Origin of the sequence: Paraburkholderia phenoliruptrix (assembly GCF_019511605.1) — a bacterium.
GTDB lineage: Bacteria > Pseudomonadota > Gammaproteobacteria > Burkholderiales > Burkholderiaceae > Paraburkholderia > Paraburkholderia phenoliruptrix_A.
Genome location: NZ_JAEUAV010000001.1, coordinates 171,465 through 286,807 on the forward strand (window position 1 = coordinate 171,465; position 115,343 = coordinate 286,807).

Genomic DNA, 115,343 nt, shown 5'->3' on the forward strand with positions numbered 1-115,343 from the left:
CCGTATAGAAGCGCTCGATCAGTTCGATGTTCGGATGTCTCATTTGTTCTCGTAGCTCGGTTTGCCGTGATGCGAGCCGCTGAGCAGGTCCGCGGCTTCAGGCGTGTGGGAACGCGGATTGTATCGAATCGGCGCGCGTGTCCCTGAAGCCGCGCAGGCTAGCCCTCATGCGCATGAGCGCGATCGCGGATCTCGGCGAGCGAAACGTCGACCAGCAGTTTGCCGGAATCGAATACCGTTGCCATCGCGTCCTGCCACTCGGCATTTGCAGCGCCGGTGTGTTCGTGTGGCGCGAGCGGCAGCGTTGCCGTGCGGTACTCGCCCGTGCGGCGATTCACGAGCAGCGTGAGCCGGCCTTTCATCGAGCGCTTGCTGGCGTCGGTCACCGGGTCTTTCGAAACGTCATGCCATTGGTCGCCGAGGCGGATCGCCGAACACTTCATCGCAAAGCGCTGTGTGTCGCGATTGATCTGTTGCAATAGCGCCCCGCCCATACCGAACACGATGTTATCCGCCGCGAAACCCGCGTGCTCCATTGCGGCGAGAATGGCTTCCAGCGAGTCCGCGTTCACGCCGTCGCCCTGAATCACACGCACATTGCGCAGCACGCGCCAGCCCTTGCTGTTCACGCTGGACCCAAACGACGCTTCGAGCGCGTGCAGTGTCTGCAAGACGATGCTGCGCGGATCGCCCGAATCCGGGCGAATCACCAGCATGCCGCCGGAATCGAGCACCGCCTGCCTCAGTTCAGTGCCCCAAACCTTCAATGCAGCGAACAGGTCGTACGAGTCCGACACGACGGAAACGATGGCGCCCGGCTTTGCAAACTTCGCGATCATGTTGCGATACGCGTCGGTCTCGCGCTCGCGTCCCCATGACGTGATCGTGCTGTGTTCCGCGGCGGGCACCGAAAAGGCGGCCATGCTCTCGTTGTAGTAGTGATTCGCAGCCACCACGCCGAGCACCGTGTCCGATCCCATGAAGCTCACCAGATGCGCGGCGCCGCCTATCGCCGCCGATTCGGCACTCGACACGCCGCGCGCACCGAAGTCGTGCAGCTTGAACGGCAGTTGCGTGAGATCGTCGCTGGTCTTGTGCAGATACGCGCGAATGGTCTGGCGCAGATGCCAGCTTTGCGTCGCGACCGTGACCGGATACCACACGCGCAGCAGCATGGTCTCCAGATACGAAGCGAGCCAGAACACCTGCGGATCGTCGCATTCCACGGTAACCAGCGCATTGTGCGTGGGCACCACGGACCCCTCGGGCACCGCACGAATACGCACCGGCAGATAACCGCCGTAATGCTCGACGATATGACGCCAGCCCGCTTCGTTAAACGGCTCGCCGTGCGCGATGAAAAACGCTTTGGCCTCGTCGATCATCGACGCCGTAATGGGGCGGCACAGATACTCCTTGATGAGCATCTGCAGGCCGAAGAAGAGCGTACGGTCGTAGCGCCCGCCGCGCGATTCGATGTAAGAGAACATCGCCGACGCTTCTGGCGGGTACTGCAGATAATGCGACGCCTTGTACGAATCCGTGTTGAGGATGGGATTCGCAAGGAACGCGCGCACGCCGCCCGGACCGCTGGACTCGTTGATCATGAAGAAACTCCGCGCTCGGCTCGCTGACAGTGGCTGGCTTTACATGATGCCACGAGCATGCCGCGCGCGGCGGGCGACTGCCGGGCGCGGCCATGCGCCGCTCGCGCCGCTCGCGCTGATCGGCGAGCGGCCTGCCCGCGGCCGGGCGTCAGTCTTCAGTCGGCGTCGCCGGATTCGGGCGGGCGGATGCTCGCATCGCGAGCGTCGGTCCTTTCGTGCGGAACAGGCAGCTCATATGCGTCGCGCAATGCCGGCCGTTGAAGCTCCGCCTGTGCGCGGCGCTTGATGGCCTCGGCAATCACGAGTGCCGTCAGATCCACGGGCGCCGCGAAGAACCACGCGCGCTTTGCGCCGACGTGAGCCCGATAACGCAGGCGCGGCGCCCTGGCCGCGGACCGAGTGACTGACGTAGCTGATTGATCGTGGCGCGGCGCGCAGGCCGGCCCGGAAATTTGCGTTTTCATGACATCCCCCGTACGAATGACACGCTGATACGCTCATCTGCTGATGGCTCCGTTGCAGCGTTCCAGGTCCGCCGTGCTCACGCGAATGCGCGAACACGGCGCCCGGTCCACTCGCAACTCCGCCTCTCTATGGAGGCTCTCTGGCCTTCTCCCCGCTTCGTCGCGCCGGTTGGCCAAGACCGTACGCTGCCCCTTTCCCTTGTATGCACGTCGCTCGCGCAAACGTTGCCGCGCGAGGTACCTGTCGTTATATGTCCAGCACTTTCACCCTTCACAGACGAAAAAAACCGGCGAGGTCAGAGCTTTGCGTCGTCGGTTCACGAACCACCGCTTCGCATCGGTTGTTCGGCCCTTGTTGTTGGACGTCCGTCTGTCATGGCCCCGCCGCAGCCTCGTATGACGCATTGGCGCTCCCCGGCCGCGTCCACGAAGTCGTTCTGTTGCTGCCGATCGTTCCGGCTTTCCCCTCGCTTCGGCCTCGTATTCCTCGGCTGACGGGCAGCAACACATTCGCTGTGACTTGCTTATTGCAATGGTTATGCCATGTGCGCGCAGGTGCTGTCGCACAAGGCATCTCGTAGATTGCGCGGCAACCGCTCGGGCGGCCGCCGCATGAGGTGACGCCGAGTGATTCGTATACGAGACGCGCTGCGGCCTCGCAAAGGTGCGCGACATACGGATTGAACGCATGGAATTCGCGCATCGTATAAGCGTTCTATCCCGCAGCCCCGCATGCCTTCGCGCCTGGCGGGAATGCGCCGGTCAATATTGTGCTATCGCCGTGCATTGAAACGGTGCGAATAGGCCGCAAACGGATGAAGTCGATTTTGTTGCAGGTGTGAAACATGAGCATTCATGGCGCGAGCATGTGCGGGTCACGCTCGTACACGTGCTGCGTACTCCAACCCTCACAACAGGGCTTGACGCAACGCATTTGAAACGGCATGTGATTAGCCGCGCAATGTCCGCCATATCAGGCAACTACTGAATAACCGTGAATCAATCAACAAACTTTTCCGCTACTGATTTGTTTGTATAGCATTCCAAAGCGCTTTCGCTTATGTTTAAGTCACGCGCCGGACAGAGCGCGATAAAAAATGGCGTGCTGGTCAAGAAGCGGTACAAGTGATTCGGGGATGAACAGTGCGGCGGTTGCAACATCAATCATGCTCCCGCCTGTCGCAGACATGCGGCACCTCGCGGCTCGCGCCGTACCTCGCCTGCCCGGCTAGAACGTCGACTGTTGAACCGGCCATTGGCCGCGCTCACAACAGAGCGCGCTGCTGGCATTGGGCTTCGCGCCGGACCTACCACACAGGCCGGCCGGCTCGCTTAATCCGGAGGCCTTGCGGCCTTGCCGGTCATGAACAACGACGAACAGCAGTCTTCAGCCAGCACGGAATCGGGGGTAATGGAAATGACTTTCGCATCTGCGGAGATCGGACGCACCGTTCTTTACGTATCGAACTCGCCCGATCAGAAACTCGCCGACTTTCTCGCCGCGTCGGGCTGGCACGCTGTTCACGCGAAAACGACTGCAAGCGCGGAACGCATGATAGAGCGCGAGAACATCAAGGTCGGTCTCGTCGAACTGCCAGAAGACTGCACGTCGCAGCAGTTGTCCGCGCTCGCCGCGTGCATGCGCCGCCCGGAAACCAACTGGGTCGCGCAAATCGCGCCGGGCCAGGCGGATAACGAACTGGTCAGCCGCTTTATCCTCGATTACTGCTTCGACTTTGTCACGCGGCCGTGGCTGAACGAGCGGCTCGTGTTCGCGCTCGGCCACGCGCATGGGCTCTCGGCGCTGCGGCATGTGCAGGTGGCGCCGGAACCGTCGCTCGGACGACACGGCATGGTCGGTCAGTGCGAGGCGATGCAGCAGTTGTACCGGCGCATCGACAAATGCGGCCCAACGGAGGCGCCAGTGTTCATCGCCGGCGAATCGGGCACGGGCAAGGAGCTGACCGCACGCGCCATCCACGAGCGTTCGCCGCGCGCCGGCCGCCAGTTCGTCGCGATCAATTGCGCGGCGATCCCGCCGACCCTGCTGCAGGCGGAACTCTTCGGGCATGAACGCGGCGCGTTCACCGGCGCGCTTCAGCGCAAGATCGGCCGGATAGAAAGCGCGCATGAAGGCACGCTGTTTCTCGACGAGATCGGCGACATGCCGCACGAATGCCAGGCCGTGCTGCTGCGCTTCTTGCAGGAAGGCACGATCGAGCGGCTAGGCGGCAACGGCCCGATTCACGTCGACGTGCGCGTTATTTCCGCGACCCATGTCGACCTCGACAAGGCCGTGGAGGACGGGCGCTTTCGCGCCGACCTGTATCACCGGTTGTGCGTGCTGCGTCTTGTCGAGCCGCCGCTGCGCGAGCGCGGCGGCGACATCAGGCTGCTCGCGAACTATGCGCTCGGCATGTACCGGCAGGACGGCGCGCGCAAGCTGCGGGGGCTGTCCAGCGACGCGATCGTCGCCATGTCGAACTACGCGTGGCCGGGCAATGTGCGCGAACTCATCAACTGCGTGCGCCGCGCCGTGGTGATGAGCGAGGGTCGTTTTCTCACTGCAGGCGACCTGGGCCTGCCCGCTACGGACAACGGGCCGCCCGTCACGCTCGCGGAAATCCGCAGCAAGGCGGAAAAAGACGCAATAGAACATGCACTGCAGCGGCATGGCTATAGGTTGTCGGAAGCGGCGGCCGAGCTTGGGATTTCTCGCGCCACGCTGTACCGGCTCATGCACGCGGACCGTCTACACCAGGAGCCCGCGGGTGGGCATGGGTCGAACGGCGGCGGGAACGGTGCAAGCGGTGCGAACGGTGCAAGCGGTGGCTCGAACCGCACTCCGCACGCGGACGACGACGGCGAATCGGAGAGGCGCTCGCCATCGTTGATGTCGGCGGCCTCGGCGTAGGGTCCTTATAACGCAGCGAGCGAAGCGCGTTGCGGTTTGCGGCGCGTTTTCGGTTTCGGTTCGGCAAGCGGCGGGGCAGTGGCCCGCGCCGCTTGCACGCAGCGGGCCGAGACGCGACTGAGTGCGGGATTGCAGTTCGACAGGCCGAGCGGCGGGCGCCCAGAGCCGGCGTGTGCGCATGATCGGAAAAAGCGCGGTTGGACCCGTTGGCGCCGCTGTGGGCTGTGCCCCCCGGCCCACCCACGCGCGTTCGCCCACATCAAGCCCGGCTTCCAGTCGACATCTTTCTGCGCGGGCCCACCTCATGGCAGCCGACGCCCCCGGCTCGCCACCAGCCTCACCGCTCCCGCGACGCACAGGCAAGCAACTTGCTACCGCCTCTCGCCAGCGCCGCACGCCTTTCGCGAGCGGGCATTCGTGACCCGGCAAGGCCCGCCGCAGGACGCAAGCTTGACGACTCAGGAACTTGTGCCGCCCATGCCGTGTCGGTCAAGGCCAAGCCGAAAATCGCCAGACCGGCCCCTGCATCCTGCGATGCCGTCGCACCCCGCGGCCCGTCTTATACCTTATGCGCAAACTACTACACGCCTGCTTCGTCGCTCTGCTCATTCTCGGCGCACCGCCCGTCCTTGCCGCGGTGACGCCGGCCACGCCCGCGTCGGCGGCCTCGGGCACCGCCGTCACACTGACACCGGACCAGGCGCGCCAGGCACTGTCGGTACTCAACGACCCCAAGCGCCGCGCGCAGGTTGCCGATACCTTGCAGGCCATTGCCGCCGCCGGCGCGCTCAGCGCCCCGGCATCGACCGCGGCGCCGGCCTCCGCCCCCGCCCCCGCAAGCGGCGCTGCCGCGCTCGTGCCCGCCGCGTTCAAGTCCAATGGACTGGCCTCGCAACTCGCGCGGCAGGGCGCACACTGGGCCGTGCATCTCGGTACGTCGCTGCGCAACTCGGTGACGGCCCTGCTCGACGTGGCGTCGGTGCGCGCGTGGTGGAACTGGCAATTGACCAGCCCGCAGGCCCGCTCCGTCCTCGCGCACGTCGCGTGGTCGTTGCTGGCCGCGCTGTTGCCGGCGCTCGCGCTCGAATGGCTCGCGCGGCGTCTGTTGCGCCGCGCCTATCGCGCGCTCGCCGCGCGCCGTGAACATGGCGACCTCACGGACGCGCCGCGCACCGACCTGCCGGTCGACGTGGTACCCCAACCTGCCGACGCGCCGAACGCCGCGCCGCCCTTGCCTGCTCCGCCGGTCGCCGAGGCGCGGGCCAACGCGGAAGCTGAGGCAGCCGCAAAGCAGGCCACAGCGGCAGCCGCAGCGAGCTCGGCAGCGACGCCCGCCACCGGCGAGCCGCCGGTGACTCCCACGCCCGCGCCGTCCGCCGCCACCGGCAAGGCCGCCGAGGCGAAAGGCAAGCAGAACGCGACGCACCACTGGACACTCCTGCAGCGCCTGCCCCGCGCGCTGCTGGTCACGGTGCTGCGGCTCGTGCCGCTGGCCGTGTTCGTCGGCGCCTCGAGCGCTCTCATGTCGCTCTTTACCGACGACAACACCCCGCAAGACCGCGCACTCGACTCGCTCGTCGACATTTATGTGCTGTGCCGGCTGGTTGTGATCGTCAGCGGTTTCTTCCTGCAGCCGGCCGCGCCGCGTCTGCGTCTGTTGCGCATGAGCGATGCGTGGTCCGTCTTCGTGCATCGCTGGGTGATCCGCATTGTCAGCGTGATCGGCGTCGGTTCGGCGGTGGCGGAAATTGCCAGGTCGCTCGGCCTGAACGAGGCCGCGCACCTCGCGTTGATGAAGGTCGTCGCGCTCGCCGGCCATGTGATGCTCTCCATCCTGATCCTGCAATGCGCGAAACCCGTGGGCGAGCTGATCCGGCAGCGCGCCGCCGCGCGTAAGTCGCTCGAACTGGCCGGCAATGCGCTCGCCGACGCATGGGCATGGCTTGCGGTGTTCGTGGTGATGGCGCTGTGGTTCATCTGGGCGCTCGACGTGCAAAACGGCTACCACGCGTTGCTGCAGTTGGGCGGCATGTCGCTCGCGGTGCTGGTGGGCGCGCGCGTGCTCGCCATCGTGATTTTCGGCGGACTGGCGCGGCTTTTCAACGGCCGCGAAGACGCCGACCAGTCGCTCGTGCACCAGCACGCGTACCGCTACTACCCGCTGCTGCGGCGGGTGGTCTCGTGGATTATCGGCATCGCGACCGCGCTGGCGTTGCTGGCGGTGTGGGGCGTCGATGTCGGCGAGCTGTTCCGCGACGGCAGCATCGGTCACCGGCTCGCGTCGGCTCTCGTCACCATTGGCGTGGCGGCCGTGATCGCGCTGCTCGTGTGGGAAAGCGTGAACGTGTCGGTGGAACGGCGCCTCGAGCGCTGGACCACGAGCGGCGATCTCGTGCGCGCCGCGCGTCTGCGCACGCTGCTGCCGATGCTGCGTACCGCACTCTTTTGCGCCATCGCGCTCGTTGTCGTGCTGACCGGCCTGAGCGAGCTTGGCGTGAACATCGGGCCGCTGCTGGCGGGCGCGAGTATCTTCGGCGTGGCGCTTGGCTTCGGCTCGCAAAAGCTGGTGCAGGACTTCATTACCGGCATTTTCCTGTTGATGGAAAACGCCATGCAGGTGGGCGACTGGGTGACGGTTGCGGGCGTGTCCGGCACCGTCGAGTATCTGTCTATCCGCACGGTACGCTTGCGCGGCAGCGACGGTTCGCTGTTCACCGTGCCGTTCAGTTCCGTGTCGACGGTGAACAATACGAATCGCGGCATCGGCAATGCGGCGGTGCGCGTGAACATCGTGTTCGGCCAGGACGTGGATCTGGCAATCGAAACGCTCAAGGAAATCGGCGCCGCGCTGCGCGAGGAAGACAAGTTCAAGGACGGCATTCTGTCCGACTTCAGCTTCTGGGGTGTCGACGCAGTGGACGGCTCGGCGGTGACGCTCGCCGGCCAGATGCAATGCCGCGACTCGGCGCGCTGGGGCGTGCAGCGTGAATTCAACCGGCGCATTCTCGACCAGTTCCGCGAACGCGGCATCGAAATCGCAAACCCGCAGCGCAACCTGCTGACGTGGGACCCGCAAAGCGTTGCGCCACGCGTCGAAGCGGCCGAGCCGCCTGAGCAGGAGTCGCAGCGGCCGCCACAAACGACATCAGAAGCGACACCAGAAGCGGCAGGAGCAACCCAGGCGCCATCAGCCCGTTCGTCCGCCGACGGCGCTTCTTCCGATGGCGCTTCGAAAGGCGACGCGCCGGTGCAGGATCAGATTCCGGTGGACCCCAAACCCGCAGGCGGCCCGGGCACGCCCGCCAATCCTGGACAGGCCTCGCCGCATGAATGACGCTCGGCGCATGAATGACGCTCGCCGGGCGCCCACGCACTACTGAACCTGCCACCAGCGGGGCAACAGGCGGCGCACTTCAGACCGCCTGTAACGGTCGTCGATCAGATGCACGACGCCCTCGTCGTGCTCCGTGCGAATCACGCGCCCCGCCGCCTGCACGACCTTCTGCAAACCGGGGTACAGATACATATATTCGTAGCCGTTGCCGAAGCGCGCCTCCATCGTGCGGCGCATCTGCTCGTTCACTTCGTTCATTTGCGGCAAGCCGAGCGTCGCGATAAAGGCGCCGATCAACTGCTGCCCGACCAGGTCGACGCCTTCTGAAAACGCGCCGCCGAGCACCGCAAAGCCGACGCCCTGATTCGCGGTGCGAAAGCGCGCGAGGAAGGCGTCGCGGGCCGCCTCGTCCATGCGCGGCTCCTGCGCCCACACGGGCAAGCCGGGATGGCGCTCGCGCATCAACGCAACCACTTGCTGCAAATATTCGAAACTGCTCAGGAACCCCAGGTAATTGCCAGGCTTCGCCAGATACTGCGCCGCGATCAGATCGACAATCGGCTCGAGCGAACGGTTGCGATCGCGCCAACGTGTGGATACGTTGCCTGCCACCCGCACGCGCAACTGTTCCGCGCGAAACGGCCCTTCTACGTCGAGCCATTGGGTGTCTTCTGCGAGCCCGAGGGTGTCCCGATAGAAATGATGCGGTGTGAGCGTGCCGGAGAACAGCACGGTGGTGCGCGCCGCCGCATAACGCGGCGCAAGAAACGGTGCGGGAATCACGTTGCGCACGCACAGCACGCAGCTGCTCTTATCGCGGGGGGCGTGCCTGTCCGTGGTCAGCGTGATGTCGAAAATAGAATGTTCGCCAAACTGCTCGGCCAGCGCGACAAAATGCATGGCGTCGAAGAAAAAACGCAGCGCTGCCTCGTCGATTGAAAGCGGCGCCTCGGCAAGCTGATCCGTTACTGCGCCGATCAGATTTTGCGCGGCTGCGAGCAGCTTGCCCGGCACCTCGGCATAGACCTGATACGACGCTTGCTGCGCGCGCCTGACTGCATTCCATTCGCGCTGCAAACGTTCGAGCGGCTTGCGCAACGTGAGCGGCGCGGTCTTGCGCGCGAGCCGCAACGCCGCCTGATCCAGCGACGCCGTGTACATGCGGCGCGCGCGGTCCAGCAGGTTGTGCGCCTCGTCCACCAGCACGCCGACGCGCCACTGGTTGATCTGCGTGACCGCGTACAGCATCGCGCTGCTGTCGTAGTAGTAGTTGTAGTCGCCCACCACCACGTCGGCCCAACGCGCAAGCTCCTGCGCGAGGTAGTACGGGCAGACGTCATGGGCGAGCGCTGCTTCGCGCACCGCCGCGCGGTCCATGCGCGACACCGCGAGTGCCGCGCTGCGAGCGGCGTCGAGCCGGTCGTAAAAGCCGCGAGCAAGCGGACATGACTCGCCATTGCATGCTTTGTCGGGATGCTCGCAGGCTTTATCGCGGGCGACCAGTTCGAGCGTTCGCAAAGGCAACGGCGCGGTGCTCTTGTGCAGCGTGTCGATTGCGTCCAGCGCCAGTGCACGGCCCGGCGTTTTTGCCGTGAGGAAGAACACCCGGTCTATCTGCTGCGCCGCGCATGCCTTGAGCAACGGAAAGATCGTGGCAAGCGTTTTACCGATGCCGGTGGGCGCCTGCGCCATCAGCGCTTTACCGTCGCGTGCAGCACGATAGACGGATACCGCCAGTTCCCTTTGCCCGCTGCGAAACTGCGCATGCGGAAACTGCAATGCGCTCAACGCGGCGTTGCGCGCAGCGCGATGCGCTTCCTCCTGCACCGCCCAATCGAGAAAACGCTCGCACTGATCGACGAAAAAAACCTCCAGCTCGCGGGCCGTATGCAGTTGCGTGAGCACCGTTTCCTTCTGGCTACCGACATTGAAGTAAACCAGAGCAACGCTCAACTCGGCAAGCCCGCGCGCGCGGCACAGCAGATGGCCGTACACCAGCGCCTGCGCCCAATGCAGCGTGCGATGATTGGCGGGCATGCGTTCGAGGTCGCCGCGATGCGTCTTGATCTCTTCGAGACGATTCGCGACCGGGTCGTAGCCGTCCGCGCGGCCCCGCACCGTGAGGTTGCGATGTGTGCGCGTCAGAGCGATCTCGCTTTCGTAGCCGCTCGCGCGGCGGCCCGCGACGGTCACGTGGCCCGCCATGCCCTCCAGCGATGTGGGCGCCGGCGTGAAGCGCAAATCGAGGTCCCCGCGTCTTGCGGTGAACTCGCACATCGCTCGCACTGCAACGACGTAGGTCATGTGATGCGCTCCGCCAGGGTCGCGGCAGGCGCGGCTGTGGCTCCCGCGGCTGTGGCGGCATTGGTGGCATTGGTGGCTGCGACTGCGGCTGCATCAGCGGCCGTAGCGGCGGCGGCATTGGCGGCCTTAGCGGTGGCGGCATTGGCGGCCTTAGCGGCGGCGGCATTGGCGGCCTTAGCGGTCGCGGCCTTAGCTGTGGCGGCCTTAGCGGTGGCGGCACTGGTGGCGGCACCGGTGGCTGCATTGATGGCTGCATTGGCGGCTGCATTGGCGGCGGCATTGGTGACTTTAGCGGCGGCTGCATCGGCGCACGCATCGCTCTGCGCTTCGTCGGCCCAACGCACGTCCAACACACGCACTGGCATGCCGTGCTGCACACAGTACGTGAGCCAGCGGATCTGGTTGTCCTGCAGACGGTCGCCCGGCCCTTTCACTTCTATCAGCTCATAACGCCGCTCGGCGGGCCAGAAGCGAATCAGGTCCGGAAGACCCGAGCGATTGGCGCGCACGTCCCGCAGCAAACGCTCGAACCACAGCTTCAGATGAGCGGCCGGCAGACAGTCGAGCGCCATCGTGACGAGTTCGGGCGTGAGCAGCCCCCAGAAGACGAACGGCGACTGCACGCCCGCCTTGTCACGCAGATGCCGCAAGATTGTCTCGCGATAAGCGCCGCTATCGAGCTGCTCGAGGCACGCCGCGAACTGCGCCGCACGGCGCGCATGGAAATCCGGCGCGTGAAGATCGGCCGGACCGCGCTGAAACGGATGGAAAAACGCACCGGGCAACGCCGCGAACACGGGTTTCCAGCAGAGCAGGCCAAATAGCGAGTTGATCAGCGCATTCTCGACGTAATAGACCGGCGCAGCTTCACAGGTCAGATGATCGCGTACGAGGTATTCAACCGACGGCGGCGCATGCGTCGCTTGGGGCGAGGGCGCATACTGCGATGCGGATGCTTGCGGCCTCGGCAAAATCAACGTGCTGCGTTCAGCGGCGCGCTCGGCACGCACACGGACCGCCGGCTCACCGAGCTTGCGCCTCAAGCGCGGCAACATGCGCGCGACGCGCTGCTGCTCTTCCTCGCTTTCAGGCGACGCCGCGGCCTGCAACGCCAGCGCAACCGCCGCGTCGAAGCGCTCGCTGCGCTCGAGCACGCGAATGCGCCGGTGGCGCGCGCCGGGCCACTTGCATAGCTCGTACACCACCATTGCACTAGCCCACAGTTGCCGCCGTTCGCAATGCTGGCCGATGCGAAACAGCAGCTTCGCGCGCCGCATTTCGAGCCATGAATCAGGAACTTCAACTGCCCGAACGCGCGCGACGATCTCACCCATCACCGCCTCTTCCGCTTCGCGATCGAGCAGCGATCCGAACGACTCTATCGACGCCAGTTCCTCGCGACATGCGTGCAACGCAAGATATACGTCGACGTCCGCGCGCCGCTGGAATGCACGCGATGACGGCCCGAACGCGACCTTCTCGTACTGGAACACGCCAAGATCCGCGAGCACGAACTCGGACCAGTCCTGTTGCAGATTGCCGAAGAACATCAGCCGCAGACGCTCGCACAACGGCGCGACGTCTACGCGAAACACGCGATCGCTAGAATGAGGATTCCATGCCGATAGTGGGCGCGCGGTGTAGCCGGCGTTGTTGCCTGGGTTGTTGCCTGTGTAGTTGCCGCTGTTCTTGCCGTTGCCGTCCTCATCATCCCCCTGCGCATGAAACGGACGCAACGCCTCCAGCAACTCCGGCTTGCGCAAGCCGCGCGCGCCGGGAATCAACGCCAGTGCGTCCGCGAAAATATCGAGCAGTTCGGCGCGCGTGGTGAGCGCGAACAGATCGTCGAGCGTCAGGTGCGGCGCAGGGTCCAGCCAGCCCAGCGCGCTGATCGGCGCGGCCGCTTGCAACGGGCAGCCGATCTCGTCATAAGCAAGGCGGCTCGCGCGAAACAGCGTGCCCTTGCGCATCAGCATACGCACCAGCAAGGCCCGCGAAGCCTGCGGCAGCAGCGCGAACGCGCTGAAAAAAGCGCGCTCGTCTGCATCGAGCAGGTCGTCGTAACGTTGCGCGAGCCATGCGAGAGCCCGCTCGAAGTTCAGCAGATAGTAGGGAACGCCGGCGGGGGAATCCGGCGTAGCATCGGTTGCCACGGAGTTTGCACGACCTGTATGTATATACAGTGATGATAGCAAACTCCGTTGGCGCTAAGCGCCGGCCGCCAGCCAGACGACCGTCAGAGAACGCACGCCCTGCGCGCCGCGGATGAGTACGCCTTCTATGTCCGCAGTTGCGGAAGGCCCCGTGACCAGCACCGCATAGCGAGCGTCGCGGAAGTCGTCGCGCCGGTAGACGTCTTGCAAGCCGTCCACCAGTTGCGCCGGATCGAGCAGCACCACCAGATGCTGCACGATATAGCCCAACGCATTCACCACGTACTCGCGTTCGCTGAACCACACCGAACCCGTCTCCGCGACGCCGAAACGCGCGCGCACCACGCCAACGTCGATGTCCTGCAACGATGCAGGCTGCGTGTCGGCGGTCAGCGCGCGCGTGCCGGGCACTTGAGCGGTAGCCGATACGATGGACACGGCCGCACCGAAACGCTCACGAATCAGCCCGGTCACGCTGGATGCGCTCTGCGCCTCGACACATGTACCGCCCATCGTTTCCAACGCAGCCGTAAAGCGCGCGCGCAGGTCGCCGCCTACCGGATTGAACAGCGGCACCTCGGGACGGGGCCGCGCGGCCGGTTGCGCCTCGCGCACTCTGGCGAGAAAAGCCTCACGCGTTGCCATCGCCACCTCCGCGGTTTTTCTTGTACCAGGCATGGAAAGTCTGTTTCGGCGGCTCGGGCAACTCGCGTTGTCTGCCCCAGATGTTCAGCGGGTTGTACAGCACGAAGTTGGGCAGCCGCCGCAATGCGCCGCTCATCGACGCGACCGTCGCGCGATACAGGGTCGGGCTCGCCAGCAGACGCCCTGCCATCTTCAACACTTCCTGCTTCACGAAGGGCACTTCGTGTCGCTCGGCAATCACCGTGCGCCATTTGTAGATCTGCTCGTGAATGTTGATCTTCACCGGACACACGTTCGTGCAGCTGCCGTTGAGTGTGGAGGCGAACGGCAACGCGCTATAGCGTTTGAGGTCGAAGGTCGGGTTGATGATCGCGCCGATCGGACCCGAGTACGTGCCGCCATACGAGAGCCCGCCGCTGCGCCGGTACACCGGACAGGTATTCATGCACGCGCCGCAGCGGATGCATTTGAGCGAGTACCAGAAGTCCTCCATCGCAAGCCGTTCCGAGCGGCCATGATCGACGAGGATGAAATGCATCTCCGCCCCCGGACGCGGCGCGCGGAAATGCGACGTGTACTGCGTCACCGGCGAACCGAGAGCACTGCGTGACAGCATACGAATGAACACGCCGAGATCGGCGACCTTGGGAATCAGCTTCTCGATGCCGATCGACGCAATGTGCAACGGCGGCACGTTTGCCGAAAGATCCGCGTTGCCCTCGTTCGTGCACACGACGACGGTGCCGGTTTCCGCCACCGCGAAATTGCAGCCGGTCATACCCGCTGTTTTCTCGCGCACGAAGTACGGCCGCGTGTTCATGCGCTGGCTTTCCGCGAGGTAGTGAATGTCGCTGTTGTGCGGATCGGTGCCGATGGTCCGGCCGAACAGTTGCGCGACATCGGCACGTAGTTTATGAACCGCGGGCACGACCATATGACTCGGGTCCTGATGATCGAGCTGCTGGATGCGTTCGCCCAGATCCGTTTCCATCACCGTTATGCCGCGCGGCTCGAGATATTCGCGCATCCGGCATTCGTCGGTGAGCATCGACTTGCTTTTGACGAGCGTGGTCATGCCGCGCTCCGACATGATCTTGTGCACGAGCGCGTTGTGCTCTTCGGCAGTCGCAGCCCAATGCACTACAACACCGTTCGCCTCGGCCGCCGCCGCAAACTGTTCGAGGTACTGCGACAAATGCGACAGCGTATGTTCCTTGATGCCTGACGCCAGCTCGCGCAGCGTCTCCCATTCGGCAATTGCCTGCGCCTGCGCGTCGCGCTTTTGCCGCAAATCCCATAGACGTCTGTCGTGAAACGCAACGTGCTCCGTCTTTTTGATGAAGTCGCCGGCTGCCTTTGCGTGGTCGATGCGGCTCATGCGCGCGCCCCGTTGAGCACTTGCGCGATGTGAATAAAGCGCGCGTCCGCCTTCATGCGTTCCGCACAGCCTTGCTGGTGCATGAGGCACGACATGTCGCCCGACACGATGTATTGCGCGCCCGCGTTCAGATGATCGCGCACCTTGTCCTGCCCCATGCGCACGGAGACCGGCTCTTCGGTCACCGAGAAGGTGCCGCCAAAGCCGCAGCATTCGTCCGGACGCAACGGCTTGACGAATTCGATGCTCTTTACGCCCTCCAGCAAAGTGCGCGGTTTCGAAAACGGCTGCCCCGCCACTTCCGACATCGACGCCTCCTTCAGATGCCGCAACGCGCTGCAACTGTTGTGCAGGCCGACCCGATACGGAAACTCGGCCCACGGGAATTCGCGCGCGCCCACCACGTCGTGCAGAAACTCGACCAGTTCGTACGCGCTTGCTCGCACCTTCCTCACTTCGTCGGTCTGCTCGATTGCAGTGAGATGCTCACGCACGTGGTGTATGCAGCTTGCGGAGGGCCCGACGATGTAGTCGTAGCCCGCGAAATTGCGCGCAAACACGCGCTCGGCCCCGGCAGCGTCGGCGTGCGCGCCGCTATTGGCCATCGGCTGGCCGCAACAGGTCTGCTCTTGCGGATAGTCGACCTCGATGCCGAAGCGCTCGAGCAACTCGAGCGTGGCGATGCCGACTTCGGGATAGAACGCATCGATAAAGCACGGGATAAATAGTGCGACTTTCATGTGTTCATGAATTGACGAGGGAAGCGACGTGTGGACGGGCGGGCTCATGGACCGCTTGTCCGATTAACCGATTAACCGATTAACCGATTGTCCGATTTACCGATGAACCTGTGGGACGCGTGCGGGGATGCCGCCAGCCCGTCGGCAAGGCCGGTCAGCTTGGTCAGACCAAAATATAAGGAAGTCGCCGGTAACTGTCAATTCGAACATGGCGGCTCGCGGCGGGCGTGACCATGCCATTGGCCGCGCGCCACGCGCGGCCAATGGCATCCGTAAGTGGTAAAGCAGAAACGAAAGGCGCGTGCGAGGGCTACAGCTTCGCCGCATCCTCCTGATAAATCTCGCGGACAAACGCGAGATGCCGCTCGGCGGCCTTGCGCGCTTTTTGCGCGTCGCGCGCCATGACCGCGTCGTAGATGGCTTGATGCTGGCTCATCAGTTGCTTTTCCATCGCCTCGTCGTAGTCGATCAGGCGATGGTACTGCCGCATGCCTTCGCCAATCAGCGTATGGATCCCGTGCATCACATGGGCGAGCGCTATGTTATGCGTGGAGTCGGCAATCGCAAGATGAAACGCGGCGTCCAGTTCGGCGAGATTCACGCGGTCTTGCGACTGCGACGCCGCCTTCAAGGCCTCGAACGCCGTCCTGATCTTGCGAAGGTCGGCTGCGGTGGCGCGCTCGGCGGCATACACAGTGGAAATGGATTCGAGCCCCTGGCGAAGCTCCAGAATGTCGGCACTGGTACGCGGGTTCTGCAGAAGCAACTCGGCAAGCGGCCGCGAAATGATCGGTGCGGTCAGGTCGACCACGGTAAAGCCGCCCCGCCCCGAAGTGGCGATATAGCCGTCCGATTCCAGCCGGATCAATGCCTCGCGCAACGAAGGCCGCGACACGGCCAGTTGCGTGGCCAGATCGCGCTCAGCCGGCAAACGGTCGCCTGGCATCAGCGTGCCGTCCGAGATCAATTGCTTGATCTGATCGGCAACCACGTCGGAAAGCCGTTTGCGCGTGAAGGACTGGATCGGGCGAAAGTGCATAAGCTGCGGCTGACAAAGCCGGATTGTTCGGTTCAGGGCGTGGGATCGGCGCGCGCAAACCGTGCGCGCGGCGCATGAATTATAGCGTCGCCACGAACGCCGCAATGCGCTTGCACGCCTCGGCAAGCCGCGCTTCGTCGACCACGAAGCCCAATCTCACGAAGCCGTTCGCCGTCTCGCCGAAAGCGCTCGCGTCCAGCACCGACACGCCTTGCGCACGAAAGAGCCGCCACGTGAAATCCACCGTATCCAGACCTGTGCCGCTCACGTCGACCATCATGAACATGCCCGCTTCGGGCAGCAGGCAGCGCAAGCGCGGAATGCGGCTCAAATGCTCGAATACGACGTCGCGGCGCCGCCGATAAATTTCCCGCATCTCGGCAACGATGCGCGCCTTGTCGTGCAGCGCCGTCAGCGCGGCCTGCTGGATGAAGCCCGGCAAGCCATACAGCATGGCGAGCGCGAGCCGCCCCATGTGTTCGATGAGCTGCGTCGGGCCGATTGCCCAGCCTACGCGCCAGCCCGCCATTGCATGCGATTTCGACAGACTGCCGAGCGTAACGGTGCGCCCGGCCATGCCAGGTAGCGCCATGATGCTCACATGCTCGCGTTCGAATGTGAGGTCGGCGTACACCTCGTCCGAGAGCACCCATAGATCGTGCTTGCACGCGAGCCGCGCGATCCGCTCCAGGTCCGCGCGCGGCGTGACGACGCCCGTGGGATTGCACGGCGTGGCGAAGAAAATGGCCTTGGTGCGCGAAGTGACGGCATTTTCGAGTGCATCGCAGTTCAGGTGGAAGGCGCGCGCGGGGTCGACCGGCACCGGCACGAGCGTCGCGCCGGCTGCGCGAACGCAGGCTTCGTAGGTCAGGTACATCGGTTCGGGAACGATGGCCTCGTCGCCGGCTTCGAGCAGACACAAAGACGCGGCGAATACGCCGTTTTGCGCACCGGCCGTGAGGATCGCATTAGCCGCCGTGATGCTGCAACCGCTCATGCGCGACTGTTCGGCCGCAATTGCCGCACGCAACGGATCGCGCCCGGACACCGCGCTGTAGTGCGTGTCGCCGCCGCGCAGCGCTTCGATCGCGCGCTCGACGATCGGCGCGGGCGTCGCGAAGTCGGGGTCTCCCACGCTCAGCACGATCACGTCTTCGCCATTGGCGGCGGCCTGCTGCGCGACACGATGAATTTCCCATGCCGACGTGCGCCTGCCTTGCAAACCCTCCACCCGACTCGAATACTTCATCGCGCTCATCCATTCCGATTTTGACCCGCCAATGTAATGGGGCCGGCGCGAAACGTCCAGATACGAAAAAGCGCCGCGCGGGCGGACAGCCTCGCGCGGCGCTTCAGCTTCTCCGGTCCCCGCGTGCAGGGAGCAGGCAGATCAGACCTGGCGGCGCAACTCCGCCGGCGGCACCTTCATCAAATGACGATATTTGGCGACCGTACGGCGCGCGACCAGCACGCCCTGGTCCGCCAGCATTTTCGCCAGCGTTACGTCGGAGAGCGGATCGCGGGCGTTTTCCGCCGCGATCATTTCCTTCAGCAGCGCCCGCACCGCGGCCGCGGAACAGGTACCGCCGCTTTCCGTGCCGAGTTCGCGCGGGAAGAAGTGCTTGAACTCGAAGATGCCGCGCGGCGTGGCCATATATTTGTTGCCGGTTGCGCGCGAGATGGTCGATTCATGCAGGCCGAGCTCGTCGGCGACATCGCGCAACACCATCGGCTTCAACGCGATTTCGCCGTACTGGAAGAAGGCCTTCTGATGCGCGACAATGCATTCGGCCACACGCTGAATCGTATCGAAGCGTTGCTGTGCATTCCTGATCAACCAGCGGGCTTCCTGAAGCTGCTGCGCAAGCGGCGAACGGCTCGCCCCCGCGGACTGCGCAAAGAGCTCTGCATACATGCGGTGAATGCGGGCGCGCGGCTGCACGGCCGGGTTGATCGTCACGACCCACTTGTTGCGGACCTGGCGCACGATCACGTCCGGTACGACGTAGTTGTCCTCGGTGCGGCCATAGCAGTTGCCCGGCTTCGGGTCGAGCTTGCGCACGAGCGCGCAGGCCACACGCAGTTCCTCGGCGCTGCAGCCAATCTGCTTCTGCAATTCCGCCTGCTCGCGGCGCGCGAGTCGCTCCAGATGATGCTCGACGATCTGGCGCGCGACCTCGCGCCCCGGCGTTTCGGCAGGCAACGCGTTCAGTTGCAGCAGCAGGCATTCGGACAGCGAACGCGCGCCGAGGCCGGGTCGATCGAGCGACTGCACGAGGCGCAGCGCGACCAGCAGCTCTTCTTCCGTCAACTCGGGCTCGAGATCGACGCTGTCGGCGAGATCCGCGAGGTTCTGGCGTAGATAACCGTCGTCGTCGAGCGCCTCGATGATGAAGCGCGCCACGGCGCGATCGCGGTCGTCCAGCCTGTACAGGCGCAGTGCGTCGTGCAACTGCTCGCGCAAGGTCGGCTGCGAACGTGCCCATTCCGCGGGATCGCTGCCGTCCGAATCGCCGTTCTGACGGGCCGAGCTACGGCTGCTGTAGTCGCCGGAGAAGTCGCCGGGCATATCGTCCGGGCCGCCGCTGTCGAGTGTTTCGCTCGTGACTGCTTCTGCGGGCAGCGCGTCGGGCTCGGCTGCCGCGACGGCATCGGTGGCGGGCAGCGCGCCGGATTCGTCGCCGGGGGTCGGGGTTGCGAGCGCAACGTCTTCCGTATCCGACGAGTCATATTCGAGGAACGGATTGGTGTCGAGCGCGGTTCGCAATTCCTGCTGGAACTCCAGAGACGATAGCTGCAACAGACGCACGGACTGCTGCAACCGCGGCGTGAGTGCAAGAGACTGCCTTGTGCGAAGTTCAATTGAAGGCATCGTATTGAGGTCCCGTTAATAGCTGAAGTAGAGAGCATCCTCAATAGAGCAACTGCTGTACCAGCTTTTGCAACACACTGTTTTTCCTAGCCTTTGTTTTTTCGGGCGCGCCGTTTGCGGCCTCGCGCGGCGCCATTTTTACAAGCGGGGCGGCAAATCCGGGCTGCTTCGGGATGGCCGCCAAACGCTATCGCCATGCGGCTTTGGCCGATGCCTGGGTTCGTGCTTGGGCCGATTCTTCAGCGGAATTCATACGCACGGCCCGGCTCGCTTCACGTCTTGCCGCCGTAAGCGAACTGTTGGGCATGCACTTTGCGACACGCTTGGCGTGGACGGACGCGTATCCCCCCATCCCGCGCGAATCGCGCAACGACTGCGGGGACCCGGCCGGTGTCGATAACGGGCCCTGACGGAACCGTAGCGGCAACGACCCCACGCGAGTCATCGGCGGCCTTCGCCGCGATCGACCGCAGGCAACAAGACCGCAATTTTCATCAACACCCGAAGGAGAAACCATGAAGACCATCCAGATGCTCAAGACCGCCGGCACCATCGCGTGTGTTGCATTCGCATTGAACGCGACTGCGCAAACCAGTGCCTCGGCACCGCCCGCTGCATCCGAAAGCCTCGGCCAGCATATCGACGACGGCACCATCACCACCAAGGTCAAGGCAGAATTGCTGGGCGCGAAGAATGTGAAATCCACGCACATCCACGTGAAGACGCGTAAGGGCGTGGTCTGGCTCACGGGCACCGTGCCTTCCGCCGACGACAAGCTCGCCGCCCAGGAAGTCGTGGAAGGCGTGAAGGGCGTGAGCAGCGTGAAGAACCGCCTGAAGATCGCGGCCGAATAAGTCCGCTCAGGCGCGCCCGGCGCCTCGCGCACTCTCTGAACGATGTGCGCTCCGAGCCGGGCAAACAAAAAGCCGTCCGCATGCGGACGGCTTTTTTACGTGACGCCTGAGCTCACGCCCCGGCCGCGTTAGCTCCTCGCGGCATACTGGTCGCGCAGATCACGAACGCGGTCGTGGTTTTGCAGCACGCCCTGATACTGACGTTCGACAATCGCACGCACGTCGGCCGGCAATTCTTTTTCCAGCGCGTCGTGGTAGTTCTTCTTCGCGACGTCCTCGCCCTTCTCCACCTCGACGAGTATCTGGTGGTCGCTGCGGTCCGTGACCGCCGACTTCACGTCGACCCAGCCGCGATGCAACGCGCCGCTTACGCTGCCGCCGGTCTCGGGCTTGCCGCCCAGACGCTGCACCACGTCCTGCAGTTCGCGTGCGCCGCGCGCGCAGTCTTCGGCCCGCGTGAGGAACAACGTCTTCAACTGGGCGTCGCGCGCATCTTCGGCGGCCTTGCGAAAGCCCTTTTCTCCGTCCTTCGAAGTTTCGATCAGATCGTTCAGCACGGAAACAACGTTCGTAGCCATTCATTACCTCCAAGGGTTTCGTTGATCGCGAAATCCGTCGCCGGCCTGCACGCATGCGTTACGCACACGCGCCGTCGGCCATGTCATCAACTGCATGAGCAACGGGGTTCGTTTCATACCCGCATGGCGCGTGCCCGGCGCCTTGCGTGACGCACTTGCAGCCGTGCTGCTATCGCGCCCGGGTTGTTCCTGCCAGCGCTGCGTAAATGTTGCGTGGCGCGACGTTCGATGAGCGCCGCGCGCGCCCCGCCGCGCAAGGCTTTTACCGGTGGCATAGGCGTTGCTTATTGGGTTGGCCCTTCGCACTGTCATGCAGCGAATCAAGGGAAAATCTGCACGACGTACAGACAAATTGAAAAGACGGGGCGAGCAACGACGACAGGGAGAAGCACATCATGAAGATCAGCAGCGCAGAGTTTCTTGCCACCGTGGCGATAGTCTCGTCGGCCGCGGTACTGCAGCTTCGGCAGCACGCTCAACCCGATGAGAACCTCGCGACGAGCGCGCCGCAAAGCGTCGAGGTAGCGCCTTCGTCTTGCGAGCGCGCGCGTGACGGCGTCATTCCCGCGTCATGCGAAGCTGCGCGTGAGCAACGTCCTGCGGAGCACGCGCCGCCGCAGCGTGGCGCTGCCCGCATCTGGGTATAGCTGTAGCGCAAACGCCTGGAACGACCCAAGGCCGGGCAAGCATCACACGAGCACGCGGCTAAACGCCCGGCCATCAAAAGACGAAGGGCCCGACAACCGTCGAGCCCTCTACGTTTTACTCAGGCATTCGCTCACGCAACGCGCGCCCTAAGCACGCTTTTCGTTGAATTCGTTAAGCGGCACGGGCTGCTTGAGCGGGTCGAAGTCGGCCCAGCGGCCTTGTTGCCAACGACCGGTCGCGCGTTCAATGGATACGCCGCCCGCATCGCGCAACACGCGCGCCGCCTCGAGCTGGTTGTCCGTCGACACGTGCACGGCGACGAGCACGCCGGAATCGCGCGTCTCTTCATGAAACGGCGTTCGGTGCCCGGCCTCGGCGCCCTGCCGTGTGCGCCACATCGCGCCGGCCAGCGACCCGATGTACGCGCCGACGCCTGCCGCAATCGCCGACACCAGCAACGGTGCCGAAAACGCCGCGAAAATGCCGACGCCCACTATGGCGCCCACCACCGCGCCGATCGTCACGCCAAGACCTGCGCCCTTGGGCGCGCCCTTCGCTCCCGCGTCGGTGTGCGTATCGCCGCCAATCGGAAAACGCGCGTGCTGGCCGCGGGGATTGACGAAGAAAAGCGTCACGTCTTCTTCGACGAAGCCTGCGTTGAAGAGTTTTTGCGCCGCTTCCTCAGCGGCTGGGAAAGTCGTAAAGCGTGCTGCGACGATGAGTGACATAAGGCCTCCTTGCATCGTGATAGCGTTTTTGCGGACGACGCTCGCAAACTACGGTGCGCCTTCTCGCGATGAGCGGCGGGTTGCGGTCGCGCCAATGAGCAGCGAGCGGGCCGCTCAGTGGTGACGCGAGTACCCGCGCGAGTGCCCGGGCTAGGCGGCAGTGCCGCGATCGGATTCCATGCCTTCCACCCTGAACAGTCCGCTGTGCAAGATGACGCCCTCGCCGTTGTTCTGGTCAAGCGCCTCGGCGCACACCGAACGGATCCGGTTACGGCCTTTTTCGAAGGCTTCCATCAACGCGCTTTCGAGTGGAGACTCGGCGCCGAAATGATCCTCGAGCGCCTCGACGGTAATTGCGCACACAACCGGTTCGCCTTCCACGCGCGCCATGAAGCGAACGGTCAGGTTCGCGCCGTCGAAGGTCGGCTTGTCGTCGGGAAAAGTGATCTGCATAAGAGAGTCCTCATAGGCAGGCCGCGGCAGAATTGCGTTCATGATGAAGAGCCCTTCATGGTGCCGGCAAGCTGCTTCGCCATCTCGAGATGATGCTGGATGATCGGCAACGCGCGCGCGGCTGCCGCCTTCAGTTGCGAGTCGGTGCCGCTCTGGCTTTGTTGTTGGAACAGATCGACCGCCCGCTGATGCGCCTCCACGCCGATCTGCTCGACATACGCTTCGTCGAACTGCTGCCCCTTGAGCGTTTGCAACTTGCCGACGAGCGCCGAATCGGCCGCCGGCGCCGCAGGCACGCGCTTTTTCGCCGTGATCGCGGCCATGCTGCGCGCGAGTTTGGTGTGGTCCGTGATCATCTGCTGCGCGAACTTCTTCACACGCGGATCGCGCGAATTCTTTAGCGCGACCTTGCTTGCGGCAATTTCGGTAGCGTCGGATTGCGAGGCGTCCTGAATGAACTGCTGGTCCGCCGGAGAGAGGCTGGTGCCGCCCGCGGGCGCCGCGCTCGCCGGGGCGTCGCTTGCCTGCGCATACGCTGCGCCGGCCGACGCCACGCCAAGGCCCAGCGCGAGCGCCGTTACCTGGAGGGAATACCGTAGTTTCATGCTTTTCTCCCTTGCTTACGGAGTCAGCGGCGCTGCCCGACCACACCCATCGCTACGCTTGCGCACAGCGCGACGCGCGTCGTGCCGCTCATGCTGCCTTGCGTTTCGACAGTTGCCCGATCAGCGCCTTGTTGAAAGCGGGAATGTCGTCGGGCTTGCGGCTCGAAATCAGGTTGTTGTCTTCCACCACTTCCTGGTCGACCCACGTGCCACCCGCATTGCGAATGTCGTCCTGCAGACTCGGCCAGCTCGTCACCGTGCGGCCCTTGATGATGCCCGCCGACACCGGCAGCCAGGTGCCGTGGCAGATCACCGCGATCGGCTTGTGCGCGCTGTCGGCGGCCTTCACGAAAGCCTGCGCCTGCGGCAGTAGACGGATCGCATCGCCGTTCACCACGCCGCCGGGCAACACCACCGCGTCGTAGTCGGCGGCGGTGGCTTTGTCGAAAGTGGTGTCGACTTCGACCGCGTCGCCCTTGTCGACGTGCTTGAAGCCCTGGATCTTGCCGGGCTTCTCCGAAATCACGTGCACGGTTGCGCCGGCTTCAGCCAACGCGCGTTTGGGTTCGACCAGTTCTGCCTGCTCGAAACCATCCACTGCGAGTACCGCTACTTTCAGACCGTCGAGGCTGTTAGCCATCTGTTCTCTCCTTCATTGAAACGCGGGGCTGCGTGCGGGACGCGAGCCCTCGTCGTTAGCTGTTCATCAATCCGGGTGGAGCAAGGCATGTGCCTGCCCCGCACGTTGTTGGTGTCGCGCCCTGGTGTCGCGCCCTGGTGTCGGCCCTATGACGCGCCAGGCGCCGGCCGCAGCGCAATGCGAAGCCGACCGCACAGCGGCGACGCGAACGGTCTAGAGGCCGCTCGGGTCCTCGTCGAGACCGTCGTCGTCCGCCGCTTCCGGCGGGTTCACGACGCGATCCGGTTCGATGTCGCGATCCGGGTCGAGCGTCGAATCGCCGTCGGCCGCGGCGCGTTCGCCGGTCCCGGCGCGGTCGGTGTCGCTCGCGAGTTCAAGCTCACCGGTTTCCAGCGCGTGATTGTCGAGTTCCGTATCGACGTCGAACTCATGGCGCTTCTGGCCCGCGACGTCGCTGCCGCTATCGGACGAATCGCTCGGTCCCAACGTGCCCGTCGTGCCGGAGGTTTGCTTCACGACCTGTTGCGGCTCTTCATCGGGATTCAGCGTGCTGCTCATGGCGCTCTCCTGTGTTGGTTGATGGGCGGATGGATACGTGAGGTTGATCGCAAGGACTGTTCCGCGCGCGCACGTCGCGGCCTTGCGGCGATGCAGCGGCCAGGCACCGCCCTTGCTCCGGGCCATCACTGGCGCAACGCGCTTCACGCTTGAAAGTTCTACCTGCGAAGATGCCTACGACCAACAGCACGACACCCAACGCTCACGCGCCGGCCGACGACGCCGCGAAGCAGGCCGCCGCGACGACGATGCCGCCCGGCTTGCGCCACGCGGACGACAGCAAGCCCGGCTACACGCGCAAGCGCGAGAAAGACGGCTTCGCGTATTTCGACGTCGAAGGAAAGCGCATAGAAGACGAAGCGGAAATCCAGCGCATCAATTCGCTCGCGATTCCGCCCGCCTATGAAGACGTGTGGATCTGCCCCGACCCGCGCGGCCACATTCAGGCAACCGGCCGCGATACGCGCGGCCGCAAGCAATACCGTTATCACCCGCGCTGGCGCGAAACGCGCGACGCGGACAAATACGAACGCATGCGGGAGTTCGGCCGCGCATTGCCGAAGATTCGCGCGCGCGTGGCGCGCGATCTCGAACTGCCCGGCATGCCTTGCGACAAGGTGATGGCCGCCGTGGTGCGGCTGCTGGACACGACGCTCGTGCGCATCGGCAGCGTCGAGTACGCGCGCGAGAATCAGTCCTACGGATTGACGACGCTGCGCAAAAAACACGTGAAGGTCGAAGCGGGACAAGTGCGCTTCAAGTTTCGCGGCAAAAGCGGCATTGAGCATGACGTCACCGTCGACGACGCGCGCGTCAAGCGCATCGTGCGACGTTGCGCGGAACTGCCGGGGCACGACCTGTTCCAGTATCTCGATGACGAAGGCAACCGCCGTACCGTCGGCTCCGCCGACATCAACGATTATCTGCGCCGCGCAAGCGGCGCTGATTTCACCGCGAAGGACTACCGGACATGGGCAGGCAGCGTCTACGCGCTCGCCACGCTGCGGCGCCTCGTCTGCGAGAGCGCCGCTGAAGCGCGGCGCCATATCGTGGCCACCGTCAAGGAGGTAGCGGGCCTGCTGCGCAACACGCCAGCCGTATGCCGGCGCTGCTATATCCACCCTGCTGTGATCAGCGCCTTCGAGGCGGACGAATTGCAGAGCCTGCCTCCTGGCCAGTCCAGACGTGGCCTGAAAGTGGACGAAGTGGCGTTTGCCGCATTACTCGCGCACGCGGAAAAACGCGCGGCGAAACTCGCACGTCAGGCGGGCGCGAAAGGGCGCAAGCTGCGCGAAGCACAAGAGGCGGACAGCATCAACGGCTCCATTTCGACCTTGCTGCAGAAGTCGCGTGCGATCCGCAAGGAAGCGAACAAGGCGGCGCTGAAGGCAGGCGCGAAAACCGCCCGCCAGGGCCGTGGCAAAGCCGCCGCGAAAGCCGGCGTGCAAGGCGAAGCCGAAGCGGGAATCAAGGCTCGCGCACGCAGTTCGCGGCGCGCCGCTGCCGCGCCGGCCGCGGACAAACCGGCTGCAGGCTGAGCCGCTGTCACCACCGCGCGCCGCCGGGGCGGCAGCACGCCTGCGCGCACACGTGCGTGCACGTTGTTGTAAAGCCGCGCGGCAGTCCACGAGGAACGCGCGTTGCTTCACCGTCATCACCCTTAACCTGCGAAGGAGGCAAATCATGGTCATGCAAAGTCAGACGCAACGCATGCAAGGAGCACGTATCGTCGGTAAAGGCAGTGCAACGGCGGAAGGCCCCGGCCCGGACGTCATGGCCGCAGACACGCTCGACGACAACCGCGTCCTCAGCAGCGACGGCGAGGACATCGGCAAGATCAAGGACATCATGCTCGACGTGCGCTCGGGCCGCATTGCGTATGCGGTGCTTTCGAGCGGCGGCTTCCTCGGCATCGGCGACAAGCTGCTCGCCATTCCGTGGCAAGCGCTCACGCTCGACACTGAACAGAAGTGCTTCGTGCTGAACATGCCGGCCGAAAGCGTGAAGAACGCGCCGGGGTTCGACAAGGACCACTGGCCGTCGATGGCGGATGAAACGTGGGCCACCTCGGTACACCAGTACTACGGCAGCGAGCCGTACTGGAGCCGCGACCGCTTCGACCTGCGCGACGACACGCGCATCGGCGACATTCCGGCGGGCTCGTCGGACGCGCCCGAAGCCGGCGGAGTCAAGCTGTAATTCGCAATCCGCGGCGAGTGCGTGAAGCGAATTCCGTCTCGGTTCTGCCGGTTTAGGTTCTACCTGGATGCGCGCTTCGCGCTGCTTGCCGACACGGCGCCGGCCGCCCCGCGCGGCGACCGGCGCGCTGACTTCTATTACCAGCAGCCTCGTGAGCCACAAGAGGCGAGCGGGCACAGCCGGGCCACCCGGCACCCGAAAGGGAGGCGGCTCTCATGGCCACCAGCAAAACCACCAGTAAAGCTAAGCGCCCGCAGGCGCGCGGCAAGTCCGGACGACCGCCGCGACAGCGCCATGCGCAGGCGCATGCCGCGCAACAACGCAAGGCGGCAAGTACCGGCGGCGGCAAACGCCCGCGCAAGTGGTCGCATCATGTGATGGAAACGAGCGACGCGATGGACCTACAGCCCGACATCTTCAAGAACGCGAACGCTGAAGAAATTGCACAGTCGCTCAAACAGTCGTCGACGAAAAGCCGGCGACGCAAAGGCACACCGTTTCAATCGGCAATGTCGATGCTCAACTTCTACATCAACCGCGCGGGCCGAAACCTGCCGAAGACTCGCCGCGCAACGTTGGAGCAAGCCAAGCGCAAACTGCGCGAAGCATTTGGACGCGCGCCGTAAGGTGTTGTCGGGTGCACGCGGGTGCATACGGTTGCATTCCGTCGCATGCAGTTGCACGGTTGCATCCGGTTGCATGTGATTGCATCCGCTCGCATCGGGTTCCGCACTCGCCCGCCGCCATTCACTCAGTGCAGTCGCGTGCAGCTTCATGTACGCCCTGACGCGAGCCATGCGCCTGCCAGCGTTCGCGTGACGCGTTCGGGGCGGCGCCCCTTCACCCGGCCTGCCGTGCACAGCTCGCACGGCCGGCCTCGACCGGATGCACATGCACGAAACATACTGGTTTCTGATCGTCGGCGCGGTGTTGGTCTTCATGGGCATAGCCGCGACGACATTGCGCCGCCTCCCCGTGAGCGCCGCGATGGTTTATGTCGCGGTCGGCTACGGACTCGGGCCGCCGGGCCTTGATCTGCTGCACCTCGACATGATCGCCGACGCCCACCTGCTGCGCATGCTCACCGAAGTCGCGCTGCTGGTTTCGCTGTTCGCGATCGGCCTGCGTTTGCGCGTGGGCATCCTGGACCGGCTGTGGACCGTGCCGCTGCGCCTGGGCTTTCTGGCGATGCTCGCCACCGTGCCGCTGCTCGCGCTTTTCTGCGTGTATGTGCTTCACCTGGGCTGGGGGCCCGCGATCCTGCTCGCCGCGATTCTCGCGCCCACCGATCCGGTGCTCGCTCACGACGTGCAGGTGCACGACCCCGGCGACCACGATTTGCTGCGCTTTGCGCTCTCCGGCGAAGGCGGCCTGAACGACGGCATTGCGTTGCCGTTCGCGATGATCGGCCTTGCGTTCTGCGCGCTGCCGGGAGCCGGCGCTGGCGACGTGCTGAATCTGAAGCTCGCGGGCACTGCCGCATGGGGCGTGCTGGGTGCGCTCGCAATTGGCGGTCTGCTCGGCTGGGGGACGACGCACGCGGTCGCGTGGCTGCGCACGCGCCACGCGCATGCACTCGGGCTCGAGGGATTTTTTGCGCTGGGCCTGATCGGCCTCTCGTTCGGCGCCGCGCAGCTCGCGCAAACCTACGGCTTTCTCGCCGTGTTCGCGGCGGGGGTGTCGATGCGCCGAGTCGAACATCGCGCGAGCGGCGGCACCTCGCCGCGCGAAGCAATCGGCACCATCGACTCGGCGGATGTGGAAGCGACCGCGTCCGACCCCGACAAGGCCCACGCGTTCATGACCGAGTCCGTGCTCGGCTTCACGATCGAGCTGGAGCGCATCGCGGAAGTCGTCATCATGGCGATGGTCGGCAACGTGCTTTCCACGCTGAACGCGCCGATCTTCACCTGGTCCGCGCTCGCGCTCATCGTTGCGCTGTTCTTCGCGGTGCGGCCCGCGTCGGTGGAGTTGTCGCTGTTCGGCTCGGCCGCTTCGCCGACGCAACGGCGCCTGATGAGCTGGTTCGGCATTCGCGGCGTGGGCTCGTTCTATTACCTCGCGTATGCGCTCGAACACGGACCGGTCGCCGACATCACACCGCTGGTGCCGCTCGCGCTGGCGGTCGTCACCGCTTCTGTCGTGATTCACGGCGTGTCTTCGACGCCGCTCATGAACCGTTACCGGCGGCTGCGCCGTCGCGAACGGTAGAATACGAGCGCCCTTGCGCCGCTTGCGCGAACCGCCTTGCTGCTTCGCGAGGGGCCTTTGCCACTTCGCTTGCCGATGACCTCTTCCGACCCAGCGCACACAAGGCGCAGAAGCGCCGGCGAATCACTGTTCGCCTTCCTGAAGTCACTGCCGTTCGCCGAGCGGCTCGCCGAAGGCAGTTTGATGGCCTTCCAGGCCGTGGCGGGCGCAAGCCTCGCGTTCGGCATCGGCCGCATGCTGCACACCGAGCAGGCGTTCTGGGCCGCGATCACCGCGATTGCCGTGAGCCAGCACAGCTATATCGACACCCGCAAGCTGTCGCGCGACCAGTTCATCGGCGCGATGGTGGGCGGCGTGTGCGGACTCGCGGGCGCGACCCTCGGTCATGGCTATTTCGCAGCGTATGCGGCGACGGTGGCGGCGGCTATCGTGATCTGCTGGGTCGTCAACGTGGGCAGCGCGGCGCGGCTGGGCGGCATTACCGCGACCATCATGCTGCTGGTGCCGGGCATCGGCCCGGCATGGGACAAGGCATTGCTGCGCCTTGGCGAAGTCACGCTCGGCACGGTGTGCGCGCTGCTCGTGGCGTGGCTGATCTCGGTCGCGGAAAAGCACTGGTCGGGCGCCGACCGCGACACGCGTTAGGCCGCGCGTCGCTTCATGCCGCAGCGGCCGGCGCGCCGTTGTGCGGCAACCGCCGGTAGCGCCCCGGCGTCACGCCGACGTGCTGCTGGAACGCCTTGCCGAATGCCGCTTCAGATTGATAACCCACCGCCTCGCCGACTTCCGCCGCGCTTCGTTGGGTCCGGCGCAGCAGATCGCAAGCGATCGTCATGCGAATCTGCGTGAGGAAATCCATCACGGTCATGCCGGCGCGTTCGTTGAAACGCCGGGCGTAAGTGGCGCGCGACATCGCCGCAAGCTCGCCGAGTTCGGCGATGGTCCAGGGCCGCTCTGGCGCCGCCAACATGCCTTGCACCGACGCAGCAAGACGCGCGTCGGCAAGCAGTGCGAGCATGCCGGGGGCTGAACCGGCCTCATCGCCATGCACGCGCAGCGCCATGGTGAAGAGCGCCTGGCTCAATGCGGTGACGATGGCAAGCGCGCCGGGCCGGCGTTGTCCGGCTTCGTCGCGCATGAGACCGATGAGCGCCTGTAACGGGCCGAGCGCGTGCGCTCCGCCGAGCGACACGCGAAACGGATCGGGCAGCGCGTTCAGCAGCAAGGCCGAAGAACCTGGCGTGTAGACGAAGCGGCCGCACAGCAGGTCGAGGTCGGCGCCGTTCAACAGTTCGCCGGCCGGAGGTTGGCCGGCTGCGGCGGCGTGGTTGCTCTTGATCGGCAGCAGACCGTCGTGGCCCGTCACGAGTGGCGCAGTGCTCGTGCCGCGCTTCGTATCTCGCACGCGGTGCGCGGTGCCGCGCGGGAACAGCACGAAATCGCCGGCGCGCAGCGGCACTGGCCCACCGTCTGCCGTCTCGATCACGCACTCGCCTTCCAGCACCAGATGAAACGGCGCGATGCCCGCCTCCATCGGCGCGTGGTCTACGTCGAATGCGCCGCTCAGCAGGCAGCGCAGATCGAGGCTGGCCTGCGGCCGGGCGAGGTCCAGCAATCGGCTAAGCGTGTCCATGAGACTCCCGCGCTAAAAGTTGAGCGAGGCGAGTATTCAGGATATCGCCGCCGGGCGCAATACTTTGTCCAACTACGCGGGCAACCGCCGGCGCGAACTGGATCGAGTACCGCAAGAAGCTGGTTGGACGCATCGGCGAAATCGGCAAGCTGTCGCCGGATATGGTGAAGGGCTACCAGGCGCTGTCGGGTGCGGAACAGAAAACCGATCTGCCCGGCGCGAAAACGCGCGAACTGATTTCGCTGGCGCTCGCCCTCAGGTCGCGCTGCGACGGCTGTATCAGCGTGCATACCGCCGAAGCGCTGAAGCATGGCGCCATGCGTGGCGAAATCGCCTAGGCGCTCGGCGTGGCGGTCGCCACCAACGTCGGCGCGGCGATGGTGTACTCCGCGCGGACCATGGACGCCGTGGCCGCGCATTCGGCGACGCGGCTGCCTGGGGTGACGCGATCAGCGCGGCATTTGGCAAATGCCGGGAAAACCTGCGAGACTGATTTCCCGGCCTCGCCGGGCTACGCTGTCGGCGCACGGGGATTGCGTCGCTGGATATCGGGCGTCGCGCCCCCAACTAAGCTCCCATGACTTCAACCGCCGCCAGGACCGCATCCGCCGCCTGCCCCGCCCCGGACTCGGGGACGGACAGCGCCGCCGTGCGCGGCCCGTCTGCCACGCCGAATACACCCGCCGCTGCCGCCACGCCTGCAGTTGGGCCTGCTGCTGCCGCCGGTCCTGCCACGGCCGCCGTGCCTAATGCACCTGCCACAACCGCCTCGCTCGCCGTGCCGGCTACACCCGCCACACCCGCCGTGCCTGCCACGCCCGCCGTGCCCGCCACACCCACCGTGCCTGCCACGACCGCCGTGCCCGATACGCCAGCCGTGCCTGCTCTGCCCGCCGCGCAGAACTCGCACGCCGCCCTGGCGAACTTCCACCCCGCCGTGGCCGGCTGGTTCCTGAACACTTTCCCCGCGCCCACCGACGCCCAAACCGCCGCATGGCCGTCCATCCGTCAGGGGCGCTCGACGCTCGTCGCCGCGCCCACGGGTTCCGGTAAAACGCTCACCGCGTTTCTGTCGGCACTCGACGATCTGGTCCAGCAAGGTCTCGCCAGCAATGGCGCCTTGCCCGACGAAACGCTGGTGGTCTATGTGTCGCCGCTCAAGGCGCTGTCCAACGACATCCGGCTCAATCTGCAGGTGCCGCTGCAAGGCATCGCCGCGGAACTCGCGGCGCGCGGGCTGCCGCCGCTCGACATCCGCACGGCCGTTCGCACTGGCGACACCACGCAGCAGGAGCGCAACGCGCTCAAAAAGCGCGCGCCGCATATTCTCGTCACCACGCCCGAATCGCTGTACGTGCTGCTCGGCTCGGACTCTGGCCGGCGCATGCTGGCCACGGTGCGCACGGTGATCGTCGACGAAATTCATGCGCTTGCCGGCAGCAAGCGCGGCAGCCATCTCGTGCTCAGCCTGGAGCGGCTCGACGCGTTGTGCGGGCGGCGTCTGCCCCGCATCGGCCTGTCCGCGACGCAAAAACCGGTGAGCGCGGTTGCACGATTTCTCGTAGGAGGCGCGAGCGTCGACAGCGAAATTGCGGCCGACTGCGCGATTGTCGACGTGGGCCACATCCGCGCGCGCGACCTCGCGCTCGAAATTCCGCCGGTGCCGCTTGAAGCCGTCATGCCGAACGAAGTGTGGGAGCGCGTCTACGACCGGCTGGCGGAACTGGTCGCGCTGCATCGCACGACACTCGTTTTCGTCAACACACGCCGCATGGCCGAACGCGGCGCGCGACATCTGACGGAGCGGCTCGGCAAGGAAGCCGTCGCCGCGCATCACGGCAGCCTTGCGCGCGAGCATCGTTTCGACGCGGAGCAGCGGCTCAAGCGCGGCGAACTGCGGGTGCTGATCGCCACTGCGTCGCTTGAACTCGGCATTGATATCGGCGACGTCGATCTGGTCTGCCAGATGGGTTCGCCGCGCGCGATCGCGCCGTTCCTGCAACGCGTCGGGCGTTCGGGCCACCATGTCGGCGGCATGCCGAAAGGCCGGCTCTTTCCCACTTCGCGCGACGACCTGATCGAATGCGCGGCGCTGCTCGATTGCGTGCGGCGTGGCGAACTCGACGCGCTGCGCATTCCGCGCGCGCCGCTCGACGTGCTCGCGCAACAGATCGTTGCGGAGGTGTCCTGCGCCGAGTGGAGCGAAGACGCGCTGTTCGAGCTGGTGCGCCGCGCGGCGCCCTACGCGGAGCTCGCGCGCGAGCAATACGACGCCGTGCTGCGCATGCTCGCCGAAGGCTACACGAGCCGCAACGGCCCGCGCGCCGCCTATATCCATCGCGATGTGGTGAGCGGCACGCTGCGCGGCCGGCGCGGCGGCAAGCTGGTAGCGGTCACCTCAGGCGGCACGATTCCCGAGAACGCCGACTACGCGGTCGTGCTCGAGCCTCAGGCGATCAACATTGGCACCGTCAACGAAGACTTCGCGGTGGAAAGTCTCGCGGGCGACGTGTTCCAGCTCGGCAACGCGTCGTACCGCATTCTGCGGATCGAAAGCGGCCGGGTGCGTGTGGAGGATGCACAGGGCCAGCCGCCCAACATCCCGTTCTGGCTCGGCGAGGCGCCGGGCCGAAGCGACGAGTTGTCGTTCGGGGTGGCGCGGCTGCGGGCGCAAATCGGGCGGTTGCTGGATGGTGATAGCGGCGATCTCGGCAATGCGGCCGGTGCTGCCCACGGCGCCGATCCAGCCAGTCCGGACAACTCCCCGCTTCCCGCCGCCCTGCCCGCGCGTCTCGAACGCGCGATCGACTGGCTCGTCGCCGAACTCGGGCTCGACGAAGCCGCGGCGCGTCAGATCGTCGAGTATCTTGCGCGCGCCCGCGCGGCGCTCGGCGTGCTGCCGACGCAGGACACGCTCGTCATGGAGCGTTTTTTCGACGAATCCGGCGGCACGCAGCTCGTCATTCACGCTCCGTTCGGCAGTCGCGTGAACCGCGCGTGGGGCCTCGCGCTGCGCAAGCGCTTTTGCCGTCAGTTCAACTTCGAACTGCAAGCGGCCGCCACCGAGGATGCAATCGTGCTGTCGCTGACCGGCAGCCACTCGTTCGTGCTCGACGAAGTGTGGCGCTATCTGCATTCCGCGAGCGCCGAACGGCTGCTGATCCAGGCGCTGCTCGACGCGCCGCTGTTCGGCGTGCGCTGGCGCTGGAACGCGACCACCGCGCTCGGCCTGCCGCGCTATACCGGCGGGCGCAAAACGGCACCGCAATTGCAGCGCATGCGCAGCGAGGATCTGCTGACGAGCGTGTTCCCCGAGCAGGCCGCGTGTCTGGAGAACGTGGTCGGCGAGCGCGAACTGCCGCGTCACCCGCTGGTCGATCAGACCGTCGACGACTGCCTGCACGACGCGATGGACAGCGAACGCTGGCTCGCGCTGCTGCGCCGTATCGAAAGCGGTGACGTACGACTCGTCGCGCGCGATCTGCCGGCGCCCTCGCCGCTCGCCGCCGAAATCCTCAACGCGAAGCCCTACGCTTATCTCGACGACGCGCCGATTGAAGAGCGCCGTACGCAGGCGGTGCTGAACCGCCGCTGGAGCGATCCGTCAAGCGCCGACGACCTCGGTGCGCTCGACCCCGACGCGATTGCCAGCGTGCGCGACGAAGCGTGGCCGCAGGCACGCAGTGTCGACGAAATGCACGAGGCGCTCACGGGCCTCGCGTGCGTGACCGAAGCCGAGGCGCGCGACAACGGGGGTTGGCTGGAATGGCTCGCCGCGCTTGCGCAATCGGGCCGCGCGACGCGCCTCGCCATTGCGGCCGATGCGGCGCTGTGGCTGCCCGTCGAGCGCCTGACCTGCTTCGCCGCACTGTATCCGGACACGAACGGCGCGCGCTTTGCGCCGCCGCTCGCCGCGCCGAAGGGCTACACGAACGAATGGAGCGCAGAGGACGCGCTGCTCGATGTGCTCCGCGCGCGGCTGACAGGCTTCGGCCCGTTGCCGGCCAGCGCGATTGCAGACGCGTTGAGGCTACCGCAGACAGCCGTGGACGAAGCGCTTGTGCGCCTCGAAGCGGAAGGCTACGTGATGCGCGGCCGTTTCACTGCGCAAACCACCGACGACGAATGGTGCGAGCGGCACCTGCTGGCGCGGATTCACCGCTATACCGTCAAGCGCCTGCGCCGCGAGATCGAACCGGTGGAACGCCACGACTTCATGCGCTTTCTGTTCGAGTGGCAGCACCTGACGCCGGACACGCGCAGCGAAGGCCGCGACGCGCTTGCGGCCGTGCTGCAACAGCTGGAAGGCTTCGAAGCCGCGGCCAGCGCCTGGGAGGAAGACATCCTGCCCGCGCGCGTGAAGGCCTATTCGAATAATTCGCTCGACGAACTATGCCGGGCGGGCAAGATTGTCTGGACGCGTCTGACCGAACGTTCGCGCAGCGCCGCGGCTCCTGTGCGCGGCACCCCAATCGTCCTGTTGCCGCGCGCCCAGGTGCGCGTGTGGAGCGCGCTGATCGATCCGGCGCGTCAGCCCGAACTCTCTGCGCGCGCGCAATCGGTTCACGACGCGCTGGCCGAACACGGCGCGATGTTCTTCGACGAACTGCTGCACGAACTTCGCATACTGCGTATCGAACTGGACAACGCCCTGGGTGAACTGGTGGCGGCCGGTCTCGTGAACTCGGACAGTTTCGCGGGCCTGCGCGCACTGCTCAAGCCGGCCGCCAAACGCAATGCGTACGCGGGTAGCCGCCGCGCGCGCTCGACGGCGCTGATCGGCGGAATGGACGACGCCGGGCGCTGGGCGCTCGTGAACCGACGCGGCTCGATGGCCGCAAGCGCGCAATCCGGCGACGTGGCAAAAGACACGCAGCGGCCCGCACAAACGCCCCGCCAGTTGCCGCCCGAGATTCTCGAACATGTCGCGATGACGTTGCTGCGGCGCTACGGCGTCGTGTTCTGGCGGCTGCTTGCGCGCGAAGCCGACTGGCTGCCGCCGTGGCGCGATCTGCTGCGGGTGTATCAGCGGCTCGAAGCGCGCGGCGTGATTCGCGGCGGACGCTTCGTCAACGGACTGGCCGGCGAGCAGTTCGCATTGCCCGAAGCAATACCCTTGCTGCGCGAAGTACGCAGACATGCGAACGATAGTGCTTTTGTGTGCGTCGCCGGCACCGATCCGTTGAATCTCGCCGGCACGCTGCTGGTGGGCGAACGCGTGCCGGCGGTGGCCGGCAACCGCGTGCTGTATCGCGACGGCATTGTCGTCGCCACACTCGCGGCGGGTGCATTCTGGTTCGACGCGTCCGTCGAGGCCGACCCGCTCGAACGCGAGCGCGCGCGCAGTTTTCTCACGCGCCGGTTCTAGACGCGATCTGCGCAGTACGCGCGGCGTGTAGAGAATGCCTCATCCGACATCGTTCGGAGTGCCTCTTTTACCGATTAAGGCGTGCGCCGCGCGAGCCGCGTCATTCACGTTTATGTCCCGAATTTCAGTGGCTTCGCTACAATGAGCCCGTCTTTAAGTATGATGAAGACTGTCTGCCGCTATCCGCCGTCAGGGCCGAAACGGCACACCGCCCGGGGATCCCATGAATGACGACCAACACGAGCAGGTGCTTTATGCGCAGTTCGGCACAAGCAGCCCTTGCTGGCGTCTGTCGAGCGACAGCAATGCGCTCGAACTGACGCCAGTCACGGGCGACGTGCCAGCCAACGTGGCCATTCCGCTGAATCCCCAGCAGGCAGCGCAGATCCGCTGCCTCACGGGTATCACGTCGCACCTGGTTCTCGACGTGCGAATGTTCGGCGAGCCGCTGCGGCTGCATCTGGTGGGCAGAAAGATCAACAGCAGCAACTGGGCCGGCACCGCCTCCGCTTATGACGACACCGAATCTGTCGCGCGCGATCTGATGCACGGTCTGTCGTTCGCGGAACAGGTGGTGTCCGAAGTCAATTCGGTCGTGGTGATCGTCGACCGGCACGGGCGTATCCAGCGCTTTAACCGGCTCGCAGAAGAACTCACCGGCGTGAAGGAAGAGAACATTGTCGGGCGCAATGTATGGGCGCTTTTCATGTCCTCCGAAGACGGCGCCGCGTCGAGCCAGAACATTACGGGCTTCTTCAATCGCGGCGTGTCGTATGAAGTGGAACGGCGCGTGAAAACGCTGCAGGGCGAACGGCTCTTTCTGTTTCGCAACAAGTTCGTGCAAAGCGGCAGCGGCGTGGACGAGCAATACCTGATCTGCTCGGGCACCGACATCACCGAGGAACGCCTCGCGCAGGAGCGTCTCACGCAGCTTGCGAACACGGATTCGCTTACCGGACTCGCCAATCGCAATGCGATTCAGGACAAGATCCGCAGCGCGATAGAAGAAGCCGCTACCGGCGAATCGGTCGGCGTGCTGTTTCTCGATCTGGACAACTTCAAGAAGGTCAACGACCACTACGGCCATGTGTTCGGCGACCGTCTGATTCGCGACGTGTCCGCGGCAATCGGCGCGTGCCTGAACGAAGGCGACACGCTCGCGCGGCTCGGCGGCGACGAGTTCATCGTGCTCGCGGCCAAGGGCACGGCGCAGGAACTGGAAGCCACCGCGCAGCGCATACTCGAGCGCATGCGTACGCCCTTCAGCCTCGGGCTTGTCGAGGTGTATACGGGCTGCTCGATCGGCATCGCGCGTTATCCGGAACACGGCGACAATCTCGAGTCGCTGATCCGCTCGGCCGATACCGCAATGTACGTCGCGAAAGACGCAGGCAAGCGCACGCACCGCGTGTTCTCGCCGGAAATGAACCGCAAGGTTGCCGAGTACATGTGGCTCGACACGAACCTGCGGCGCGGGCTCGAAGAAGGCCAGCTGACGCTGCACTATCAGCCGAAGCTGCTGCTTTCGACCGGCGCGGTGCAAGGCGTGGAAGCGCTGGTACGCTGGAATTCGCCGGAACGCGGGCAGATCATGCCGGCCGAGTTCATTCGTTATGCCGAAGAATCAGGTCTGATCGGCGTGCTCGGCCGCTGGGTCATGCAAACGGCCGCCAAACAGGCCGCCAAATGGAAAGCCGACGGTTACAACCTCCGTATTGCGATCAATGTGTCGGCGCGGCAACTGGTGGACACGGCCGTGGTCCGGCATTTCACCGAAGCGCTTGCCGAGGCGAGACTCGACCCCTGTCTTGTCGATGTGGAACTGACCGAGAGCTGTCTGATCGAGGACGAAGCCGCCGCAATCGACCTCATCAAGCAGTTTCGCCAGATCGGCGCGCAGGTGCATCTGGACGACTTCGGGACCGGCTATTCGTCGCTCTCGCAATTGGGCCGCATTCCGCTTGACGTAATCAAGCTCGATCGCAGTTTCGTGCGTTCCATCAACACCGACTCCAAAGCGCAAGCGCTGGTGCGCTCGATGGTCGTGGTCGCGCAGGAACTGGGTTTCAAGGTAGTCGCCGAAGGTATCGAAACGGAGTCCGAAGAGGCGTTCATGAAGGGGCTGGATGTCGAATACGTGCAGGGTTATCTGTACGCGCACCCTATGCCCGCCGCGGATTTCGAGCGCTGGCTGCAGGACCGGCAGAAGCTCAGGCTGATCGCCTGAGCTTGCGAGCGGCACCCCGCGCGCTGGCCGCGCCGGCATGATTCAGCCGAAATTGGCTGCGCTCGCAGCCGTCTGCCGCAGGTTGGAAGTGCGGCGGTTTTGCAGCATCACGAGCCGCTCCATAAAGGCGAGATCTTTCTCTTCTATCATGAAGGCGGCGTCCACCCAGTCCTCGGTAATCTCCATCAGTTCCGCGCGCGGCAGTTGCAGCACGCGCTGGCGTGCCCGCAGCATCGCGCGAATGCCGTTCATTTTCGGCTTGAGCGTGTCGATGAAAGTGCGGGTCGCCACATAGGCGTCGCCGGGCTCGAACAGTTGATCGACGAGACCCTTTTCTCTATGCCACTCCGCGGTATGCGATTCGCCCGCGCCGATCAGTTCCTCGGCGAGGCGCATGCCCGCCTTGCGTGCCACGAGCGAATAGCCGCCCATACCGGGAAACAGATTGAACGCGATCTCGGGAAAGCCCATCCGCGCGTCCGACTGAGCCAGCAGAAAATGATGCGCGAGCGCCGCCTCGAAGCCGCCGCCGAGCGCCGTGCCCTCCACCATCGCAATGGAAATCGCGCCGGTATCGAAGCCGCGCGCCGCTGCGTGCACGCAGTCGACGCAGGCGCGCGCGTAAGCCATGAGCGCCTGGCGCTTGCCGGAGCGGATTGCGTCGGCGAAGAAATTCAGGTCGCCGCCCACGTTGTAGATGTTCGGGATCAGCGAACCCGTCACCCAGAAGTCGATTGGCAGCCCCGACTCGCGCGCCGCCTGGGCGAGCCCGAGAATGTCGTGGACCAGATCGAGGTTGAAACAGGGACGCGGCTGCGCGCGCAGCATCATCCACATGACATTGCGGCCTTCTTCGTAATAGGCCGAGATTTGCGACAGATTGCCGGCTTCGAGGAACGGGCGGCAGGCGTGATGGTTTTGTAGATTCATTTGAGCGGTCCTTTAAGGTTAAACACTGACATTGCAATGCCAGCCTAAAACAGACCGGAATACGATGGGAGCGGGATAACCAACAGATCAATGCAACGAACCTACGAATCCTTGCAGAGCGGGCATCCCCGCAGCGCCTGTCAAGACGCGCACGTGCGCTACCGCGCAAACGCTTGCGCGAGGAAGATGCGCGAAATAGGACGAAATTGCGCGCCGTCGTCGCATAGGCAGGCTGAGCCGGCGAGAGAACATGCGCCTTGCAAATCTGAAAGAAAAACAATAAAGCCGGATTAGACGCTCTATCGCTTGAGGCTTTCCTCCAGTGTCTTCAGTTCGTTTCTGGCGAATATGACGAAGAGGTCTTTCATAAAACCGTAGTCATTTTGCATATCGGCAAACGCGAAGCGAGAGACTAGATGACGCCACAACAATCTGCCACGCAATAACCGTGGCGAGACGACTGTGTGGAGCAGCAAGTGTGGCCACCGCGATGGCAGGCGGATCGGATGGGATCGGAATAAAGCGGCTCGTCGGCTGTTCTCAGTTGCAACCGGCTTAACGGGCCGTCAATCGCATTCCCGGAACCCCTACAAGATGAATTTTGCCACCTTCTCGTCACCTGCTTTTTTCGCCGACCCTTATCCCCTCTATGAAAAGGTGCGCGAAGCAGGGCCGCTGCTCACCGCGGGCCCTTCCGCGCTCGTCACGGGCCGCTTTGAAATAATCGACGCGCTGCTGCGCGACCGGCGCATGGGCAAGAGCTATCTGCAAAGCGTGCGTGCACGTTATGGCGATGCCGCGACGCACTACCCGGTGTTCCAGGCGCTCAGCCGCACGTTCCTGATGATGAACCCGCCATCTCATACGAAGCTTCGCACGCTTCTTATGAAGGCCTTCAACGCAAGGCAAATCGAAAAGCTGAAAGATATTGTCGAGGCAACCAGCGGCGCCCTTCTCGACCGTATCGGTTCAAAGGCCGAATTCGATCTGGTGAGCGAATACGCGCTGCCGTTGCCGGTCGAGATTATCTGTCGTCTCCTCGCCATCCCGTCTTCGCACGGCACTGAACTGGGCGAAGCTGCGAGCCGTCTCGTGGCCGCGTTCGACCTCGCTCCGCTCGACGAAGCAGCGCTCGGCGCGGCAAATGAAGCAGCGCTCACACTGGAGCGGTACTTCCTCGATGTGGTCGAACAGCGGCGCGCGGATCCCGGCGACGACATCATCTCGTCGCTCGCGAGTGTGGAAGACGAAGGCACGAAACTGACCGACGACGAGATCGTCTCGAACGTAATCCTGCTGTTCATTGCCGGTCACGAGACCACGTCGAACATGATCGGCAATGCGATGGTCGCGTTATTCCGCCATCCGCCGCAACTGGAAATGCTCAAGCGCGATAGCACACTGGTTCCAAAGGCTGTCGCCGAATGCATGCGCTACGACGGCGCTGTGCAAATGGTGGTACGCACGGCCTTCGAAGAAGTGGTCGTGAAAGACGTCACGCTGCCAGCCGGAAGCATAGTTTTCATGCTGATCGGCGCGGCTAATCGCGACCCCTCGGTCTTTTCTCACCCGGATCGACTCGACTTTGCTCGCGGCGCCAACGTGCCCTCGCTCTCGTTTGGTGCCGGCATTCATCATTGTCTCGGCGCACGGCTCGCATTGCTCGAACTGGAAGTGGCGATAGGCAGTCTGCTCGCCCGCTTTCCGTACATGCAACCGACACAGCTGGACCAGTTGAGATGGCATGCGCGAAATAACCTGCGCGGCGTGCAGGAGCTTCGGATTCGCACTTAAGGTGCCGACGACTGTGCGATGCAATCACCTCTGTCCGCTCGCGATAGCCCGGTCAGTTATAACCCGCGCCGCCCACGTGTTGTGCAGGATGCACCGGCCACGCTGTAGGGCGAATCGCATTGTCGCGCGCAACAACGCATTGACCCTTTGCTTTGAACTACGGCCCCGTGTCGGCTACTTCTGCCTTGCCACCACCAGATCATGACGACCCTTTCGCATATGCTGCTCCTGTACGATGGAACGGCCGAATCGCAAGCTGCGCTCAGCCGCTGCAAGCAGCTCTCGCTCGCATTGAAGGCACATGTAGATGTCGTGTCGGTCGTCGATCCGGACAGTGCAAACGCGACGTGTGCAGGCATGCTCAGCGAGCTTGCTTACGCGTATCTTGAAGAGCTCGGTCGCCGCACGCTGTCCACCGCGGTAGACGAATTGATACAGCACGGGGTGACGGCGCATGGATATCTGTCAGTCGGGTGCAAGGCGGATGCCATTTTCCGCCACGCGGCCTCTTCGCCGCCGGATATCGTCGTGATTGGACACCGCTTGCAGAGGGGGCTCGCGCGCTGGTGGGGCGAGCGCCCCGTTCATGTCGATCTCGCCGATCGTCTGCGAGGTTCGACCATCGTGACGGTTACGCTGCCGGATGCATAAGGAGGCCGCAATCATCGCGAATGATTGAGGCCGTGATGCGCGAGTGAGCAGCGCGGCTACCTGAACGCCCACCGGCCGCGCGCTGAGAAGCGGCACCACTACTGATAGAACACGTAATCCGCGAGATACGGCGAACTGCCGACCTGTCCTTGAGTAGTGCATGCTCCCGCCGGCATCACGCCTCCAACGGTATGAATTCGCTGTACATACCGCACCGCCGACAGCACGCCGCTGCCCGCAGTGGAATGCGTCTGAAGCAACAGTTGCGGCACGCTCGCCTGGTTGTCGCTGGGGCGCTGGCTTAGCACACGTCCGACGATCCGGCTGCCGTCTTCCGCTTCCCACGACGGCCCCGCCGCATGACGGACCGCCGCATGACCGCTGCGGTCGAACAGTGTGGCTTGCGGACTCTGAAACACCCATCCGAGCCGATGCTGCGCATCGAACTCGCATGAATAGATCTGTATGCCCGAGGCGGTCAGCGTCATGATGGGTTGACCCTGCGGCGGATCGATCGACGCCGCCGCAGGAGCGGCCGGCGCGAGCGCGCAAGCGCCCAGTGCCAGGACGCTCACGGTAAGGGCGACCATGGCAGTTGACTGTAGGTATTTCGTCGACATTTTGGGCCTTGAATGAACGGTTAAGCACTCGCGAGGACCGCACGCACGGTCAAACGCGCTCCAGGTTAGCCGATGCGAACGCCCAGTTCAAATGATGCGAGACGGCCGCCACCAGATAGTCAGGACGCCGATTCTGATAGTCCAGATAGTACGCATGCTCCCACACGTCGACGGTAAGCAGCGGCGCAAGACCGCGCGTGAACGGCGTTTCTGCATTGCTCGTCTTGACTACCGCGAGTTCGCCGCGATCCACGACCAACCAGCCCCAGCCGCTGCCGAATTGCGACGCCGACGTGGCCACCAGCGCTTTTGAAAGCGCTTCGACAGAACCGAACTTGCGTTCTATCGCTGCCTGAAGCTTCGCGCTGGGCGCTGTCGCCGCAGACGCCGGGCTCAATGAGTTCCAGTAGAAGTTGTGATTCCACGCCTGCGCAGCGTTGTTGAATACGTCGGCAAGCGCGGGTTGATCGTGTGACTGCATGATGATCTGTTCAAGCGTGGCCTGCTCCAGCGGCGTGCCGGCCAGCAGTTTGTGCAGATTGTCAAAGTACGCACGGTGATGTTTGCCGTAGTGAATGCCAATCGTACGTGACGAAATGGTCGGCTCAAGAGCATCCTGTGCATAGGGCAACGGCGGCAGTGTCTGCGGAGAAGCCCCGAGATAGGCGGGAACGACAGAAAGCGTTGGCTTTTCAGCGCTTGCCGAGCGCGTGGACGATTCTTGCCGCGTGTCGCCGAAAGCAAAGCGCGAGAGACCGGCACCGATAGAAGCCAGCGACCCGGCTGCAATCAGACGGCGGCGAGAAATAAGTGAATTGAGCATGACAGTCACCGTAAGTGTGGAGAAAGCGCGGCTGCCGTCCGCTTTTCCGGTCGATCATGGCCGCCCACCCATAACAGCCGATACCGCACTGCTATTCCACCTCACGCTGAATGCAGCGAAAAACGCTCGAAAAATTTCGCACCGGCGCGACGGAATAATGTACGTCATCGCACGTTCTCGGTAGGGACGATTCAACGATTCGCGGCATTTGCCGTCGAATCGGCGGCCGCTGCCCGCCTGTCGTCGCATGCACAACCGCGTGGACCGTCCGGTGTGGACGACCAGGTTAGTACCAACCAAACCATTCATAGGAATCCAAAATGAAGCTGCATAGAGACGCAGTGCTTGCTGGACTACTCGGCCTCACCGCTGTCGCGCTCGCCGCTTGCGGCAGTAGCGACAACAGCGCCAATCAGACGCCGACGATCGCCCCGCAATTCAAGGCTACGACTCTCGTATCCGATGGCAGCGCCAACGCGGCCAATGTCGATCCGAACCTGAAGAACGGCTGGGGCATAGCGTTCAATCCCACTGGTGTAATGTGGGTGTCGGACAACAACACGAAAAAGTCGACGCTTTATGACGGCAACGGCGTGGTGCAGCCGCTGGTGGTGACGCTCCCGCCCAACGCCGCGGGCAAGGCGGCCGGGCCAACCGGCATTGTCTTTAACAAGACCACGGACTTCCAGATCAGCGCCAATGGTCAAGCCGTGTCCAACGCGGTGTTCTTGTGGGCAACCGACGCGGGTACGATCGCGGCATGGTCGCCGAAAGTCTTGCCGACACAGGCGGTCAATGCATTCGACGACGGTGCGGGCGGCGCCGTCTACAAGGGTCTCGCGATTGGTTCGAACGCCGGCGCCAATCTGCTGTTTGCAACGGACTTCCACAACCGCAAAGTGGACGTGTTCGACAAGTCGTTCAACAAGATCCAGCTTCCCGGCAAGTTCGTCGATCCAACTCTTCCCGCCGGCTTCTCGCCGTTCGGCATTGCGGCTATCGGCAACACCGTGTATGTGACCTACGCGCTGCTCGGTCCCGACGGCCGTACGCAAGTGAACGGTGCGGGCAATGGCGTAGTGGATGCCTTCGATACCGCGGGCAACTTCGTCAAGCGCATCGCGACGTCGGCTACGCTGAATTCGCCTTGGGGTGTCGTGATTGCGCCGGCGAACTTCGGTGCCGCGAGCAACCAACTGCTGGTGGGCAACTTCGGCGACGGCACGATCGACGCGTTCGATCCGGGCTCGGGCGAGTTCAAGGGCGCGCTCACCAATACCGACGGCACCACCTTCAAACAGCCGGGCATCTGGGGCCTTTCGTTCGGTAACAACGCTGCGAACCAGCCGCTCAATACGCTGTTCTTCGCAGCGGGCCCGACACCGACGAGCGGCGTGTATGGCCGCATCGACGTCAGGCCCTGAGGCAGCGTTTCGAGCTAAAGGCCGCTTGCAATGCTGGTGATGCCGGCGATTGCATCGGCGAATGTTGCGGAGCTTTCAGCGTCAACTGTTAGTTTGTGCCGCCGATGTCACGACACGAAGCCGACAGCCGGACCCGATGTGGGTCCGTGTTGTCGGCAGCTTCTAGGCACGCTGATTCAATTACACTCGGCAAACGATCCGGCATGGGCGCGATGGGCAAGATGCCCCGCCGCACGGTCCTCCAAGGACGAGCCCACAGCATTGAAAACCGTTCTGAACCGCACTGAGAATCGTGGGCCGATTGGTTTGCGCAGGTCTCATGCACCATTCACCGCAATGGCTACGACCATCTGCCCACCTGCCACATAAATGTCGAGAGGGGCACGGGCACGGGTGCCGCGCGACACGCGGACAGCACCATGCAGCCACCACTCCTCATCCTTGAAGGTTTTCGGTCAGTTTGCGGACGGGTAAACTACCGCCGCTAGCACCGTTCCAAATGCGCGGCCGCGATCGCACGAAACGAGGCGCACGGCTCGGGCCGATCAACACTGGTGCCACGAACTGCCTGTCGTCGTTCTTACCCAATAACGGTACGATGAGCCGTTCACCGGGCTGAGCAGTGCCTTCTCTCAAACCTGGCACGGCGTGCCAGAAGCGATTGGCCGACGTCCGGCGACACCTGTCCGACACCTCTCCGATAGTTGTGCGATGACCAACCCGACTGACAATGCATCCGTACCGTCGATGAACGAGTGCACGGAAATAGAGCAATTAATGCCTCCCGTGCTGCAAGGCAGGGAGCACGACGTTGCGCTGATCAATCATCTGATCGACCGGATCGACGAGAGCAGCGCAACGCTCGTCATCAGCGGCGAGCCCGGCATCGGCAAATCCGCTCTTCTCGAAGTCGCCAAACATCGGGCGGCCGAGCGAGGCATTGCAGTACTGACGATGACCGGCGTTCGAGCCGAAGTCCATTTGCCGTTCGCGGCGCTCGAACTCGCGCTGCGCCCGCTTATGAAGCGCGCCGCGAGTCTCGTGCCGCGCCAGCGGTCCGCCTTGCTCACGGCGTTCGGTGTTTGCGACGACGCTGGGCCACCGGACATCTTTCTGGTGGCTCTCGCAACGCTGACGTTACTCACCGCAACCAGCGAGGCGGTGCTGCTCGTCGCGGACGACGCACAGTGGCTCGATCAGGAAACCTACGACGTGCTGGCGTTCGTCTCGCGCAGGTTGGGTGCGGACTCTGCCGTTCTGCTTGTCGCCATGCGCGACGACTTCAACCGCTCCTTCGGGGACACGTCCGCCTTGCGGCTGCGGCTTTCAGGACTCGATGACGCTGATGCGGGGCGTCTGCTGGACAGCCGCGCCCCGAACCTGCCCGCCGACATACGCAGCCGTTTTCTCAAAGAGGCAGCGGGCAATCCACTGGCGCTGCTGGAACTGCCGCGTGGCGAGCGCGCCGCGCAGGCGCCGGACGCGCCGTGGCTGCCGCTGACAGAGCGGCTGGAGCGCGCTTTCTCGAGCCGTTTGTCGGATCTCCCGGGTGCGACTCGAACGCTGCTGTTCGTGGCGGCGGAAAACGACGGCACGTCGCTGCACGAAATCCTCTCGGCCGGCGAAGCGGTGCTCGGCGAACGGTCGAGCCTGGATGCCTTGTCGCCCGCCATTGCCGCCGGGCTGATCCAGATCGACGGGACAGAGGTGCGCTTCCGGCACCCGCTCGTGCGCTCCGCCATGCATCAGGCGGCGGACCCGGCCACCCGGCAGAAAATTCACGCGGCGCTCGCGGCGATCATTCAGGACCAGCTCGATCGTCGGCTGTGGCATCGCGCGGCAGCTACCATCGGCACCGACGACGCACTCGCCGACGACTACGACCGCATGGCGGCGCGCGCACTGCGTCGAGGCGCCGTGGCCATGGCCATCGAGGTGCTGGAAAGGGCGGCGCGCTTGAGCAGCACGGCAAGCGGGCGGACCGACCGGCTCTTGCGCGCAGCGGAACTGGCGGCCGACCTGGGCCAACCTGAGCTGCTTGAGCGTCTGCTGCGTCAGGCCCACGTAAACGAGTGCGATCAGCTTGCGTCGGCGCGAGTGGGCTGGTGCCGCGAGATCATCCAGCCTCCCGCCATCAGCAATCCCGCGAAGATTCCCGCGCTCATCCACTTCGCGGCTCAGGCGGACGCGGCCGGTGCGAAAGATCTGGCCAGCAATCTCATGTGGCGCGCCGCCCAACGCTGCTGGTGGAGCAGCGCAAACGAAGAACTACGCACGCGGCTGCTGACCGCCGCAAACCGGCTCGGTCTGCCGCAGACCGACCCGCGCCTCATCGCCATATCGGCTTACGTCGAGCCGCTTCGTCTGGGCGGCGATCTCCACGCGCGGCTGCAACAGCTTTCCGAAGCGCGGCACGGCGATCCTGCCGTCGCGCGTATCCTGGGCAGCACGGCCAATGTCATCGGTGCCTTCGACCTTGGTGTCGGCTTTCTTTCGGAATCAAGCGCCGCGCTGCGGGAACAGGGGCGGCTCAGCGACCTCGCGCGCGTGCTGTTCGCGCAGGCGTGGGCCGAGGTGGAAGTCGGCCGCTGGACAAGCGCGATGAGAGAGGCCGAAGAAGCCCTCCGCTTCGCCGAGGAGACGGGCGGCACGCCGTGGATCGCCGCAGCCACCATTGTGAAAGCGCGGCTGGCCGGCATGCAGGGCGACATCGAGCAATCGGAGGCCTTCGCGGCACAGGCCGAACGCCTCGCGCTCTCCATCGGCGCCAGCTTTCTGCTCGCCATGTTGCAGGTAGCGCGCGGCATATCGGCTATTGGCGCGGGCCGGCATTGGGAGGCGTACGAACATCTGCGGCGCGTTTTTACGCCTTCGGATCCAGCCTTCAATGCTGGTCTTCAGTTTTTTGGACTCGCGGATTACGTGGAAGCCGGCGTGTTATCGGGCAACGCGGAGGCCGTGCGTGGCGTGATCGAAGAAGCCGGACGTATCGCGGCGCCGAAGCCCGTGCCGTGGGTCGAAACCATGCTGAATTACGGCAAGGCGCTGCTCGCGGCGCCTGCCGAAGCCGAGCGCTTTTTTCTGCAAGGCCTCGGGCCATGCGCCAAAAACTGGCCTTTCCTGCGAGCGCGGCTACTGCTCGCTTACGGCGAATGGCTGCGCCGGCAGCGCAGATCGGCGAACGCAAGAGCGCCCTTGAGAGAAGCGCGCGATATTTTCGATGCACTCGGGGCGACGCCTTGGGGCAACCGTGCACGGGAGGAGCTGCGCGCCTCGGGCGAAGCAAGCCGACGGCGCACGGAGCGCGCGTGGCAAACGCTCACGCCACAAGAACTTCACATCGCGCAACTCGCGGCCGAAGGGCTGTCGAACAAGGAGATCGGCGTCAGGCTCTACCTCTCTCACCGCACCGTGGGCTATCACCTGCGTCACATTTTTGCGAAAACCGGCATCACGTCACGGTCTTCGCTGGGTTCCATTGTGGCCAAACCCGAGGACCCGGCTGCTTGAGCGCCCGCAGGTCGTCAGACTGGTCATTTGACAGAAGCGCGCGGCGGCTTCACCGAGCACACTAGGTCGCTCCAATCCCGGGACTATGACCATGAAGCTCGTGTTCTCGCTCGCAATTCTGCCGCTCGGAGCAGCCCTGATGACGCAAACCGCCTCAGCCACGAGCCGCGCAACCGGTCGCGCGCGCAAACTCGCCACCGAGTTGCGCGCCGACTCTGGCCGTCACGCCATTCTTTCGGTGCGCAGAGCGGCCAAGTCGAGCGTGCCGGCCGCAAGCGCCGTTCGTTTCGGGCGGGATGGACGATACGGGTTATGACCGCAGTGACAGGCGGCGCAAACGAGCCGACCGTCTTCGTGATAGATGACGACAGCGCGATGCGCCAGGCCCTCCATTCGTTGCTGGACTCGGTGGGCTTGAACGTCAGGCTGTTTGCCTCGGCACAGGCGTTTCTCGCGCTCGATTTACCTGACGTACCCAGTTGCGTGGTGCTCGACGTCAGGCTCAAAGGGCAAAGCGGACTTGCGGTGCAAAGGCACATTGCGCACACGCTGCACATTCCCGTGATCTTGATAACCGCGCATGGCGACATTGCCATGTCGGTGCAGGCCATGAAGGCCGGAGCGACCGATTTCTTTGCGAAGCCGTTCCGGGCTCAGGACATGATCGATGCGATTGGCCACGCGCTGGAGGCCGACCGCAAGCGGCGCGCAGCGGAGCGCTCCACGGCCGTGTTGCGCGCCTGCTATGAGCTGTTGACACCGCGCGAGCGCGCCGTCATGACGAGAGTTGTGAACGGTATGCTGAACAAGCAGATCGCTGCTGAACTGAATCTCAGCGAGATCACGGTGAAACTGCACCGCGCCCAGGCGATGAAGAAGATGGAGTCGCCGTCGCTCGCGGATCTCGTGCTGAAGGCCGACGCATTGGGCCTCGTCGATCGCGAGAACCGGCTAACGGGCAACGTCTGAATGCGCGACTGAATGCGCGATTGAGCACGCAGCGGGAAAATTTAACTATTGCAACCCAACCGCATTCGGCGAGGTCCTGCACTCAAGCCAGAGTTTGCCTGGGCCCAGCTTCCGCGTCATCGCCATCCCGCTACATACCTCCTCAGGAAACAGAAAAGCGGCATCTCCGCGCGTTCAACGCCACGAATTAGTGCGCCCCGCTTTCACCGTTTCCAGATGACGCGAAAGCTCGACCGCGTCGACAGGCTTGCTCAGCACACAGAGCGCGCCGGTCTCGAGCGCCTGTCGGCAAACCAGATCCGACGCGAACGCCGAAATGAAAACGACAGGCAGCCTGACGCCGCTCTCAAGAAGACGCCAATACATCTGCAGCCCGGAAATGCCGGGCATCTGCACGTCGGAGATGATGCAGGTCACGTCATGTATTTCGTCGCTTGCGAAGAACTGCTCCGCGGATGCATAGAGCCTTGCCCCCCAGCCAAGCGAGCGAACGAGGCTCGACGTTGCGATACGCACGGACTCGTCATCGTCGACAATCGAAACTATCGGATTCATGTGCAAAACGACGGGTCCTCGTCCGAATTGACGCTGACAGCGGGCGGGACTGCCTGCTGCGTCGAACCGATCTTAATGAAGACGCCCCGCCGCGAAAACCATATGTACGTATAGGGGCGTATCGCGGCATTGGTCCGCCAGCCGTCGTGCAAATCGGCTGCACGGCGGGCGAATTCGAAAGCCCCGGGGCACGCGAACGCTCAACATCGGGTCATGAACGTGTCATTTGCCCTTTACCAGGCGCCCCGCGCCGTTGGCGCCTTATCACGCAGCGATGTCTGCGCGACGAGAATGATCATCAGAAACCACGAAAGCTGGCTTCGCATGCTCTTCGTCAGCAAGGGCTCAGTACTTCGCTCGATCGTTGCGCAGCTTGAACTGCATGCGGTGGCGGGCGGATGCGAGCGCCCTGATTGTCCACCTGATCGTCGACCTAATCGTCTACCTGATTGCAGCCACGCCGTTTGCCGAGCCGCCGCCCGCGGTCCCGTCATTCACCCCATCGAAAAGGAGTCTCACCATGTCAAACGTCAGTCACACCACCGCCGCACACACCTCGTATGGCTTCGACGAGCGCGCCATCGGCGCAATCTCCGACGCGCTGAACCCGCTGTTAGCCGACGTGTTTGCGCTCTACCTGAAAACGAAGAACTTCCACTGGCACATGCTGGGCGCGCATTTCCGCGACTACCACCTGATGCTCGATGAGCAAGGCGCGCAAATCTTCGCGATTGCCGACGACATCGCGGAGCGCGTGCGCAAGATTGGCGGCACGACGCTGCGTTCCATCGGCGACGTGGCGCGACGTCAGCGCATCGCGGACAACGATGCAAGCGGACTGCGCGCCCAAGCGATGCTCAACGAACTGCGCGAAGACAACCTGCAACTGGCCGCGTTCATGCTGGATGCACACGAGGTGTGCGAGAGCCATCGTGATGTCGCCACGGCAAGCCTGCTCGAAAACTGGATAGACGAAGCGCAGCGGCGTGCCTGGTTTCTCGCCGAAGCGTGCCGCTAACGCAAGCGGGCAACTCTTGAGCCGTCATCCCGCGCCGGTTTGCGTCGGTTGCTTCCGGCGCGCGGTTCCTTTCGCACGGAGTGTTGTCATGAAGCCCATCGCATTGAGATCCGTGAAGCCTCTGCGCCTCGTCGCGCTGACCGTCGTGGCCGCGGCGGTAACGCACGTCATCGGGTTGCCGGCGTTTATCGACGCAGTCCGCGGTGTCGGCACCGACATGCAAATGCCGCTGGAGCGCATGGCAACCGATGCGCCGGACGCGTCCGAACCGTCAACGCGTGGAGCGCCGCGCGTTGAGACACCCGCGCCCGCGACGAGTGCAACGCAACTGACGAGTTCGAAAGACGCGCTGCGACCGCGCGCGGCACATCGCACATCGCCTTTAGCGCCGGGCTACCGGCACTCGGTCAGCGACTCGAAGTACTGGACCTGAGTGAACGCAGGTTGCCCCCACGCCGAGTGCCAGTGCACCCACCGCGACGTGCGGATCTGACGCGCACGGGGCCGGGGCTCAGTGACGTCGAACGCGGATCGGAAAGAACAGGACGAGGAGCCGAGCTGGCCCGCGAGTGTGCCGCACGCCTCGTCACGACAGCACGTTGGACCGCGATGTGCTGATTGAATGAAACGCCGCCTTCGCGTTGTCAGCAAGCATCTGGATGCGCACCACCAAATGTCGTCGACGCAATCAGCGTCGTGACAAAGTCGTACGTTGCCCGGTGTCGCGTACCTGGCGACGAAGACGGTGGGCGCGGCGCAAGCCGGCGAGTGATGCGCTGCGCGCGATCAACCTTCAGTCTGCTTCCACTTCGCGCAGCACCGACGCAAGAATCATTGCGCCGTCGTTGAGCGGCCTGGGTCGGCTGCGCCGCGGCTGGTAGACGAGGTCGCCACGCCGGATCGCGCGCCCGCTCATGGCGCAGATGCCGCTGCTGCGTGCGCGGGCGGCCAGCCACAACTGGTCGCCGTACGAGCAGTGCGTGGAATCGCGCCATGCGATGGTCACGGAGGTCGAAGTGGGACGATCCAATACGCTGAGCGAGAACGAGCGGCGCATCGCATTGCCCGGCTGCGCACGCACGGGTGACGCCTCTGCCGATGCGCTTGCTGAAATCGCCATGCGAGCGACCTGCGTCTGGCGCTCGCGTGCCGCAGGCCGCACATCGCCGCCGCACAGTTGGGAAAGCAGAGCAAGTGTCTGCGTCCACGGGTCCACCGGGGTCATGTTCGTCGCAAAGTCCATTGCTGTCCTCGTTGTGTCGATAGATTGGATCGTTCAGACGCGCGGCGCGGCGAACGTGTCGTCGCTCCCGGTGCGCGTCGCCCGGTTGGCGTCGTGTGCGCGCAAGCCACAGCACGACATGCGGATATCCTCAGACGGTCCGGCCGCCGGCCACGCAAGCTTCGCCGGCAAAACGCTACCGGCTGCCCGCAGAAAGGCCTCGCTGATCGCGAGGAACGTGGGAATCTGATCATCGATTGACATGGGCCTTCATCCTCCAGCAGGAAGGGGTTTCGCCGACAAAGCGTTTGAACACAGCCGTGAAGTGCGCCTGCGAGCGAAAGCCGCAATTGAGCGCGACGTCGAGTACTCCGTGGCGCGTATCGAGTAACAACTGCTGCGCGTGCTCGATACGCCGCCGCATCAGATATTCGTGCGGCCGCAGTCCGGTTGCGCGGCGAAACTGGGCCGCGAAGTGCATGCGCGTGAGGCCGGCGCTCTGCGCCATGTCGGCGAGGCCGATGGCATCAGCCAGGTGTGCGTCGATGTATTCGACCGTGCGACGCATGCGCCACGGAGGTAGAGCGGCTGCGCTGCGAGTGTCGCGTTCGTCGCGTTCGTCGGGTGCGAAGCGCCGCGCGACGATGCGCGATACGATCGCAAGGCTCACGCTGTCGGCGAATACCTTGCCGAGCGTGGCGTCCTGCGTATGCGACACGGCAAGCGCCTGGCCGAGCCGTTCGAGTGCGGGGTCGCAGACGAGGCGCGGGTCGTCGATCACGATATCGCCTGCATACGGATGGCCGAATAGGTCTTCGTAGCACTCGGCAAACACCGCTTGCGACGCGAACAGATGCAGCACGTCGCTCGGCGCGTCGAATACCGCGCGGCACGCCACGCCGGGCGCCGTGATCTGCGCAGCGCCGGCCGTCACGCGCCCTTGCACGAGCGTGCGCCCGGCATGCGAGAACGTCAGCGTGGTGCACTTGAGATTGATGCCGATGCAATGCCAGCGCGAGCAGCCGTGATTGACCAGTTCGAGCGGTTGCGCCGCATTGCGGGTCCAGCGCGACAGCGCGATGTCGGCGTCGGCGTCACGGGCGGCCGCGCCGGGATCGCGCCACACGCGCTCGGCACTGATCGGACTGGACACCGGCCGGGAGCCGGCAAGTGCCACGGCATCGGCAGCCGCGGCGGCGGGTTCGGAAAGCTTCGGTGACGAGAGATTCATGACTGGCTACCTGGAGTCGTGAAGCGTTGCGCGCGGGGCCTGCAGCGCGGTGACGACAAGGTATCGAAACGCGGTGCGCCAAACCAGCCGTACAAAGAGATTGTCCAAAGCCATGAAACGGTAGCTCACGCCCGCCGATAGTGTGACCGGGTCATACGAAGGTTTAGTCGGGCACTGCCGCGTGGGTGCATCGAGCATGGCGTGCGGCGTGCCCAAGGCGCGGCATGCCGACAGCTTTCCACTCCCAGACATTTCAGCTATTTGAGTCTGATGAGGCATCGGACTGCCCGGTGCGTATCCCACTATGCGCGCCGCACTCGAGACGGCGTTTTGAGATTTACCTGCTCATCAAGCTGACACATGCAGACGCTGCAATGCAGCCACTGCGAAAATCGACGCGGCGAACGAATGCGATGTGGCTGCCGAGGCACTATAAAAGCCTTCCAAGGCTATTTTCGCGGCGTTTTGGTTTTGTATAATCGCCGCACCTTTCTTCTCGCGACTTCCCGCCGCGCTGTTCAAGGAAAGTTGCCATACGCCCGTATCGGGACCTGCCGCATGAACGAGCCACATACCAGGGCGATTGCCGTGCCGATACAGAAACCGCTGGACGCATCCCCGCATTTTGCGAACGAGGCGCTTGTCGAAACAGACGCCCTGTTCCGCGATGCGCCTATTCCGATTCTGATCGAAGACTGGTCGGGGATCAAAGCGTGGGTCGACTCGCTCAGAAACAGCGGCGTCGACGATCTCGATGCCTGGCTCGACGAGCATCCCGAGGTGATTCAGAAGCTGCGCGAACTGCACGCGTTCGTCGATGCCAACGACGCGACACTTGCGCTCTTCGATGCCACGTCGAAGGAAGTCTTTTTCGAGTGGTCGCGCCAGTTGCTGCCGGCGAACCGGTTCAGCAACTCGCAGGTACTGCGCGCGATGTTCGAAGGTCACGCGTCGTGCCAGGGCGAGCGCATTCTCACCACTCTGACCGGCCGAAAAGTGCCGATCGTCTGGCGCTGTTCGCTGCCAAAGGACATCGCTCAATACCGGCGCCTGCATTTCTACGCGTTCGACGTCACCGAGCACAAGGAAAACACCGACCGGCTGCAGGCGCTGCGCGCGCAGATAGCGCACACGGCGCGCGTCTCGATGGTCGGGCAACTCGTGGCATCCATCACGCACGAAATCGGCCAACCGCTCGGCGCGGTACGCACGGGACTGGACGCGGCGGTGCGCTGGCTGGATCGGTCGGAGCCCAATGTGGCCGAAGCGCTCGCCGCGTTCCGCCATGCGTCGCGATGGACCGACGACATTGCAGGCATTTGCCGGCGTCTGCGCGGCTTTCTGACGGGCGCGCCGGTAGAGGCAGAGCAACTGGACTGCGCCGAGATTGTGGATTCCTCGATGCTGCTGATCGCGTCGGAAGCGAACGCGCATGCGATCACGCTGGCAAAGGAGATCGAACCCGCAGTGACCGCATACGCGGATCGCATCCAGCTCCAGCAGGTGCTGACCAACCTCCTGATCAACGGCATTCACGCGATTGCCGCCGTGAGCGCCGAAGGCCGGGAGCCGCTGCTCACCGTGCGGGCCCGCCGCTATAACGACTCGCAGACGCTCTTCGAGGTGGTGGATACCGGTGGCGGCATCCAGGCCTTGCAGCCCGATGCGATCTTTCAACCGCTCTCCAGCACCAAGAGCGACGGCATGGGCATGGGGCTGCCCATCTCGAGGTCGATTGTCGAAGCGCACGGCGGCGCGATTTGGGTGGCGGACACGGGCGCCTCTGGCACGCGGTTCTGCTTCACGCTGCCCTGTTCCGCTCGCGCGCACGGCCCACGCAGCCCCGTCGCGCATGCAACGCGAGCGGCCGCGAACAGCAACGGCGGCTTGCTCTGAAGGCAGCGCGAGCCGCATGCACCGCTCCCCCGGCTACGACCACGCCGACGCAACGGCTTCGCACCGTCTCGCACCAGGGACGTTGGCCACGATCGTGCTCGCGAACGCGATCGAATTCTTCGACTACTTCTGCTACACGGTCTTCGCCGCGTTCATCGCGCGTGCGTTCTTTCCGCACGCCGTGGGCGCTTGCGCAACGCTGCTCTCGCTCGGCACGTTCGCGGCCGGATTCCTGTCGCGGCCTGTCGGTGCGCTTGTCATCGGTACACAGGCGGACACGGCCGGGCGCAAGCCGGCGTTGTTGCTGACGGCGGCACTCGTCACCGCCGGCTCGCTCGGCGTGGCACTCACGCCGGGTTATGCGACGCTCGGCATATTGGCGCCGATAGCGGTGTTGCTTTGCCGGATCCTGCAAGGTCTGGCCGTGGGCGGAGAGATGGGCTCGTCGGGAGCCTTGCTGATCGAACATTGCCCGGCCGGCCAAAAGAGCCTGTACGCCGGCTGGCTGATGGCGGGGCAAGGGCTCGCGCTCGTCGCGGCGGGCGCCTGCGGCATCGTGCTGCACGACCTCCTCACCCCGGAGCAGATCGGGCGCTGGGGTTGGCGCGTGCCCTTCGCGCTCGCAGCAGCACTCATTCCCGTGCAGATCTATCTGCGCCGTCATATTGCCGAGACGTGGCAGCCGCCGCATGACGGGCAACAGTTCCGCGGCAGGCTGGTCCGCTTGCGCTGGCAATGGCTGCTCGCCGTCGTGCTGATCTTCGGCGGCACTGTGCCCACCTACGTGGCCACCTACGCGACCACGTTCGGCGTGGCAGGTGCGTCGCCGTCCGCGTACGCCTCGTTCGCAACCACCGCCGCGGTCGGCATGGTGACGCTGGCGCTTTCGGTAGCGGGCGGCTGGCTCGCGGACCGCATCGGCCAGTTGCGCACCATCGCGTTCGCCCGCGCGCTGACGATGCTGTCCGCGGTCCCCTCGTTCCACTACGCGGCCTCGCATCCGCAACCCGGCGCGCTGTTTTGCGTCGTCGCGCTGTTCGCGGGGCTCTCCGCGCTCGCAGGCGGACCGTCCATCGTCGTGATCCTCGAAATGTTTCCGGCACGCGGGCGGGCGCTTGCCATGTCCGTCGTCTATGCCACGGGCGTCGCGCTGTTCGGCGGCACGACGCCGTTCGTCGTTGCCTGCGTCGCCTCATGGAGCGGCTCGCAGACCGCCGCCGGGTGGTACGTGTGCGCGTCCGCCGCCGCCACGTTGATCGCCCTTCACCTGTTGCGGGTGCCGAACGCCGCGGGCACGCAAGGCCCTGCTGCCAACGCGTAGCCAGGCGAGTAGTCGCGTGCGAGCGCGACGTCGTCGTGCAAATCCGCAAGGCCCTCACGTTTGCCGACAGCGCGCGCCCCCCTCGCGCGCGACACTCCTTTCCGTCGTCCAGCGCAATGCGCGGCAACCGGCGCACGCGATGCGGCGCCGCTCCATCGTCGTTGACCTTACGGAAAGGATCGAATCATGTCTCACCATCTCGACTCCCCGCTCGCCCGCCAGGACGTGCGCCTCGACATCACGGATCTCTACTGCTTTCGCGGCGAAACCGGCACCGCGTTGGTGATCAACGTGTGCCACTCGATAGCGGGGGAAGGACGCACGCCCGGCTACCATCCCGAAGGCTTCTACGAATTCAAGATCGATCTCGATGACGACGCCATCGAGGACGTGACTTATCGCATTGCGTTCCACGAACGCGACGCGCAGGGAAAACAGCGCTTCGTCGTGCGCCGCATTGCCGGCGCCCAAGCAACGGACCCGCATGCGCAGGGCGACGTGGTAGCGCGCGGCGGCACGGACGAAACAGTGACAACGCCTTCTGGTCTGCGCGTGTGGGCGGGCCTTGCAGGGGACCCTTTCTGGATCGAACCGGACGTCCTCCATGCGGTAGGCCATGCGTTTCAGGACGGCACACCGCTCGATCTCGGCAACTGGCAACCCGCCGACGCGCGCAACCTCTTCGCGGGGCACACTGTGTACTCGATCGTGCTGGAGATACCGGACGCCGAGCTGCTCGCAACAGCCGGTGCCAACCGCAAGATCGGTGTATGGGCAGTTGCGACGCTCGCCACGGACGCAGGCGGCTGGCGGTCCATCAACCGCGTGGGCCTGCCCATGATTCATCCACTCTTCACGCAGTACAACGAAGACCTTGGCGACCGTCTGAATGCCGGCCGTCCCGCCGACGACTTCAAGACGTATGGCGCGCAACTCATCCAGTCCATTGCCGGGGCCGTGCGGGCCAACGGCACTAGCGAAGACCCAGAGGGCTATGCCACGGCCGTGGCGCACCGCTTTCTGCCCAACATCCTGCCGTACTCGGTGGGCACGCCTGCCGTGTTCGGCGTCGCGCTGTGGAACGGCCGGACCATGACGGACAACGCGCCCGACGTGATGTTCACGATGGCCGCGAACACGCCGATCAGTCTCGGCATCGGCAAGGAGTCGGTCACGTCGAAACCTTCGTCCACGTTTCCGTACGTGCCCAAAGCCGTCGCATGACATTGCGACGCCCGGCCGCGCAAGCCGCGCGCCGCCGGGCGTGCCGCTCCGTCGTACCAACCCGCTTCCCCTCTATTGATCGGTCCGCCATGTCTACACGTCCTGTTGCCGCGATGGGCGGTTTCATCGCGCTCCTCCACCTTGTCGGCTGGGGCACGCTGCTCGCTCTCGTCGCGCCGCTGCATCGCGGCGGGACCGCCACGGCATTGGGTATCGGCGCGGGCATTGCTGCCTACGCGCTCGGCATGCGCCACGCGTTCGACGCCGACCATATCGCCGCCATCGACAACACCACGCGCAAGCTCGTGGGCGAAGGCAAGCCTTGTCTGTCGGTCGGATTCTGGTTTTCTTTCGGTCATTCGAGCATCGTGTTCGGCCTCTCTTTGCTGATCGCGGTGAGCATGCGTTCAGTGTCGAGTCAGTTGGTCGACAGCGGCTCGACGCTGCGCACAGTGACGGGCGTGCTGGGCGCGGTCATTTCGAGCGGCTTTCTCTTTGTGATCGCGCTGCTGAACGTGGCTGCGTTCCGTGACATCTACCGCGTTTTCCGGCAAATGAAGAGCGGCCGCTACGACGACGCGTATCTCGCGCAGCGCCTGGAATCGCGCGGCCTCGTGAACCGCGTGCTCGCGCCGCTCATGCGCATCGTGAGCAAGCCCGCGCAGATGTATTTGGTCGGTCTGCTGTTCGGCCTCGGTTTCGATACCGCCACGGAAATCGCGCTGCTCGTGCTGACGGGCTCGGGCGCGGCATCGGGGCTGCCGTGGTACGCGATCCTCTGCCTGCCCGTGCTGTTCGCGGCGGGCATGCTGCTGTTCGACACCATCGACGGCTCGTTCATGAGCTATGCCTACCGATGGGCGCTCGACAAGCCCGTGCGCAAGATCTACTACAACCTCGTCGTGACCGGTCTTTCCACCAGTGTTGCGGTGGGCATCGCGACCATCGAAGTGCTCGGCCTGCTTGACGCCGCGCTCGGCGCAGCAGGCAAGCACGGCGTCTTTCAGGCATGGACCGCGAGCGTCGATCTCAACGAAGCGGGCTACGCCATCGTCGGACTTTTCGTGGCGACGTGGGCCGTATCGGCCGCGATATGGAAGTTCGGACGCATCGAAGAGCGATGGTCCGTCGTTCCGCAACCCGCTGTCCGCGACGAGCACGACGCATGACTTCATGGGTCGTCCATTGACCCGCGTTTCACTCCATTCAACCGTTCAAGGAAATTCGATCATGAACCAAGTCGTTCTCATCACCGGCGCCTCTAGCGGCTTCGGGCGCCTGACTGCCGAAGCGCTGGCGAAAGCCGGCTACACCGTCTATGCGTCGATGCGCGACACACACGGCCGCAATGCATCGGTGGCCGAAGAAATGGCGGCCCTCGCGCGTGAAGCCGGCACCGACCTGCGCACGGTGGAACTCGACGTGTCGTCGCAAGCGTCGGTGGAAGCCGCAGTCGCGAAAGTCATCGCCGATGCCGGCCGTATCGACGTGCTGATCCACAACGCTGGTCACATGGCATTCGGTCCGGCCGAAGCGTTCACGCCGGAACAGTACGCGCAACTCTACGACGTCAATGTGGTGAGCACGCAGCGCGTGAACCGTGCGGTGCTGCCGCACCTGCGCCGCCAGAAGCGAGGGCTCGTGGTCTGGGTATCGAGCAGCAGCGCGGCGGGCGGCACGCCGCCGTATCTTGCGCCCTACTTCGGCGCGAAGGCTGCAATGGACGCCATCGCCGTGCTCTACGCGCGCGAGCTGTCGCGCTGGGGCATCGAAACGTCGATCATCGTGCCGGGTGCTTTCACACACGGCACCAACCACTTCCCGCACGCAGGGCTGCCCGCCGATCAGGCTCGCGCCGCGGAGTACGAAACGGGACCGTACGCCGGCTTCGGCAAGGAGGTTCAGGAAGCCTTCGCCGCCATCGTCCCACCGGACGCCGACGCGAGCCTCGTCGCCGACGCTATCGTGAAGGTGGTGGACGCACCTTTCGGCAAGCGGCCGTTTCGCGTGCATATCGACCCTGCGGAAGACGGTGCGAATGTGGGCTTTACCGTTCTGGACCGGCTGCGGGCCGAGATGCTGCATCGGGTGGGGCTAGGCGATCTGCTCGTGCCGCAAGTCCACGTTCCCACCTGAACCGGCACGCGGCGTCGGCGCGCGTGCCGACTCTGCGGCGCGGCGCGATGCCATCTCTCTATAAACCATTCACTCAACCGCCCGGTACGGGTCGTGCGACGCGCGTCGACCGCGACCGGGCACTCATCTCAAGGAGCGCGTTATGTCCTCAACGTCTGGCAAGGTTGCCATCGTCACCGGTTCTTCGCGCGGCATTGGCGCCGAAATCGCCATTCGCCTCGCACAAGACGGATTCCGGGTGGTCGTCAACTACGCGAACGAGGCACGTCCCGCAGAGGAAGTCGCCGCTAAGATTCGCGAGGCGGGTGGCGACGCCTTGCCCGTCAAAGCAGACATTGCCGATCCGGCCGCTACCGTCGCCCTGTTCGACGCCGCGCAAAAAGCGTATGGCGGAATCGACGTCGTCGTCAACAGCGCCGGTATCATGAAGCAGGCAAAGATCGTGGATTTCGACGACGCCACGTTCGATCGAACTGTGGCCATCAATTTCAAGGGTGCGTTCAACGTGTCGCGCGAAGCCGCGCGCCGGGTGCGTGACGGCGGGCGCATCGTGAATCTCACGACGAGCGTGACCGGTGTACGCCTGCCGACGTATGCGGTTTATATCGCCACGAAGTGCGCCGTCGAAGGACTCACGCAGGTTCTCGCACAGGAAATGCGCGGGCGTGGCATCACTGTGAACGCCGTGGCGCCCGGGCCCGTTGCTACGGATCTGTTCCTCGCCGGCAAAAGCCCCGAACTCATCGACCGCATGGCGAAAATGAATCCGCTGGAGCGGCTCGGGCAGACCGAAGACATCGCGAGCGTGGTCGCGTTCCTGGTGGGCTCGCAAGGGGGCTGGATCAACGGCCAGATCGTGCGCGCGAATGGCGGCATGTGCTAAGCCGCACAACACAATGCACAGGATCGGACACGGGCGTGTCCGATCCTGCGTCCGCCACGATTTTACTGTCCGGCCAGAAAACTCTGAAGGGACGACAACACCACATCCGGCGCATCCTCCGGCAGCAGATGGCCGCCGGGCACCGCCCTGCCCGTCACGTTCGCTGCCCATCGAGACCATGCATCGAGGGGCGGCATGCTTGCAGCCCTCTGCTCTCTCTCGCTCCACAGTACAAGAACCGGACAAGCGAGTTTGCGTCCCGCAGCTGCGTCGCTTGCATCGTGCTCCAGGTCCTCGGAAGCAGCGGCCCGATAGTCTTCGCAGATGGCGTGGCGCACGTGCGGATTCCTGAACGCGTTTCGATAGACATCGAGGACCAACGGATCGATCCGCTCGAGACCGCCGGCCATCTTCGCCAGTGCAGTGTCGAGATAAGCGTCCGGGTCGGCCGCAAGCATTCGCTCCGGGAGATCGCCCGGCTGCGCCAGGAAGAACCAGTGCCAGGCGTTCAGCGCGAATGTCTTGTCGATAGTTGCAAATGCATCGAGCGTCGGTATCACGGTCAGCGACGCATACGCCGCGACGCGTCGAGGGTGGTCGAGCGCAAGCCGGTATCCGGCCCGCGCGCCCCGGTCATGTCCGACCACGGCGAAGCGTTCGTGCCCGAGCCGGTCCATCAGCGCGACGAGCGCGCCGGCTACACGACGTTTGGTCCAACGCGGCTGATCGTTGCGGGTCCGGCTGTCGCCGTACCCCGGCAGATCCGGCACGATGACGGTGTGCGACCTGGCGAGCGTCGGCGCAATGAATCGCCACGCAATGTGCGTTTGCGGGTAGCCATGCAAAAGCAGAACCGGCGACCCGCTCCCGCCGATCCTGCCGCGAAACGAGACATCGCCTGCTTCCAGATCAAGCCTGTCGAAGCCCGGGAAGAAGTCGTGCCCAACTCCATGCGCCATGCTCATCTCCTCGTAAAACGCGGCTTCATTGCTGCGACGCCGACCTGACGAACTCGGCCAGATCGCGATTGAAGCGCTCGGCTTCCTCGATGAACGGCGCATGACCCGAGTCCGTGTACACCTTGCTGACGACGCGGGGATTCAGTGCGGTCGCGCGAGCCAACGTGGCCCGCGTATTGACCAGCGCGTCCTCGGCGCCGTAGATGAAAAGCAGCGGTACGCGGGCTTTGCCGAGCCCTTCTGCAGCGAACACCGTCATCGTCGGCACTTCTTTTTGCATGTCCCACGATGCCATCGCGGCGTTCGCGAGCAGCCGGTCGAATGTATCGGCGTCGGGCCGATGGTTGAAACACAGTCCGACGAAGGTGCGCTCGCCGTCCAGATGCGTCTTCAGATCCGGCGAATTCATGTCCCGGTAAACGTCGGGATGGTCGACAATCTGACCCGGCGCAAGCTCGACCACGCCGTCGACATACACAGCACCCGCAATCGCCCGATCGCCATACTTTGCGAGGTAGTTCGATATCACCACGCCGCCGAGCGACCAGCCGACCAAAACGGGCTTGCGCGCGTGTGAGCCCTGCACCACCGCTGCGAGGTCGTCTCCCCAACGGCTTCCGTCGTGATACGGCTCCCGGCCCGACGGCTTATCCGACAGACCGTGGCCGCGCAGATCGTACGTAATGATCCGGTATTGGCGCAATGCGGGGCTCTGCACCTGCGCGTCCCAGTTCAGGCGGCTGCCGAGCAGCCCATGCACCAGGATGATAGGCGGGCCGTTCGGATCACCGCTTTCCTGAACCGCCAGCTTCACCCCATCCGCCGATGTGACCATATAGCTGGTAGGCGCCGCTATCGCGTTGGATGCAGACGCAAGCAGGGTCGCCGCACACAACGCCGGGATCAAAAAGTGAGAGAACGCTCGCAAGCTCATTGTCTTTCCTGAAAGAGTACCAGTGAGCGCAGTGTCAACCCTCACACTGATGTGAGAGTCAAGCAAATTGTGCTAGTGTGCTCCTCATGAAAAACACGCCTTCACGCGAACTGCTCACGATCGGACAACTCTCGCAACTCACCGGCGCGAGCGTGCGGTCCATCCGGCACTACGACGAACATGGTCTGCTCGCCTCGGTACGTGCGAGTAACGGCTACCGCATGTTCCCAGAGAAAGCAGTCACGCAGGTCAAGCAGATTCAGCGCATGATCGCGACCGGTTTCACTATCGACGATATTCGTGGCTTTCCGGACTGCATGCTTCTGATCGAAGGCGCCCGCTCCTGCGACCAGATCACCGACGCCCAGCGAATGAGGCTCCAAGCTATCGAGCGGCAAATCGCGGACCTCGAAAAGCGTCGTGCGCGGCTCATCAAGACCTTGCTCGAAGGTGCGGTACCGCCCATCGACTGACGCGAAGCGCGGCACACAGAAATCGCCATCAAATAGGAACACTGCACGCTGTTCTTTCCTGCGCATATCCGCTCGCAGGCTACCTGAGCTCCGGTCACTGACACATTTTGTGCAGCGCACCCAAAGTGCGAGCAAAAAGTATCGGCGGCTTCCGTCTTTTGCAGTGGCTGGACATTGGCCGCGGCCACTACAGTTCTCGTCACCGTACGCCTGGTCTGCTCTGAATCGCAGCACCCGTATGGCGATGCCAAAGAACATTCCAAAAGCGGAGACGAGAGTGAAACCCATCCCATTGCTCACAGCTTGCGCGTTTCTGGGCGCAAGCGTTCCCATGCTCGCGACAGCACAGACCTGCAACGTTCCCGTGCTCAAGATGCTCGCCCAGAAGAGTCTCGGCCTGTCAGTCATGGAGAAGTCGCTGCCGGACTATCAAAAGCGCAGCGGCACCCGGATTGAAATCAACTACTTTGGCGAAAACGACCGCCGTTCGAAATCGCGACTCGACGCGTCAACGGGCGCGGGTTCCTACCAGATCTATTACGTTGACGAGGCGAACGTCGCCGAATTCGCATCAGCGGGTTGGATCGTGCCGCTGCTGAAGTACTACCCGAAAGACGCCGACTACGACGACTTCCTGCCAGGCCGGCGCGCGGTAGCAAGCTATAAGGGTGTCGCGTATTTTGCTCCGCTGATCGGCGGGGGCGATTTCCTGTTCTACCGTCGCGACATTCTCGAGAAAGCGCATCTCCCGGTGCCGAAAACGCTCGACGAGCTCGTCGCGGACATCAAGAAGCTCAATGCCCCGCCTAACATGTACGGTTGGGTTGCACGCGGGCAACGCGGGTCCGGCATGAACGTGTGGCGCTGGGCGCCATTCATGCTCGCCGAGGGCGGGACCTGGACCGACAGGAATCAGGCTCCATCCTTCAATTCGCCAGGCGCGGTGAAGGCGACGCAACTCTACCGGGATCTCTTCAAATACGCGCCCCCGGGTTCTTCGACGTACGACTGGAGCAACGCGCTCGAAGCGTTCCGCTCCGGCAAGGTCGCGTTCATGATCGAATCGACGCCGTTTGCCGACTGGATGGAAGATCCGACCAAATCCAGCGTGGCGGACAAGGTGGGATACGTCAGGCCGCCAGCACCGTTGCCGTCGGCAGCCTATGGTCATGGCCTCGCAATTTCTTCTGTCGGCGCGAAGGACGAATGCACGCGTCAGGCGGCAGGCAAGTTCATTGCCTGGGCGACAGGCAAGGATCAGGAGCAGGCCCGCCTTCGCGACAACGTCTTTAGCGACTACAACCGCTCGAGCACGATAAAGAGCGATTACTTCCAGAAGCACGTCAAGCCGCAGATTCTCGCCGGCCTGAACGATACCAATCCGGTGACGAAGGTCACGATCTGGTCAAGCCCGCAGTGGCCGGATATCGGCGACAACCTCGGTATCGCGCTGGAGGAGGTGTTCACGGGTACGCAGCCGGACGTTCAGGCCACCTTGAACGACGCTGTTCAGTACGCTCGCGACGCAATGGAACATGGCGTGAAGAAGTAACGTGGGCGCCCCTTGCTTGCCGCACGCGTTGCGTCGCAAGGGGCACTGCAGATCCGGTCGTGGTCTCACGGGAACACTGAGTTCGCGGACTTTACGCTGTTGGAGAAGTCAATGTTCAATCGGGGCAAAACAAGCCTTCCGTTCGTATTTCTCGGACCGCCTCTCGCGTTGATGGCGGTCCTCGGTCTGGTTCCTACCGTGGCCGCAATCAACCTCGCGCTGAAAAATCGCGTGCTGCGCTACCCGGACAGCGAGTACGTCTGGCTGCGCAATTTCCTGCGGCTCTTTTCGGATAGACGGTTCCTCAATTCCATCGAGGTATCGGCGATCTGGGAAATTGCCACGGTCGTCGGCTCGGTCGTGGTCGGCGTTCTGGTTGCAATCTATCTGTTCGAGCAGATTCATGGCCGGATGCGCAGTGTCATTTCGCTGTTGCTGATTGTGCCGGTGCTTCTACCGCGAGTGTCGGCGGCCTTCATCTGGAAGTTCATGTATTCGCCTCTTACAGGCATTCTTGGCTGGTTTCTTGGCCTGCTCGGAATCGGAAACACGGCGTTTCTGTCCGATCCGCACCTGGCGCTGTACGCGGTGGCACTCGTCGACATCTGGCAGTGGGGCTTGTTCTTCGCGGTCGTCGTACTGAAACTGCTCGAGACGCTGCCGCCCGAGCCGCTCGAGGCCGCCCGACTCGACTATGCGCGCACCTGGCAGGTCTACGCGTATATCGCATTGCCGATGCTGAAGGTGCCGATCATGAGTCTGGTGTTCATCAAGATGGTGGAATCGCTGCGCTCGTTCGATCTGGTCTACGTAATGACGAAAGGCGGACCGGGCATCACCACGGAAACCCTCGACATGTATGCGTATTCGCAAGGTATCGGCTTGTCCGGAAAGGTCTCCTATGCGTCGAGTATGGCCGTGCTGATGATGGTTGCGACCACGGTGATTTTCACCTTCATCTGGAAGCGGGTGAACAAATGGGAAGACTGATCTCGCGCAGTACCGCATGGTCATTTGGCCTTGTGCTCGCAGTGGTCGCCGTGTTTCCGATATTTTGGGCGTTCCTCAATTCGCTGAAGAATCTGCTCGACATCGTCACGCCGACGCCGCGTTTCATTTTTTCGCCGACGCTCGAGAACTACCGACAGGTCGTGTCGAGCCCCGAGGTTCTGATCGGACTGGCAAACAGCCTTTCCATCGTAGGTCTTGCTGTCGTGCTCGGCGCGCTGCTTGGCGTTCCGGCTGCCTATGTCATCGCGCGCTATCACGTGCCGGGCAAGCGCGACATCCAGTTCTTCCTGTTGTCGCTGCGATTCCTGCCGCCGGTCGCGGTCGCCATACCGTTGATCGCTATCTGGGTCGACCTGGGACTTTACGACACGAAGTTCTCGATGGTGGTCACGTATCTGCTGGTCACGTTGTCGACCATTACATGGCTGTCCATTCCGGTATTTCAGCGCCTGCCTCGCGAGGTGGAAGAAGCCGCCACGTTGGACGGTTACGGCCCGTACGGCGTGTTCTGGCGCATTGCACTGCCGATCAGCGCAACCACGCTGATGGGCGGCATCGTGTTCAGCTTCGTACTGGTCTGGAACGAACTGATGATCGCACTCGCGTTGACATCGTCGAGAAGCGCGACGCTGCCGGTCGTTGCGTCCGCATTCACTTCGCTCGGGCAGGAGGTGCCGTGGGGCGTGATCAATGCATCCACCGTCCTGCTCGCTCTTCCTCCGATCATTTTTGTCGGCGTGCTGAGCCGGCTGTTGAATTCAATGCTCAAAGGCAAGTAAGGAGATCGTTTTGAAAGCCCTCGTACTCGAAGAAGCGCGCCAACTCGCGCTGCGCGATATCGACCTGCCGCTCGAAGTCGGTCCTCGCGACGTCAAGATCAAGATTCATACGGTTGGCGTTTGCGGTAGCGACGTCCATTACTACACGCACGGACGCATCGGACCATTCAAGGTCGAAGCACCGATGGTGCTGGGCCACGAAGCGTCGGGAACGGTGGTCGAAACCGGCCGCGAGGTCACGCACCTGCGGATGGGCGACCGCGTTTGCATGGAGCCGGGCATTCCTTCGTTCGATTCGCCCGCGACGATGCGCGGCCTGTACAACCTGGACCCTGCGGTTCGTTTCTGGGCAACGCCGCCCATTCACGGTTGCCTCACGCCTTATGTCGTGCATCCCGCGGCATTCACCTTCCGGCTTCCCGACAATGTCTCGTTCGCCGAGGGCGCGATCGTCGAGCCACTGTCTATCGGGCTACAGGCCGCCAAGAAGGCTGCGATGAAACCCGGCGATGTCGCCGTCGTCATCGGCGCGGGGACAATCGGCGCGATGACCGCCCTCGCCGCACTGGCAGGCGGCGCGTCGCGCGTGATTCTGGCCGATGTGGTCAAGGAAAAGCTGGCTCTCTTCGCCGACAATCGGGCAGTGACGACAGTCAATGTGGCGCAGCAACGGCTGGCCGATGTGGTTCGGGAAGTCACCACAGGCTGGGGTGCCGACGTCGTGTTCGAAGCGAGTGGCAACGCGAAGGTATTCGACGACCTGTTCGATCTGCTTTGTCCCGGTGGCTGCGCGGTCCTGGTCGGGATGCCGGTCGACCGCGTGCCGCTTGACGTCGTCGCCATGCAGGCGAAAGAAGCGCGACTTGAATCGGTGTTTCGCTACGCGAACATGTTTCCGCGCGCGCTCGCGCTCATCAGCTCGGGAATGATCGACGTGAAGCCGTTCATCTCGCGCAAGTTCGCGTTCGCCGACAGCCTGAGCGCGTTTGAAGAGGCGGCAGCCGGGCGCCCGGACAACGTCAAGATCCAGATCGAGATGGACTAAGCCATGGCCAAAATCGTCTGCAGGGGCCTCACGAAACGTTACGACGGCGGGCCGCCAGTGCTGCATCCGCTCGATATGGAGATCCGCGACAGCGAGTTCGTGGTGTTGCTCGGGCCATCCGGATGTGGCAAGTCCACGATGCTTCGCATGATTGCAGGTCTCGAAGCTATCACGGGCGGAGAACTCGCAATTGGTGACACCGTCGTGAACGACTTGCCGGCGCGCGAGCGTAACGTCGCAATGGTGTTTCAGAACTACGCGCTATATCCGCACATGACTGTGTATGACAACGTCGCGTTTGGCCTGCGCCGGCTCAAGGTGCCGGCTGCAGAGATCGACCGTCGCGTGCGGGAAGTCGCTGCGATGCTGAACCTCGACGCGTTGCTCGATCGCAAACCGCGCGCAATGTCGGGCGGCCAGCAGCAGCGCGCTGCGATCGCCCGGGCAATGATCAAGACGCCAGAGGTGTTCCTTTTCGATGAGCCGCTGTCCAACCTCGACGCGAAACTGCGAGCCCAGTTGCGAGGCGACATCAAGCGGCTACACCAGCGCCTGAGAACCACGACAGTGTATGTGACGCATGACCAATTGGAGGCCATGACGCTCGCCGACCGGGTGATTCTGATGCGCGGCGGGCGTATTGAGCAGGCCGGCACGCCATCCGATCTCTACCATTTCCCGCGAACGCTGTTCGCCGCCGGGTTCATCGGCACACCCGCCATTAATGTCATATCCGGGACGATCGAACGGACAGGTGAAACGTGCTTCGTGCAGGTGCAGGGGCAGCGCTGGGCGCTACCCGGGCCGCGTTTCGCAGGACTGCAGGACCGCCAGGCGGTGAAACTGGCGATCCGGCCAAATTATCTGAAGGTGGCATCCGCAGACGACGAGTCCGGCTCGCTGAGGCTTCGCGGCAAAGTGGAACTGATCGAACTGCTGGGCGCAGAGGCGCTCGTCACCTTCGAATCCGGCGGCGAACGCCTGGCCGCGCTGGTGCCGGCGGACGAGCTACCCGAGCTGAATAGCGTGGTAACGTTTCAGTTCAAGGTAGCCGACCTGCACGTTTTCGACGCGCAGACGGAGCAGAACGTCTCGTTGCCTGTTGCTGAGAGCACCGGAACAACGCACGCAGCTTCGTCACATCAGGATGCGGGAGTACAGGGAGCGGCTTTGCATTAACAGAAGAAGACGCGGCGTCCAGACGGCCGAGGAGGAGAAGCGGTATGAATCCAGACCTGGAGTTGGTGCACACGCGACGGGACGAGTCGTTCCGTGCCTGGGCGCACGACTATCCGCATACGGTAGCGAAATGGCACTTTCATCCCGAGTATGAAATTCACGTGATCCGGGCGTCCACCGGCAAGTTTTTTGTCGGTGATTTCATTGGTGACTTCGCGCCAGGCAACCTGGTGATCACCGGGCCGAATTTACCGCACAACTGGATCAGCGAAGTCGGCGAGCGCGAAACCGTGCCGTCACGCGACGTGGTTCTCCAGTTTTCGCGCGACGCGGTCGAACGCATGGTGGCCGCCTTCCCGGAATTGCACTCGATAGTCGGCCTGATCGACGATGCAGCGCGGGGAATACAGTTTCCTGACGCGGTGGGCTTGGCGATTGCGCCGATGATGCTCGAGCTTGCTGTTTCGCACGGTTGTCGGCGCGTCGAATTGTTGATGTCGATCTTTGACAGGTTGTCGTCGTGCACCGAGCGCAGATTACTCGCGGGACCCGCATACGATGTCAACGCGCATCGCTACATGCAGTCCACGATCAATCAGGTGCTCTCGTACATTCAGCAGAACCTGCCGGGCACATTGCGCGAAGCCGATGTCGCCGAGCTTGCCGGCATGAGCGTGAGCACCTTCACACGCTTTTTCCGGCGACATACCGGGTGTACGTTCGTGCAGTACCAGAACCGGCTGCGGATCAACGAAGCGTGTGAGCTGCTTATGTGTTCGACGCTCAGCGTGACGGAGATCTGCTATCGCGTCGGCTTTAACAATCTGTCGAACTTCAATCGTCAATTCCTTGCAACGAAGGCGATGCCGCCATCGAAGTTTCGCGCGCTGCATCAGCTTAACGAACACATGATCGCGGCTTGACGTTTTGCTTCGGCAAGGCGAGCCGGCCGCAAAACCGGGACGACACTCTTGACATTCCTTGGAATCGACCTCGGGACCTCCGAGGTAAAAACGCTGCTCACAGACGACGAATCGCACACGATCGCCACCGGCGGTGCACGACTCGAAGTCGAGCATATTCACCCCCACTGGTCCGAACAGAGCCCGCAGGCGTGGTGGCACGCCACGCTTGATGCAATCGCGCAGGTGCGGGCGGCCAATCCCGCAGGCTTTTCGGCGCTACGCGGTATCGGGTTATCTGGACAGATGCACGGCGCGACCCTGCTTGATCGCGCCGGTCAGGTGTTACGCCCGGCGATCCTGTGGAACGACACCAGGGCGTTTGCCGAATGTGTGGAACTCGAAGCGCTAGTCCCCGAGTCGCGCTCGATTACCGGCAACCTTGCGATGCCGGGTTTCACCGCGCCGAAACTGCTCTGGCTGTCCAAATATGAACCGGCGGTGTTCCGCGCAGCGCACAAGGTCCTGTTGCCCAAGGACTACGTGGCGTGGCGGCTCACCGGTGAGTTCGTCTCCGAGATGTCCGATGCGTCGGGCACACTGTGGCTCGACGTCGCGAAGCGCGACTGGTCGGACAGGATGCTCGCCGCGACCGGGCTTTCGCGTGAGCACATGCCGAGGCTGGTAGAAGGCAGCGAGGCTGCGGCTCAATTGAACGATACATTGCGGCGCGAATGGGGCATTGCGAGCCCAGTGCTGCTTTGCGGCGGTGCGGGCGATAACGCAGCAAGCGCGATCGGCATGGGCGTCGTCGACGCCGGTAGCGCGTTTCTGTCATTGGGCACGTCTGGCGTGCTGTTTGCCGGGACCGACCGGTTTGCGCCGAATCCCGCCCAGGCGGTGCACGCGTTCTGCCATTGCCTGCCGGACCGCTGGCACCAGATGAGCGTCATTCTGTCGGCGGCTTCGAGTCTCGCGTGGCTGTCCGGCGTGCTCAAGAAGGACGTCGTCGAGGCTGCCGGCCTGGCCGAGCAGGCCGACGCGCGGGGCGCACCGCTCTTCCTGCCGTACCTGAGCGGCGAGCGTACGCCTCACAATGACGCGAATGCGAAGGGTGTGTTCTGGGGGCTGACGGGCGCTCACAGTGAGGCCGACCTTGCATACAGCGTTATGGAAGGCGTGGCGTTCGCGATGGCCGACGGCTACGCAGCGCTACAAAGCGCCGGGACGGCGCTGGACACGGCGTCTTTCATCGGAGGCGGCTCGCGTAGCCGTTTCTGGGCGAAGCTCTGCGCAACGGCCACAGGCGTTGCAATGCGCCGCCATCATGGCGGAGATGTGGGCGCCGCTTTGGGCGCTGCACGGCTTGCGCGGTTGGCCGTCACGAAAGAGAACATCAACGAGGTGTGCACGTCTCCCGCAACGATCGAGATATGCGAACCCGACGCAGCGCACCGGACCGTGACCGAGGACCGGCTCGCGCGGTATCGCAGGATCTACGCGGCGCTGAAAGACGAATTTTCGAGGTAAGTGTCCAGCCGGATTCACCTAACCCGGCGTTCCCGGTTGAGAGTGCCGATGTCTCTTGCCGGCCTTCCCGTCGCGCCGTTGCATTTTTCTGCGGGCGCGGCTCGGATTGCTGGCGAGGCTGCGCGCGGGCGCGCCGGCTCGCCACGCCCGACGAGCCGCGCGCCGCCCGATCAGGGCGCTGCTGCAATCACCTGGGCGACCGCCGCCGTCAGCTTCTTGCCGTACGGCACGTGCAGGAACTCATTGGGCCCGTGTGCATTGGACTTCGGCCCCAACACACCGCATACCATGAACTGCGACTGCGGAAAGCCGGCCTTCAACACGTTCATCAGCGGAATCGTGCCGCCCTGCCCTATGTACGCGACGTCCGCGCCGTAATGCGCGCGCGAGGCGTCGTTTAGCGCAGTGGCGAGCCACGGCGCGAGTTCGGGCGCGCTCCAGCCGCTCGCCGCGCCGGCGTCCGGCTTGAAGGTGACCCTGGCGTTGTACGGCGGGTCGAGTTCGAGCAGCGCCTTCAGTTCCGCGACGGCCTTTTCCGCTTCGATCAGCGGCGGCAGGCGCAGCGACAACTTGAACGCGGTGCGCGGACGCAGCACGTTGCCGGCGTCGGCAAGTGCGGGCAAGCCGGCCGCGCCGGTCACGGAAAGCGACGGACGCCACGTCGAGTTGAGCAAGGCCTCTTTCGGGTCGGTCGTGGTAGGCAGCACCTGGCGGCCGTCCTGGCCGCACGCCCACGGCAACTTTTTCCACACGTCGTCGCCGAGAATGTGCGCGGTGGCCTCGGCTTCGCGCAAACGCTCGGCGGGAATCGGGCAGTGAAAGCCCTTTGGCAGCAGCGTGCCGTTGGCCGCGTCCTCGAGCCGGTCGAACAGTTGCCGCATGATGCGAAAGCTCGACGGCGCAATGCCGCCGTAGCCGCCCGAGTGAATGCCTTCGTCGAGCACCTGAACTTCCAGATCGCCGGCGACCAGTCCGCGCAGCGACGTGGTGAGCCACAACTGATCGTAATTGCCGGCGCCCGAATCGAGGCACACCACGAGACCAACCTTGCCGAGCCGCTCGCGCAATGCGTCGACATACGGCAGCAGGTCGTAGCTGCCCGACTCCTCGCACGTTTCAATCAGACCGACGCAGCGCGGCCGCTCGACGCCTTGCGCGTCCAGCGCGGCGAGCGCGGTAATGCTCGCGTAGATCGCATAGCCGTCGTCAGCGCCGCCGCGTCCGTAGAGCTTGTCGTTTTCCAGCTTCGGCGTCCACGGACCGAGGTCGCTGCGCCAGCCGTCGAACTCGGGCTGCTTGTCGAGGTGGCCGTAGAGCACGATGGTTTCGTCGCTGCCGGAACGGGTGGCCGGGGTCTCGAAAAAAATCACCGGCGTGCGGCCCGGCAAGCGCACGATCTCGAGCGTGAGGCCACGCACCGGCTGCTGCTCGACCCATTGCGCGGCGTCGGTAATGACGCGCTCCAGGTAGCCATGCTGCACCCACTCGGGGTCGAACGCGGGACTCTTTGCGGGCACCGCGATGTAGTCGGTCAGCGCGGGCACTATCTCGTCGTTCCACTTGCGGTCCACGAATTCGCGCAGCGTGTCGGGGTTCAGGCGCTGAGCCTCTTGGGTCGTATCGTCGGAGATCATGATGGCAGTCCGTAACGGTTTCGTTCACTCGAAACGGACATGATAGTCCTGATGCGGCCCGCGCTGAAGTGTTCCGAGCCTGGCGCCGATGCCACGGCCCGCCCCACGGGCGCATACGGCATTGCAGCGCACGGCAAGGCACAGCACAGGAGTGCAGCGCGTGCGTAATGGCATTCACCCTCTGCGGCTGCGCAGGAATCGCGGCGCTGCATCGAACCAATTGCCGAGATGCACTGGAAAGCTTTCACCCACGCTGCACGCGGCCGACAATCGCGCGACAATCGGTAGATGAGCCGCAACGCCCCACGCATTGCGCGGGCCTTGCACAGGAGCCGCGCCCGCAAGGCCGGTGACGCGGCGACCCGCCGTGCGGCGACTCAGGTTTCGGGAGACGGCATATGAATGAGCGCGTTGCCATTCAGATCATCGCCGTGGTGATCGCGCTGGCGCTGTATTTTCTGCCGGCGATTCTGGCCGATCGACGCAAGCGCGTCGACGTGCTGACGCTTGCACTCTTCAATGCGTGCCTGGGATGGACTGTGCTTGGCTGGCTGCTCGCGCTCTACTGGTCGTTGCAGCCGAACCCGCCGAAGGATCTCGCGGGCGAAGTGGTGGAGAAACGGAAACTGGTGAGCATGCGCGCGTTTTCGTCCGCGCTACTGGTGCGCGTTCAGCGGCGCGAAACGACGCGAGATCGCCCGCAGAAATAAGCGTGCGCTAACCCCTGCCTTCATGCGGCGCGGCTCATGCGGTTCCACCGCACCGATCCGGCCGGAATGGAACGCGGCTCGGCACGCACGCTGGAAGGCGCAAACATTTCGCGGCGCAATTCGCCCTGCTCGTCGAACCACTCGCACACCAGCCATTCGCCAGGATTGAGCGCCACCGGGCCTGCGTACGTCACCGTCATGCGCGGGCCTCCATCTTTCAACGTGACGACGTCGCCAGTGCTGAAGCGGGCGGGAAGCGGTGTGAGTGCGTCAATGGTAGCGGTCAGCATTTTCAATCCTCTACGGAACTTTTGCAGTATTCAAGTCATTGCGCCGTGTATCGACTACGACCAACTGAGGGATGCCTCTAGAACGCGTTCAGATTAACAATCGAAAATGAAGTCGGCAAGCGCTTTTCATTAATAACGCGCTAATAAGCCTGAGAAAGACACTTTGCCGCAGTGCAATTGCGGGTTACACCGGAGTCGCCACCCGCAAGGCGTTGCAGGCCGAGCGTGCGCGAGCGCACAGAACGCAAGAATTACTGGCCCTGCCGGCCCGCGCAGTAGATAGTGCACGGCAAAATGCTTCAAATCTGAAACACCGTTGAATCGGCATAGGGTTGCTGCCATTTAGCACGCATTGCGGATTACCTATGAATGACGCAATCATCCCTAAATGGCCTGGCGAATTAAATGAAATCCGTGTGAAAAGCGTTAATGATTTTTACGCTGCCACAGCCATGAAAACGATTACCGCGCCGCACTTTTAAAGCGTGCGCGCAGCGCGGCGCAACGCGAGTTGCTGATGCCGCACCAGCAGCACGCTCAGGCCGATGCAAGCGAACATCAGCACTGCGTTGATCGCAAGACTCAACTGGAATGCTTGCGCATACGCGGCGGGCGTCGCGCTTGCAGCATGGCCGCTGCTCATACCCGTCGCATGCGCCGCGCCGAGTGCGCCGAAGAACGCGCCGCTGATCGCAGCCGTGCCGAATGCCGAGCCGATCTGCAAGGTCGACGACACCACGCCCGACGCGAGCCCCGCTTTTTCAGGCGCGACCTCCTGCAGCGCAATACGCATGATGTTGGGCAACAGCAGACCATGGCCGACGCCCGCGCACACGAGACCGGCATAGAACGCGAGGTCCGGCGTTGCGGCCTCGGTCGCGGCCCAGCCGGTCACCGCGAAACCGAGCGTCATCAGCGAAAAGCCGAGCGTGAGCACGTGGGCGCCAATGCGCGCGACGACCGCCGGCGAGGTCAGCGGCCCGATCACGAAGCCGACCGCGAACGGCATGATGGCGACGCCCGAGGCGAGCGGCGTCCAGTGCAAGCCGGTCTGCAGAAAGATGCCGTAGGTCAGGAAGAACGCGCTGTTGCAATAGAACAGAAACGCGAGCGCGAGACCCAGCGCAAACGCGGGATTGCGAAACAACTGCAGATCGACGAGCGGATGCCCGCCGCCCTGCTCCACCCGCTTTTCGGTGGCGACAAAAAGCGCCAACGCGGGCACCGCGAGCGCGAACATCGCGAAAGTCCATGCCGGCCAGCCGGCTTCGCGGCCGTGCGTCATCGGGTAGATCACGAGCAGCAGCACCGCGCACAGCAACGCGACGCCCTTCATATCGAGGCTGGTGCGCGTAGCCGGCTGGTTCTCGGGCACGAACCTCCACGTGCCGAGAAACGCCACGATGCCAATTGGAATATTGATGAGGAAGATGATGCGCCAGTCGAGCCCGAACGGGTGATAGGTAATCAGCGCGCCGCCGCCAAGCTGCCCGACGATCGACGAGAGGCCGAACACAAAGCCGTAAAGACTCATCACGCGGGTTTGCTGATGCAGCGGCACGACGGCGCGGATGGTCGCCAGCACCTGTGGCGCCATGATTGCCGCCGCCATGCCCTGAACGATGCGCGAGATCACCAGCATGTGGCCGCTCGTCGCGAAGCCGCATAAGGCCGAGGCGACCACGAACCCAGCCATGCCCGCCATGAAAATGCGGCGCCGGCCGAACAGGTCGCCGAGCCGGCCACCGGTAATCAGCAGCACCGCGTACACCGAGGAGTAAGCCGATACGACGAGCTGCAGTTGCGCGTCGGTCGCGTTCAGGCCGCTGCGAATGGACGGCAGCGCGAGATTGACGATGAAATAGTCGAGCGGCGCGAGAAAAGCGCCGATAAACAGCACGGCTAGAGCCAGCCCCTGACGCGCAAAAGCGGGCGCGGGTTGGTCGACCAACGACGCGGGCTGTGCCGGGTGCCTGCTGGGACTGCCGGTGTTGGCCATGCGATGTCTTGCGGTGGCCGTCGCGCTTTGTGCCGCGGCGCTCGCCGCGACAGGTCCGGGGCAGACGGCAACGCCTGCGGCGGCGGCGCCTCGCGCGGCTGCCACGCCATCGGCCTCGGCGCATGCCGTCGACGACGACTTGATCGGCTCAGATTTCATGACTGATCGTTCAATAAATAGATAAAAAAATTAGATGAGCGCCCGCATCGCAACCTCGACGATGCCGGTCAGCGCGTCTTCCTTGTGCGCGACGCGCCCCAGCACGCGCAAACCTTGCATGACGCACAGCAGAAAATCGCCGGCGGCTTTTTCGTCGAGTGTAGAGCTGAATGCGCCGCTTGCCTGGCCGCGAATCACCGAGGCTGCAAGCAACGTCGCCATACGGCGCTGGATGGCGGCGACGCGGCTGCGCAGTTCGTCGTCGCCGGGTTGCATTTCCAGGGTAGTGTTGGTGATGAAGCAGCTGCGCTCGCCGGAGAGCGCGCAGGCAACGCGCGCGTAATGGAGCAGGGCATCGCGCAGAGCCTCTTGCGGCGGCACCGGCGCATTCAGCCGCTCGGCGAGCCGGGCCACTGAACCCTCGGCGTAATGGTCCAGCGCGGCAAGCATGATGCCGTGCTTGTCGCCGAACACGCCGTACAGGCTGCCGCGCAGCAGGCCGGTAGCCTTGCAAAGGTCGTCGATAGAGGTGGCGTGGTAGCCGTGGTTCCAGAACACCTGGCTCGCGCTGGCGAGCACGGCATTCGTGTCGAACTCGCGCGGCCGTCCGCGCGGACACATTTCCCCCGCTTTCTTCGGCGACGAATGAGGTTGACCGGTTGGTTTCATCCAACCGATATTATGACTAACCGTTCAATAAATCAAACCGAAGTTTCGTAGGTGGCGGTTCGGGCCGCTTGTCCGCGAGCAAACCTGCGACGGCCGCGAGGCCGATGATCCGGGCACGATAACTTACATTGGCGTCGCCCCGTTGTTCGGACGGTGCGGCTCTTCGCTTGCGATGGAGGCGCCCGTGCGGTCGTTGCGCACATCGCCGCGCTGCCACGAAGACACGTCGTCGTCCGGCAGGCAATCGCCGTTGCTAAGCGAGAGCAGCACGGGGATCGACTTGTACGAGGGCGTCCCGCTGCGAGCATCGCAGTCGTCCAGTGCGAGGAGGCCGTTGGCCTCGGGATAATAAGCGGCCATCGATCCGCGTGGAATGTCGTAAGCGACGGCTGTCACGCCGCACAAGCGGCGCGATCCGCCAAGACTTACTGTGTCTTCGATCGCCTCGACGTCGACCAGATCGCCATGCTGAAGTCCGCGCGCGTCGAGATCCTGCTCGTTGACGAAAACCACGTCGCGCCGCCCCGATATGCCGCGATAGCGATCGTTGTAGCCGTAAATGGTCGTGTTGTACTGATCGTGACTGCGTATCGTCGCGAGCAGCAGCGCGTCGCTGCGATTGACGCGCGGGTCCTCCATCACGCCCCGATGAGCAATGAAACGTGCGCGGCCATCAGGCGTATCCCAACGGCGCGCAGACGCAGCGTTATAAAGCCGGAAACCGCCCGGTTCGCGAATGCGCTCGTTGTAGCGCTCGAACTGCGGGAACACGGCTTCTATGAGGTCGCGGATGCGGCTGTAATCGGCGGCCCAGCCGTCCCAGTCGAGCGTCGCGTCATCGAGCGATGCTTTGGCAATGCCCGCGATGATCGCCGGCTCTGACCGCAGATGCTCTGACGCCGGCGTCAACGAACCTTGTGACGCATGCACCATCGACATCGAATCTTCCACGGTGACGGACTGCGGCCCAGTTGCCTGCACGTCGAGTTCCGTGCGCCCAAGACAAGGCAGCAGCAGCGTTTCGCCGGCGGTCAGCAAGTGAGAGCGGTTCAGCTTCGTGGCGATATGCACGGCGAGATCCAGCTTGCGGACGGCGTCGAAGCACACGCGCGGGTCGGACATCGCGACCGGCAGATTGCCGCCAAGACAGATGAGCGCCTTTGCGCGTCCGTCGCGCATGGCCTGCATGGCGACAATCGCGCCGTGCCCGTGTGCGCGGGGAGGCTCAAAGCCGAAAACACGCTTGAGCGAATCGAGGAACGCGGGCGGCGGCACTTCCGTGATACCCACCGTGCGATCGCCCTGCACGTTCGAGTGCCCGCGCAACGGGCAGATGCCCGCGCCGTCGCGGCCGATGTTTCCGCGCATGAGCAACAGGTTGGCGATCTGCTGGACGTTCGCAGTCCCGCTGCGATGCTGGGTAATGCCCATGCCATAGCAGGCAATCACCGCACGAGCTTCCGCGTAAATCCGCGCAAGCTTTTCAATTTCTTCCCGCGCAACGCCCGAGGTGGATACGACATCGTCCCACGGCGTGGCTTCCAGATCGCGCACCAGCTCGTCGAAACCGATGGTGTGCTCGTCGATGAACGCGCGGTCCAGCACACCGTCGCCGCTCTGTTCACGGCTCTCGCGATCCATCTGGAGCAGCGTTTTCATCATTCCCTTCAAAACCGCCACATCGCCGCCGACCTTGACTTGCACGTAGTCGGTGGCAATCGGCGTGGAGCGTCCCGTCACCATTTCGACAGGGTCTTGCGGCGACGCGAAGCGTTCGAGTCCCCGTTCGCGCAGCGGATTGAGCACCACGATTTTTGCGCCGCGCCGCGCGGCTGCGCGCAGCGTCGCAAGCATGCGGGGATGGTTGGTGCCGGGATTGTGTCCGATGCTGAATATCGCATCGCAATGGTCGAAGTCGGCAAGCGTGACCGTGCCCTTGCCGACGCCGATGGATTCCGGCAGGCCCACGCTGGTAGGTTCGTGGCACATGTTCGAACAGTCAGGAAAGTTGTTCGTGCCGAACCTGCGGGCAAGCAGTTGGAAGAGGAATGCCGCCTCGTTCGACGCCCGGCCCGACGTATAAAACTCGGCCATGTCCGGGTCGGGCAACGCGCGTAGCGCGGCGCCAATGCGTTCGAAAGCGGCGTCCCACTCGATAGGCATGTAACGGTCGGTGGCCGCGTCGTAACGCATGGGATGCGTGAGGCGCCCTTCGTCTTCGAGCGCAAAATCGCTCCATTTCCACAGTTCGCTGACAGTGTGCCGGGCGAAGAATTCGGGCGTCGTGCGCTTGCTGGTCGCCTCCCAGGACACCGCCTTCGCGCCGTTCTCGCAGAACTCGAACGATGACGTGCTGCGCGGGTCCGGCCATGCACATCCGGGGCAGTCGAAGCCGGACGGCTGATTGACCTTCAGCAGCATCGTGGCCTCGCGCGCCACGCCCATTTGCTGACGCACGGCACGCGCCACCGCCTGCAAAGCGCCCCAGCCGCCGGCCGGACCTCCGTACGGGCCAACGCCCGGTACTTCCCGCTTGCTCATCATGTTCCTCCTGTCGGCATCCCCTGTAACTGCGCAAAACCTATGCCTGTGCGTTCGAGGGTCAGCAGGACTTCAGCCGCGCATCGTTGCATACCGTCTGGTCGGCCCTGAGCGTTTCGCTCGGACGTCGGCTACTCCTGATAGGTGCCGTCATGGGAAGAAAAACAAGTTTCCGCTGTCCGTTGCCAGCCGGCGCCGGCTACTCAGTCGTGGACGTGCTCCTGGGGGTACTGGCGCTGCCCGGCCGCCCAATCTATGAGACTCGCCGTGGGACACGGTGGGCGCAAAGTTTTCGCGGGCAGATGTGCGGCGTGTCGAATTCACCAAGACACGTTGCTGCGCTAGCTTTGCGTTTCACGCGCCTTTGACGATTAGCTTTCGATGATCCTATAGACGGTTCGGGCCCAAAATAGCCTTTGACCAAACGCTCTGAATCGCCGAGGATTTCAGCTGGTCGATGTCTCCTTGCGAATCGGATGCCAAGCTCTCAACCAACGGTCAGGAAAATGTTGGGACACGTTTGGTCGGACATTCGCAGACTCCGATGGATATTGAGTCGTTATGCTCCCGCGTCGACCCAACCCAGGCACAACCTATAGAAAACTCCATGGACATCAGAACTCTTAGCGCCTACGACCACAATTCGGCCTCATTCGCCAAAGACTGGGATGAGCAGCCTCCGGCGACAGATTTGCACGCGCTCGTACGGAAGTACTTCCGTCCCGGACGCACGGCGGACGTCGGCTGCGGCAGCGGACGCGATGCTGCCTGGTTGTGTTCGAACGGTTTCCCGACCGTGGGCCTGGAGCCTTCGAAGGGTTTGCTGAACGAAGCCCGACGGCGCCATCCTGACGTCCAGTTTCAGCTCGCCGCACTACCAGAGCTGGAGGGCATTGCTGACGCCAGTTTCCAGAACGTGCTGTGCGAAACCGTCATCATGCATCTGGAGGCAGAACTGATTGGGCCTTCGGTACGCAAGCTCCTCGACATCACCGAACCGGGAGGAACTTTGTATCTGAGCTGGCGAGTCACCGAAGGCAGCGACCGGCGCGACGAACATGGACGGCTCTATGCGGCCTTTGATCCTTCGTTGGTTCTCCACGCCTTATCCAACGCAGCGATCGTTCTGGACGAGCAAGTGGTGAGTCCTTCGTCAGGTAAGGTGATCCGTCGCATCATCGCCAGGAAGGAATAGACGCGCCTGGAGTGCAAGAGCCGTCATCTTTGCAGCCCAGGGTCAGCGCTAATGCGTTCCGGCGAGCGCCCATACTTCCAGGTTGCGAGCCGTTTTCCGAGAGCGTTGCCTCCGTCTTCGACGAACCTGTTGGCTACCATTGACAGCGGGGCCGTGAGAAGCAGAGTCAGCACACCCAGCAATGAGGCCATGAGCAAAGGATTGTGTTGAATCGCGGCGGTTCCGAACACGGCCACCATGGCTGCGGCAATCCCAAACACTATCGGGAAATGAAGAACGTATACGCTGTATGAGATCTTGCCGATGTAGCCGAAAAAGCGACCATCGAGAAGCGGCATTCTTTTCTTGTTGTGGTACAGGCAATAGACGATTACAGCCGCAATCAGGATCTCGAGCGTTTCAATGTTCTTTAGACCCACGCTGCTTTCGAGAGCGACTCTGAAGTACATCAGGACCGGTATCAGACCAAGGCCAATCAGTCGGTAACGAGCATTCCCGATCCCGCGCGATGAAGGAATCAAGGCCCCGAGACCGAAGGCTAATGAATAATGGAGCGAGAGATTGCGTGGGATCGGTAGAAAAGCAAGCAACGCGATTAGGATCATAAACGGCCCGCGCGTGCGCTCGTTCGTCACCATGAGAAAAATGACCGGGAACAGAATCGAATAGAACAGCTCCACGCGCAATGTCCACATTGGCCAGTTCAAATGCACATAAATGGCGGCCAACGACAGCATGACAGACCTTGCAGTGATCTCTGAAGGATAAGCGTCGAGTGCCCAGGTACTGTAAGCAGGCGAGGCGAGTCCCATTCTGATCAGCGGCCACAGGCACAGCGTCAACGCGATGGATACCCACAGTGCGGGATAAATACGGAAGAACCGCTTCACGTAGAATGCCTTGATCCACGACCTGTCGGTGGAGCCGGAGGCAGTTTGCAAGGACAACGCGAGTACGCAACCACTCAGAACAAAGAAAAGTTCGACGGCGGCCTGTCCGTTCAACGTTCTGTCAACCAGGATCGATATGAACTCTTCAAGCGAACCTGCGCCATACCGTTCTACGATCAGGCGACGAAGATCGAAAATTGTCCATACGTGCGTGCCCACTACCGCAACACACGCGACGCCCCGTAGTGACGTAAAGCTCTTTACATTCATTGTAATTTCCTCGACGGAGACCCTGGATTCCGCACGTCGACGCAGCCTGGTAAGGCCCTTCTGTGGCCTCGCTCTGGTGCCGTCCTGAAACGTTAATAATCGGAGGCTTATTCGTCAGAACGTAAGCTCGAAGAGTCACTCGCTATCTGAACGAGGGCCGCGTCGACGAGAACGCAGCTTATTTGAAAGAACCTTGCCTTCTCTACGGCAGTCGTCATATCGGGAGGTGTTGGCCGGAACCGAAGATAAAACGTGGTCCGCCGAACGCATTTAATCTCGGGCAAATGTGCCGGAGACGACGGATCTAAATCGCATTGATGCGTCTTTCTTGAAGAAGTCGCATTGTGCGAATGGCGGCATTATGCTTTCTGGATTTTGGATGTGTTTCTGGATGGAGTTTGGTACAACTGGCCATGTGGCTAAATAACCAGAGCGACATGAGCGCGGTCGCACCGAACTCCGACCGCAGCGGGTTTCTCACGCGTCGATAATTGCCAGGTGAAAGATGGCAGGTCCGCGCCGCGTTCAGGCAAGACAGAGGCGCGCCGCCTGCTCAGCCGGCCGCCGTCTCAGGCGCGCGTTCAGTCGATACGCCGCGTATGGCTTCTTGCAACATCTGCTGGTCGAGCACTTCCCGCTCGAGCAGTAGCCGCGCGATTCGCTCGAGCGTCGACCGCTGGGTAGCAAGCGTCGCGCTAACGCGCGTATGTGCATCGTCCAGCATGGTCCGGATCACTTCGTCGACAAGGCGCGCCGTGTCGTCGCTACAGAACGAACCGCGCCAGCGGTCCAGACCCTGCGATGCCATCTGCTCCGGAGAGCCGCCAACCGTCGCAAGCCCGATACGCTTGCTCATGCCATATCGCGTGACCATATGGCGCGCCATGGCGGTAGCGCGCTCGAGATCGTTTTCCGCACCCGTCGATACATCGCCGAAGATAAGTTCCTCCGCGACGCGGCCGCCAAGCAGAGCATCGAGCCGGTCGAGCAGCTCGCCATACCGCAGCACGTAGCGGTCTTCGGTCGGTACCTGCTGCGTGTAACCGAGCGCCGCGACCCCACGCGGAATGATGGAGACTTTCTTGACTGGATCGCAATGCTTGCGGCTGTACGCAACGAGCGCATGGCCTGCTTCGTGATACGCAATCGTGATTTTCTCCTGCGCGTTCATCACCCGGCTTTTGCGCTCCATACCTGTCATGGCGCGGTCGATGGCTTCGTCGAAATCTGACATGTCCACGGCCGGTTTGTCTGCTTCGGCTGCATGCAGCGCAGCCTCGTTGACCACGTTGGCCAGATCCGCGCCAACGAAGCCCGGTGTACGCGACGCCAGCTCGTTGAGATCCACCTCGGGCGCGATCTTCACATGCCGGGTGTGTACGGCGAGAATCTGGCGCCGGCCGATCAGGTCGGGTCGGTCGATTGCAATGTGCCTGTCGAAACGCCCGGGACGCAACAGCGCCGGATCGAGCGTTTCCGGGCGATTAGTCGCCGCCAGGATGATGACGCCGGAATTGGATTTGAAGCCATCCATCTCGATCAGCAACTGGTTGAGCGTCTGTTCCCGCTCGTCGTTACTGGAAGTCAGGCCCGCGCCGCGCACCTTGCCGAGCGCATCCAGTTCGTCGATAAAGATAATGCATGGAGCTTCGGCCTGCGCCTGTTCAAACAGGTCGCGCACCCGCGCCGCCCCGACGCCCACGAACATTTCGACGAAAGCCGCGCCGCTCACAGAAAAAAATGGCACGCTGGCTTCGCCCGCCACCGCTTTCGCCAGCAGCGTCTTGCCGGTTCCCGGCGCGCCGACGATCAACACGCCCTTCGGGATCTTGCCGCCAAGCCGTCGATAGCGCTCCGCATCGCGCAGAAAGGCAACAAGCTGACGGAGCTCGGCCTTGGCTTCGTCGATTCCGGCGATATCGTCGAAGGTAATGCCGGTTTCGTCCTGCACGAGAATGTGCGCATTGGTCTTGCCCATCTGTGTGTATTGCTGCAAACCGCCGGAACGCCGCCACAGCAGGTTCCAAACGAAGAAGAGAGCGAGGAGCGGCAGCGCCCATGAAAGCAGCATGCCGGGCCATGCGCTGTCGACGTCGCCGGTGTAGCGAATGCCGGCGGCGGAAAGGCTTTCAACGAGTTTGTCGTCAGCAACGCGAGTTGTAGTAAAGCGCCACGGTTCGCCGTGATTCTTCGCGGCAGTCGCATCCGAAGCCGGCAGGAGCGACGCGGCGCCCGGCATTCTGAGCGTGCCGCGAATCTGCGTCGGCGTCACCTCCAGATTTTCCACCTGCCTTGCCGCAACCAGTTTCTGAAAATCGCTATAGGCGACTTCGGTCGTGGGGCTTTGGAACATCAGAAACTGCAGCGCGGCCAGCAGGAAGAAAAAGAGCGTGAAGGCGATGGTCGTCGCGTCGGACCAGCGAGCGGATTTGCGCGGGCCTCGAGAAGAACGCTGAATTGGCTTCATGATTGAGCGGGGACGAGCAGAAGCGGCACGTCCGCCACCAGCGCAACCGCGGCGGCCACGCTGCCATAGCGCCACACGGCTCGCGGCGTCGCGCCATGTGTGCCCAGCACCAGCAGGTCGGCGCCCCACTCCCTAGCGGCCTGCACGATTGCGTGAGCAAGGTTGTCGCCGTGATGCGCGGCAGCGAGCACGGTGGACGCGGGATCGGAAGCGCTTGCACCGTCCGCTTCAAACGAGACGTACGCTCGCCGCAATTCGGCGTTGTTCCCGGCGACTCGCTGGGCCTCGGCGACAGCGACGAGCGCGCTCGCACTCTCGTCGCTTGCAACGAAGATCCGGCGCGGCGGGACGTGGAACCGGTGTGAACCATCCGTTGGGAGGAAGAGTACGTTGCAAGCGGCGGCCTGAGCCAGATGCGCAACGGAGCGGTCGTCGCAAAGCACGATGTCCGCGCCCCAGCGGTGCGCCACTTCGCCGATCGACTGCGCCGCATTTGCGCCGGCGGCTAGTTTCAGCGTGCCCGACTCGATCGCATCGACGCCGCGTGCAAGCAGCGCACAACGTACTGCATCGGCCGTCGCGACGTCAGCAGAGGAAACACCGCGCGGGCTTCGCGGCGTGCCGTCGCATGAAGACTCGCTGCCGGGCAAGCTGGCGACTTCCGCAACGGCGTCCGGTGTGGCCCACGCACTAACGTAATCGACGGCCATTACCGGTAAGGCGCTGCCTTCGCGCACCACCACCAGCAGTCTGCGATAGCAGCCATGCGCCGCGGGCTTGCCCACAGCCGCGCTGTTTCGTGGCGCCTCATCGAGCAATTCAGCGGGTTTCATCGGGCTCTCCATCGTCGCGACCAGGACACACTCAAGCATCCGCGATGGCCTGCCATTGGGCTTGATGTCGATCAATCCCCGGCTATCTCCACGAAGGTGTTATGGGAAACCCCGGGGAATTCACTTGCTCGCCTCTATGCTTAGCGCTCGTTCGAATGTCTTATGTGGCCAAAGCCAATTCACCAGGTCGGGTTGTCCGGAATAATCAGACTTCCGATTTCCAAGGCCATGAAGGGTAAAAGCGCGGGTCGCTCTCCACACTTTCCACACTTTCCACACTTTCCACGCTTTCCACGCTTTCCACGCTTTCCACGCTTTCCACGCTTTCCACGCTTTCCACGCTTTCCACGCTTTCCACGCTTTCCACGCTTTCCACGCTTTCCACGCTTTCTCGCGACTTCCGTGCGTGGGCATGATCATCGCTCTCGATATCGCTGGAGTCCGCGCGGGCGCCCGCTGTCTCGCCGGTAAGTGGATTCGGCTCTAGCGCATCCTCGCCTGCGGCAGCGAGGTCCGCCTTACTCTGCTCAACGGCTTCCAGGCCAGTGCCGAACCACGCAACCTCCTCGCGGAGCGTCGCGACATAAGCGTGCCATCCGGGCGCATTGCCGACGAACAACGCTCGCTGGACCTCGCGCGCCAATTGCTCGCGATCTAGTTCCAACTCCAGCAATTCCTTAGGCCACGAACGAAAGGCAGCTACAGCATGGCTGACAAAATCCCGCGTGGTCATAGAAGACGAAACGTGCGTCAGAAGAGGTAGACCCTTGAGCGAGTCGGTCGCGGCCAGCGCTTCGCGGACGGTTTGTTCACCGCTGCTGCAATTCATGAGACGATTGACCGCTTCCAGTACATCGCCGAGATGAAGCAGCAATGCGCGTCGCTCGTACGCATCTTTCACGATCCCGACTCCTATTCCCGACACTGACTCGAACCCGAAGTGTGACGGCCTTCGCTGCAACACGATAACCTGGCAACCAGCAAAGCGGCACGGCGCGCATTGGGCCGTTCCGCCGCTGCAGCGCTGGATGGATAGGATGTTCCGCAAGAATGGTCGGACCACCGCGCGGTATGCATATCGCGTCCGCCGTCACGGCTCAGGCAACGGTCAGTTGATCCACCACCCACCGGACTCCTTTAGTGCCCCATGCCACGCCGCACGCGACCCGCTTGTCGAGCAGCGAATCAACCACGCCGGTCAGCCTGACAACGCCATCGCGCACGTCGACCGAAACACCCTCTGACTTGTGCCGCGAGCGCCGTTGCAAGGCATCGGCAATCTGTTTGCTTATGTCTGCCGCCACTGGGTTGGCTCGCACCTCGATCTGATTGGCAACGCCCACTACCCCGCGCATGCGGGTTACCAGCGTTTCGGCCATCTGACGCTGGAAGCCGTACTCCACCTCACCCGTGAGCGTGACGCAACCGTGTTCAACCACTGCGCGTATTGCGTCGCGCGGAAGTCCTTCCTGCCATTGGAGGGCTGAGACGATTGCGGCGGCCAGATCTTCATCCGATTGCCTTAGCGGAGACGGCGCACGAACGACGACATCAAGCACGACCGCACGACTGCCTGCTACGCGCTGCACGGCTTTCTGCAAAGCAAGTTTTTGCGCACAACTATTTACGGAGCCCTCGAGAGTGACGATACGGTTGAGCACCGTCGCGGTAACGTTTCTCGCGTCGAGTGCGGGATCCCAAAGCAGCTCCTGATCGACGTCATGCTTGAGTTCCTGATCTGTTTTCATCCAAATCTCCTGCCGCTGTGGGGCTCGCTGTCCGCAGTTCGTAGTGCGCGATCCAGGTCGTGGTTGTGAGCGCATACGACAACGGATGCGAGAACCATAGTCCCGCGTTGGCAATCTGCGATTGACTCAGGTCAACCGCTATCCGGCTACATCGAATGCCATGCATTGAATGAGATGTCGTGTTATACGTGTTGCATCTCTTCAATGGAAATAGGAGTGCACGAATTACCGATGCCGACTCGCAACCGGACAATCGGAAATTCTTGCGTGCTACTGCCAATATCTTTTTTGATTCTACGAAGCGAGTCACGCTCCGTTCGCGTCCGGGCTCATAGCGCGTCTATCTGTGCCGAACGACACGAAGCGGAGTACCCGCGCAACGCACATTTTTGCTTCCCATCTATTGCCGGGTTCTACGTCCCGGCATGTTGATTTAGAATGACTGCACGGTCGTGCTGAGCAATTGCCAAGCAGTTGCTCAGCAATATCCGGCAGCAACCTCGCCGCGTCATTCGTGCTTTTATGTTTCGCCTCTTTGTCTGACTTCGCAACTTCCAGGTTCTATTCGCACGTTGACCGACCAAACCGATATCGCCAGAGAACCCACTGGCCCGAGCAGTGACAAACAACGCGTGCTCGCCGCATTGCGCGCAGCGACTTCACAACAACACGAGTTCACGCATCAACTCATGCCGCTGTCCGTGAATACCGTCTCGCGTGGCGACTACGTTGCGCATCTCGGCATTCTTCGCGAATGGCTTGGGCAACTCGAAGCATGGTTGCAGCATTTCAGCGACGGGCCGCAGGCAGCCCACGTCGTGTCGCCGCTGAACCGCCTTGCATTGATCGAGGCGGATCTATCGCACCCTTGTGTGAGCGCGCAAGAACGCATCGCGATGCCACCGGCTAATGAATACCCCAATTCCGAACAACCCAATTGGCGAAGTCGCAGTGAAAGCGCCGCTTATCGGTGGGGCGTGTGCTATGTGATCGAGGGTTCACAGCTAGGCGGTGCGGTGCTCTATGACCGGCTGAAAGAACGCCTTGCGCCCCATCCTCTCGACTATCTCGCACTCGGTCGCGGGGCGCCTGGCAAACGTTGGCCTGCTTTCGTTCAAGCGATGTGCGCCGGCCTGGACACCGAAGCGAAGATCCAGGAAGCGTGCCGCGGTGCTTCAGACGCCTTCGCACATCTGATCGAACTCGTGCCCTGTTCCGCTCTCGCTTGCGGCAAAAATGCCGACTAATCTCCGGGCGACCACGCTATGAATCGCTGCCATGAGGACAGTTCAGCGCCGTCGCACCCGCTCGATGCGGCGGCGGCCTTCGACTTGCTACCGGATGCTTATCTGATTCTCGATCGGCAGTTCAGGGTACTGCATGCAAACGCGAGCTACCGCAGCCTGGTGGATCAGTCGTCGAGCGACGTGCTTGGCAAATCGATTTTCGACATCAACCAGTTCGGTCCGCGCGAACAACGCGACGCCCGGCGCTCGTGGCTCGACAGCGCGCTAGCCGACCTCGTCCCCGGCGAGTCGAAATGGTCGACACTGTTCCGCTATGAAACGCCGCCGCGCGCCACGGCCGCAGCGCGTGAACCGACGTCCGATCCCGAAGCATCCGCCCCGCAGCTTGCCGTGCGTTACTGGCGAGTCAAAGCGACGCTGCTCGCTTCGGCGCACGATGGCAACGCGTATATCGCACTGCGTGTGAGCGAAGTCACCGACCGCGTCGACGAATACGAACGTCAACAGCGTGAGCGGGCCAAGCTGCGCTCGCAGGCGCAGCTTCGTCTGGTGGTTGCACAGGAAGCCAAAGAACAGTTGCGCGAAAACGAGGAGCGCTTCCAGCTCGCGCTCGAGTTTTCACAACTGGGCGCCTGGGAATTGGACCCGCGCACCCGCCTCATCAATTGTACGGATCAGTGCAAGGCCAATCTAGGTCTTGGGAGTACGTCGGTAATTACCGAGCAGCGCCTGTTCGGCGAGATCGCGCATCCGGAAGACAGTGGCCGTTTGCGCGATGCGATGAACATAGCCGTTGCGAGCCGCGATCATTTCGAGGTGGACTTCCGGGTAGGCTGGGCTACCGGATCGATCCGCTGGATTCTCGTGCGCGGCGTTGGCCGCTTTCTGCCGGACGGTACGCTCAATTCGGTCATCGGCTTTACACTGGACATCACCACGCGTAAAGAAGCGGAACTGGAACAGCAGCAGATCGCATTGTCGGAGAAACGGGCGCGCGAGCAGAGCGAACGGCTTGCTACCGCAATGGACCACTTCGTCACGACCGTCAGTCACGAACTGCGCTCGCCGCTCTCGGCCATCATTTCCTGGACACATCTGCTGGAACGCGCGAGCGAGCCGTCACAGGTCGCGCCGCGTGCTGCCAGCGTGATCAGCCGCAACGCACGTCAGCTCGCGCACATGGTCGACGATCTGCTCGACAGCGGTGCGATTGTCACCGGAAAGCTGTCGGTCAACCTGAGTCCGGTGGATCTGGGGGCACTGGCGGGCAATGTCGCTGAAGACGTGCGAATTGACGTGGAAGCGAAAGGCTTGCGCCTGATTGCCGACGACCTCGCTTCGGTTACCGTTCTGGCCGACGAAAGCCGCATGAAGCAGGTGGTGTGGAATCTGTTGTCCAATGCGCGCAAGTTCTGCACGACGGGATCGATCGAGTTGTGGGTGAAAGCCGACACTGAGCACGTGGAACTGGCTGTGCGAGACACGGGCGTCGGTCTCGACGACCAATCGCTCGAACGCATTTTCGAACGCTTCCAGCAGTTCACGGCGCACGGCTCCGGACGTGTTGCCGGGCTCGGCTTAGGCTTGTGGCTTGTGAAGAATCTGGTGGACCTGCACAACGGTACGATTGTCGCGGAAAGTGCGGGCCTGGGGCATGGCGCGACCTTCCGTGTCAGACTGCCCCTGTACCGCTAGCACCGGCATACGCATTCATGTACGCGGGTGCGGCGGCGGTTCGTTGAGTACGGCCCAGAAAACGCCGAGGTCTTTAATGGCGTCCATGAAGTCGTCGAACTGAACCGGCTTCACCACGTAGGCGTTCACTCCAAGGTCGTAACTACGCAGCAAGTCGCTTTCCTCGCGCGAAGAAGTGAGCATCACCACTGGAATGCGCCGAAGCTCCTCGTCTTCGCGAACCGACTTCAACACCTCGTGCCCGTCCACCTTGGGCAGCTTCTTGTCCAGCAGGATAACGGCCGGACTTCCCTCGCTGCGGTCTGCCCAGCGCCCTTCGCGGCGCAGCCATTGCAAGGCTTCTTCTCCGTCGCGCAACGACACGACGGGATTCGCGAGCCGCGTTTTTTCCAGCGCGATCAGCGTGAGTTCGATGTCATTGGGATTGTCTTCAACCAGCAGAATTGGTTTCAGCACGCGCTTTTCCTCCATTCCGGTTCACCATTTCCAGCCTTTTCAGCCTTTTCAGCTTTTCGGCACGACTCGCATGCGCTTGCCTGTCAGCAATGCGCTCGACCGTGCGGTTGAGATAGCCGACGATTCATCGCCCTGGCTCGCCGCCACGTGAAGGGAATGAGGCAAAGAAAAGCTCACGGTTGCGCCCTTCTCCACTTCGCCCTCGGCCCACGCCTTGCCGCCGTGACGTTCGACGATCCGTTTGACGCTTGCAAGCCCAATGCCCGTGCCGCCGAATTCCTCCATACGATGCAGGCGTTGAAAGACCTCGAACAGCTTGTCGACATAAAGCATGTCGAAGCCCACGCCGTTGTCCTTCACGAAGAAAACTTCCTGGTCGGCAAGTTGGCCCGTGCCCGCGTAACGGCCGATGTGGATGATGGCTACATCACGGGTAGCCGTAAATTTTACGGCATTCTCGATCAGATTGCGCAGGACGATGTGAATCAGCGTTGCGTCGGCCGTGACCTCGCCGAGATCGTCGACATGCCACTCGATATGGCGGTGAGCCGTATGCTTGGCTTCGTCGGCGATCAGCGACTCGACCAGCGCATTCACGTCGACCAGTTGCGGACGCAATGCCGCGCGACTCATCTGCGAGAAGGCGAGAAGATCGTCAACCAGTTCGCCGCCGAACTTCGCCGACGAGATGATCCGCTCCAGAAAGTGTTGGCCACGCTCGGACAGTGCATCGTTCTCCATCTGACGCAGCAGGTCCGCGAAACTCGCGATGTGCCGCAACGGCGCGCGCAAATCGTGCGATACGGTGTATGAGAAACCTTCGAGTTCTTCGTTGGCGCGCCCGAGTTCCTGCGCGAGTTGCGCCAATTCTTCGGCGCGGCGCAGCACGATGCCGAGCAAAGCAGTACGAAAGTCCGCCGCGATTTCAACTTCGGCGGGACTCCAGGCAAGCGACCGGTCCCGCACGGTGTCGGTCCAGACCTCGAAGCTCTGGCGCGGCGACAGCGCGGGCGCCAGGTTCGCCAGTTTCTCCCGCGGATCGCCCGCCCATTTGATTGTCTGAATGGCCTCCTTGCGGAACCACAGCACGTAATTCTTGAACAACGTCGAAATAGATATGGCCAGCAGACCCGCGTAGTTCGGGTTGGCCGGCAGCACCGGGCAGGTGAAGCCGAGTGCATCGGTGGCGAACGTCTCCTCGCTTTTCGAATCGAGCCATTCGACCAGTTTGCCCACTTCTTCTTCGGACGGCGCTGCGCCGATCAACTGGATGCGGCCGTCGAACACAATGGCTGCGCCGTCTGCGGCGGTCAGCGCAAGAAGATCGGTGGGGTCGCTCGCGAGCGTTTCAGTAAAACTGTCTGCATCGGCCATGACGCCGAGAAGCCGCGTCAGTGTGCGGCGCAGTTTGAGCCGGTATTCGGCCTGCGCATGATCTTCCTTCGATTCGATCTGCAGCGACAGCACTTGTGCGATGTGTTCGCACGCCATGCGCACTTCGAATGGCGGCACGCGTCCGCTAGCGTGATGGCACGAAATGAGGCCCCACAACTTGCCCCTGACCACGATCGACATGGACATCGAAGACAACGTGTCCATATTCTTCATGTATTGCACATGCACGGGCGACACGCTGCGCAACGAGGCGTACGTGAGATCGGTCGGCCGGCCCGTGGAAGGATGCAGAGACGGTACGAGCGGCGAGGCCTGATAAGCGGCGTCGGCGATTAGACGAATCCGGTTGCGCACATACAGTTCACGGGCTTGAGCCGGAATGTCGGAGCCCGGAAAGTGCTGGTCGATGTAAGACGCGTATCCCGGCTGAATGTTTTCGGCGATCACATGACCGACACCGGCTTCATCGAAGTTATAGACGAGCGTGCGGCCGTATCCGGTGATACGGCGTACTTCATCGGCAGCAAGCTGTGCGAGGCGCGGCATACTGTTCGCCTCTTCGAGACGATTGATGAAAGTTCGCACCAACGGGTACATCGAAGAGAAAACGTCCTCAGTGCCGAGCGCCGGTTCGAGTTCGACAAACAGAACGCCCTGATAGCGGTGCACGACCACGGCAAAAGGCCCGATTGGCGCACCCGATGTGTCGCCGCGCGGGTCGCCCATCGAACCGATGTACAGCGGAACGCCTTCGGCTTCGTGTGAGGCGAGCCCGCTGATGATGCGCGCGCTCCATTCGTCGCCGAGAACATGAGCAATGGGACGGCCCAGCGCGCTTTCCGCAGATGAGCCCGTCAACGTGGCGATATTGGCGCTGACTTGCAACAACGTTCCATCCGCAGCAACGCTAAACAGGAACCCGTGCGGTTGGATACCGCCTGGAATATGGATGGGTTCTCGCGCGCAGTCGGCTTCAGCCGCCGACGACAGCGGTGAGGAGTGCAATTGGGCCATGCTCGCTCCAGGATGGGTGTAGTGCATTTTCGCATAGTCACTTAGCAGTTCCTTAACTTTCGACGGGCGTGGGCGAAGGAAATAAAAAATAAAAAGAAGCTGTCAGCACGCTTTCGCTGCGACTTGACGCAAGCGGCATGGCTGCCGAAGCTTGGCCCAGATCGCTTCTAGCCAGCGAAAAAGCCGCAGGATATCGCCGGCAGCGGCGGCGAGCGCAATGCATCACAAGATGAAAACCGGCTTCACGTTGCCTGGGGCACATCGTTAATCACGTCGCGACGAAGGTCGCACGCTTTCTTTAGCGCAGCGCCGAACAGCAGCCACAGCGCGAGCGATCCCGTCGAGACAGCGCCCAGCACGAGAAAAGCACTCGCGTATCCGAAATGCTGAGCGAGCACGCCGCCCAGCGCAGGACTCAGCGCAGCGCCTGCGCCCTGCACGGTCATGACGATGCCTTGCCCGGCATTCACCCGTCCCGTACCGCGCAGCAGCCGCACCACGAGCGCGGGGACAGCGACGCTCTGCAATCCCACGCCGATTCCGTCCAGCGCCTGAACCGGCCATACGCCCCATGCTGTGACGAACATTGCGGCGAGCAATCCGCGCAGCGGCAGCGCGAGGAAAGTGATCAGTATCACGCCCCAGTAGCCGATTCGCCGAATCAGCCGGTTCGCGCACCACGCCGCGACCACCATCACGAGTTGCGCGATCACTATCGTCTGGGCGGTAAAGGCGCTCGGATCGCCCTGATGCGCCCCGACGACCGCCAGTCCATAAAGCGGCAGCATAGCCGCATTGCCCAGGTGAAACAGCGCGAGCGACGCGGCAAGCACCAGCAATGGGCGACAGGTGAGCAAGACGCTCAACCCGCTCGCCTGCTTATGCGCAGGGTTCGGCTCACCCGACGCGGATCTGCCCAGACCGCGCGCGCTGTCGTGGTCGATCGCGTCGCGCCGGATGAGCAGCGTCGAGGCGACAGTCAGGAATCCGAATACACCGGCGAGCACGAATACAGCGCCGAATCCATAGCGCCATCCGAGCCAGCCTGAGAGCGCGGCGCCGACCACGTTACCCGCGTGGTTAGCCACCTGATTGCGGCCGAATTGCCGATCAAAGCCATGTTCGCGCACGATGCCAAGCGTCACGCCGGCCACGGCCGGACCCAGCGCTGCGCCCGTCACGGCCGTGAAGATTTGCGAAACAACGACTGTCCAGTAAGTGTGCGACACCCACAGCACGAGCGATGCCAATGTAGTCATACACCCCGCGATCACGATGACAGCGCGCCTGTGATGCGTCGCATCGACAAGAGCGCCCGCCGGAGAAGTCGCGAGCATGCCCGCAATACCGCCCACTGTCATGACCGTGCCGATCGCGTCAGGACGCCAGCCATGCGCCTGCAGAAAGACGCCAAGAAACGGCCCGATGCCCGCCTGCACATCGGCCATAAAAAAATTCAGTGCTTCGAGTGCGTACCGAGGATTCATGGTTCACCAATGGCGTCCGTTCTTGTCGAGCGCAGGCTGCGAGCCGACGATGCCGTGCTCCGCGCACGGTCCGACGGCGTGCAACGGTGCCGCGCGCGGAGCGGCGTCTAACGTGTGTGTCCGCGTAGCCTGCTGATGCAGCTTCGTCAGGCCCGCTACGATTCGTCGACGAGTTCGGCGATTTCATCGACCTCGATCGTTCGCCCATGCCGGTTCTTCACCCCGTGGCCCCACGCCTGAACGTGCGCGCCCCGGGTCAGATAGGCGGCCAGCTCCGCTGCGGCATGAGGCGCCATGCGCAGCGAGGTGCCATCGTCCAGCAGTGCCCCGCGCAATTCGCCTTTCGGGCCGAACAGCGAAAGCACCACTTCGCCAGACGCCTCCATTGACTTGCGTTCGACATGCGGCTTGTGGTGCTTCTCGCCGTTGTGATGCGGGCCTTCGTCGAGAATCAGAACGCCGCTTGCGCTCGTCAGCGAAACGGCGGCGATCATGTCGGCATCGCGAGGCTTGACGCCGCGTACGCGTACTTCGTCGCCAGGTGCGACGTGACGCGCGAGTTGTTTCGAAAGATGCGGCGGAAAGTGCACCTGACGCGCACCGAGGACGAGGCCGTCGAGTTCACCGTGAGGGTTCAATAAGAAACGCGTGACTTTGCCGCGCGTTTCAGGAAGGCTGATGGGATCGATCCAATGCATGTTTGGTGTCCTGAATGAGTGTGAGCTTGAATGTGTAGACGGCGCTACCTCAAGGCAGCGGCGCGTTGCGGTCGTAGAGCGGAGTCAGGTTGCCCGGAGAGCCGAACGCAGTCGCCTGAAGCGCTGTGCCGTATTCATTACGCGTGCCATAGCCTTGGGCCGATACCGTCGCGCCCGTCCGTACCAACGTTGCGAACTGCTGGGCCATGGGTGGAGTGAGTTTGATGACTGTGCCGTCTGAGAGGATCACGCCATCGGGCTCGCCATGCGGCGCCGTGGTGACACGGGCTACCTGCCCTTGTGCGCTCAGGCGCGAGAGACCCGCTCCGCGCAGGGTGCGCGGTAACGGTGATGGGCCGCGCGGCGGAGGCGCGTCGATTATTTGTCGGCCAGTGCGCGTATCGGTGATGCGTTGTGCCGCGAAGGCGCCCGCTTCCTCGCGCATGCCGTTCATCTCTACGAGGTCACCGCGACGAAGCGACGTGGCCACTTGTACGCCCATATGCGGAGGAAAGCGCACGAGCGTCCCGTCGTCGGTCAGGAAGCCGTCGACATCGCCATCCGGATTGGTCAGAAAGCGCGCGACGGTGCCCTGCGCGGTCGCGATTGAAGCCGCTTCGGCAAGCCGATCCGGCTCAGCGCCCGAAGGTGGTGGAGCGGGTCGCGGCGAAGGCTGCGGCGATCCAGCGACGGGAGCCGGTGGAGGCGTGACACCGGGCTGCGCTGCGCAACCAGCGCTCGCGGCGAACAAGGCCGCGAGCACAGCGATTCGTAAATTGCGGCATCTGATCGATTGCATGATTCACTCCTTGTGCGTAACGAGGAGTCATCTGCAAAGGCTATGCCATCCGGAAAACGCCGACGGCTCAACGCATTGCGCGCTCGAGGGGTGTGACGGTGTCAAGACATCCGACACCACGTGTCCGATTCGTTGACGGTTTCAGGCTCACGCGGACGCCTCGGACATATCGAGCGCCGCCATGCGCGTGTAGAGCGACTGTCGGCTGATGCCGAGCCGCCGAGCCGCCTCGGTCCGATTGCCGCTGGACGCGGAAAGCGCATGAGCGATCAGCGCACGCTCGAGTTGCGCCACCGCTTGCGGCAGGGGCAGTTCGAGCAGTGCTCGGGGAATCGCGTCATCCGAGCTGTCTCGCGTTGCGGTCAGAAACGCGAAGTCTTCGCGGGTCAGCACCTGTGCGGGCGCAAGCGCGCTTGCCCTTTCGATCGCGTTGGCAAGCTCCCGGACATTGCCCGGCCAGGCGAACGTGGCGAGCAGGCGCTGGGCATCGGCCGAAAGATGTTTGCGTGCGACCCCGGACGATGTGCTTGCAAGGAAATGCTCGGCAAGCGGCAGGATGTCGGCCACGCGGTCGCGCAGCGGCGGCATATGCAGCGGAATCACGTTCAGACGAAACAGCAGGTCTTGCCGAAACGTTCCTGCTTCGACCATCGAAGCGAGATCGCGGTGCGTGGCAGCGACCACCCGCACATCGACCGTCACGACCCGGTTCGTGCCGAGGGGCGTGACTTGTCGCTCCTGAAGCACGCGCAGCAGCTTCGCTTGCATGGGAAGCGGCATGTCGCCGACTTCGTCGAGAAAGAGCGTGCCGCCATGCGCTTCTTCGACTCGCCCTCGCCGATCGGTCTGCGCGCCGGTGAACGCCCCCTTGGCATGCCCGAAGAGCTCGCTCTCCAGCAATTCGTCCGGAATAGCCGCGCAGTTGACCGCGACGAACGGCCCCCCCGCACGCGCCGACGCGCGATGCAGCACCCGCGCCGCGATTTCCTTTCCAGTTCCGGTTTCGCCCGTGATGAGTACAGTCGAGTTCCCGATGGCCGCGCGGCCAAGCCGCTTCTGCACCTCACGCATGGCTTCGCTCACGCCGAGCAGTCGCGGCTCATGCGACGTGGCCTCGTCGGCGAACACGCGCGGCACGGGAGTCTCGCGTCGCGCCGACAGAATGCGCTCGAGCAATGCGGCGATCTGCTCACGTCCGACCGGCTTGGTGAGATGCTCGAAGGCGCCGAGCCGCATCGCGCCAATGGTGTTGTCGCTCGTCGCGTGTGCAGTGAGCATCACGACGGGTACTGTCTGTAGCCCTGGCGTCTTGCGCAGCGTTTCCAGCACCGCGAGGCCATCCGCGCCTGGCAAGCGGAAGTCGAGAAAGATGCAGTCGGGCGCAGAACGCCCGCGCAATTGCTCGAACGCCTCATCGCCGGAACGTGCTTCAAACGGCGAGTAACCGAGATCTTGCACCGTTTCCGCAAGACCTTCGCGAAAGGCGTCGTCGTCGTCGATAATCAGGATGGTCGCCATGGTATGTCGATCACAAAGCGCGTCATGTTCGGATCTTCCGCAAGATTAGCGCGGCCGCCATGCGCCGACGCGATCTCACGCACGACGGCAAGACCGAGGCCCGATCCGTCGGGGCGGCCCGTCACGAACGGCTCAAATATCCGCTCGCGGTCGGCCGGGCTCACGCCAGAACCATTATCGATGACTTCGAGCCTGAGCCATTCTCCTTCTTCCGTTACTGCACAGTACGCGCGAACCGTCACGATCCCGCCTGACGGCGCGTGCCTGAGCGCGTTCACGAGAAGGTTGTCGAGCGCGCGCGCAAGCTGAGCGGGGTCAAATACAGGCTGCGTCGCGTGCGGCGCGACTTCCACGCCGAGTGTGACATGCCTGCTTTCGGCCCGCGATTCATGCGTATGAGCGATATCGTCGAGCCACGCTTGCAGGTCGACCTCGCGTGCCTGGACAGTCACCGATTGCGTGAGTGCAAGCAGGCTCGTTACCTGCGATTCGATGCGCCCCACCTGCTCGATGATCGTCCTCAAGGCGGCTTCCCGACGCGCGCCATCGCCTGCCAGCGCGTTTTCTGCCTTGAGTCGCATCGCGCCCGCCGGGTTGCGGATTTCATGCGCGATTTGCGCCGCCATCTTTCCTAAGGTGCTGAACCGTTCTGCCTGTGCAAGTTGCCGGTCCAGTGCATTGGCAACACGCTTTAGCCGCTCGGCGCGCTCGCCATAACGGTTCAGCGCATCGACAATCTGGTCCAGATCGCGCTCGCCGAGGCGCTCCAGTCGCTTGCCCTGCTCGAATTCACCGTCGGGCGCGAGCGCCTGTTCAAGCCGCATGAGGTTCCGTTTCCAGCGCTTGAGTGTCAGCGCGAGAAACAGGGCGAGCACGACGATGACGGCGAGCACGCTCGCAAGAATGGCCGTGGCGCGCTCGCCGTACTGGCCGAGCGGAGGGCGCGCGCGCGTGAGGGTCCATGCGAGAAGATCCGCGTGATGCGGCACGGGGCAGGCTACCGTGAGCACAGCGTCCGTTCCGCTCGTCACGACTTCGGCCTGCAACTGTCCGCTGCTCGATGTGCTTCTCAGCGCACGCACAATAAGCGGTGTCTCAGCCTCTGGAACGTCGCGTTTGACGCCGCTGCCTCCGTAGGTAGGAAATGCGTACGCGATGAAACCGTTTACCGTCTTCGACGCTGGCTCGCTGCGGGACCAGAAGCCGCCTTCAATGCCTTCGGTCTGGATCAGTACGATATCCAGCACCGCGTGCATCAGGTCGACGTTGGTTTCGCCGGAGCGCTGCATCGACAAGTCGTAACGCGACGCGACCGCCGTGCAGGCGGCTTCCGCTTGCTGCTTCGCGGCCACGACGCGCTCGCTGAGTGCCGACGACAACATGAGCCATACCGCGACACTCAGCAGGCCGCAGAGCACGGCGATCAAAATCCAGAGCGTGAGAAGCTGGGAGGAAAACGACGGTCTCGGCATGAAAGATCATCAGCGGACGAAGGTGGCGGACTGTGAAGCAAATCTTCTGCCACGCAATCGTACTCTGCCGAAGGCGGTCTCACGCATCACAATCAATCCCATCCGACAGGGGCAGATGTTCTGCCAGCATGACGCGACGTAGCGTCGGCCCGCGAACAGAGCCGTGCCATGCGCGAAGCGCATCCCGGACCGACCAAATCAGAAAGTCGCCCAATCTCCGTCCGACGCACCGACGGGTTGCCGAACGAAAGCGTGCGCCGGCAACGGCGCATCCGCGACGCTCGTCACTCCCTGAGCGACGGCCGCGCGCTTTGGCACCGGGCGTGCGTCGGCTCTACGCAGGTTCTGGTGGCTCACCTTCGCGGCTGACACGGGCGCCGGCACGACCGCGGCAAGTGCCCGGGTTGCCGAGGGGGCGCGCGTCTCGCGCGTCGGGTCATGCTGCACTTTGAACTGCGTCACGGCAGCACGCAGACCATCCGCCTGATCCTGCAGCGACGCAGCGGCAGCAGCAGCCTGTTCGACGAGCGCCGCGTTCTGCTGCGTCACTTCATCCATCTGGGAGATGGCCTGGTTGACCTGCTCGATGCCACGGCTCTGCTCGCTTGACGCCGCCGCGATTTCCCCGACGATGTCATGCACCCGGCTCACCGACTGCGTGATGCTTTCAATCGTCTCGCCAGCCTTGGTGACGAGCTCGGCGCCCACACGCACGCGGTCAGTGGATGTGGCGATCAGCTCCTTGATTTCCCGCGCCGCCGAGCTGGAACGCTGCGCGAGAGAACGCACTTCGGAAGCGACCACCGCAAAGCCGCGCCCGTTCTCCCCGGCGCGCGCGGCTTCGACCGCAGCATTGAGCGCAAGGATATTGGTCTGGAACGCGATGCTTTCAATAATTCCGGTGATTTCGGCGATCTTGCCAGAGCTGTCGCCGATTTCCGTCATCGTGCCGATGACGTCGCGCATCAGTTCGTCCCCCTGGCCCGATATCTGATGGGCGGTGAACGCGAGTTCGCTCGCCTGCTGTGCGCTTTCGGCGTTCTGCTTCACTGTGGCAGTGAGCTCTTCCATGCTCGCGGCCGTTTGCTGTAACGCGGCGGCCTGCTCTTCCGTGCGCGACGACAGATCCGTGTTGCCCGCTGCCACCTCGCGCGTCGCCGTTGCGATCGATTCACTGCCGCGAAGCACCGTTTGTACCGTCTTCAACAGCTTCGTCTGCATCGTCCCGATGCCGTCGAGCAACTGCCCCATCTCGTCGCGGGAGACTGCGTTGACCGGGTGCGTGAGGTCGCCCTCCGCCATGCGTTCGAAGTGCGCAAGGGCGGTGTGCAACGGCCCGCCGATCGCGCGGCGGAGGTTGAAGTAGGCGATCAGCGCCGTCAACAAACCGGCCGTGATCGCCGCAATGCAAATTGCGCGAAACACGCCGAAGGAGCGCTGCTGGGCGGCGAAGCTGTCGTGCGCCGCCGCGTACTGGAACTTACGCAGCTTGGCGCTGCTGTCGTGATAGGCGGCGTACAACTCGTTGTTTCGAAGCGCGGCCTTCGTCACCGTGGCGCTGTCACCGGTGCGCAGCGCGTCCGCGAAGTCGTCGAGACCCTTCGTCATTGCGTCCCGGCGTTGATAGAGGTCTTGCGCCAGTTGTTCTTCAGCCGGCGAATGAGGCAGCGCCTTATACCGGTCGAGCCATGCAGCAGCCTCAGTTCGATAATCTCTGGAATGGGTGATGATGCCGCCTAAGCCGGGGTCCTGCGGATTGAGCGCGGCCCGGAACAATGCTGCCCGCTCGCGCATAAGGCTGATTTCCGCGTCGCCGATCGACGTCGCACCCGGCAGCTTGACGCTATAGGTGTCGCGATTGGCCGCGTTGCTGTCGGTCATGCCGGCAAGGCCGACCCCACCGATCAACAACAACAGTGCAGACAACAGGCCCATTGCAACAGCGAGGCGTAAGCGAATCGAAATTTTCATTTTTGCTTCCGGGATTTGACCATCTCCGATGCTTTACGGCCTGGTACAGGCTTTCTTGATAGCAATCGTCGAAGCCCGTGCTGACGCTTTTTAGACCGCCCGGCCGCGCACACATGCGATTGGGGCCATGCACTTCGCTGCATCGCAGCTCGCAGCTTCTGATCGCCGCCTCCGGGATGGCCAAACTTTACTGGCCGCTTCCGGCGAGCCGTATGCTGCGAGACCGGATCCGGCCTGCAGATCCGGCATCGCTCACCGGTCGCGCAAAGCCCGTGCGCTTAATTACTACCGCCAGTCGCTACCGCCGTCGCTTACCGATTGTTTACCCATTGATGGACTGCCGCCTGCATCTGCCTCAGAACGTTGCCCACTCGCCGCGCTGCCTCGACCGCCGCGTTGAGCGCCAGAATATTTGTCTGGAAGGCGATGCCCTCGATAACTGAAATGATCTCGGCAACCTTCTGGGAGCTCGATGTTATGTCCTCCATGGTGCCGACCACCTTCCTGACGACTTCACCGCCGGACAGAGCGGTCTGCGAAGCCGCTACCGCGAGGGTGCTTCCCTGACGGGCGTTGTCGGTGTTCTGCTTCACCGCCGAGGTCAGCTCTTCCATGCTGGCAGCGGTCTCTTCGAGCGATGCGGCCTGCTCCTCGGTGCGTTGCGAGAGGTCGACATTGCCTGCGCGACCTCCTTTGCGGCAACCGATATGGACTCGGCCGACGTTTTAATCCCGTGCACGATAGACGTGAGTCTTGCGCGCATCGCCTCCCAATGAGGCCATCAGGCTTCCCGAATTACCGGGAGTCAAGTGCAGCTCCACCATCAGGTTGCCATTGGCGATCTCCGACGCCACGGACTGGGCGAGCGCGGGTTCACCGCCAAGCTGTTGCAGAATCTGCGAGTAATGAGGATCGCTGTCGCGGCCCCCAGAAACAGGGAGCACGCAACGATGACCGAGATCAGTATCCGAACTCTCGAGTAAGTGGCAACTGCTTCCTGCTGAGCCTCTACGTTAAGCTGATCCTTGAAATCCGCCAGCTCGACCGCATGCGCAAGCCATACCCGCTGCGGTGGTCTGGCATTCTCCAGTAGCTCCTTGGTGGCACCCGCCATGTCATTGGACAGGCTCAGCTTGGCCGCTTTCTGCAATGGCGCCGTCGCTGCGACTTCATCCTGTCTGATCTGCGCGATGAGTATCCTCTCGCGCTCAGTGGTGCCCGGTTCGTCCGCGAACATCCGCGAGAGCTTCTGGTATGCGTCGGCATAGACCTGCTCCTGCTTGCTGATGCGCTCAGCTTCCTTCGCCATATCCTGAGCGTCGGTAAGCAACGCCAGATTGCGCACCGCAATCGCGCGATCCTGTATCGATGAGCGCAGCTGGTTAGCCAGCCGTGCTTCGCTGTTATTCACGCGTGCAATCGCGTCCAGCTGTCCGTTCAACTGCGACAACCCGTAAAACGCCACCGCTGCTACTGCAAACAATAGCGCTGTCAACAACCCGAACCCACTTATCAGGCGGGTAGACACTTTCATTTTTTCATTGCGGCTCCCAGACCGTGTTAGACCATCTTTTCTTTTGTTTACGGTCGGTCCGGGTGGTGCCTGAAGGGTGGGCAGACCCTCAACATCGCGCCCAGGTCGTGCGCCGGCCCATATCTGCCCCTGGCGGGCAGACGCGGCATCTCGCCGCTGAAATGGGAGAGAGTGAAGCTGAGCGAAGTTCGCGAGTCGATCTGCATATTCGGGCACACGTCACAAACCAGTGCGCGGCTGCGCCACCGATATCGCAAGGAATGCGGCCTGAAGAGTCTGCACTTCCTCGTCGGCATGAGCCATCACACGCAACAGGACGCCTGTCGTTTCACGCACGTGAACAAGCGCTTCCTCGGTCGTCTCCGCGAGGATCCGGGGTGGCGTCTGCCCGTCAGTCACTGACTCCGGTAGCTCGCTCAGCGATGCGATGGCTTGCGCAAGCATTTGCTTCAGCTTGAGCGCGACGCGTCCGGCCGTGCGCAGGTGGTACGGCGATGTTGCCGCGAAAACGGTTTCAATAGCCTCAGAGAGCTCCATGAAGTGGGGCTGTGTTCGACTCGCCACGCGCGCCGATTCGCTGACGACCTTGCGCAGCGCGTCGATCTCGTTCTGCTTCATCTCGATCATGGCAATCACGCTGCAGATTGCGTCGACGAGGCTGTGCAGTTCGGCGAGCTGTGCCGCTTTCCATGAAGTGCGATCACGGCACGCCGTCGGATTGGATTGATTGAGCATGTGGATGTCTGTCCGCTCGTGTATGGTGCCTCCGGCATGCAAGGCTCCGCAGGCGACCGCCGCCCAAGGCCGCGGGCCTCACCGCCGGAGCTTCTCAAGCCGCCAGCTAGAAGTTCTGCCAGTCCCCATTGCCTGCGTTGCTATCTGCTGCCACAGGCGCTTTCCGCGGCATACGGTTCTTCTGCTTTGCAACCGTAGGCGCGACGGTGGCACGCTCCGAGACACTCGCCGACACGGAGAAAGAGTCGGGCAGCCGGAAAACCGAGACCAGTTCGCGAAGCGTGCTCGACTGCGATGCCATCGACTGTGCCGCCGCCGAAGCCTCCTCCACGAGCGCCGCATTCTGTTGTGTGACCTCGTCCATCTGCATGACGGCCTGATTGACCTGTTCGATGCCGGTATGTTGCTCGACCGAGGCCGAAGCAATTTCGCCCATGAGGTCCGTGACACGCTTGACCGAGTCGACCACTTCCTTCATGGTGGCGCCCGCATTGTCGACGAGCAACGTGCCCGCCTCCACTTTGGCCACCGACTGGTTGATCAGCTCCTTGATCTCGCGCGCAGCAGAAGCGCTGCGCTGCGCCAGCCCACGCACTTCACTCGCCACTACGGCAAAGCCGCGGCCTTCTTCGCCCGCCCGCGCAGCCTCGACAGCAGCATTCAGCGCGAGTATGTTCGTCTGGAAGGCAATGCCCTCGATGACGGCAATGATCTCTGCCACCTTTGCCGAGCTGTCGGAGATGTCGTGCATGGTGTCGACCACCTCGGCAACAACCTGCCCACCTCTGGCTGCCACCTCTGATGCATTGCTGGCGAGCGTGTTGCCCTGGCGGGCGTTGTCCGTGTTCTGTTTGACCGTCGCCGTCAACTGCTCCATGCTGGCCGCCGTTTCCTCGAGCGATGCCGCCTGCTCCTCGGTACGCTGGCTCAGGTCAGTGTTGCCCGCGGCGATCTGTGCGGAACCGGTGGCGATGCTTTCGCTGCTCGAGCGCACGCGGCTCACCACATCCAGCAGCCGTGCGTTCATGTTGCGCAGCGCGAGCAGAAGCTGGCTCGTCTCGTCACGACCGGACACTTCGATTTCGGACGTGAGGTCGCCGCGCGCGACCGTCTCGGCAATGCCGACTGCCCGCTCGAGCGGAGTGACGATGGAACGGGTAATCAGCCATGCCACGACGACAGACAGCAGCAGCGCCGCGCCGCAGAGCACACCGGTCAGCACGAGCGTCGCGTGATAATTGCCGGCTGCATCGGTCCTGGCGGCGGCCGCGCCCGCGCGATTCAGTTTCACGTCCTGCTCGACGAGCTGCAGCGCCTGTGTGAACAGCGTTGCGGACTCGCCTGTCGCAAGCGATCTGGCAGCGGCAAATCCAGTATCGCCTGATTCCGATAGCTGGAGCAGCTTCGTGTCGGAAGTCTCGAATGCGGCCCAGGCTTTAGTCAAATTGTCGAAAATCTGCCGCTCCTCGGGCGATGACACGAGCTTCTCATAGCTTGCCATAGCGGTCTTGAAGGATGACAGCGCGGCGTCGTGCTGCGCGCGCTGGCTCTGCTTCGCCGTAGCCTCGCTCTCCATCACGGATCGCAGGCTCGCGCGGCGCACGCCGTTAGCGAGCGCCCTGATCTCGCCCAACGTCTGAACGCTGGCAAGCCAGTTGTCGGCGATCTCCTCGGTTCCTGCATAGATTCTCGACGCCTGCAACATCGCCAGTCCGCCCGTCATCATCAGCAGTAGCAGTGTGATGCCGAAGCCGATTCGCAGGCGGGTGCCAATTCGTAGGTTACCTAAGTATTTCATTTGTACCTCCAGTTTCAAATTCTGCTTAACGGTTTCGCTCTGCCAGCCGGAATGGTCCGGGACTAGAAAAGCATCTCAAGGTTGCTGTTGCGGTCGTTTATTGGGTGTACGGTGTACTGTCTGCGGGCCCGCCTGCCCGACTCAACAAACAGGCAAAGCCTCGTCCAGCGCGCCATTCTCCTGCCCGGTACCGGCCGGCTCGGCAGAACGGGCGTGCGTTTGCGCATCGTGGCGAGCGTGATCTGTTTCTGACAAGCGCCGCGTGCCCTCGAAGATTTCGGCGCACGTCAGCAGCTCCCCGAGCCTGCCGTAGCGACCGACGAGGGCGGCCTTCATGCCAGGATCGAGCGGAAGCGTCTCCACGAACTCATCCTCGTTTCGCCCGTAGATGACATGCAGCAGCGAGAGCATGCCTGTCAGGTAAGCGGTCTGTGCAAAGGCCGTTTCGCGAGGGTTCTCCGCCAGAGCAGCCTGCAGCATGAACGACGCGCGTTGCCTCGCGAGCGCGAGCAGCGGATCGCGACAGACCGCGTCGGGGTCCGAATGGTTGTAGAGCAACAGACTGCACCACTGGAACAGCCGCGTCGTCCCGATCGTCGCGAGCGCCTGATGTAGCGACGCAATCGCAGTCCGCTTGGGATTTGCGTTACCCGAACAGTTGGCGAGTCTCAGCACCTGCGTGACGAGCACCGGCATGTCCGACAACGCGCGGATGATGCGATGATCACAAGCATCGTTGATCAACAGGTTCAGCAGTTCCAGCAGTTGCCCGAGGTCGGGCACCAGACGCCGCGCCTCCATGATCTGCGGCCGGCTGAAGTAAAACCCCTGCACCATGTCGCAACCCCAGTTAATCGCGTTCTGCCATTGCTCACGGTCGTCCACCTTCTCGGCCACCACAATTTTCCCCGCGCGCTTGAGTTGCTCGACCATCGCTCGCGCAGTGGTTGCATCCAGGGCCGGCCATTCGAGCTTGACGATGTCGACTGCCGGCAGAAAGGCTTCGATCTCTGGACTCAGCGCCACCACATCATCGAGCGCGACGCGCAAACCTGCCGCGCGCAATGCGTTGCAGCGCTTTCTCAGCGCCCCGTCCAGCTCGCATGATTCGAGAACTTCGAGCACGAATCGCCCACCAGTCAGGATCTGGGGCACCCCTGAGTGCAGGAAGTGCACGGTGCAATTCAGATACCCATCGAGGCCGGTCAAAACGGTGTCCAGCCCCAACGCGCCAACTGTGCGCTCGACGACATGCGCGGTGCAGCCAAAGCCATCGGCTATGTTGGCCGCCGCAGTGTCGCCGTCCCTGAAGAGCAGTTCATAGGCGACCATGCGCCCGCCCCTGTCGACGATGGGTTGGCGTGCAACGAACGTCGTGGCGGCCTCGGTCAGTGTCCCCTGCCAGGCGTGACTCATGAGTTTGCTCCTCCGTTTTTCGCGTCCTTGGTGGCCCCGCCCCGGCGCGCGCTGCGCGGAGCTCTGACAGCATTAACGGCAGCTGTAAGCGATTCTTAAACTTTATTTTGCCGATTTTTCCGAATTAGGCAGTTACTACCAAACTGCGAGAAGGCTGCGGCCGTCGGCGCCCCGATCAATCCGGTTTTCCATGAAACCTCTCCTGTTTCGCGCATTCAGGCGAAAAAAAACCGGCCGGAGGCCGGTTTCATAAATCCTTTCCCGTCGGGGTGGCGGGTCAGGTCGAGGGCTGTTGCGGGATCTATCCTAAAGTAAATTTCCGAATTTTCCATTTTTGTATTCCCTAATGCCGTATACCCCTAGATCGAGTATGCTGCGAGCAATACAACAGGAATCACATGGAAGACCCCATCATCACGACCCGGGAAGCGGCGGAACTTCTCGGGGTGTCGACCCGCACCGCACAGACCTGGATCGAGACGAATACGCTCGACTCCTGGAAAACGCCCGGTGGTCACCGTCGTGTCCGCCGCAGCGCTGTGATGGAACTCAAGGCGAGGCTTGCCGCGGAAAGAATTCATGGGCCTGCGCGGGTGCTCGTGCATGCGCCCCGTCACAAGGCTCAGCGCTTTGTAGAGATGTTCAGCGCCATGCCCGAGTGCGCCGTGCACGCAAGCTCCGAAGTCGATCAGACCTTGCTGAGTGCGGGCCATCTTCTGCCATCGGTGATCGTGCTCGACTTCGACGCCGACCGCTCCGCTTGCATGCGTCTCGTCGAGGCGATTCTTGCGCACCCCGCCCTCGGCCACACCAATGTGGTCATAGCGGGCGATGTGGGTGGCACCGACCTGTCGGCATTGCCGAACGCCGGCCGGCGCGTGCATGTTGTGGCTTCCACGAGATCGGCGGGCCCGCTCCAGTCGACGGTCCGTCGGCTGCTTGGCGACGGTGGGCCGTTGACGCGGCCTGCGCTTGAACCGTTGAGCGGTGACCCCGCAGGTAACGAAGCGCAAAGGCTGATCGCCGTCGCGGCTTCCGGCCTCGTGGATAGCCCTGCCGAAGAATCGTTCGATGAAATCACACGCCTTGCCGCCACCATTCTCGAGGCACCAATTGCTCTGCTGACGCTTCTCACGCCTGACAGGCAATGGTTCAAATCCCATTGGGGGCTTGAGGCCGCAGAAACGCCGCGGTCATGGGCGTTCTGCAACTTCACGATCCTGCAGGATGGCGTTTTCGTCGTTGAGGACGCAACCATCGACCTGCGATTTGCCAGCAACCCTCTGGTGACGGGCGATCCTCACATCCGCTTCTATGCCGGGGTCAACATTTGCGACGTTCAGGGCTACCGGCTGGGCTCACTCTGCGTGATCGACCGCACGCCGCGCCGGCTGCTGGATTCGCAGCGCGACGCACTGACTACGCTGGGACGCCTCGCGTCGGATCACATCAATCTGCGCGTCATGGAACGAAAGCTCCGCTGGGCCACGGCGCAGCCGGCGAGTCCCACTGTGACATCGGGTGCTTGATGCAGTCTCGTCCGCCGCCGTTCAAAGGCGGCTGCGGGCGAGCGCATAGCGGTGGAAGTGCTTCAATCCAGTCAGGAACGGCTATTCCACCGCCTCGCCTTCCTCGCCGACAGTCGCAGTGAATTAATTGCTTTCGGCGGTGAAAGACGAGCGGTAACCCAATAGAAAAGAATCTGAACGGCTTACGCGAGTCATTGGATCGCGTAGTCGATGAGCGCTCCTTTATCGATTTCCTGCATTCCGCGGAGGCGACGACCGGCGCGGCTGTACGCCCCAGTCCATGAACTCGCGCGGCCATCGACCTTGTATTAAACTTTGGCGGCGCGTTCGGTCGTCCCGCTCAAAGCTTGGTACATCGAAGGAGTTAGCTGCTAAACCTTTCTTCTATATCGCCGTTAACAAAAAGAAAGGTTTTTATGTTTGTATCGAGTGCATGGAAGTCAAAAATTCAAAACGGTGGGCGCCACGTGGCCGCAACAGGTGGATCGCCGCGGTAGCGGCACTCGTTGCCGCCGCAATCATCCGGGTGATCTTGCATCCGCTGCTCGGGCCGTTCATGCCCGGCAGTGCTTTTCTTATCGCCGCCGTGCTCGTCGAGTACTACTGCGGCCTCGCGCCCGCGTTATGCGTGATGCTGCTCGGGCTTTGCCTCGCCGATTATCTTTTCGTGCCGCCTTATGGTCACATCGACGTGATTGACGCGTCGGATCTGCATCTGCTGATCTCGTACCCTCTGATCACGATTTTCGTCATTAGCCTCGTTGAACGTTTGCGACGCGCGCAGTATCGCGCCGAACTGCTCGCGGCCGTTGCGCAGTCGCGCTACGAGATGCTGCTGCGCCATGACAACGAGCGGCTGATTGCCCGCCGCGCTACCGATGAAATGCATCGCATGCTGCGTCATATCGCTCAGTACAACCGCTCGCTGATCCTCATCAAGGCGCTCGATCCGGCCAACAGCTTGCCCCCAGGCAGCTTCGTGGCCGCGGCCGCCGCCGCAACACCCGATGCTCTCGTGGGCGACGCATCGTTGCACGCGGGCATTGCCTATTGCGCGAAGCATACGCAAGTGCACGAGGAGGACCTCGCGCACGTGAGCGTCCATCTGACGCCGGGGCGTCACCGCATGCGTTTTCTCTCCGCTGCCCGCGACGACTGGCGGCCGGTTGAGTGCGCGTGCGACCGCTTCACCACGTCGTCCGGTGAATTTCTGGTTTTGCGCGCAGATGACTGACATGAACGCCACACCATTTTCAAGCACTGACGGCAGCGATCACGTCGTGCTGTTGTTGCACGGCCTCTCGAGCTCGCCGCTCGAGCTGCGCTTTCTCGCACGACTGCTTGCCGACGAAGGCTTTGCCACCCATACGCCGGAATTGCCCGGCTACAGCGCTGGCACGGGACACCTGCCGATGGAGCAATGGATCGACGCGGCCATCGCGGAGTTCGACAAACTCGCCGCGCAGTATCAGCACGTCTCGATATGCGGCCTGTCGATGGGCGCGACGCTCGCGGCTGCCGTCGCGCACGAGCGGCCCGCCGCCCGCGCGCTGCTGCTGCTATCCATCACGCTGAACTACGACGGCTGGTCGCTTCCGTGGTATCGCTTCTTGCTGGACTACGCGTACTACACGCCGCTTCGCTCACGTTATCGCTATCGTGAACAGGAACCCTACGGGTTGCGCAACGAAGCGTTGCGCTCGAAGATCGCGCGAGCCATGCAGAAGAACGACATCAGCGAAGTCGGCCCTGCATTCATCGGCATGCCGGCGCTGCACGAAGCCGGCCGCCTCGCGGCATCGGTAAAGAAGAAGCTCAAGGGCATCGGAACCGATTGCCTGATTATTCACGCTATCGACGACGAGACCTCGAGCCCGCATAACGCGCGCTTCGTGGGGACCAACATCGGCGCTTCGTTCTTGCGAACCATCTGGCTTGACGACTCTTATCACATGATCACTTCCGACAACGAGCGCGAAGTCGTGGCGCGCGAATGTGCGCTCTTTCTGCGCGAAAGCGTGGCCGCGACGGTGTCCAGCCATAACCCGGCGCCGGTGGTTTCTCGAGCGCTTGCGCGCCGCCTGCGGCAACTGGCGACTGTGGCGAGAAAAGCATGAAGCGCACGCCAATGCTCGCCGCAGTGTGCGGCTTCGCGCTGGTAGCTGTTGCCGGCGCGGCCCTCGCCGACGAACCGCAAGCAGCAAGCGACTGGAAAATATCGGTTGGGCCAGGCTTGTATGTGTTTCCGAAATATCCGGGCTCTTCGCAGATTCAGGTGCTGCCGTTTCCCGTTCAGGACATTTCGTGGAAGGACCGGTTCTTCTCCCAAGGTCCGGACGTGCTGGGCGTCAATGTGCTCGCGGGCGAGAACTACCATGCCGGGGCGTCGCTGAGTTTCGATTTTCAGTCGCGAAGCAGTTCGGACGATGCGCGGCTCAAAGGCTTGCCCGATGTGCACTACGGACCGAAGCTGCGGCTTTTCGCCGACTACACCTGGTGGGCCTTCACTGGCTCGGCCGCGGTGTACCGGGACATCGCCGGAACCGGGCAAGGCCTGACCGCGATGGCGGACCTGTTCGTCTCCGCGCCGCTCGGCAAATTACTGCTGTCCGCAGGACCTGGCGTGACGTGGGCGAACGCGACGTACACGCAGACGTTTTTCGGCGTGAACGCTCAGGAAAGCGCAGCGTCGGGCCTGCCCCGGTACGCGACGCATTCAGGCTTACGCGACGTGCACTTCAACGTGAACGCGCTCTATAAATTCGATTCACACTGGTCGGCGAACGTTGCCGCTGTGATCGGGCGTTTGCAGAAGTCCGCTGCCGGTAGTCCGATCACAGAGCGGCGTCTCGATCTGAATGGCTTGGCTTCGGTCTTGTATCAGTTCTAGCGCGCCGCTCGTTAGTGCTCGGCCTGCCAGCGCAGCACGGGGTGCGTCGCACGCGCAGGCATCGTCGACGCCCCGTGGCTGCTGCAGTCGGGAAATTTGCCACGCGCAAGCAGTGCTGAACTCCATCAATGAAGCGGCAGCATTCGCACGCCGCCGCCTCCCACCTCAAACCGCAACCGACGCGCGCAGACGATTGACGACCTGATTGTCCCTGCCCTTGACGAACCCCGTCAGTGCAATATCGAACTCGATTTCCTTATACGCATCCGCCTTCAGCCCGAGCGCCGCACCGCCTGTCTTCTCGACCACGTGCGGTATGAGATCTTCGCGCGTGGCGTACGCAAAGTCATCCCAGATCAGCGGATCGCCTTCTATGTTGATCTGCGTGGTCAGCTTGCGCAGACCGTTGGCGGTCGCGAAGAAATGCACATGCGCCGGGCGGTTGCCATGCCGGGCCAGCATGTTGAGCAACTGTTGTGTCGCGCCGTGCGGCGGGCACCCGTAGCCCACCGGCATGAGCGTGCGGAACTCATACGTTCCGTCTTCGCCCGTGCGAACCGCGCCGCGCAGGTTGAACTCGCTTTGTGCGCCGGTAGGATCGAAGTGCGAGTAAAAGCCCTTCGAATTGGCATGCCAGCATTCGACAACCGCGCCCGCAACCGGCTTGCCGTCCGGTCCCCTCACCGTGCCGCGAATCACGAGCGGGCCGGCGTCTGCGTCGGCGTCAAGGTCGATTTTCGACATGCGATCGCGCACCGGTGCGCCTTCCACATACAGAGGCCCCTCAATGGTTCGCGGCGTGCCGCCCTCTATTTCAGCCTGCCTGTCCGCGGCATCCATGCGGATGTCCAGGTACTTTTCAAGTCCAAGCCCAGCGGCGAGTAAAGCAGCCTCCCCGTCCTGACCGAGCTTGTTGAAGTAATTGACACCGGCCCAGATCTCATCGGGCGTCATGTCGAGATCTTCAATGGCCTTGAACAAATCGCTCAGCAAGCGCTGCGTAATCTCTTTTGCTCGCGCATTGCCGCTGTCGCTGCCAATGTTCGAGGCGGCCTTGAGCAAGTCCTGCACTTCCTGGGTTGCAAACACTTTGACGCTCATGGTTTCTGTCTCCGTCTGTATTGGGGGTTATTCAAGGCTCGCATTCACATGTCGCCATCGCGAATGGACGACGCGTGGCGGCACAACGGCGTCACCGAAATCTTCATGTACGCAAAGAGAGGCAACCCAACGAGAATGTCGTGCAGTTGCGCATTGCTCTCGACGTCGAAGATGCTGTAGTTAGCGTATTCGCCCGCGACGCGCCAGATATGACGCCACTTGCCGCTCTTCTGAAGCTCCTGCGCATAGGCTTTCTCCCGCGATCTGATTTCGTCGGCGATATGAGCCGGCATATCGGGCGGGAGGTTGACATCCATTCGGACGTGAAAAAGCATCGTCGGCCTCCTGATTGTTTTTAACGGGTGACTTTCTTCAGGCCATCGCGCGTAAAGCGTTTGACCATTTCTTCGTCGAGTTCTATGCCGAGACCCGGGCCCTTGGGTACCGTCAATTCGAACTCGCTGTAGTCGAGCGGTCGCGTCAGGATCTGTTCTGTGATCAGCAAAGGCCCGAATAGCTCGGTTCCCCATTGCAGATTCGCAAAGCTGGCAAAAAGATGTGCCGATGCAACGGTGCTGACCGCGCCTTCGAGCATCGTGCCGCCGTACAGTTCGATACCCGCCGCGTCTGCAATCGCCGCCACGCGCTGAGCCGCGAACAGGCCGCCGCTCTGTTCGATCTTGATCGCGAAGACATCGGCGCCATTGCTTTTCGCGATTTCGAATGCGCTTTCTGGGCCTTGCAGGATTTCATCGGCCATCAAGGCGATTGGAAAACGCCGTGTCAGGCGGGCAAGCGCCGCGGCAGACGCCACGGGTTGCTCGACCAGTTCGCAACCTGCATCGGCGAGCGCGGCAATGGCCCACGCTGCCTGCGTTTCGCTCCACGCCATGTTCACGTCGACGCGCACCGCGCCCCGATCGCCAAGCTCACGCTTGATCTGTGCAACGTGCGCGATATCGACCCGGGGTTCCCTCGCACCGATCTTCAGCTTGAATACCTTGTGCCGGCGCATGTCCAGCATGCGCTCCGCTTCTGCGATGTCCTTCGCGGTATCGCCCGACGCGAGTGTCCACGCAACCGGCAAACGCTCGCGCCTGATCCCGCCAAGCAACTCACTCAGCGGAACGCCGAGGCGCTTGCCGTGTGCATCGAGCAAGGCCGTTTCAAGCGCGCTCTTTGCAAAGTGATTCACCTTGACCAGCTTGCCGAGATGCGCCATCAACTCCTGAACGCGCGTTGCGTCCCTGCCGAGCGCGGCCGGCCCAAGATACGCGTCGATCGCGAGTTTCATCGACTCGGGGCTTTCGGGGCCATACGCCATGCCTGCGATGGTCGTGCCTTCGCCTATGCCGAACACCCCATCGCTGCAAAACACCTTCACCAGCATGAGGGTCTGCCCATTCATGGTGGCGACAGAGAGCTTGTGAGGGCGAATGGTGGGTAGATCGACAAGAGAGGTTTCGATGCGTTCGATCGTCGCTGTAGTCATGAGGAATCGAGTGATTGAGTTCCTAGCCGTGGCTTGGGCTGTGGACTCCAAGGTAGAGAACGCTGAAAGATTGGTCAAATAGATCAAATGTGCGTCGCTGCATCTATCTCACTGATAAAGCACCATTGCTCCGCGCAAACAGAAAAGCCCTGCAAACGCAGGGCGTTTGCAGGGCCGACGCGATCGACTTCGCAGATCAGAAGTTGCCGGCTCGCATCACCGCGCAAATCAGCCAGAAGCAGGAGGTCCGATAAGCGCGACAAATACGAGGGTTTTCACCCGGGGCTCATGCAGGCAATTCATATCCGGCATTTTTGGCCCGAATTTGACCGGCTTTTTCGCGGCTCATATTGTTCGGGCCATGTCATGACGATGTCGATTCAACGCGCCCCGCTGCTCAGTTTCATCGATGCGGGAATACCCTCCTTCATGCTCTGAACGCCATGAACCCTGACGCAGTGAATCCCAACCTGAGTGCACCGCCCATTTCCGCGAGGCCAGTGTCTCGCAACCAGAGCGGCCTGCGCCGCGCGGTCACCACCGCCGTGCTCGGGCAGATCCTCGAGTGGTATGACTTTTTTCTTTACGGCACCGCGGCGGCGCTCGTCTTCGGCAAGCTCTTCTTTCCGGTCGGAAGCGATCCGCTGACGGGCACCATCGCTGCATTCGGCGGCTTTACCGTCGGCTTTATCGCGCGGCCCATCGGCGGCGTGCTGTGCGGGCATATCGGCGACCGCTATGGCCGCAAGACGGTGATGATGCTCACGCTGCTCACCATGGGCTGCGCCACCGTGCTGATGGGCGTGCTGCCCACGTACCAGCAGATCGGCATCGCGGCGCCAGTCATGCTCGTGCTGCTGCGCATTCTTCAGGGGCTCGCTGCAGGCGGCGAATGGAGCGGCAGCATCCTGCTCATCCACGAAAACGCGCCGCAGTCGAGGCGCGGCGCACTCGCCGCCTGGAGCCCGTGCGGCGCGGCGCTTGGTTTCGTGTTGTCGACGGGCGCTTTCCTGCTCGCGCAAAATCTGCCGCCCGCGGCTTTCCAGAGCTGGGGCTGGCGTGTGCCGTTTCTCGGCAGCGCCGCGCTCGTCATACTCGGCTTGTGGATGCGCCGCTCTGTGGGCGAAAGCGCGGCATTCGCCGAAGTGAAAGCGACACGTCACGAGAGCCGCATGCCGGTGATCGAAGTGCTCAAGCAATGCCCGCGCGAGGTACTCACGGTATTTGGCCTGCGCTTCGGCGAAGGCGCGGCCTCATACATCTTCTTCGCATTCTCGATCGCCTATGCGCAGTTTCTCGGCATCAAGTCGAGCTGGGTTCTCAGCGGATTGACCATCTCGATGCTGCTGATGATTCCGGTCTCGCTGTTCTTCGGCCACGTCACGGACAAGGTTGGACGCAAGCCGGTGTATCTCGCCGGCGCGATTGCAATCGTGCTGGTTGCGTGGCCGTACTTCGCGCTTCTCGGCTCAGGCGAGTACTGGAAGGTTCTGGCCGCGCTGATTCTCGCCAACAGCATCACGCTCGGTATTCTCGAAGGCGCGCAGCCCGCATTCATCAGCGAGATGTTGCCGGTGCATCTGCGGTTCTCGGGACTCGGCATTGGCCGCGAGGTGTCGTCGGTGCTCGGCGGCGGTCTGTCTCCGATGATCGCCACCGCGCTGCTCGCCCACTATCGCAGCGCCGCGCCGGTCGCCATCTATCTCGGCGTACTCGGGCTCATTACCGTCATTGCCACTTTGCTGGCACGCGAAACGTTTCCACGAGCCATGCGCGCCACTGCGCGTCAGCGGGCCGAATGACCACGACACACCCTTTGAATCGTGAGGTACCACACATGCAAGAAGCCACTCAAACTGCTTCCATCGTCGCTTCGCAGAACGATTATCCCGAGTACGCCGGACCTTTGTCGCTCGATACGCTGATCGATGAAGTAGAGCGCCGCCGCGACGAGTTCGATGCGATATCGCACGTGCCGCGCGACATGGTCGGCAAGATGAAGCGCGCAGGGATCTTCCGCGCCAGCACGCCAAAACGTTTCGGTGGTGACGCGCTGCCGCCGCCGCGTTTCCTGGAGATTCTCGAGCGCATTGCCATCGCGGACGGATCAACCGCATGGGTCGCGGCGTTCGGCTCAGCGAACACCTATCTGGCGGCGTTGCCGTTGGAAACGCAGGCGCGCATCTATGCGTCGGGCCCGGACCAGGTGTTCGCGGGCGGCCTCTATCCGCTACAAACTGCGCAGCGCGCGCCGGGCGGCTTTCTCGTGTCGGGGCAGTGGCGCTTTGCGAGCGGCTGCAAGGGCGCTGACTGGATCGGCGTAGGCATTGGCGGAGCGCCTGCGAGCGAGGCTGGCAAAGATGCGGGCAAGCCCTTTACCGCGGTATTTCCGGCGAGCGAGGTGGAGATCGTCGAGAACTGGAACGTGGTCGGCATGCAGGGCACTGGTAGCCACGATTTACGTCTGCACGACAAGTTCGTCGGCGAGCAATGGACCTTTGTTCGCGGCGGCACGGCGGTGATCGACGAGCCGCTGTATCGCTATCCCGCCGTTGCGTATCAGGCGCAGGTGCACGCAGCGGTGAACGTGGGGCTCGCCCGCGCGGCGCTCGACCTGCTCGCAAGCATGTCCGGCGTGACGAAGACCACCACCGGCGCGCCGCGTCTTGCCGATCGTGCGTACTATCGCTCGGGTCTCGCCCAGGCCGAAGCGCAGTTGCGCAGCGCGCGGGCGTTCTTCTTCGAATCGGCCGAAGCGTCGTGGCGCACGGTAGTCGCGGGCGACCCGGTCCTGCCCGCGCAAGCGAATCTGCTGCGCCTGTCGGCCACGCATGCGGCCCACACTTGCGCCGACATCGTCATGCAGGCATACAAGATGGCCGGCATCGGCGCGATCTACCGCGAAAGCCGCATGCAACGGCTGGTGCGCGATTCGATCGTGGTGACGCAGCACGCGTTCCTCGGGGAA

94 protein-coding genes and 2 pseudogenes (2 of these 96 cut by a window edge) are annotated in these 115,343 nt (G+C 63.2%); 43 read left to right on the top strand and 53 right to left on the bottom strand.

The window, feature by feature from the left end; all coding sequences use genetic code 11:
* From JNB89_RS00725 to JNB89_RS00735, 3 genes are all read right to left on the bottom strand, one after another.
* Positions 1–43, bottom strand: the beginning of a protein-coding gene (locus JNB89_RS00725) for a nuclear transport factor 2 family protein (protein ID WP_220360875.1). 437 nt of this gene lie to the left of the window's left edge; the window shows 43 of its 480 coding nt (coding positions 1–43); it begins with the start codon at positions 41–43; its stop codon lies beyond the left edge, outside the window.
* A 115-nt stretch (positions 44–158) separates the two neighbouring features.
* Entirely contained in the window at positions 159–1,607 is a 1,449-nt protein-coding gene (locus tag JNB89_RS00730) for a nicotinate phosphoribosyltransferase (protein ID WP_220360876.1), read from the bottom strand.
* A gap of 155 nt (positions 1,608–1,762) precedes the next feature.
* Complete coding sequence (locus tag JNB89_RS00735) at positions 1,763–2,071, bottom strand: hypothetical protein (RefSeq protein ID WP_220360877.1); 309 nt, start codon at positions 2,069–2,071, stop codon at positions 1,763–1,765.
* 1,411 nt (positions 2,072–3,482) lie between these two features.
* Between JNB89_RS00735 and JNB89_RS00740 the strand changes: the two genes are divergently transcribed.
* Together JNB89_RS00740 and JNB89_RS00745 are read left to right on the top strand one after the other, a co-directional pair.
* Positions 3,483–4,985 carry a sigma-54-dependent transcriptional regulator gene (locus tag JNB89_RS00740; protein WP_220360878.1) on the top strand — a complete coding sequence of 501 codons (1,503 nt, stop codon included), beginning with the start codon at positions 3,483–3,485 and terminating at the stop codon, positions 4,983–4,985.
* A 568-nt stretch (positions 4,986–5,553) separates the two neighbouring features.
* Positions 5,554–8,319: a mechanosensitive ion channel family protein gene (locus JNB89_RS00745; protein WP_220360879.1), complete on the top strand. Its 2,766-nt coding sequence runs from the start codon at positions 5,554–5,556 to the stop codon at positions 8,317–8,319.
* Between the two features lie 39 nt (positions 8,320–8,358).
* On the opposite strand, the gene JNB89_RS00750 is transcribed toward JNB89_RS00745, so the two are convergent.
* The 9 genes from JNB89_RS00750 to JNB89_RS00790 form a co-directional block, all read right to left on the bottom strand.
* Positions 8,359–10,623 (bottom strand): ATP-dependent DNA helicase, encoded by a 2,265-nt coding sequence (locus tag JNB89_RS00750; protein WP_220360880.1) that lies wholly within the window; start codon positions 10,621–10,623, stop codon positions 8,359–8,361.
* Entirely contained in the window at positions 10,620–12,776 is a 2,157-nt protein-coding gene (locus JNB89_RS00755) for a VRR-NUC domain-containing protein (protein ID WP_346656177.1), read from the bottom strand. The genes JNB89_RS00750 and JNB89_RS00755 overlap by 4 nt, the downstream gene beginning before the upstream one ends.
* A 54-nt stretch (positions 12,777–12,830) precedes the next feature.
* Positions 12,831–13,421, bottom strand: a complete 591-nt coding sequence (locus JNB89_RS00760) for a LutC/YkgG family protein (RefSeq protein WP_220360881.1) — start codon at positions 13,419–13,421, stop codon at positions 12,831–12,833.
* Complete coding sequence (locus JNB89_RS00765) at positions 13,408–14,799, bottom strand: lactate utilization protein B (RefSeq protein WP_013341254.1); 1,392 nt, start codon at positions 14,797–14,799, stop codon at positions 13,408–13,410. Before JNB89_RS00765 ends, JNB89_RS00760 begins: the two co-directional genes overlap by 14 nt.
* The gene (locus tag JNB89_RS00770) at positions 14,796–15,539 is read right to left on the bottom strand and encodes a (Fe-S)-binding protein (protein ID WP_220360882.1); all 744 of its coding nucleotides are present in this window, start codon (positions 15,537–15,539) and stop codon (positions 14,796–14,798) included. Before JNB89_RS00770 ends, JNB89_RS00765 begins: the two co-directional genes overlap by 4 nt.
* Before the next feature lie 310 nt (positions 15,540–15,849).
* Positions 15,850–16,578 carry a FadR/GntR family transcriptional regulator gene (locus JNB89_RS00775; RefSeq protein ID WP_013341256.1) on the bottom strand — a complete coding sequence of 243 codons (729 nt, stop codon included), beginning with the start codon at positions 16,576–16,578 and terminating at the stop codon, positions 15,850–15,852.
* 79 nt (positions 16,579–16,657) lie between these two features.
* Complete coding sequence (locus JNB89_RS00780; RefSeq protein ID WP_220360883.1) at positions 16,658–17,827, bottom strand: pyridoxal phosphate-dependent aminotransferase; 1,170 nt, start codon at positions 17,825–17,827, stop codon at positions 16,658–16,660.
* A 141-nt stretch (positions 17,828–17,968) separates the two neighbouring features.
* Positions 17,969–19,450 carry an RNA polymerase factor sigma-54 gene (locus JNB89_RS00785; protein WP_220360884.1) on the bottom strand — a complete coding sequence of 494 codons (1,482 nt, stop codon included), beginning with the start codon at positions 19,448–19,450 and terminating at the stop codon, positions 17,969–17,971.
* A 40-nt stretch (positions 19,451–19,490) separates the two neighbouring features.
* Positions 19,491–19,634, bottom strand: a complete 144-nt coding sequence (locus JNB89_RS00790) for a hypothetical protein (protein WP_220360885.1) — start codon at positions 19,632–19,634, stop codon at positions 19,491–19,493.
* A 331-nt stretch (positions 19,635–19,965) separates the two neighbouring features.
* Between JNB89_RS00790 and JNB89_RS00795 the strand changes: the two genes are divergently transcribed.
* A complete protein-coding gene (locus JNB89_RS00795) occupies positions 19,966–20,304 on the top strand; it encodes a BON domain-containing protein (RefSeq protein WP_013341259.1) in 339 nt (112 codons plus the stop codon).
* Between the two features lie 128 nt (positions 20,305–20,432).
* Here JNB89_RS00795 and JNB89_RS00800 read toward each other — a convergent pair whose 3' ends face one another.
* Positions 20,433–20,882 (bottom strand): PA2169 family four-helix-bundle protein, encoded by a 450-nt coding sequence (locus JNB89_RS00800; protein ID WP_220360886.1) that lies wholly within the window; start codon positions 20,880–20,882, stop codon positions 20,433–20,435.
* Between the two features lie 395 nt (positions 20,883–21,277).
* Between JNB89_RS00800 and JNB89_RS00805 the strand changes: the two genes are divergently transcribed.
* Positions 21,278–21,529 carry a hypothetical protein gene (locus tag JNB89_RS00805; protein ID WP_220360887.1) on the top strand — a complete coding sequence of 84 codons (252 nt, stop codon included), beginning with the start codon at positions 21,278–21,280 and terminating at the stop codon, positions 21,527–21,529.
* A 147-nt stretch (positions 21,530–21,676) separates the two neighbouring features.
* Here the strand turns inward: JNB89_RS00805 and JNB89_RS00810 are convergent, their stop codons facing one another.
* The 5 genes from JNB89_RS00810 to JNB89_RS00830 all read right to left on the bottom strand — a co-directional run bounded on the left by JNB89_RS00810 (position 21,677) and on the right by JNB89_RS00830 (position 24,514).
* Positions 21,677–22,258, bottom strand: a complete 582-nt coding sequence (locus JNB89_RS00810; RefSeq protein WP_013341262.1) for a membrane protein — start codon at positions 22,256–22,258, stop codon at positions 21,677–21,679.
* A 150-nt stretch (positions 22,259–22,408) separates the two neighbouring features.
* Positions 22,409–22,753 carry a DUF1488 domain-containing protein gene (locus JNB89_RS00815; RefSeq protein ID WP_013341263.1) on the bottom strand — a complete coding sequence of 115 codons (345 nt, stop codon included), beginning with the start codon at positions 22,751–22,753 and terminating at the stop codon, positions 22,409–22,411.
* The gene (locus JNB89_RS00820; protein WP_135892037.1) at positions 22,750–23,316 is read right to left on the bottom strand and encodes a DUF4142 domain-containing protein; all 567 of its coding nucleotides are present in this window, start codon (positions 23,314–23,316) and stop codon (positions 22,750–22,752) included. The genes JNB89_RS00815 and JNB89_RS00820 overlap by 4 nt, the downstream gene beginning before the upstream one ends.
* Before the next feature lie 88 nt (positions 23,317–23,404).
* Complete coding sequence (locus tag JNB89_RS00825) at positions 23,405–23,956, bottom strand: type 1 glutamine amidotransferase domain-containing protein (RefSeq protein WP_220360888.1); 552 nt, start codon at positions 23,954–23,956, stop codon at positions 23,405–23,407.
* Between the two features lie 213 nt (positions 23,957–24,169).
* Positions 24,170–24,514 (bottom strand): hypothetical protein, encoded by a 345-nt coding sequence (locus tag JNB89_RS00830; RefSeq protein WP_013341266.1) that lies wholly within the window; start codon positions 24,512–24,514, stop codon positions 24,170–24,172.
* Between the two features lie 170 nt (positions 24,515–24,684).
* Here JNB89_RS00830 and JNB89_RS00835 point away from each other — a divergent pair, with 170 nt between their 5' ends.
* The 5 genes from JNB89_RS00835 (at position 24,685) to JNB89_RS00855 (ending at position 29,569) form a co-directional block, all read left to right on the top strand.
* Positions 24,685–26,052: a DNA topoisomerase IB gene (locus tag JNB89_RS00835; protein WP_220361250.1), complete on the top strand. Its 1,368-nt coding sequence runs from the start codon at positions 24,685–24,687 to the stop codon at positions 26,050–26,052.
* A 145-nt stretch (positions 26,053–26,197) separates the two neighbouring features.
* Positions 26,198–26,713 (top strand): PRC-barrel domain-containing protein, encoded by a 516-nt coding sequence (locus JNB89_RS00840; protein WP_013341268.1) that lies wholly within the window; start codon positions 26,198–26,200, stop codon positions 26,711–26,713.
* A gap of 215 nt (positions 26,714–26,928) precedes the next feature.
* The gene (locus JNB89_RS00845) at positions 26,929–27,339 is read left to right on the top strand and encodes a DUF3175 domain-containing protein (RefSeq protein WP_220360889.1); all 411 of its coding nucleotides are present in this window, start codon (positions 26,929–26,931) and stop codon (positions 27,337–27,339) included.
* 265 nt (positions 27,340–27,604) lie between these two features.
* Entirely contained in the window at positions 27,605–28,924 is a 1,320-nt protein-coding gene (locus tag JNB89_RS00850) for a cation:proton antiporter (RefSeq protein ID WP_220360890.1), read from the top strand.
* Between the two features lie 75 nt (positions 28,925–28,999).
* Complete coding sequence (locus JNB89_RS00855) at positions 29,000–29,569, top strand: FUSC family protein (RefSeq protein WP_220360891.1); 570 nt, start codon at positions 29,000–29,002, stop codon at positions 29,567–29,569.
* Between the two features lie 13 nt (positions 29,570–29,582).
* Here JNB89_RS00855 and JNB89_RS00860 read toward each other — a convergent pair whose 3' ends face one another.
* Entirely contained in the window at positions 29,583–30,557 is a 975-nt protein-coding gene (locus JNB89_RS00860; RefSeq protein ID WP_220360892.1) for an AraC family transcriptional regulator, read from the bottom strand.
* A gap of 59 nt (positions 30,558–30,616) precedes the next feature.
* On the opposite strand from JNB89_RS00860, the pseudogene JNB89_RS30955 reads away from it, so the two are divergent.
* The 3 genes and pseudogenes from JNB89_RS30955 to pdeR form a co-directional block, all read left to right on the top strand.
* A pseudogene (locus JNB89_RS30955) lies at positions 30,617–30,976 on the top strand (carboxymuconolactone decarboxylase family protein); the annotation flags it as partial.
* A 158-nt stretch (positions 30,977–31,134) separates the two neighbouring features.
* Positions 31,135–35,925, top strand: a complete 4,791-nt coding sequence (locus JNB89_RS00870; RefSeq protein WP_223216663.1) for a DEAD/DEAH box helicase — start codon at positions 31,135–31,137, stop codon at positions 35,923–35,925.
* A gap of 223 nt (positions 35,926–36,148) precedes the next feature.
* The gene (gene pdeR, locus JNB89_RS00875) at positions 36,149–38,152 is read left to right on the top strand and encodes a cyclic di-GMP phosphodiesterase (RefSeq protein WP_220360893.1); all 2,004 of its coding nucleotides are present in this window, start codon (positions 36,149–36,151) and stop codon (positions 38,150–38,152) included.
* Positions 38,153–38,194: 42 nt separating this feature from the next.
* On the opposite strand, the gene JNB89_RS00880 is transcribed toward pdeR, so the two are convergent.
* Positions 38,195–39,082, bottom strand: a complete 888-nt coding sequence (locus JNB89_RS00880) for a crotonase/enoyl-CoA hydratase family protein (protein ID WP_013341275.1) — start codon at positions 39,080–39,082, stop codon at positions 38,195–38,197.
* Positions 39,083–39,676: 594 nt separating this feature from the next.
* On the opposite strand from JNB89_RS00880, the gene JNB89_RS00885 reads away from it, so the two are divergent.
* Complete coding sequence (locus JNB89_RS00885) at positions 39,677–40,876, top strand: cytochrome P450 (RefSeq protein ID WP_220360894.1); 1,200 nt, start codon at positions 39,677–39,679, stop codon at positions 40,874–40,876.
* Positions 40,877–41,077: 201 nt separating this feature from the next.
* Positions 41,078–41,527 carry a universal stress protein gene (locus JNB89_RS00890; RefSeq protein WP_135892027.1) on the top strand — a complete coding sequence of 150 codons (450 nt, stop codon included), beginning with the start codon at positions 41,078–41,080 and terminating at the stop codon, positions 41,525–41,527.
* Positions 41,528–41,625: 98 nt separating this feature from the next.
* On the opposite strand, the gene JNB89_RS00895 is transcribed toward JNB89_RS00890, so the two are convergent.
* Entirely contained in the window at positions 41,626–42,147 is a 522-nt protein-coding gene (locus JNB89_RS00895) for a DUF3455 domain-containing protein (RefSeq protein WP_220360895.1), read from the bottom strand.
* A 49-nt stretch (positions 42,148–42,196) separates the two neighbouring features.
* A complete protein-coding gene (locus tag JNB89_RS00900) occupies positions 42,197–42,787 on the bottom strand; it encodes a superoxide dismutase (protein ID WP_220361252.1) in 591 nt (196 codons plus the stop codon).
* 503 nt (positions 42,788–43,290) lie between these two features.
* On the opposite strand from JNB89_RS00900, the gene JNB89_RS00905 reads away from it, so the two are divergent.
* The 3 genes from JNB89_RS00905 (at position 43,291) to JNB89_RS00915 (ending at position 48,873) form a co-directional block, all read left to right on the top strand.
* Positions 43,291–44,394 (top strand): TIGR03118 family protein, encoded by a 1,104-nt coding sequence (locus JNB89_RS00905; protein WP_220360896.1) that lies wholly within the window; start codon positions 43,291–43,293, stop codon positions 44,392–44,394.
* A gap of 711 nt (positions 44,395–45,105) precedes the next feature.
* A complete protein-coding gene (locus JNB89_RS00910) occupies positions 45,106–47,904 on the top strand; it encodes an ATP-binding protein (protein WP_220360897.1) in 2,799 nt (932 codons plus the stop codon).
* 312 nt (positions 47,905–48,216) lie between these two features.
* Positions 48,217–48,873 (top strand): response regulator transcription factor, encoded by a 657-nt coding sequence (locus JNB89_RS00915; RefSeq protein WP_220360898.1) that lies wholly within the window; start codon positions 48,217–48,219, stop codon positions 48,871–48,873.
* Between the two features lie 174 nt (positions 48,874–49,047).
* Here JNB89_RS00915 and JNB89_RS00920 read toward each other — a convergent pair whose 3' ends face one another.
* Positions 49,048–49,434, bottom strand: coding sequence for a response regulator transcription factor (locus JNB89_RS00920; protein WP_220360899.1), 387 nt, complete (start codon positions 49,432–49,434; stop codon positions 49,048–49,050).
* A 514-nt stretch (positions 49,435–49,948) separates the two neighbouring features.
* Between JNB89_RS00920 and JNB89_RS00925 the strand changes: the two genes are divergently transcribed.
* Positions 49,949–50,446 carry a Dps family protein gene (locus JNB89_RS00925; RefSeq protein ID WP_220360900.1) on the top strand — a complete coding sequence of 166 codons (498 nt, stop codon included), beginning with the start codon at positions 49,949–49,951 and terminating at the stop codon, positions 50,444–50,446.
* 88 nt (positions 50,447–50,534) lie between these two features.
* Positions 50,535–50,879: a hypothetical protein gene (locus JNB89_RS00930; protein WP_220360901.1), complete on the top strand. Its 345-nt coding sequence runs from the start codon at positions 50,535–50,537 to the stop codon at positions 50,877–50,879.
* 360 nt (positions 50,880–51,239) lie between these two features.
* Here JNB89_RS00930 and JNB89_RS00935 read toward each other — a convergent pair whose 3' ends face one another.
* From JNB89_RS00935 to JNB89_RS00945, 3 genes are read right to left on the bottom strand one after another with little or no spacing between them, the layout of a single operon-like run.
* Complete coding sequence (locus JNB89_RS00935) at positions 51,240–51,689, bottom strand: DUF3331 domain-containing protein (RefSeq protein WP_220360902.1); 450 nt, start codon at positions 51,687–51,689, stop codon at positions 51,240–51,242.
* A gap of 33 nt (positions 51,690–51,722) precedes the next feature.
* Positions 51,723–51,932: a hypothetical protein gene (locus JNB89_RS00940; protein WP_220360903.1), complete on the bottom strand. Its 210-nt coding sequence runs from the start codon at positions 51,930–51,932 to the stop codon at positions 51,723–51,725.
* Complete coding sequence (locus JNB89_RS00945; protein ID WP_220360904.1) at positions 51,919–52,899, bottom strand: helix-turn-helix domain-containing protein; 981 nt, start codon at positions 52,897–52,899, stop codon at positions 51,919–51,921. The genes JNB89_RS00940 and JNB89_RS00945 overlap by 14 nt, the downstream gene beginning before the upstream one ends.
* A gap of 558 nt (positions 52,900–53,457) precedes the next feature.
* Between JNB89_RS00945 and JNB89_RS00950 the strand changes: the two genes are divergently transcribed.
* From JNB89_RS00950 to JNB89_RS00975, 6 genes are all read left to right on the top strand, one after another.
* Positions 53,458–54,795 carry a PAS domain-containing sensor histidine kinase gene (locus JNB89_RS00950; RefSeq protein ID WP_220360905.1) on the top strand — a complete coding sequence of 446 codons (1,338 nt, stop codon included), beginning with the start codon at positions 53,458–53,460 and terminating at the stop codon, positions 54,793–54,795.
* A 16-nt stretch (positions 54,796–54,811) separates the two neighbouring features.
* On the top strand, positions 54,812–56,116 hold the full coding sequence (locus JNB89_RS00955; protein ID WP_220360906.1) for an MFS transporter: 1,305 nt from the start codon (positions 54,812–54,814) through the stop codon (positions 56,114–56,116).
* Between the two features lie 186 nt (positions 56,117–56,302).
* Positions 56,303–57,340: a DUF4331 family protein gene (locus JNB89_RS00960; RefSeq protein ID WP_220360907.1), complete on the top strand. Its 1,038-nt coding sequence runs from the start codon at positions 56,303–56,305 to the stop codon at positions 57,338–57,340.
* 89 nt (positions 57,341–57,429) lie between these two features.
* A complete protein-coding gene (locus JNB89_RS00965; RefSeq protein ID WP_223216664.1) occupies positions 57,430–58,509 on the top strand; it encodes a HoxN/HupN/NixA family nickel/cobalt transporter in 1,080 nt (359 codons plus the stop codon).
* Positions 58,510–58,570: 61 nt separating this feature from the next.
* Positions 58,571–59,476, top strand: coding sequence for an SDR family oxidoreductase (locus JNB89_RS00970; protein WP_013341295.1), 906 nt, complete (start codon positions 58,571–58,573; stop codon positions 59,474–59,476).
* 142 nt (positions 59,477–59,618) lie between these two features.
* On the top strand, positions 59,619–60,359 hold the full coding sequence (locus tag JNB89_RS00975) for an SDR family oxidoreductase (RefSeq protein ID WP_013341296.1): 741 nt from the start codon (positions 59,619–59,621) through the stop codon (positions 60,357–60,359).
* 62 nt (positions 60,360–60,421) lie between these two features.
* On the opposite strand, the gene JNB89_RS00980 is transcribed toward JNB89_RS00975, so the two are convergent.
* Both JNB89_RS00980 and JNB89_RS00985 read right to left on the bottom strand, forming a co-directional pair.
* Positions 60,422–61,318 carry an alpha/beta fold hydrolase gene (locus JNB89_RS00980; RefSeq protein ID WP_220360908.1) on the bottom strand — a complete coding sequence of 299 codons (897 nt, stop codon included), beginning with the start codon at positions 61,316–61,318 and terminating at the stop codon, positions 60,422–60,424.
* A 25-nt stretch (positions 61,319–61,343) separates the two neighbouring features.
* Positions 61,344–62,252, bottom strand: a complete 909-nt coding sequence (locus tag JNB89_RS00985; protein ID WP_220360909.1) for an alpha/beta fold hydrolase — start codon at positions 62,250–62,252, stop codon at positions 61,344–61,346.
* An 86-nt stretch (positions 62,253–62,338) separates the two neighbouring features.
* On the opposite strand from JNB89_RS00985, the gene JNB89_RS00990 reads away from it, so the two are divergent.
* From JNB89_RS00990 to xylB, 8 genes are all read left to right on the top strand, one after another.
* Positions 62,339–62,725 (top strand): MerR family transcriptional regulator, encoded by a 387-nt coding sequence (locus tag JNB89_RS00990; RefSeq protein WP_220360910.1) that lies wholly within the window; start codon positions 62,339–62,341, stop codon positions 62,723–62,725.
* A 244-nt stretch (positions 62,726–62,969) separates the two neighbouring features.
* Positions 62,970–64,277 carry an ABC transporter substrate-binding protein gene (locus JNB89_RS00995; RefSeq protein ID WP_085955145.1) on the top strand — a complete coding sequence of 436 codons (1,308 nt, stop codon included), beginning with the start codon at positions 62,970–62,972 and terminating at the stop codon, positions 64,275–64,277.
* A 111-nt stretch (positions 64,278–64,388) separates the two neighbouring features.
* A complete protein-coding gene (locus tag JNB89_RS01000) occupies positions 64,389–65,267 on the top strand; it encodes a carbohydrate ABC transporter permease (RefSeq protein WP_135891987.1) in 879 nt (292 codons plus the stop codon).
* Positions 65,255–66,067, top strand: coding sequence for a carbohydrate ABC transporter permease (locus JNB89_RS01005; protein ID WP_013341302.1), 813 nt, complete (start codon positions 65,255–65,257; stop codon positions 66,065–66,067). The genes JNB89_RS01000 and JNB89_RS01005 overlap by 13 nt, the downstream gene beginning before the upstream one ends.
* Positions 66,068–66,077: 10 nt before the next feature.
* Positions 66,078–67,112 (top strand): NAD(P)-dependent alcohol dehydrogenase, encoded by a 1,035-nt coding sequence (locus JNB89_RS01010; RefSeq protein WP_220360911.1) that lies wholly within the window; start codon positions 66,078–66,080, stop codon positions 67,110–67,112.
* Positions 67,113–67,115: 3 nt separating this feature from the next.
* On the top strand, positions 67,116–68,291 hold the full coding sequence (locus JNB89_RS01015) for an ABC transporter ATP-binding protein (protein WP_220360912.1): 1,176 nt from the start codon (positions 67,116–67,118) through the stop codon (positions 68,289–68,291).
* Between the two features lie 44 nt (positions 68,292–68,335).
* The gene (locus tag JNB89_RS01020) at positions 68,336–69,214 is read left to right on the top strand and encodes an AraC family transcriptional regulator (RefSeq protein ID WP_013341305.1); all 879 of its coding nucleotides are present in this window, start codon (positions 68,336–68,338) and stop codon (positions 69,212–69,214) included.
* A 48-nt stretch (positions 69,215–69,262) separates the two neighbouring features.
* Positions 69,263–70,723: a xylulokinase gene (xylB, locus tag JNB89_RS01025; RefSeq protein WP_220360913.1), complete on the top strand. Its 1,461-nt coding sequence runs from the start codon at positions 69,263–69,265 to the stop codon at positions 70,721–70,723.
* A 170-nt stretch (positions 70,724–70,893) separates the two neighbouring features.
* Here xylB and JNB89_RS01030 read toward each other — a convergent pair whose 3' ends face one another.
* Positions 70,894–72,357, bottom strand: a complete 1,464-nt coding sequence (locus JNB89_RS01030) for a M20 family metallopeptidase (protein ID WP_220360914.1) — start codon at positions 72,355–72,357, stop codon at positions 70,894–70,896.
* 398 nt (positions 72,358–72,755) lie between these two features.
* Here JNB89_RS01030 and JNB89_RS01035 point away from each other — a divergent pair, with 398 nt between their 5' ends.
* Positions 72,756–73,067, top strand: coding sequence for a superinfection immunity protein (locus tag JNB89_RS01035; RefSeq protein ID WP_220360915.1), 312 nt, complete (start codon positions 72,756–72,758; stop codon positions 73,065–73,067).
* Positions 73,068–73,087: 20 nt separating this feature from the next.
* Here JNB89_RS01035 and JNB89_RS01040 read toward each other — a convergent pair whose 3' ends face one another.
* From JNB89_RS01040 to JNB89_RS01055, 4 genes are all read right to left on the bottom strand, one after another.
* Positions 73,088–73,357, bottom strand: coding sequence for a YodC family protein (locus JNB89_RS01040; protein ID WP_220360916.1), 270 nt, complete (start codon positions 73,355–73,357; stop codon positions 73,088–73,090).
* Positions 73,358–73,835: 478 nt separating this feature from the next.
* A complete protein-coding gene (locus JNB89_RS01045) occupies positions 73,836–75,515 on the bottom strand; it encodes an MFS transporter (RefSeq protein ID WP_220360917.1) in 1,680 nt (559 codons plus the stop codon).
* Between the two features lie 30 nt (positions 75,516–75,545).
* Entirely contained in the window at positions 75,546–76,184 is a 639-nt protein-coding gene (locus JNB89_RS01050; protein ID WP_218741392.1) for a TetR/AcrR family transcriptional regulator, read from the bottom strand.
* Positions 76,185–76,307: 123 nt separating this feature from the next.
* Entirely contained in the window at positions 76,308–78,728 is a 2,421-nt protein-coding gene (locus tag JNB89_RS01055; RefSeq protein ID WP_223216665.1) for an FdhF/YdeP family oxidoreductase, read from the bottom strand.
* A 604-nt stretch (positions 78,729–79,332) separates the two neighbouring features.
* On the opposite strand from JNB89_RS01055, the gene JNB89_RS01060 reads away from it, so the two are divergent.
* Positions 79,333–79,920 (top strand): class I SAM-dependent methyltransferase, encoded by a 588-nt coding sequence (locus JNB89_RS01060; RefSeq protein ID WP_220360918.1) that lies wholly within the window; start codon positions 79,333–79,335, stop codon positions 79,918–79,920.
* Between the two features lie 23 nt (positions 79,921–79,943).
* Here JNB89_RS01060 and JNB89_RS01065 read toward each other — a convergent pair whose 3' ends face one another.
* From JNB89_RS01065 to JNB89_RS01085, 5 genes are all read right to left on the bottom strand, one after another.
* The gene (locus JNB89_RS01065) at positions 79,944–81,080 is read right to left on the bottom strand and encodes an acyltransferase family protein (RefSeq protein ID WP_220360919.1); all 1,137 of its coding nucleotides are present in this window, start codon (positions 81,078–81,080) and stop codon (positions 79,944–79,946) included.
* A 553-nt stretch (positions 81,081–81,633) separates the two neighbouring features.
* Positions 81,634–83,547: an ATP-dependent zinc metalloprotease FtsH gene (ftsH, locus tag JNB89_RS01070; RefSeq protein WP_220360920.1), complete on the bottom strand. Its 1,914-nt coding sequence runs from the start codon at positions 83,545–83,547 to the stop codon at positions 81,634–81,636.
* Positions 83,544–84,380 carry a universal stress protein gene (locus JNB89_RS01075; protein ID WP_220360921.1) on the bottom strand — a complete coding sequence of 279 codons (837 nt, stop codon included), beginning with the start codon at positions 84,378–84,380 and terminating at the stop codon, positions 83,544–83,546. The genes ftsH and JNB89_RS01075 overlap by 4 nt, the downstream gene beginning before the upstream one ends.
* Before the next feature lie 205 nt (positions 84,381–84,585).
* Positions 84,586–85,281, bottom strand: coding sequence for a hypothetical protein (locus JNB89_RS01080; RefSeq protein ID WP_346656178.1), 696 nt, complete (start codon positions 85,279–85,281; stop codon positions 84,586–84,588).
* A gap of 196 nt (positions 85,282–85,477) precedes the next feature.
* Positions 85,478–86,128: a BON domain-containing protein gene (locus tag JNB89_RS01085; protein WP_220360922.1), complete on the bottom strand. Its 651-nt coding sequence runs from the start codon at positions 86,126–86,128 to the stop codon at positions 85,478–85,480.
* A gap of 632 nt (positions 86,129–86,760) precedes the next feature.
* Between JNB89_RS01085 and JNB89_RS01090 the strand changes: the two genes are divergently transcribed.
* Together JNB89_RS01090 and JNB89_RS01095 are read left to right on the top strand one after the other, a co-directional pair.
* The gene (locus JNB89_RS01090; RefSeq protein ID WP_346656185.1) at positions 86,761–87,375 is read left to right on the top strand and encodes a biliverdin-producing heme oxygenase; all 615 of its coding nucleotides are present in this window, start codon (positions 86,761–86,763) and stop codon (positions 87,373–87,375) included.
* A gap of 18 nt (positions 87,376–87,393) precedes the next feature.
* Positions 87,394–89,070, top strand: coding sequence for a sensor histidine kinase (locus tag JNB89_RS01095; RefSeq protein ID WP_220360923.1), 1,677 nt, complete (start codon positions 87,394–87,396; stop codon positions 89,068–89,070).
* Positions 89,071–89,085: 15 nt separating this feature from the next.
* Here the strand turns inward: JNB89_RS01095 and JNB89_RS01100 are convergent, their stop codons facing one another.
* The 12 genes and pseudogenes from JNB89_RS01100 to JNB89_RS01155 all read right to left on the bottom strand — a co-directional run bounded on the left by JNB89_RS01100 (position 89,086) and on the right by JNB89_RS01155 (position 105,363).
* Positions 89,086–89,526: a response regulator gene (locus tag JNB89_RS01100; protein WP_013341321.1), complete on the bottom strand. Its 441-nt coding sequence runs from the start codon at positions 89,524–89,526 to the stop codon at positions 89,086–89,088.
* A 48-nt stretch (positions 89,527–89,574) separates the two neighbouring features.
* A complete protein-coding gene (locus tag JNB89_RS01105; protein WP_220360924.1) occupies positions 89,575–91,935 on the bottom strand; it encodes an ATP-binding protein in 2,361 nt (786 codons plus the stop codon).
* A gap of 242 nt (positions 91,936–92,177) precedes the next feature.
* Complete coding sequence (locus tag JNB89_RS01110; protein WP_220360925.1) at positions 92,178–93,422, bottom strand: MFS transporter; 1,245 nt, start codon at positions 93,420–93,422, stop codon at positions 92,178–92,180.
* Positions 93,423–93,577: 155 nt separating this feature from the next.
* On the bottom strand, positions 93,578–94,120 hold the full coding sequence (locus JNB89_RS01115) for a hypothetical protein (RefSeq protein WP_220360926.1): 543 nt from the start codon (positions 94,118–94,120) through the stop codon (positions 93,578–93,580).
* 49 nt (positions 94,121–94,169) lie between these two features.
* Entirely contained in the window at positions 94,170–94,919 is a 750-nt protein-coding gene (locus JNB89_RS01120; RefSeq protein WP_220360927.1) for a hypothetical protein, read from the bottom strand.
* Positions 94,920–95,066: 147 nt separating this feature from the next.
* The gene (locus JNB89_RS01125; protein ID WP_220360928.1) at positions 95,067–96,437 is read right to left on the bottom strand and encodes a sigma-54-dependent transcriptional regulator; all 1,371 of its coding nucleotides are present in this window, start codon (positions 96,435–96,437) and stop codon (positions 95,067–95,069) included.
* Entirely contained in the window at positions 96,422–97,909 is a 1,488-nt protein-coding gene (locus JNB89_RS01130; protein ID WP_220360929.1) for a sensor histidine kinase, read from the bottom strand. Before JNB89_RS01130 ends, JNB89_RS01125 begins: the two co-directional genes overlap by 16 nt.
* Positions 97,910–98,107: 198 nt before the next feature.
* The gene (locus JNB89_RS31310) at positions 98,108–99,880 is read right to left on the bottom strand and encodes a methyl-accepting chemotaxis protein (protein WP_220360930.1); all 1,773 of its coding nucleotides are present in this window, start codon (positions 99,878–99,880) and stop codon (positions 98,108–98,110) included.
* A 374-nt stretch (positions 99,881–100,254) separates the two neighbouring features.
* A pseudogene (locus JNB89_RS01140) lies at positions 100,255–101,414 on the bottom strand (methyl-accepting chemotaxis protein); the annotation flags it as partial.
* Between the two features lie 219 nt (positions 101,415–101,633).
* Positions 101,634–102,191 (bottom strand): hypothetical protein, encoded by a 558-nt coding sequence (locus JNB89_RS01145; protein WP_220360931.1) that lies wholly within the window; start codon positions 102,189–102,191, stop codon positions 101,634–101,636.
* A gap of 64 nt (positions 102,192–102,255) precedes the next feature.
* Positions 102,256–103,947 carry a methyl-accepting chemotaxis protein gene (locus JNB89_RS01150; RefSeq protein ID WP_220360932.1) on the bottom strand — a complete coding sequence of 564 codons (1,692 nt, stop codon included), beginning with the start codon at positions 103,945–103,947 and terminating at the stop codon, positions 102,256–102,258.
* A 141-nt stretch (positions 103,948–104,088) separates the two neighbouring features.
* The gene (locus JNB89_RS01155) at positions 104,089–105,363 is read right to left on the bottom strand and encodes an EAL and HDOD domain-containing protein (RefSeq protein WP_220360933.1); all 1,275 of its coding nucleotides are present in this window, start codon (positions 105,361–105,363) and stop codon (positions 104,089–104,091) included.
* A gap of 398 nt (positions 105,364–105,761) precedes the next feature.
* Between JNB89_RS01155 and JNB89_RS01160 the strand changes: the two genes are divergently transcribed.
* The 4 genes from JNB89_RS01160 (at position 105,762) to JNB89_RS01175 (ending at position 109,782) form a co-directional block, all read left to right on the top strand.
* On the top strand, positions 105,762–106,892 hold the full coding sequence (locus JNB89_RS01160) for an excisionase family DNA-binding protein (protein ID WP_220360934.1): 1,131 nt from the start codon (positions 105,762–105,764) through the stop codon (positions 106,890–106,892).
* 433 nt (positions 106,893–107,325) lie between these two features.
* Positions 107,326–108,126: a DUF4118 domain-containing protein gene (locus JNB89_RS01165; protein ID WP_220361256.1), complete on the top strand. Its 801-nt coding sequence runs from the start codon at positions 107,326–107,328 to the stop codon at positions 108,124–108,126.
* 1 nt (position 108,127) lies between these two features.
* Positions 108,128–109,009: an alpha/beta hydrolase gene (locus tag JNB89_RS01170; protein ID WP_085955131.1), complete on the top strand. Its 882-nt coding sequence runs from the start codon at positions 108,128–108,130 to the stop codon at positions 109,007–109,009.
* Positions 109,006–109,782, top strand: a complete 777-nt coding sequence (locus tag JNB89_RS01175; RefSeq protein WP_220360935.1) for a MipA/OmpV family protein — start codon at positions 109,006–109,008, stop codon at positions 109,780–109,782. Before JNB89_RS01170 ends, JNB89_RS01175 begins: the two co-directional genes overlap by 4 nt.
* Positions 109,783–109,947: 165 nt before the next feature.
* Here the strand turns inward: JNB89_RS01175 and catA are convergent, their stop codons facing one another.
* The 3 genes from catA to JNB89_RS01190 are packed head-to-tail and all read right to left on the bottom strand — an operon-like array spanning position 109,948 to position 112,375.
* Positions 109,948–110,883 (bottom strand): catechol 1,2-dioxygenase, encoded by a 936-nt coding sequence (catA, locus tag JNB89_RS01180; RefSeq protein WP_220360936.1) that lies wholly within the window; start codon positions 110,881–110,883, stop codon positions 109,948–109,950.
* Positions 110,884–110,927: 44 nt separating this feature from the next.
* A complete protein-coding gene (gene catC, locus JNB89_RS01185) occupies positions 110,928–111,218 on the bottom strand; it encodes a muconolactone Delta-isomerase (RefSeq protein ID WP_220360937.1) in 291 nt (96 codons plus the stop codon).
* 20 nt (positions 111,219–111,238) lie between these two features.
* Positions 111,239–112,375, bottom strand: a complete 1,137-nt coding sequence (locus tag JNB89_RS01190; protein WP_220360938.1) for a muconate/chloromuconate family cycloisomerase — start codon at positions 112,373–112,375, stop codon at positions 111,239–111,241.
* A 443-nt stretch (positions 112,376–112,818) separates the two neighbouring features.
* Between JNB89_RS01190 and JNB89_RS01195 the strand changes: the two genes are divergently transcribed.
* A complete protein-coding gene (locus JNB89_RS01195) occupies positions 112,819–114,177 on the top strand; it encodes an MFS transporter (RefSeq protein WP_220360939.1) in 1,359 nt (452 codons plus the stop codon).
* Positions 114,178–114,212: 35 nt separating this feature from the next.
* Positions 114,213–115,343, top strand: partial view of an acyl-CoA dehydrogenase family protein gene (locus JNB89_RS01200; RefSeq protein ID WP_220360940.1) — the 5' portion only. 63 nt of this gene lie beyond the right edge of the window; 1,131 of the gene's 1,194 nt are visible here — the first part of the coding sequence; it begins with the start codon at positions 114,213–114,215; its stop codon lies beyond the right edge, outside the window.

Bases quoted from the DNA above. Each gene is read 5' to 3' on its own strand.
- JNB89_RS00730 (WP_220360876.1), bottom strand. From the start codon at position 1,607: ATGATCAACGAGTCCAGCGGTCCGGGCGGCGTGCGCGCGTTCCTTGCG.
- JNB89_RS00735 (WP_220360877.1), bottom strand. From the start codon at position 2,071: ATGAAAACGCAAATTTCCGGGCCGGCCTGCGCGCCGCGCCACGATCAA.
- JNB89_RS00740 (WP_220360878.1), top strand. From the start codon at position 3,483: ATGGAAATGACTTTCGCATCTGCGGAGATCGGACGCACCGTTCTTTAC.
- JNB89_RS00745 (WP_220360879.1), top strand. From the start codon at position 5,554: ATGCGCAAACTACTACACGCCTGCTTCGTCGCTCTGCTCATTCTCGGC.
- JNB89_RS00750 (WP_220360880.1), bottom strand. From the start codon at position 10,623: ATGACCTACGTCGTTGCAGTGCGAGCGATGTGCGAGTTCACCGCAAGA.
- JNB89_RS00760 (WP_220360881.1), bottom strand. From the start codon at position 13,421: ATGGCAACGCGTGAGGCTTTTCTCGCCAGAGTGCGCGAGGCGCAACCG.
- JNB89_RS00765 (WP_013341254.1), bottom strand. From the start codon at position 14,799: ATGAGCCGCATCGACCACGCAAAGGCAGCCGGCGACTTCATCAAAAAG.
- JNB89_RS00770 (WP_220360882.1), bottom strand. From the start codon at position 15,539: ATGAAAGTCGCACTATTTATCCCGTGCTTTATCGATGCGTTCTATCCC.
- JNB89_RS00775 (WP_013341256.1), bottom strand. From the start codon at position 16,578: ATGCACTTTCGCCCGATCCAGTCCTTCACGCGCAAACGGCTTTCCGAC.
- JNB89_RS00780 (WP_220360883.1), bottom strand. From the start codon at position 17,827: ATGAAGTATTCGAGTCGGGTGGAGGGTTTGCAAGGCAGGCGCACGTCG.
- JNB89_RS00785 (WP_220360884.1), bottom strand. From the start codon at position 19,450: ATGCCTTCAATTGAACTTCGCACAAGGCAGTCTCTTGCACTCACGCCG.
- JNB89_RS00795 (WP_013341259.1), top strand. From the start codon at position 19,966: ATGAAGACCATCCAGATGCTCAAGACCGCCGGCACCATCGCGTGTGTT.
- JNB89_RS00800 (WP_220360886.1), bottom strand. From the start codon at position 20,882: ATGGCTACGAACGTTGTTTCCGTGCTGAACGATCTGATCGAAACTTCG.
- JNB89_RS00805 (WP_220360887.1), top strand. From the start codon at position 21,278: ATGAAGATCAGCAGCGCAGAGTTTCTTGCCACCGTGGCGATAGTCTCG.
- JNB89_RS00810 (WP_013341262.1), bottom strand. From the start codon at position 22,258: ATGTCACTCATCGTCGCAGCACGCTTTACGACTTTCCCAGCCGCTGAG.
- JNB89_RS00815 (WP_013341263.1), bottom strand. From the start codon at position 22,753: ATGAACGCAATTCTGCCGCGGCCTGCCTATGAGGACTCTCTTATGCAG.
- JNB89_RS00820 (WP_135892037.1), bottom strand. From the start codon at position 23,316: ATGAAACTACGGTATTCCCTCCAGGTAACGGCGCTCGCGCTGGGCCTT.
- JNB89_RS00825 (WP_220360888.1), bottom strand. From the start codon at position 23,956: ATGGCTAACAGCCTCGACGGTCTGAAAGTAGCGGTACTCGCAGTGGAT.
- JNB89_RS00830 (WP_013341266.1), bottom strand. From the start codon at position 24,514: ATGAGCAGCACGCTGAATCCCGATGAAGAGCCGCAACAGGTCGTGAAG.
- JNB89_RS00835 (WP_220361250.1), top strand. From the start codon at position 24,685: ATGCCTACGACCAACAGCACGACACCCAACGCTCACGCGCCGGCCGAC.
- JNB89_RS00840 (WP_013341268.1), top strand. From the start codon at position 26,198: ATGGTCATGCAAAGTCAGACGCAACGCATGCAAGGAGCACGTATCGTC.
- JNB89_RS00845 (WP_220360889.1), top strand. From the start codon at position 26,929: ATGGCCACCAGCAAAACCACCAGTAAAGCTAAGCGCCCGCAGGCGCGC.
- JNB89_RS00850 (WP_220360890.1), top strand. From the start codon at position 27,605: ATGCACGAAACATACTGGTTTCTGATCGTCGGCGCGGTGTTGGTCTTC.
- JNB89_RS00855 (WP_220360891.1), top strand. From the start codon at position 29,000: ATGACCTCTTCCGACCCAGCGCACACAAGGCGCAGAAGCGCCGGCGAA.
- JNB89_RS00860 (WP_220360892.1), bottom strand. From the start codon at position 30,557: ATGGACACGCTTAGCCGATTGCTGGACCTCGCCCGGCCGCAGGCCAGC.
- JNB89_RS00870 (WP_223216663.1), top strand. From the start codon at position 31,135: ATGACTTCAACCGCCGCCAGGACCGCATCCGCCGCCTGCCCCGCCCCG.
- pdeR (WP_220360893.1), top strand. From the start codon at position 36,149: ATGAATGACGACCAACACGAGCAGGTGCTTTATGCGCAGTTCGGCACA.
- JNB89_RS00880 (WP_013341275.1), bottom strand. From the start codon at position 39,082: ATGAATCTACAAAACCATCACGCCTGCCGCCCGTTCCTCGAAGCCGGC.
- JNB89_RS00885 (WP_220360894.1), top strand. From the start codon at position 39,677: ATGAATTTTGCCACCTTCTCGTCACCTGCTTTTTTCGCCGACCCTTAT.
- JNB89_RS00890 (WP_135892027.1), top strand. From the start codon at position 41,078: ATGACGACCCTTTCGCATATGCTGCTCCTGTACGATGGAACGGCCGAA.
- JNB89_RS00895 (WP_220360895.1), bottom strand. From the start codon at position 42,147: ATGTCGACGAAATACCTACAGTCAACTGCCATGGTCGCCCTTACCGTG.
- JNB89_RS00905 (WP_220360896.1), top strand. From the start codon at position 43,291: ATGAAGCTGCATAGAGACGCAGTGCTTGCTGGACTACTCGGCCTCACC.
- JNB89_RS00910 (WP_220360897.1), top strand. From the start codon at position 45,106: ATGACCAACCCGACTGACAATGCATCCGTACCGTCGATGAACGAGTGC.
- JNB89_RS00915 (WP_220360898.1), top strand. From the start codon at position 48,217: ATGACCGCAGTGACAGGCGGCGCAAACGAGCCGACCGTCTTCGTGATA.
- JNB89_RS00925 (WP_220360900.1), top strand. From the start codon at position 49,949: ATGTCAAACGTCAGTCACACCACCGCCGCACACACCTCGTATGGCTTC.
- JNB89_RS00930 (WP_220360901.1), top strand. From the start codon at position 50,535: ATGAAGCCCATCGCATTGAGATCCGTGAAGCCTCTGCGCCTCGTCGCG.
- JNB89_RS00935 (WP_220360902.1), bottom strand. From the start codon at position 51,689: ATGGACTTTGCGACGAACATGACCCCGGTGGACCCGTGGACGCAGACA.
- JNB89_RS00940 (WP_220360903.1), bottom strand. From the start codon at position 51,932: ATGTCAATCGATGATCAGATTCCCACGTTCCTCGCGATCAGCGAGGCC.
- JNB89_RS00945 (WP_220360904.1), bottom strand. From the start codon at position 52,899: ATGAATCTCTCGTCACCGAAGCTTTCCGAACCCGCCGCCGCGGCTGCC.
- JNB89_RS00950 (WP_220360905.1), top strand. From the start codon at position 53,458: ATGAACGAGCCACATACCAGGGCGATTGCCGTGCCGATACAGAAACCG.
- JNB89_RS00955 (WP_220360906.1), top strand. From the start codon at position 54,812: ATGCACCGCTCCCCCGGCTACGACCACGCCGACGCAACGGCTTCGCAC.
- JNB89_RS00960 (WP_220360907.1), top strand. From the start codon at position 56,303: ATGTCTCACCATCTCGACTCCCCGCTCGCCCGCCAGGACGTGCGCCTC.
- JNB89_RS00965 (WP_223216664.1), top strand. From the start codon at position 57,430: ATGTCTACACGTCCTGTTGCCGCGATGGGCGGTTTCATCGCGCTCCTC.
- JNB89_RS00970 (WP_013341295.1), top strand. From the start codon at position 58,571: ATGAACCAAGTCGTTCTCATCACCGGCGCCTCTAGCGGCTTCGGGCGC.
- JNB89_RS00975 (WP_013341296.1), top strand. From the start codon at position 59,619: ATGTCCTCAACGTCTGGCAAGGTTGCCATCGTCACCGGTTCTTCGCGC.
- JNB89_RS00980 (WP_220360908.1), bottom strand. From the start codon at position 61,318: ATGGCGCATGGAGTTGGGCACGACTTCTTCCCGGGCTTCGACAGGCTT.
- JNB89_RS00985 (WP_220360909.1), bottom strand. From the start codon at position 62,252: ATGAGCTTGCGAGCGTTCTCTCACTTTTTGATCCCGGCGTTGTGTGCG.
- JNB89_RS00990 (WP_220360910.1), top strand. From the start codon at position 62,339: ATGAAAAACACGCCTTCACGCGAACTGCTCACGATCGGACAACTCTCG.
- JNB89_RS00995 (WP_085955145.1), top strand. From the start codon at position 62,970: ATGCCAAAGAACATTCCAAAAGCGGAGACGAGAGTGAAACCCATCCCA.
- JNB89_RS01000 (WP_135891987.1), top strand. From the start codon at position 64,389: ATGTTCAATCGGGGCAAAACAAGCCTTCCGTTCGTATTTCTCGGACCG.
- JNB89_RS01005 (WP_013341302.1), top strand. From the start codon at position 65,255: ATGGGAAGACTGATCTCGCGCAGTACCGCATGGTCATTTGGCCTTGTG.
- JNB89_RS01015 (WP_220360912.1), top strand. From the start codon at position 67,116: ATGGCCAAAATCGTCTGCAGGGGCCTCACGAAACGTTACGACGGCGGG.
- JNB89_RS01020 (WP_013341305.1), top strand. From the start codon at position 68,336: ATGAATCCAGACCTGGAGTTGGTGCACACGCGACGGGACGAGTCGTTC.
- JNB89_RS01030 (WP_220360914.1), bottom strand. From the start codon at position 72,357: ATGATCTCCGACGATACGACCCAAGAGGCTCAGCGCCTGAACCCCGAC.
- JNB89_RS01035 (WP_220360915.1), top strand. From the start codon at position 72,756: ATGAATGAGCGCGTTGCCATTCAGATCATCGCCGTGGTGATCGCGCTG.
- JNB89_RS01040 (WP_220360916.1), bottom strand. From the start codon at position 73,357: ATGCTGACCGCTACCATTGACGCACTCACACCGCTTCCCGCCCGCTTC.
- JNB89_RS01045 (WP_220360917.1), bottom strand. From the start codon at position 75,515: ATGAAATCTGAGCCGATCAAGTCGTCGTCGACGGCATGCGCCGAGGCC.
- JNB89_RS01050 (WP_218741392.1), bottom strand. From the start codon at position 76,184: ATGAAACCAACCGGTCAACCTCATTCGTCGCCGAAGAAAGCGGGGGAA.
- JNB89_RS01055 (WP_223216665.1), bottom strand. From the start codon at position 78,728: ATGATGAGCAAGCGGGAAGTACCGGGCGTTGGCCCGTACGGAGGTCCG.
- JNB89_RS01060 (WP_220360918.1), top strand. From the start codon at position 79,333: ATGGACATCAGAACTCTTAGCGCCTACGACCACAATTCGGCCTCATTC.
- JNB89_RS01065 (WP_220360919.1), bottom strand. From the start codon at position 81,080: ATGAATGTAAAGAGCTTTACGTCACTACGGGGCGTCGCGTGTGTTGCG.
- ftsH (WP_220360920.1), bottom strand. From the start codon at position 83,547: ATGAAGCCAATTCAGCGTTCTTCTCGAGGCCCGCGCAAATCCGCTCGC.
- JNB89_RS01075 (WP_220360921.1), bottom strand. From the start codon at position 84,380: ATGAAACCCGCTGAATTGCTCGATGAGGCGCCACGAAACAGCGCGGCT.
- JNB89_RS01085 (WP_220360922.1), bottom strand. From the start codon at position 86,128: ATGAAAACAGATCAGGAACTCAAGCATGACGTCGATCAGGAGCTGCTT.
- JNB89_RS01095 (WP_220360923.1), top strand. From the start codon at position 87,394: ATGAATCGCTGCCATGAGGACAGTTCAGCGCCGTCGCACCCGCTCGAT.
- JNB89_RS01105 (WP_220360924.1), bottom strand. From the start codon at position 91,935: ATGGCCCAATTGCACTCCTCACCGCTGTCGTCGGCGGCTGAAGCCGAC.
- JNB89_RS01110 (WP_220360925.1), bottom strand. From the start codon at position 93,422: ATGAATCCTCGGTACGCACTCGAAGCACTGAATTTTTTTATGGCCGAT.
- JNB89_RS01115 (WP_220360926.1), bottom strand. From the start codon at position 94,120: ATGCATTGGATCGATCCCATCAGCCTTCCTGAAACGCGCGGCAAAGTC.
- JNB89_RS01120 (WP_220360927.1), bottom strand. From the start codon at position 94,919: ATGCAATCGATCAGATGCCGCAATTTACGAATCGCTGTGCTCGCGGCC.
- JNB89_RS01125 (WP_220360928.1), bottom strand. From the start codon at position 96,437: ATGGCGACCATCCTGATTATCGACGACGACGACGCCTTTCGCGAAGGT.
- JNB89_RS01130 (WP_220360929.1), bottom strand. From the start codon at position 97,909: ATGCCGAGACCGTCGTTTTCCTCCCAGCTTCTCACGCTCTGGATTTTG.
- JNB89_RS31310 (WP_220360930.1), bottom strand. From the start codon at position 99,880: ATGAAAATTTCGATTCGCTTACGCCTCGCTGTTGCAATGGGCCTGTTG.
- JNB89_RS01150 (WP_220360932.1), bottom strand. From the start codon at position 103,947: ATGAAATACTTAGGTAACCTACGAATTGGCACCCGCCTGCGAATCGGC.
- JNB89_RS01155 (WP_220360933.1), bottom strand. From the start codon at position 105,363: ATGAGTCACGCCTGGCAGGGGACACTGACCGAGGCCGCCACGACGTTC.
- JNB89_RS01160 (WP_220360934.1), top strand. From the start codon at position 105,762: ATGGAAGACCCCATCATCACGACCCGGGAAGCGGCGGAACTTCTCGGG.
- JNB89_RS01165 (WP_220361256.1), top strand. From the start codon at position 107,326: ATGGAAGTCAAAAATTCAAAACGGTGGGCGCCACGTGGCCGCAACAGG.
- JNB89_RS01170 (WP_085955131.1), top strand. From the start codon at position 108,128: ATGAACGCCACACCATTTTCAAGCACTGACGGCAGCGATCACGTCGTG.
- JNB89_RS01175 (WP_220360935.1), top strand. From the start codon at position 109,006: ATGAAGCGCACGCCAATGCTCGCCGCAGTGTGCGGCTTCGCGCTGGTA.
- catA (WP_220360936.1), bottom strand. From the start codon at position 110,883: ATGAGCGTCAAAGTGTTTGCAACCCAGGAAGTGCAGGACTTGCTCAAG.
- catC (WP_220360937.1), bottom strand. From the start codon at position 111,218: ATGCTTTTTCACGTCCGAATGGATGTCAACCTCCCGCCCGATATGCCG.
- JNB89_RS01190 (WP_220360938.1), bottom strand. From the start codon at position 112,375: ATGACTACAGCGACGATCGAACGCATCGAAACCTCTCTTGTCGATCTA.
- JNB89_RS01195 (WP_220360939.1), top strand. From the start codon at position 112,819: ATGAACCCTGACGCAGTGAATCCCAACCTGAGTGCACCGCCCATTTCC.